General features: G+C 60.5%; 117 protein-coding genes and 2 tRNA genes (2 of these 119 only partly in view). 69 read left to right on the top strand and 50 right to left on the bottom strand.

The features are described from left to right. Positions 1–1,023, bottom strand: the 5' portion of a protein-coding gene (locus FSY45_RS07700; protein ID WP_046460263.1) for a GntP family permease. The gene continues 387 nt to the left of window position 1, outside the view; the window shows 1,023 of its 1,410 coding nt (coding positions 1–1,023); its start codon is at positions 1,021–1,023; its stop codon lies beyond the left edge, outside the window. Positions 1,024–1,188: 165 nt separating this feature from the next. After that, complete coding sequence (locus FSY45_RS07695; RefSeq protein ID WP_046460183.1) at positions 1,189–2,091, bottom strand: LysR family transcriptional regulator; 903 nt, start codon at positions 2,089–2,091, stop codon at positions 1,189–1,191. Between the two features lie 144 nt (positions 2,092–2,235). On the opposite strand from FSY45_RS07695, the gene FSY45_RS28205 reads away from it, so the two are divergent. Both FSY45_RS28205 and dkgB read left to right on the top strand, forming a co-directional pair. Then, the gene (locus FSY45_RS28205) at positions 2,236–2,370 is read left to right on the top strand and encodes a hypothetical protein (protein ID WP_255443237.1); all 135 of its coding nucleotides are present in this window, start codon (positions 2,236–2,238) and stop codon (positions 2,368–2,370) included. A gap of 147 nt (positions 2,371–2,517) precedes the next feature. Further along, positions 2,518–3,324, top strand: coding sequence for a 2,5-didehydrogluconate reductase DkgB (gene dkgB / locus FSY45_RS07690; RefSeq protein ID WP_003062901.1), 807 nt, complete (start codon positions 2,518–2,520; stop codon positions 3,322–3,324). Positions 3,325–3,345: 21 nt separating this feature from the next. Here the strand turns inward: dkgB and FSY45_RS07685 are convergent, their stop codons facing one another. Next, positions 3,346–4,188 (bottom strand): CHAD domain-containing protein, encoded by an 843-nt coding sequence (locus FSY45_RS07685; protein ID WP_046460185.1) that lies wholly within the window; start codon positions 4,186–4,188, stop codon positions 3,346–3,348. A gap of 206 nt (positions 4,189–4,394) precedes the next feature. Further along, complete coding sequence (locus FSY45_RS07680) at positions 4,395–4,925, bottom strand: hypothetical protein (RefSeq protein ID WP_223305593.1); 531 nt, start codon at positions 4,923–4,925, stop codon at positions 4,395–4,397. 69 nt (positions 4,926–4,994) lie between these two features. On the opposite strand from FSY45_RS07680, the gene FSY45_RS07675 reads away from it, so the two are divergent. Then, positions 4,995–5,444, top strand: coding sequence for an SRPBCC family protein (locus FSY45_RS07675; protein ID WP_003062911.1), 450 nt, complete (start codon positions 4,995–4,997; stop codon positions 5,442–5,444). 131 nt (positions 5,445–5,575) lie between these two features. On the opposite strand, the gene FSY45_RS07670 is transcribed toward FSY45_RS07675, so the two are convergent. After that, positions 5,576–5,652, bottom strand: a tRNA-Val gene (locus FSY45_RS07670). 176 nt (positions 5,653–5,828) lie between these two features. Between FSY45_RS07670 and FSY45_RS07665 the strand changes: the two genes are divergently transcribed. Continuing rightward, a complete protein-coding gene (locus FSY45_RS07665; protein WP_046460186.1) occupies positions 5,829–6,749 on the top strand; it encodes a Dyp-type peroxidase in 921 nt (306 codons plus the stop codon). An 83-nt stretch (positions 6,750–6,832) separates the two neighbouring features. Here the strand turns inward: FSY45_RS07665 and FSY45_RS07660 are convergent, their stop codons facing one another. Then, complete coding sequence (locus FSY45_RS07660) at positions 6,833–7,264, bottom strand: biopolymer transporter ExbD (RefSeq protein WP_003054027.1); 432 nt, start codon at positions 7,262–7,264, stop codon at positions 6,833–6,835. Positions 7,265–7,283: 19 nt separating this feature from the next. Beyond that, positions 7,284–7,916, bottom strand: a complete 633-nt coding sequence (locus FSY45_RS07655) for a MotA/TolQ/ExbB proton channel family protein (RefSeq protein ID WP_003062918.1) — start codon at positions 7,914–7,916, stop codon at positions 7,284–7,286. 450 nt (positions 7,917–8,366) lie between these two features. Between FSY45_RS07655 and xseA the strand changes: the two genes are divergently transcribed. From xseA to FSY45_RS07640, 3 genes are all read left to right on the top strand, one after another. Continuing rightward, positions 8,367–9,704: an exodeoxyribonuclease VII large subunit gene (gene xseA / locus FSY45_RS07650; RefSeq protein WP_046460187.1), complete on the top strand. Its 1,338-nt coding sequence runs from the start codon at positions 8,367–8,369 to the stop codon at positions 9,702–9,704. A gap of 316 nt (positions 9,705–10,020) precedes the next feature. Next, positions 10,021–10,608, top strand: a complete 588-nt coding sequence (locus FSY45_RS07645; protein ID WP_003054032.1) for a superoxide dismutase — start codon at positions 10,021–10,023, stop codon at positions 10,606–10,608. A 185-nt stretch (positions 10,609–10,793) separates the two neighbouring features. Continuing rightward, positions 10,794–11,654, top strand: coding sequence for a class III extradiol ring-cleavage dioxygenase (locus FSY45_RS07640; RefSeq protein WP_080944367.1), 861 nt, complete (start codon positions 10,794–10,796; stop codon positions 11,652–11,654). Positions 11,655–11,667: 13 nt separating this feature from the next. Here FSY45_RS07640 and FSY45_RS07635 read toward each other — a convergent pair whose 3' ends face one another. The 4 genes from FSY45_RS07635 to FSY45_RS07625 all read right to left on the bottom strand — a co-directional run bounded on the left by FSY45_RS07635 (position 11,668) and on the right by FSY45_RS07625 (position 17,679). Beyond that, positions 11,668–12,237, bottom strand: coding sequence for an SMI1/KNR4 family protein (locus tag FSY45_RS07635; RefSeq protein WP_046460188.1), 570 nt, complete (start codon positions 12,235–12,237; stop codon positions 11,668–11,670). A 641-nt stretch (positions 12,238–12,878) separates the two neighbouring features. Continuing rightward, complete coding sequence (locus tag FSY45_RS28200) at positions 12,879–13,982, bottom strand: bifunctional diguanylate cyclase/phosphodiesterase (protein WP_255443276.1); 1,104 nt, start codon at positions 13,980–13,982, stop codon at positions 12,879–12,881. Positions 13,983–13,990: 8 nt separating this feature from the next. Then, on the bottom strand, positions 13,991–16,255 hold the full coding sequence (locus tag FSY45_RS07630) for a PAS domain-containing protein (protein WP_223305594.1): 2,265 nt from the start codon (positions 16,253–16,255) through the stop codon (positions 13,991–13,993). Positions 16,256–17,385: 1,130 nt separating this feature from the next. Continuing rightward, the gene (locus tag FSY45_RS07625) at positions 17,386–17,679 is read right to left on the bottom strand and encodes an H-NS histone family protein (protein WP_003067427.1); all 294 of its coding nucleotides are present in this window, start codon (positions 17,677–17,679) and stop codon (positions 17,386–17,388) included. A gap of 1,086 nt (positions 17,680–18,765) precedes the next feature. On the opposite strand from FSY45_RS07625, the gene FSY45_RS07620 reads away from it, so the two are divergent. The 7 genes from FSY45_RS07620 (at position 18,766) to FSY45_RS07590 (ending at position 24,489) form a co-directional block, all read left to right on the top strand. Further along, entirely contained in the window at positions 18,766–19,089 is a 324-nt protein-coding gene (locus FSY45_RS07620; protein WP_034362041.1) for a helix-turn-helix transcriptional regulator, read from the top strand. 46 nt (positions 19,090–19,135) lie between these two features. Then, positions 19,136–19,642, top strand: a complete 507-nt coding sequence (locus FSY45_RS07615) for an arsenate reductase ArsC (RefSeq protein ID WP_148748021.1) — start codon at positions 19,136–19,138, stop codon at positions 19,640–19,642. Between the two features lie 121 nt (positions 19,643–19,763). Then, positions 19,764–21,053 (top strand): arsenic transporter, encoded by a 1,290-nt coding sequence (locus FSY45_RS07610; RefSeq protein ID WP_003065117.1) that lies wholly within the window; start codon positions 19,764–19,766, stop codon positions 21,051–21,053. Between the two features lie 25 nt (positions 21,054–21,078). After that, on the top strand, positions 21,079–21,510 hold the full coding sequence (arsC, locus tag FSY45_RS07605) for an arsenate reductase (glutaredoxin) (RefSeq protein ID WP_148748020.1): 432 nt from the start codon (positions 21,079–21,081) through the stop codon (positions 21,508–21,510). Continuing rightward, on the top strand, positions 21,497–22,213 hold the full coding sequence (gene arsH / locus FSY45_RS07600) for an arsenical resistance protein ArsH (protein ID WP_148748019.1): 717 nt from the start codon (positions 21,497–21,499) through the stop codon (positions 22,211–22,213). Before arsC ends, arsH begins: the two co-directional genes overlap by 14 nt. Positions 22,214–22,222: 9 nt before the next feature. Beyond that, entirely contained in the window at positions 22,223–23,407 is a 1,185-nt protein-coding gene (locus tag FSY45_RS07595; protein ID WP_148748018.1) for an MFS transporter, read from the top strand. Between the two features lie 20 nt (positions 23,408–23,427). After that, complete coding sequence (locus tag FSY45_RS07590; RefSeq protein WP_148748017.1) at positions 23,428–24,489, top strand: ArsO family NAD(P)H-dependent flavin-containing monooxygenase; 1,062 nt, start codon at positions 23,428–23,430, stop codon at positions 24,487–24,489. A 61-nt stretch (positions 24,490–24,550) separates the two neighbouring features. Here FSY45_RS07590 and FSY45_RS07585 read toward each other — a convergent pair whose 3' ends face one another. The 11 genes from FSY45_RS07585 to FSY45_RS07535 all read right to left on the bottom strand — a co-directional run bounded on the left by FSY45_RS07585 (position 24,551) and on the right by FSY45_RS07535 (position 31,294). After that, complete coding sequence (locus FSY45_RS07585; protein WP_148748016.1) at positions 24,551–24,967, bottom strand: Mor transcription activator family protein; 417 nt, start codon at positions 24,965–24,967, stop codon at positions 24,551–24,553. Next, positions 24,964–25,422, bottom strand: coding sequence for a regulatory protein GemA (locus FSY45_RS07580; protein WP_148748015.1), 459 nt, complete (start codon positions 25,420–25,422; stop codon positions 24,964–24,966). The genes FSY45_RS07585 and FSY45_RS07580 overlap by 4 nt, the downstream gene beginning before the upstream one ends. Positions 25,423–25,432: 10 nt before the next feature. Continuing rightward, on the bottom strand, positions 25,433–25,660 hold the full coding sequence (locus tag FSY45_RS07575; protein WP_148748014.1) for a hypothetical protein: 228 nt from the start codon (positions 25,658–25,660) through the stop codon (positions 25,433–25,435). Beyond that, the gene (locus FSY45_RS07570; RefSeq protein ID WP_222864856.1) at positions 25,657–26,286 is read right to left on the bottom strand and encodes a DUF3164 family protein; all 630 of its coding nucleotides are present in this window, start codon (positions 26,284–26,286) and stop codon (positions 25,657–25,659) included. The genes FSY45_RS07575 and FSY45_RS07570 overlap by 4 nt, the downstream gene beginning before the upstream one ends. A 31-nt stretch (positions 26,287–26,317) precedes the next feature. Beyond that, positions 26,318–26,506 carry a hypothetical protein gene (locus FSY45_RS07565; protein ID WP_148748013.1) on the bottom strand — a complete coding sequence of 63 codons (189 nt, stop codon included), beginning with the start codon at positions 26,504–26,506 and terminating at the stop codon, positions 26,318–26,320. After that, on the bottom strand, positions 26,499–26,744 hold the full coding sequence (locus FSY45_RS07560; RefSeq protein WP_148748012.1) for a hypothetical protein: 246 nt from the start codon (positions 26,742–26,744) through the stop codon (positions 26,499–26,501). The genes FSY45_RS07565 and FSY45_RS07560 overlap by 8 nt, the downstream gene beginning before the upstream one ends. Then, positions 26,728–27,189, bottom strand: coding sequence for a hypothetical protein (locus FSY45_RS07555; protein ID WP_148748011.1), 462 nt, complete (start codon positions 27,187–27,189; stop codon positions 26,728–26,730). Before FSY45_RS07555 ends, FSY45_RS07560 begins: the two co-directional genes overlap by 17 nt. Further along, a complete protein-coding gene (locus FSY45_RS07550; protein ID WP_148748010.1) occupies positions 27,186–27,779 on the bottom strand; it encodes a hypothetical protein in 594 nt (197 codons plus the stop codon). The genes FSY45_RS07555 and FSY45_RS07550 overlap by 4 nt, the downstream gene beginning before the upstream one ends. After that, positions 27,776–28,513 carry an AAA family ATPase gene (locus tag FSY45_RS07545; protein WP_148748009.1) on the bottom strand — a complete coding sequence of 246 codons (738 nt, stop codon included), beginning with the start codon at positions 28,511–28,513 and terminating at the stop codon, positions 27,776–27,778. Before FSY45_RS07545 ends, FSY45_RS07550 begins: the two co-directional genes overlap by 4 nt. 65 nt (positions 28,514–28,578) lie before the next feature. Then, positions 28,579–30,768, bottom strand: a complete 2,190-nt coding sequence (locus tag FSY45_RS07540) for a Mu transposase C-terminal domain-containing protein (RefSeq protein ID WP_148748008.1) — start codon at positions 30,766–30,768, stop codon at positions 28,579–28,581. Between the two features lie 289 nt (positions 30,769–31,057). Then, positions 31,058–31,294 carry a helix-turn-helix domain-containing protein gene (locus FSY45_RS07535; protein ID WP_080758140.1) on the bottom strand — a complete coding sequence of 79 codons (237 nt, stop codon included), beginning with the start codon at positions 31,292–31,294 and terminating at the stop codon, positions 31,058–31,060. Positions 31,295–31,333: 39 nt separating this feature from the next. Between FSY45_RS07535 and FSY45_RS07530 the strand changes: the two genes are divergently transcribed. The 18 genes from FSY45_RS07530 (at position 31,334) to FSY45_RS07445 (ending at position 46,425) form a co-directional block, all read left to right on the top strand. Continuing rightward, positions 31,334–32,056 carry a S24 family peptidase gene (locus tag FSY45_RS07530; protein ID WP_255443232.1) on the top strand — a complete coding sequence of 241 codons (723 nt, stop codon included), beginning with the start codon at positions 31,334–31,336 and terminating at the stop codon, positions 32,054–32,056. A gap of 188 nt (positions 32,057–32,244) precedes the next feature. Beyond that, positions 32,245–32,604 carry a hypothetical protein gene (locus FSY45_RS07525; RefSeq protein ID WP_148748007.1) on the top strand — a complete coding sequence of 120 codons (360 nt, stop codon included), beginning with the start codon at positions 32,245–32,247 and terminating at the stop codon, positions 32,602–32,604. 111 nt (positions 32,605–32,715) lie between these two features. Continuing rightward, complete coding sequence (locus FSY45_RS07520) at positions 32,716–33,360, top strand: lysozyme (RefSeq protein WP_148748006.1); 645 nt, start codon at positions 32,716–32,718, stop codon at positions 33,358–33,360. Beyond that, complete coding sequence (locus tag FSY45_RS07515) at positions 33,357–33,884, top strand: hypothetical protein (protein ID WP_148748005.1); 528 nt, start codon at positions 33,357–33,359, stop codon at positions 33,882–33,884. The genes FSY45_RS07520 and FSY45_RS07515 overlap by 4 nt, the downstream gene beginning before the upstream one ends. A gap of 24 nt (positions 33,885–33,908) precedes the next feature. Beyond that, positions 33,909–34,181 (top strand): hypothetical protein, encoded by a 273-nt coding sequence (locus FSY45_RS07510; protein WP_057092523.1) that lies wholly within the window; start codon positions 33,909–33,911, stop codon positions 34,179–34,181. After that, a complete protein-coding gene (locus FSY45_RS07505; protein ID WP_148748004.1) occupies positions 34,181–34,678 on the top strand; it encodes a DUF1804 family protein in 498 nt (165 codons plus the stop codon). Before FSY45_RS07510 ends, FSY45_RS07505 begins: the two co-directional genes overlap by 1 nt. Positions 34,679–34,680: 2 nt before the next feature. Further along, entirely contained in the window at positions 34,681–36,351 is a 1,671-nt protein-coding gene (gene terL, locus FSY45_RS07500; RefSeq protein WP_148748003.1) for a phage terminase large subunit, read from the top strand. Next, the gene (locus tag FSY45_RS07495; protein WP_148748002.1) at positions 36,348–37,856 is read left to right on the top strand and encodes a hypothetical protein; all 1,509 of its coding nucleotides are present in this window, start codon (positions 36,348–36,350) and stop codon (positions 37,854–37,856) included. The genes terL and FSY45_RS07495 overlap by 4 nt, the downstream gene beginning before the upstream one ends. Continuing rightward, the gene (locus FSY45_RS07490) at positions 37,849–38,805 is read left to right on the top strand and encodes a hypothetical protein (RefSeq protein ID WP_148748001.1); all 957 of its coding nucleotides are present in this window, start codon (positions 37,849–37,851) and stop codon (positions 38,803–38,805) included. Before FSY45_RS07495 ends, FSY45_RS07490 begins: the two co-directional genes overlap by 8 nt. Positions 38,806–39,047: 242 nt before the next feature. After that, on the top strand, positions 39,048–39,509 hold the full coding sequence (locus tag FSY45_RS07485) for a hypothetical protein (RefSeq protein ID WP_148748000.1): 462 nt from the start codon (positions 39,048–39,050) through the stop codon (positions 39,507–39,509). 139 nt (positions 39,510–39,648) lie between these two features. Further along, positions 39,649–39,951 (top strand): ImmA/IrrE family metallo-endopeptidase, encoded by a 303-nt coding sequence (locus FSY45_RS07480; protein WP_148747999.1) that lies wholly within the window; start codon positions 39,649–39,651, stop codon positions 39,949–39,951. Between the two features lie 810 nt (positions 39,952–40,761). Beyond that, positions 40,762–40,971, top strand: coding sequence for a hypothetical protein (locus FSY45_RS07475; protein ID WP_255443228.1), 210 nt, complete (start codon positions 40,762–40,764; stop codon positions 40,969–40,971). 3 nt (positions 40,972–40,974) lie between these two features. Continuing rightward, a complete protein-coding gene (locus FSY45_RS07470) occupies positions 40,975–43,392 on the top strand; it encodes a hypothetical protein (RefSeq protein ID WP_148747997.1) in 2,418 nt (805 codons plus the stop codon). A 132-nt stretch (positions 43,393–43,524) separates the two neighbouring features. Continuing rightward, positions 43,525–44,202 carry a hypothetical protein gene (locus tag FSY45_RS07465; protein ID WP_148747996.1) on the top strand — a complete coding sequence of 226 codons (678 nt, stop codon included), beginning with the start codon at positions 43,525–43,527 and terminating at the stop codon, positions 44,200–44,202. Next, a complete protein-coding gene (locus tag FSY45_RS07460) occupies positions 44,199–44,699 on the top strand; it encodes a hypothetical protein (RefSeq protein WP_148747995.1) in 501 nt (166 codons plus the stop codon). Before FSY45_RS07465 ends, FSY45_RS07460 begins: the two co-directional genes overlap by 4 nt. Beyond that, complete coding sequence (locus tag FSY45_RS07455) at positions 44,696–45,205, top strand: hypothetical protein (protein WP_148747994.1); 510 nt, start codon at positions 44,696–44,698, stop codon at positions 45,203–45,205. Before FSY45_RS07460 ends, FSY45_RS07455 begins: the two co-directional genes overlap by 4 nt. After that, positions 45,202–45,420 (top strand): hypothetical protein, encoded by a 219-nt coding sequence (locus tag FSY45_RS07450; protein WP_148747993.1) that lies wholly within the window; start codon positions 45,202–45,204, stop codon positions 45,418–45,420. The genes FSY45_RS07455 and FSY45_RS07450 overlap by 4 nt, the downstream gene beginning before the upstream one ends. 3 nt (positions 45,421–45,423) lie before the next feature. Beyond that, the gene (locus FSY45_RS07445) at positions 45,424–46,425 is read left to right on the top strand and encodes a hypothetical protein (protein ID WP_148747992.1); all 1,002 of its coding nucleotides are present in this window, start codon (positions 45,424–45,426) and stop codon (positions 46,423–46,425) included. A 103-nt stretch (positions 46,426–46,528) separates the two neighbouring features. Here FSY45_RS07445 and FSY45_RS27790 read toward each other — a convergent pair whose 3' ends face one another. Beyond that, on the bottom strand, positions 46,529–46,687 hold the full coding sequence (locus FSY45_RS27790; protein WP_187427542.1) for a hypothetical protein: 159 nt from the start codon (positions 46,685–46,687) through the stop codon (positions 46,529–46,531). A gap of 19 nt (positions 46,688–46,706) precedes the next feature. On the opposite strand from FSY45_RS27790, the gene FSY45_RS07440 reads away from it, so the two are divergent. From FSY45_RS07440 to FSY45_RS07395, 10 genes are all read left to right on the top strand, one after another. Next, complete coding sequence (locus FSY45_RS07440) at positions 46,707–49,916, top strand: tape measure protein (RefSeq protein ID WP_148747991.1); 3,210 nt, start codon at positions 46,707–46,709, stop codon at positions 49,914–49,916. Further along, entirely contained in the window at positions 49,913–50,308 is a 396-nt protein-coding gene (locus tag FSY45_RS07435; RefSeq protein ID WP_043007965.1) for a hypothetical protein, read from the top strand. Before FSY45_RS07440 ends, FSY45_RS07435 begins: the two co-directional genes overlap by 4 nt. A gap of 2 nt (positions 50,309–50,310) precedes the next feature. After that, positions 50,311–53,904 (top strand): hypothetical protein, encoded by a 3,594-nt coding sequence (locus tag FSY45_RS07430; RefSeq protein WP_148747990.1) that lies wholly within the window; start codon positions 50,311–50,313, stop codon positions 53,902–53,904. A 16-nt stretch (positions 53,905–53,920) separates the two neighbouring features. Further along, entirely contained in the window at positions 53,921–55,093 is a 1,173-nt protein-coding gene (locus tag FSY45_RS07425) for a hypothetical protein (RefSeq protein ID WP_148747989.1), read from the top strand. Position 55,094: 1 nt separating this feature from the next. Then, entirely contained in the window at positions 55,095–56,501 is a 1,407-nt protein-coding gene (locus tag FSY45_RS07420; RefSeq protein WP_187427541.1) for a LamG domain-containing protein, read from the top strand. After that, positions 56,498–56,893: a hypothetical protein gene (locus FSY45_RS07415; RefSeq protein ID WP_148747987.1), complete on the top strand. Its 396-nt coding sequence runs from the start codon at positions 56,498–56,500 to the stop codon at positions 56,891–56,893. Before FSY45_RS07420 ends, FSY45_RS07415 begins: the two co-directional genes overlap by 4 nt. Beyond that, on the top strand, positions 56,893–58,788 hold the full coding sequence (locus FSY45_RS07410; protein WP_187427540.1) for a hypothetical protein: 1,896 nt from the start codon (positions 56,893–56,895) through the stop codon (positions 58,786–58,788). The genes FSY45_RS07415 and FSY45_RS07410 overlap by 1 nt, the downstream gene beginning before the upstream one ends. After that, the gene (locus FSY45_RS07405; protein ID WP_148747986.1) at positions 58,781–59,002 is read left to right on the top strand and encodes a hypothetical protein; all 222 of its coding nucleotides are present in this window, start codon (positions 58,781–58,783) and stop codon (positions 59,000–59,002) included. Before FSY45_RS07410 ends, FSY45_RS07405 begins: the two co-directional genes overlap by 8 nt. 149 nt (positions 59,003–59,151) lie before the next feature. Further along, positions 59,152–59,385, top strand: coding sequence for a Com family DNA-binding transcriptional regulator (locus FSY45_RS07400; RefSeq protein ID WP_148747985.1), 234 nt, complete (start codon positions 59,152–59,154; stop codon positions 59,383–59,385). Then, positions 59,306–60,097 carry a DNA adenine methylase gene (locus FSY45_RS07395; protein WP_148747984.1) on the top strand — a complete coding sequence of 264 codons (792 nt, stop codon included), beginning with the start codon at positions 59,306–59,308 and terminating at the stop codon, positions 60,095–60,097. Before FSY45_RS07400 ends, FSY45_RS07395 begins: the two co-directional genes overlap by 80 nt. Positions 60,098–60,147: 50 nt before the next feature. Here the strand turns inward: FSY45_RS07395 and FSY45_RS07390 are convergent, their stop codons facing one another. Then, positions 60,148–60,528 (bottom strand): winged helix-turn-helix domain-containing protein, encoded by a 381-nt coding sequence (locus tag FSY45_RS07390; RefSeq protein WP_148747983.1) that lies wholly within the window; start codon positions 60,526–60,528, stop codon positions 60,148–60,150. 41 nt (positions 60,529–60,569) lie between these two features. On the opposite strand from FSY45_RS07390, the gene FSY45_RS07385 reads away from it, so the two are divergent. Together FSY45_RS07385 and FSY45_RS07380 are read left to right on the top strand one after the other, a co-directional pair. Continuing rightward, positions 60,570–61,430, top strand: coding sequence for a sulfite exporter TauE/SafE family protein (locus FSY45_RS07385; protein ID WP_255443227.1), 861 nt, complete (start codon positions 60,570–60,572; stop codon positions 61,428–61,430). 93 nt (positions 61,431–61,523) lie between these two features. Beyond that, entirely contained in the window at positions 61,524–61,850 is a 327-nt protein-coding gene (locus tag FSY45_RS07380; RefSeq protein WP_304515343.1) for a multidrug efflux SMR transporter, read from the top strand. Positions 61,851–62,083: 233 nt separating this feature from the next. Here FSY45_RS07380 and FSY45_RS07370 read toward each other — a convergent pair whose 3' ends face one another. Continuing rightward, complete coding sequence (locus tag FSY45_RS07370) at positions 62,084–62,380, bottom strand: hypothetical protein (protein ID WP_148747981.1); 297 nt, start codon at positions 62,378–62,380, stop codon at positions 62,084–62,086. A gap of 53 nt (positions 62,381–62,433) precedes the next feature. Further along, complete coding sequence (locus FSY45_RS07365) at positions 62,434–62,919, bottom strand: hypothetical protein (protein ID WP_148747980.1); 486 nt, start codon at positions 62,917–62,919, stop codon at positions 62,434–62,436. 38 nt (positions 62,920–62,957) lie between these two features. On the opposite strand from FSY45_RS07365, the gene FSY45_RS07360 reads away from it, so the two are divergent. Both FSY45_RS07360 and FSY45_RS07355 read left to right on the top strand, forming a co-directional pair. Then, on the top strand, positions 62,958–65,189 hold the full coding sequence (locus FSY45_RS07360) for an NADP-dependent isocitrate dehydrogenase (RefSeq protein WP_003067431.1): 2,232 nt from the start codon (positions 62,958–62,960) through the stop codon (positions 65,187–65,189). Positions 65,190–65,379: 190 nt separating this feature from the next. Next, entirely contained in the window at positions 65,380–65,670 is a 291-nt protein-coding gene (locus FSY45_RS07355) for a CPCC family cysteine-rich protein (RefSeq protein ID WP_046460190.1), read from the top strand. Here the strand turns inward: FSY45_RS07355 and FSY45_RS07350 are convergent. The 3 genes from FSY45_RS07350 to FSY45_RS07340 form a co-directional block, all read right to left on the bottom strand. Continuing rightward, entirely contained in the window at positions 65,650–66,210 is a 561-nt protein-coding gene (locus tag FSY45_RS07350; RefSeq protein ID WP_046460191.1) for a hypothetical protein, read from the bottom strand. The two genes, FSY45_RS07355 and FSY45_RS07350, sit on opposite strands and share 21 nt — an antisense overlap. A gap of 24 nt (positions 66,211–66,234) precedes the next feature. Continuing rightward, positions 66,235–66,735, bottom strand: coding sequence for a DUF192 domain-containing protein (locus FSY45_RS07345; protein WP_046460192.1), 501 nt, complete (start codon positions 66,733–66,735; stop codon positions 66,235–66,237). 214 nt (positions 66,736–66,949) lie between these two features. Then, the gene (locus FSY45_RS07340; protein ID WP_223305595.1) at positions 66,950–67,213 is read right to left on the bottom strand and encodes a hypothetical protein; all 264 of its coding nucleotides are present in this window, start codon (positions 67,211–67,213) and stop codon (positions 66,950–66,952) included. Between the two features lie 165 nt (positions 67,214–67,378). Between FSY45_RS07340 and icd the strand changes: the two genes are divergently transcribed. Then, on the top strand, positions 67,379–68,641 hold the full coding sequence (gene icd / locus FSY45_RS07335; RefSeq protein WP_003067439.1) for an NADP-dependent isocitrate dehydrogenase: 1,263 nt from the start codon (positions 67,379–67,381) through the stop codon (positions 68,639–68,641). A 204-nt stretch (positions 68,642–68,845) separates the two neighbouring features. After that, on the top strand, positions 68,846–71,233 hold the full coding sequence (locus FSY45_RS07330) for a membrane-bound PQQ-dependent dehydrogenase, glucose/quinate/shikimate family (RefSeq protein WP_046460193.1): 2,388 nt from the start codon (positions 68,846–68,848) through the stop codon (positions 71,231–71,233). 167 nt (positions 71,234–71,400) lie between these two features. On the opposite strand, the gene FSY45_RS07325 is transcribed toward FSY45_RS07330, so the two are convergent. Next, positions 71,401–72,171, bottom strand: a complete 771-nt coding sequence (locus FSY45_RS07325; RefSeq protein WP_046460194.1) for a DsbA family protein — start codon at positions 72,169–72,171, stop codon at positions 71,401–71,403. 144 nt (positions 72,172–72,315) lie between these two features. Here FSY45_RS07325 and FSY45_RS07320 point away from each other — a divergent pair, with 144 nt between their 5' ends. The 3 genes from FSY45_RS07320 to mnmH all read left to right on the top strand — a co-directional run bounded on the left by FSY45_RS07320 (position 72,316) and on the right by mnmH (position 75,905). Beyond that, positions 72,316–72,858: a TIGR02281 family clan AA aspartic protease gene (locus FSY45_RS07320; protein WP_046460195.1), complete on the top strand. Its 543-nt coding sequence runs from the start codon at positions 72,316–72,318 to the stop codon at positions 72,856–72,858. Positions 72,859–73,112: 254 nt separating this feature from the next. After that, positions 73,113–74,468: a sodium:alanine symporter family protein gene (locus tag FSY45_RS07315; RefSeq protein WP_046460196.1), complete on the top strand. Its 1,356-nt coding sequence runs from the start codon at positions 73,113–73,115 to the stop codon at positions 74,466–74,468. A gap of 381 nt (positions 74,469–74,849) precedes the next feature. After that, complete coding sequence (gene mnmH, locus FSY45_RS07310) at positions 74,850–75,905, top strand: tRNA 2-selenouridine(34) synthase MnmH (RefSeq protein ID WP_046460197.1); 1,056 nt, start codon at positions 74,850–74,852, stop codon at positions 75,903–75,905. A 52-nt stretch (positions 75,906–75,957) separates the two neighbouring features. On the opposite strand, the gene FSY45_RS07305 is transcribed toward mnmH, so the two are convergent. Together FSY45_RS07305 and FSY45_RS07300 are read right to left on the bottom strand one after the other, a co-directional pair. Continuing rightward, a complete protein-coding gene (locus FSY45_RS07305) occupies positions 75,958–76,467 on the bottom strand; it encodes a GNAT family N-acetyltransferase (protein ID WP_012838791.1) in 510 nt (169 codons plus the stop codon). 9 nt (positions 76,468–76,476) lie between these two features. After that, positions 76,477–77,094: a LysE family translocator gene (locus FSY45_RS07300; RefSeq protein ID WP_012838790.1), complete on the bottom strand. Its 618-nt coding sequence runs from the start codon at positions 77,092–77,094 to the stop codon at positions 76,477–76,479. Positions 77,095–77,228: 134 nt separating this feature from the next. Here FSY45_RS07300 and FSY45_RS07295 point away from each other — a divergent pair, with 134 nt between their 5' ends. Continuing rightward, positions 77,229–78,716: a PLP-dependent aminotransferase family protein gene (locus FSY45_RS07295; RefSeq protein WP_046460198.1), complete on the top strand. Its 1,488-nt coding sequence runs from the start codon at positions 77,229–77,231 to the stop codon at positions 78,714–78,716. Positions 78,717–78,817: 101 nt separating this feature from the next. After that, positions 78,818–79,609 (top strand): hypothetical protein, encoded by a 792-nt coding sequence (locus tag FSY45_RS07290; RefSeq protein ID WP_046460199.1) that lies wholly within the window; start codon positions 78,818–78,820, stop codon positions 79,607–79,609. 7 nt (positions 79,610–79,616) lie between these two features. On the opposite strand, the gene FSY45_RS07285 is transcribed toward FSY45_RS07290, so the two are convergent. Next, the gene (locus FSY45_RS07285; RefSeq protein WP_029158280.1) at positions 79,617–79,952 is read right to left on the bottom strand and encodes a cupin domain-containing protein; all 336 of its coding nucleotides are present in this window, start codon (positions 79,950–79,952) and stop codon (positions 79,617–79,619) included. A 169-nt stretch (positions 79,953–80,121) separates the two neighbouring features. Beyond that, the gene (locus tag FSY45_RS07280; protein WP_034362677.1) at positions 80,122–80,568 is read right to left on the bottom strand and encodes a hypothetical protein; all 447 of its coding nucleotides are present in this window, start codon (positions 80,566–80,568) and stop codon (positions 80,122–80,124) included. A gap of 471 nt (positions 80,569–81,039) precedes the next feature. On the opposite strand from FSY45_RS07280, the gene FSY45_RS07270 reads away from it, so the two are divergent. The 5 genes from FSY45_RS07270 (at position 81,040) to FSY45_RS07250 (ending at position 86,877) form a co-directional block, all read left to right on the top strand. After that, positions 81,040–82,026, top strand: coding sequence for a tripartite tricarboxylate transporter substrate binding protein (locus tag FSY45_RS07270; protein WP_003067463.1), 987 nt, complete (start codon positions 81,040–81,042; stop codon positions 82,024–82,026). Position 82,027: 1 nt separating this feature from the next. After that, complete coding sequence (locus FSY45_RS07265) at positions 82,028–83,350, top strand: CaiB/BaiF CoA-transferase family protein (RefSeq protein WP_080944368.1); 1,323 nt, start codon at positions 82,028–82,030, stop codon at positions 83,348–83,350. Beyond that, positions 83,335–83,727, top strand: a complete 393-nt coding sequence (locus FSY45_RS07260) for a cupin domain-containing protein (RefSeq protein ID WP_148747979.1) — start codon at positions 83,335–83,337, stop codon at positions 83,725–83,727. Before FSY45_RS07265 ends, FSY45_RS07260 begins: the two co-directional genes overlap by 16 nt. 83 nt (positions 83,728–83,810) lie before the next feature. Then, complete coding sequence (locus FSY45_RS07255) at positions 83,811–84,974, top strand: acyl-CoA dehydrogenase family protein (RefSeq protein ID WP_046460202.1); 1,164 nt, start codon at positions 83,811–83,813, stop codon at positions 84,972–84,974. Positions 84,975–85,959: 985 nt separating this feature from the next. Further along, positions 85,960–86,877 (top strand): LysR family transcriptional regulator, encoded by a 918-nt coding sequence (locus tag FSY45_RS07250; RefSeq protein ID WP_046460204.1) that lies wholly within the window; start codon positions 85,960–85,962, stop codon positions 86,875–86,877. Positions 86,878–86,973: 96 nt separating this feature from the next. Here the strand turns inward: FSY45_RS07250 and FSY45_RS07245 are convergent, their stop codons facing one another. From FSY45_RS07245 to FSY45_RS07175, 15 genes are all read right to left on the bottom strand, one after another. After that, positions 86,974–88,494: an aldehyde dehydrogenase family protein gene (locus FSY45_RS07245; protein ID WP_046460205.1), complete on the bottom strand. Its 1,521-nt coding sequence runs from the start codon at positions 88,492–88,494 to the stop codon at positions 86,974–86,976. Between the two features lie 34 nt (positions 88,495–88,528). Continuing rightward, positions 88,529–89,617, bottom strand: coding sequence for a saccharopine dehydrogenase family protein (locus FSY45_RS07240; RefSeq protein ID WP_046460206.1), 1,089 nt, complete (start codon positions 89,615–89,617; stop codon positions 88,529–88,531). Positions 89,618–89,889: 272 nt separating this feature from the next. Further along, positions 89,890–90,222, bottom strand: a complete 333-nt coding sequence (locus FSY45_RS07235; RefSeq protein WP_046460207.1) for a cupin — start codon at positions 90,220–90,222, stop codon at positions 89,890–89,892. Positions 90,223–90,226: 4 nt separating this feature from the next. Beyond that, positions 90,227–91,123, bottom strand: a complete 897-nt coding sequence (gene mmsB / locus FSY45_RS07230; RefSeq protein ID WP_003067480.1) for a 3-hydroxyisobutyrate dehydrogenase — start codon at positions 91,121–91,123, stop codon at positions 90,227–90,229. Positions 91,124–91,195: 72 nt separating this feature from the next. Then, complete coding sequence (locus FSY45_RS07225) at positions 91,196–91,615, bottom strand: DUF488 domain-containing protein (protein ID WP_012838776.1); 420 nt, start codon at positions 91,613–91,615, stop codon at positions 91,196–91,198. 18 nt (positions 91,616–91,633) lie between these two features. Beyond that, positions 91,634–92,149 (bottom strand): TfoX/Sxy family protein, encoded by a 516-nt coding sequence (locus FSY45_RS07220; protein WP_148747978.1) that lies wholly within the window; start codon positions 92,147–92,149, stop codon positions 91,634–91,636. Positions 92,150–92,180: 31 nt separating this feature from the next. After that, positions 92,181–93,347, bottom strand: coding sequence for an acyl-CoA dehydrogenase family protein (locus tag FSY45_RS07215; protein WP_046460209.1), 1,167 nt, complete (start codon positions 93,345–93,347; stop codon positions 92,181–92,183). 53 nt (positions 93,348–93,400) lie between these two features. Beyond that, positions 93,401–93,754 carry a lysozyme inhibitor LprI family protein gene (locus tag FSY45_RS07210; protein WP_046460267.1) on the bottom strand — a complete coding sequence of 118 codons (354 nt, stop codon included), beginning with the start codon at positions 93,752–93,754 and terminating at the stop codon, positions 93,401–93,403. Between the two features lie 134 nt (positions 93,755–93,888). After that, complete coding sequence (locus FSY45_RS07205; RefSeq protein ID WP_223305596.1) at positions 93,889–94,362, bottom strand: lysozyme inhibitor LprI family protein; 474 nt, start codon at positions 94,360–94,362, stop codon at positions 93,889–93,891. Between the two features lie 82 nt (positions 94,363–94,444). Beyond that, the gene (locus FSY45_RS07200) at positions 94,445–95,968 is read right to left on the bottom strand and encodes a CoA-acylating methylmalonate-semialdehyde dehydrogenase (protein WP_012838771.1); all 1,524 of its coding nucleotides are present in this window, start codon (positions 95,966–95,968) and stop codon (positions 94,445–94,447) included. A gap of 212 nt (positions 95,969–96,180) precedes the next feature. Further along, a complete protein-coding gene (locus FSY45_RS07195; protein WP_046460211.1) occupies positions 96,181–96,849 on the bottom strand; it encodes a hypothetical protein in 669 nt (222 codons plus the stop codon). Between the two features lie 381 nt (positions 96,850–97,230). Beyond that, the gene (locus FSY45_RS07190; RefSeq protein ID WP_370512836.1) at positions 97,231–98,205 is read right to left on the bottom strand and encodes a Bug family tripartite tricarboxylate transporter substrate binding protein; all 975 of its coding nucleotides are present in this window, start codon (positions 98,203–98,205) and stop codon (positions 97,231–97,233) included. A 136-nt stretch (positions 98,206–98,341) separates the two neighbouring features. Next, on the bottom strand, positions 98,342–98,986 hold the full coding sequence (gene maiA, locus FSY45_RS07185; RefSeq protein WP_046460212.1) for a maleylacetoacetate isomerase: 645 nt from the start codon (positions 98,984–98,986) through the stop codon (positions 98,342–98,344). A gap of 12 nt (positions 98,987–98,998) precedes the next feature. After that, on the bottom strand, positions 98,999–99,706 hold the full coding sequence (locus FSY45_RS07180) for a fumarylacetoacetate hydrolase family protein (RefSeq protein ID WP_148747977.1): 708 nt from the start codon (positions 99,704–99,706) through the stop codon (positions 98,999–99,001). A gap of 141 nt (positions 99,707–99,847) precedes the next feature. Next, on the bottom strand, positions 99,848–100,975 hold the full coding sequence (locus FSY45_RS07175) for a cupin domain-containing protein (protein ID WP_046460213.1): 1,128 nt from the start codon (positions 100,973–100,975) through the stop codon (positions 99,848–99,850). 272 nt (positions 100,976–101,247) lie between these two features. On the opposite strand from FSY45_RS07175, the gene FSY45_RS07170 reads away from it, so the two are divergent. The 5 genes from FSY45_RS07170 (at position 101,248) to FSY45_RS07150 (ending at position 104,790) form a co-directional block, all read left to right on the top strand. Beyond that, positions 101,248–101,796 carry a MarR family winged helix-turn-helix transcriptional regulator gene (locus FSY45_RS07170; RefSeq protein ID WP_046460214.1) on the top strand — a complete coding sequence of 183 codons (549 nt, stop codon included), beginning with the start codon at positions 101,248–101,250 and terminating at the stop codon, positions 101,794–101,796. A gap of 29 nt (positions 101,797–101,825) precedes the next feature. Continuing rightward, positions 101,826–102,728 (top strand): LysR family transcriptional regulator, encoded by a 903-nt coding sequence (locus FSY45_RS07165; protein WP_003067507.1) that lies wholly within the window; start codon positions 101,826–101,828, stop codon positions 102,726–102,728. Between the two features lie 306 nt (positions 102,729–103,034). Then, positions 103,035–103,355, top strand: a complete 321-nt coding sequence (locus FSY45_RS07160; protein WP_003067510.1) for a heavy metal-binding domain-containing protein — start codon at positions 103,035–103,037, stop codon at positions 103,353–103,355. A gap of 123 nt (positions 103,356–103,478) precedes the next feature. Beyond that, a tRNA-Gln gene (locus FSY45_RS07155) sits at positions 103,479–103,555 on the top strand. Positions 103,556–104,322: 767 nt separating this feature from the next. After that, positions 104,323–104,790: an Lrp/AsnC family transcriptional regulator gene (locus FSY45_RS07150; protein WP_003067511.1), complete on the top strand. Its 468-nt coding sequence runs from the start codon at positions 104,323–104,325 to the stop codon at positions 104,788–104,790. A 115-nt stretch (positions 104,791–104,905) separates the two neighbouring features. On the opposite strand, the gene selD is transcribed toward FSY45_RS07150, so the two are convergent. Beyond that, positions 104,906–105,982, bottom strand: a complete 1,077-nt coding sequence (gene selD / locus FSY45_RS07145) for a selenide, water dikinase SelD (RefSeq protein WP_046460215.1) — start codon at positions 105,980–105,982, stop codon at positions 104,906–104,908. A gap of 290 nt (positions 105,983–106,272) precedes the next feature. Between selD and FSY45_RS07140 the strand changes: the two genes are divergently transcribed. The 6 genes from FSY45_RS07140 to FSY45_RS07115 form a co-directional block, all read left to right on the top strand. Further along, positions 106,273–106,776, top strand: coding sequence for a hypothetical protein (locus tag FSY45_RS07140; protein ID WP_034379441.1), 504 nt, complete (start codon positions 106,273–106,275; stop codon positions 106,774–106,776). A 389-nt stretch (positions 106,777–107,165) separates the two neighbouring features. After that, the gene (locus FSY45_RS07135) at positions 107,166–107,858 is read left to right on the top strand and encodes a substrate-binding domain-containing protein (RefSeq protein ID WP_080944369.1); all 693 of its coding nucleotides are present in this window, start codon (positions 107,166–107,168) and stop codon (positions 107,856–107,858) included. Positions 107,859–108,019: 161 nt separating this feature from the next. Continuing rightward, on the top strand, positions 108,020–109,417 hold the full coding sequence (locus FSY45_RS07130) for an MFS transporter (protein ID WP_003067553.1): 1,398 nt from the start codon (positions 108,020–108,022) through the stop codon (positions 109,415–109,417). Between the two features lie 39 nt (positions 109,418–109,456). Beyond that, positions 109,457–110,485: an amidohydrolase family protein gene (locus FSY45_RS07125; protein ID WP_003054189.1), complete on the top strand. Its 1,029-nt coding sequence runs from the start codon at positions 109,457–109,459 to the stop codon at positions 110,483–110,485. Between the two features lie 133 nt (positions 110,486–110,618). Further along, positions 110,619–111,302, top strand: a complete 684-nt coding sequence (gene ligK, locus FSY45_RS07120; RefSeq protein WP_003075867.1) for a 4-carboxy-4-hydroxy-2-oxoadipate aldolase/oxaloacetate decarboxylase — start codon at positions 110,619–110,621, stop codon at positions 111,300–111,302. A gap of 44 nt (positions 111,303–111,346) precedes the next feature. Beyond that, positions 111,347–111,719 carry the 5' end (the start) of an MBL fold metallo-hydrolase gene (locus tag FSY45_RS07115; protein WP_080944370.1) on the top strand. The gene runs 617 nt beyond the window's last position, so 373 of the gene's 990 nt are visible here — the first part of the coding sequence; it begins with the start codon at positions 111,347–111,349; its stop codon lies beyond the right edge, outside the window.

The raw sequence follows: 111,719 nt of genomic DNA, 5'->3' as shown, positions 1-111,719 counted from the left end.
CAGCGAGGCGATGACAGCACCATAACCGACCTGAGAGGCCGTGTTCAGCAGCGGCAGGGCCGAGGCGCTGGCACCTTCGTCGAGCAGTTGCTTGAGCTGTGGCAGGCGGCCCCACCACAGGGCAACCAGCAGGCAGATTGCCGCGGTCAGGGCCGCAATCACGGCCCAGATGCCGCGCAGCGCCTCGATGGTGGTGGCGCCGAAACGGGCTTCGGCCAGATAGCGTGTGTCCAGCCCTGCAAGCACATGCACCGATAAAAGATAGTTCAGAGCGATCACCACGGCAACCGGCAGCAAGGCCTTGCCCAGCTCCAGATGGCTGGTGGCGGCCTCTGCCGCTGGAGCAAGTTCGTCTGCCAGCTGCTGGGCTTCGTCCTCGGCGGCAAAGCCTTCGCCTCTGGAGCGCGCCTGCGCGCTGCGCCAGTGCAGCCACCACAGGCCGAGCATCAGCATCACGGCTGCGGCGATCAGGCCCAGTCCCGGCGCGGCAAACGGCGTGGTGCCGAAATAGGGCATGGGGGTCGCGTTCTGGATGGCCGGCGTGCCGGGCAGCGCCGTCATGGTGAAGGTAAAGGCTCCCAGCGCAATCGTGGCCGGCATGAGGCGGCGCGGGATGTCGGCACGCCGGAAAAGCGCCTGGGCGATGGGGTACACCGCAAAGGCCACGACAAACAAGGAAACACCGCCGTAGGTGAGAACGGCGCAGGCCAGCACCACGGCGAGTATGGCGCGCCGCTCGCCCAGTGCTGCCGCAATGCCCTGGGCAATGATGTGAGCCGCCCCCGAGGCTTCCATCAGCTTGCCGAAGACCGCGCCCAGCAAGAACAGCGGAAAGTAGGCGATGACAAAGCCGCCAAGGCTGACCATGAAGATCTGGGTGTAGCTGGCCAGCATCAGCTCCGGTGCACCGAAGGCCACGGCCAGCAGGGCTGTCAGTGGTGCCAGCAGCAGCACACTGACGCCGCGATAGGCCAAAGTGATGAGCAGACCGAGTGAAAGAACGATGCCCAAAATGCTGATCACATGCACCTCTCTAAGCAAACCGTGCAGTCACGGCGTTCAATTCAAAAGCAGCGCAGCCTGTGCCAGGGCTGAGGCGGTACAGCCTCGTGGCAAGCCCATTGCGCCGCGTCATCGCGACACAGGTATGACAGCCGCCATCGTCTTTGATTCGCCGGCTTGCGTCGCTCAGGTCCCGAAGGGACGGCTGCCCAGCGTTTCCACCACATGGTCCACAAAGCAGGTGATGCGCGCCGCCAGTGCGGTGTTTCGATAGTAGACCGCATTGACGGGCTGGCAGATGTCCAGTGTCTGCTTGCCGAACAGCTGGACCAGATTTCCTTGCTCGCGGTCAGAGCGGGTCATGAAGTCCGACAGGCAGACGATGCCCAGGCCGGCCAGCGCCATCTGCCGCAGTGTCTCGCCGCTGGAGGAGGCAATGTCCGGGCGAATGCGCAGGGCATTGCCGTCGGCGTCGCGCAGCGGCCAGTCGTTGAGCGATTCGGGCTGGGTAAAGCCCAGCAGGCTGTGCTGCATGAGCTGCGCCGGACTGGCGGGCATGCCGTGGCGCTTGAGATAGGCCGGGCTGGCCAGCACGCGTATGCGGCTGATGCCTACAGGGCGGGCGTGCAGGGTGGAATCCTTGAGCACGCCGATGCGAAATGCCACGTCGGTGCGCCTTTCGAGCAGGTCAATGATGCCTTCATTGGAGTTCAGCTCCAGCTCCACCTCGGGGTAGCGTGCACGAAATCCAGCAATCAGCGGCACCAGCACATGCAGCATGAAGGGGGTGGCTGCATCGACACGCAATCTTCCCGCCGGCCGCATGCGCCGCGCCGCCATCAGCTCCTCCGCTTCGTCCACCGATGCCAGTATGGCGCGGGCATGCTGCAAGAAGGTGGCGCCTTCCTCGGTGAGTTCCAGGCGTCTGGTCGTGCGGCGCAGCAGCGTGGTCTGCAGCTTTTCTTCCAGACGCCCCAGCGTACGGCTGGTAGCCGAAATTGTGAGGCCCAGCAGCTCCGAAGCGGCTGTGATGGTGCCCGTGTCCACGACGGCTACAAAGGCCTGCAATTCGTCGAGCGTGGTCTTCATTGTTGAATTCAGTTCAAGAAAATTGAGGGGGTTCCAGGCTTGATCTGCAAATATCAACTGTGTGCACCGCCTTGGGAGCTCGTCTGTGGCTCTGTTCGCCCCGGTCACCGGCGCATTGCCGAATTCACCTCTGTTGAACGACTGTTGGTGATTGCCGATGGCGCGCAAGCCTGCATTCCCGCAGCGGGCATGGCAGTCATGTCTGCTGGGGCACGTGTTGCCATCAAAGATGATGAAGACTGGTCACTGCTGGCGCAAGAATCGAGTTTTTATATTTGATTTTATTTCAAAAGAATTTGTGAAATACAGGGCTTAATCTACAAATATGGGTTGGGCAAACTTCAGGCATCGGAAAAGCCTGGCCTGATAGCAGACATGCAAGCTCAGGACTGGCTGCCGTCTTCAATCTCATTCAGGAGTTATTTCATGAGCCATATTCCTTCCTTCGGGGTCGGCACCTTCCGCCTCTCCGGTCAGACCGTGATCGATTCCGTGCGCAATGCACTCGATGTGGGTTATCGCGCTGTCGACACGGCTCAGATCTATGGCAACGAGGCTGAAGTCGGCCAGGCCATCGCCGAGAGCGACGTGGCACGTGGCGATCTGTTTGTTACCACCAAGATCTGGGTCGAGAACTACAGCAAAGCCAAGCTGATCTCCAGCCTTCAGGACAGCCTGAAAAAGCTGCGTACGGACTATGTGGACCTGACCCTGATCCACTGGCCTGCCCCTGGCAACGGCGTGGAGCTGTCCGAGTACATGGAGGCGCTGGCCGAGGCCAAGGCCCAGGGACTGACCCGCCAGATCGGTATCTCCAACTTCAATATCGAACTGACCAAGCAGGCCATCGCGGCCGTGGGCCAGGGCGAGATTGCCACCAACCAGATCGAGCTGAGCCCCTATCTGCAAGGCTGGAAGTTGACGAGCTTCCTCAAGGAGCAGGGCATTCAGGTCACTTCCTACATGACCCTGGCCTATGGCAAGGTGCTCAAGGACCCGGTGCTGGCGCAGATCGCGGCCAAGCACAACGCCACGGTGGCGCAGGTAGCCCTGGCCTGGGCGCTGCAGCTGGGCTATGCGGTGATTCCCTCGTCGACCAAGCGCGAGAATCTGGCCAGCAACCTGCTGGCGCGCGACTTGAAGCTGGATGCCGAAGACATGGCGCTGATCGCTGCGCTGGAGCGCAACGGCCGTGAAGTCAGCCCCGATGGCCTGGCTCCTGTGTGGGACTGATACTGGTGCCGTATTAGGCGCTTAACCGGGCGGCTTGAGCCGCCAATCCTGCCGCAGCGAGCAGGCCAGAGTACTCTGGCGACGTTTGCGTTTTCTCTTGAGCCAGCGTTCTAGCTTTTTCGCTTGATCCGGTGTGGAGATCAGGCGCAGGTTCTGGCGTAGCAGGCTTTCGCTGGCGGCAAGATCATTCAGCTCTCCGAGCGGTTGCTGGATTTTCTTGAGGCGTCTGAGCAGACGGTGATGATCTTTGGGCAGCAGAGGTTCGAATAGCTCCAGCAGATAACGAGTTTTCTTGCCAGCTTTTCTGACATCGTGAAATGCTTCGATATCTGGCTTGTTCGCTGCTATCGCCTGCTTGATGCGTTGGTGCAACTGCCGCCTGGACTTTGCGATCCGTGCTTCGGCAAGTGCTCCCAATCGCCGCTGGCGAGGCTTGGCGCCCAAGCTTGCCTCTGTTTGTGTCAGCGTTTTCAGCAGGCATGTCTGTATATGCGGAGGTGACAGGATTTCTCTGCCAGCCTGCAAGGCTGCCTCGCGAGCGACGTATATTGCGGCAATGTCGGCTGCACTGCATTTGTCATGACGGCTCAGCAGCTCGATCAGAATGTCGTAATCGCGGGCCTTGCCTGCTGCGCCGGCAATCGATTTCAGATAGCCGCGCTGCCGTGCATATTCCTCGGCGCCCATCAGGGGGCGGTAGAGCCACCATAGTGTCAGCAGATTGCGCAGCGCAACGCGCAACTGATGAATCCCCTCGGCGGCGGGCTCTCGGGCTATGTGCCGGGCCTGTTCGACTGCCGAGTCGACAAGCGGGGATGCAATAGCTGAAAACGCCACTGCGGCGTCTGGTTTGCCTTTGCCCATACGAACTCCCGGGGCAGTTTTCATGAGGCGGAGACAAGCTTGCGACTAGCAAAGCGATGCTCCGGTCCGCATTGCTCTCGCTGCTGTTTGCCACAGTGTGCCATGTTCCCTGCCCTATGTCCGTGGGCAGCTTCTGAATTGCGGCGGGAGCGTTCAGGCCGGTGACTGGCCTGGGCAGTGATGAGTCTGAAGGCTGGGCTTGGCTGCTAAAGGTTGGCAACGAACACGGGCAGGCTCAAGGCTGTTTTTGCACCAGGGCCGTTCGGCCCAGTCTTGCCCCAGTCGGCATTGAGCCAGTCCTTCTTGACGATATGTTCTGCGACGGCGGCGAGCTCTGCAGAGGGGTTAATGGCGCAGCCGAAAGGCAGCCGGCCATGTGTGCTGGAGACAAGACTGAAGCGTAGCTGCCTCGTCTGTGCGTCATGCCAGCAATAGAAAAGCATGGATGGATTTCCGCTCAATTTCTCTCGCCTGGCTGTCATGACCTGGTTGATGAAATCGACAAGAGCTGCAGCACTGAGACCCAGGGACTCGTCATCGCACGGAGAAAAGCACCACAGATTGGACGATGCCTCATGGTTGATGTCGGCGGCGTCGATGACGACCTCGTCATCGCGCGCCATGGACAGCCATCTGCCTAAAGTCGGCGAATCCTTCATCGGGTTCTGTGAATGTCGAGGAGCGGTCAATGGAGTTTGCTGTAGTGGTGCTTGTTTTGACGCAGCGGTTGAGCGCATTCTCGAGAAGCTGGTAGCCAGTCATTGTGATGAGAGCTAAGCTTGCGGCCTCTACCTCAGGAGTCTCGCATGCCACAGACCATTCGACTGCACCGTGTGATCAAAGCTCCGCCCGAACGCGTCTATCGGGCCTTCACGACCCCCGAAGCCATGGTCAAGTGGTTGCCGCCCCATGGTTTCGCGGCGCAGGTGCATGAATTTGACGCCCGTGTGGGCGGCCGCTATCGCATGAGCTTCATCAATTTTTCCGCCAACAGTCAAAACAGCTTTGGCGGCGAGTTTCTGGAGCTGGTGCCAGGCCAGCGCATACGCCATACCGACCGCTTCGAGGACCCGAATCTGCCGGGTGAAATGATCACCACCGTGAACTTGAAAGCCGTGTTTTGTGGCACCGAGCTGCATGTGGTGCAGGAGGGCGTTCCCGACGTGATTCCCGAGCAGGCCTGCTATCTGGGCTGGCAGGAGTCGCTGCAGCTGCTTGCCCTCCTGGTGGAGCCGACCATCCCTGACGGAGCGTGAAAACGACGCAGAGCGCGACATTGACCATGGCGTGATCCATACGTCGGCACCCCAAGAGAGGGGCAGAAACAAAAAAGCCCGCTTTTCAGCGGGCTGTCTTGCTTGCAAGCTCTGGTTTTGCTTGCGATGTTTGGTAGGCGCGATTGGACTCGAACCAACGACCCCCACCATGTCAAGGTGGTGCTCTAACCAGCTGAGCTACGCGCCTGTCGTCGATGGGATGAATTCTAGCAGCGGAAAAATGGTGGTTTGGGCAAAGTCGCGACTTTTTTGCGCTTGAGGCTGAATTTTTTCAAATCCGGCAAGCGGCTCAAGGCTTGGCGGGGCGCTGTTGATTCGCTACTAAACTTTGATGTGTTTTCCATCAATTGAATCGGCAACCCCATGACAAAAGCACAAGCAGGCATTCTGGCGTCTCTTCCTGAACAGGGGCGCTATGTTTTCTTCACCCTGGTCGGTACAGGTGCAGATTTGCAGAACAGTCTGAAGAAATTGCAGACCAGTGTTGACGGTCAGCAGGTAGTGGCGGGTCTGGGCCTGCAGGTGCTGCAGCAACTGGACAAGAAACTGCCGCTGATGCGCGAGTTCCCGCACCTCAAGGGCCCGCAGTTCGAAGCACCCAGCACACCTTATGCGCTGTGCCTGTGGCTGCGCGGTGATCAACGCGGTGAGCTGATCGCTCTGACGGCCAAGCTGACCAACTTGCTGGCGCCGGTCTTCAAGCTTGATCACATCGTGGATGCCTTTGTGCACCAGCGTTCGGACAACGGTCACGGCCGTGATCTGACCGGTTATGAAGACGGCACCGAGAACCCCGAGGACGATGAGGCCGTGGCAGCCGGCATTGCGGCAGAGCAGGGGGCAGGCATGGACGGTTGCAGCTACTGGGCCTTGCAACAGTGGCAACATGACTACTCGGCCTTTGGCTGCATGAGCACCATGGAGCAGGACCATGCCGTGGGTCGTCGCCGCAGCGACAACGAGGAACTGGACGATGCCCCTGAATCAGCCCATGTCAAGCGCACGGCGCAGGAGAGCTTTGAGCCGGAAGCCTTTGTGGTGCGACGCTCAATGCCCTGGTGGAGCGTTAGCCCGCAGGGCAGTGATCGCAGCGGTTTGATGTTCTCCGCCTTTGGCTGCAGCTTCGACGCTTTCGAGGCTCAGATGCGCCGCATGCTGGGCATGGATGACGGCATCAGCGATGGACTGTTCCGCTTTTCCAGGCCGCTGACGGGCTGCTATTTCTGGTGTCCGCCGGTTTCTGGTGGCAAGCTGGATCTGACGGTGCTGGGTCTCCAGGCCTGAGAAATGGCATGAGGGCAAAGAAAAACGGGCCAGATGGCCCGTTTTTCATGTGGCGTCATCACCAAAAGAGGGATGGTGAGTTCCTAGTTGGCCTTGCCTGCGCTGGCCGAGGTCTGGGTGGCAAACGTGATCTGCGACAGTCCCGCGTGGCGGGCCGCTTCCATGACGGTCACCACCGACTGGTGCGGGGAGTTGGCATCGGCACTGATGATGACCACGCTGTCATTGCCCGCAGTTGCCGCACCGGACAGGGCGGCGGCAACAGAGGAGACGCTGCGGTCATCCACGCCTTGCTTGTTGACGGAGTAGCGGCCATCAGCAGAGACGCCGACGATGATTTCCTTGGGGCGATCGCGTTGCTGCTCGGTGTCGGCCACGGGCAAAGTCAGTTGCAGCTCGGTGAACTTGCTGTAAGTGGTGGAGAGCATCAAAAAGATCAGCACCACCAGCAGCACGTCGATGAAGGCGATCAGATTGATCTCGGGCTCATCGCGGTGACGAGGACGGAAGTTCATGATGGATGCGTTCCGCTTCTTACTTGGCAGGCTTGATGCGGCCCAGATGGCGCACGAACTGCTCGGACGCCAGTTCCATGCCCAGCAGATAGCCGTCCACACGGGCGCGGAAATAGCGCCAGAAGATCAGCGACGGAATGGCCACCATCAGGCCGAATGCCGTGTTGTAGAGCGCAATCGAGATGCCATGGGCGAGCTGGGCGGGGTTGCCGGCGCCGGAGCTGGCTCCCGGCTGGGAGCCGAAAATCTCGATCATGCCGATCACCGTGCCCAACAGGCCCAGCAGCGGCGCGGCCGAGGCAATGGTGGCCAGGGCGCTCAAATACTTTTCCAGCTTGTGGGCGGCAGCGCGGCCCGCGCCCTCCATGGCCGAGCGCAGCTCTTCCTCGCTGCTTTCGGGATGTGCCTGGCGGGTACGCAGACCAGTGGCCAGAACCTCACCCAATACCGAGCTTTGGGCCAGTTGCTGGGTGGTTTCAGCGCTGGGCAGGTGCTTGGTGGAGACCGAAATCGCTTCATTGAGAAGATTGGTCGGCGCGACCTTGCTGGCTTTCAGCGAGGCAAAGCGCTCAAAAATCAGGGCCAGGGCCAGAATCGAGCAGGCAATCAAAGGCCAGATAGGCCATCCTGCGGCTTGTATGATCGACAGCAACGTTGCTCTCCCTCGTCGTTCAGAAATTGCAGCCGACGATTATGACCCACTGCCGTGCCGCTGCGACCCGTTTTTACAGGCCTCATACGGCTGGCTTGAGCCAGCGCAGCAAGATCGTGCGGCAGCGCTTGAAGCGCAAGGAGCTTGGAGCGGCAGAGCAGGCACAAAGTGCTTGCGATTCTTTGCGAATGCTTTCGCGTATATCACAGAAATCTGTGGATAACTTTGTGATCTAGTTGCTGTGCCGGGCAGTTATCTGCTTCGCTTTAAAGGCTTGTTACGAGTTTGACACCTGTATGAAGCCTTATAAGTTGTTTTAAATCAATAGGATGGATGATTTTCCTCATGTGTTGTTTAGGATTTTTCTGGCTTTGTCGCCGACAAGGCTGGACGCCGACATCTGTGGAGAATCAGGCCCGCGTAAGACCTCGCTGACACCGCATGAATTCAATGTTTGAACGTCCAAACTCAGCAACCACGCCGCATGTGTGGGAAGTTGGCGCGCTATGCCACGCCATTGGCGATGCCTTGCAGGCTCGTTTCAATCCGGTCGCGGTGCGCGGTGAGCTCAGTGGCTTTTCGCGCGCTGCTAGCGGGCATTGCTATTTCAACCTCAAGGACGCGAGCGGGCAGATTCGCTGTGCCATGTTCCGTCGTGCGGCCGAGCAGGTCGGTTTCTCGCCACGTGATGGCGAGCTGGTCGAAGTCAGAGGGCGTCTAGGCGTCTACGAGCAGCGTGGCGATCTGCAACTGGTGGTGGAGAGCATGCAGCGAGCCGGGCAGGGGGCCTTGTTCGAGCAGTTTCTGCGCCTCAAGGCTCAGCTGGAGTCCGAGGGCCTGTTCGACCCTGCGCGCAAGCGATCGCTGCCGCCCTTGCCGCGCGGCATTGGCTTGGTCACGTCCCTGGGGGCGGCCGCCTTGCACGATGTGGTGACGGCGCTGCGCCGCCGCGTGCCACATATCCCGGTGGTAATTGTTCCGGCCCTGGTGCAGGGGCTCCAGGCGCCGCAATCGCTTGTGCAGGCGCTATCAAAACTGTATCTCCTGACGCAAGAGGGACAAGATGCAAGCGGCGACTTGCGTGTTGATTCCGCGCGGCAACCGGTGATAGACACCATCTTGCTGGTGCGCGGTGGCGGCTCGCTGGAAGACCTGTGGGCCTTCAACGACGAACAGCTGGCGCGCACCATTGTGCAAAGCCCGGTGCCGCTGATCAGCGGCGTGGGTCACGAAACCGACTTCACCATTGCCGATTTTTGCGCCGACCTGCGTGCGCCCACGCCCACGGCTGCGGCCGAGCTGGCAGCCCAGCCGCGCGAGGTCTGGCTAGGGGCTCTGGGTCTGATGCAGGACCGTCTGGACAATGCCGTGCAGCGTGTGCTGGATCGCCAGGCCCAGCGCCTGGATATCGCTGCACAGCGTTTGGGGCGGCCCAGCGAGCAGTTGGCGCGCAATCAGCTGCAGCTCAGCCGTCAGGCACAGCGCCTGCGCCACTCAATGCTATTGAAATTGCAGCGGCTTGCGCAGAGCCAGAAAGCGATACAGGTCAGTTTTCCCAATATCTTCCAGCGCAGTCTGGAGCAGCAAAGGCAAACGCTGGATCGTATCGACCTGCGCTTGCAACTGCTGGACCCGCGCCTTGTGTTGCAGCGCGGCTATGCCTTGCTGACGGATCAGCAGGGCAGGCCTGTGACCCAGGTCAGGCAGGCCGTTCCGGGGACGGCGCTGAAGGCTCAGCTGTCGGACGGAGCGGTGGATGTGGTGGTCACTCAGCCGCGCCTGCTTTGATGCTCGCCAGCCACAAGCTGGCTGCAAAACACCTGCACGCTAACCGGGTTCTTCATCAGAACTCTTTTGCAATCGGCGCAGGCAATGCAACAGGGGCCAGTGTTCATGCGCTGTAAGCCGTGAGCGCATGCTTTTGGCTGCGTGCGCAATAGTCCTGATGAGTGGCGCGCAGCCTCTCAGTTCTTTCTACAATGGTTCGGTTAGTGCAATACTTGACGTCTGTAGTACAGCAATGTGCCGGCCGGCACAGCGGTCACCGCTCAGGCGCCTTGGCACTGGACGGCCCCCAAAAATTTCAACCACGAGGAAAACCATCATGGAACGCACTCTGCCCCCCCTGCCATACGCTATCGATGCACTGGCTCCGTTCGGTTACAGCCAGGAAACCCTGGAATTCCACCATGGCAAGCACCATAACGCCTATGTGGTGAACCTGAACAACCTGCAAAAGGGCACCGAATTCGAAAACATGGATCTGGAAGAAGTCGTCAAGAAGTCTTCCGGCGGCATCTACAACAACGCTGCCCAGATCTGGAACCACACTTTCTTCTGGAACTGCATGACCCCCAACGGCGGAGCAGAGCCTACAGGCGCTCTGGCTGATGCCATCAACAAGAAGTGGGGCTCCTACGCCGAGTTCAAGAAGGCTTTCGTGGCTTCCGCTGCCGGCAACTTCGGTTCCGGCTGGACCTGGCTGGTGAAGAAGGCCGACGGTTCCGTGGACATCGTCAACATGGGCGCTGCCGGTACCCCCCTGACCACCGCCGACAAGGCGCTGCTGACCGTGGACGTGTGGGAACACGCTTACTACATCGACTACCGCAACCTGCGTCCCAAGTTTGTCGAAACCTTCCTGGAAAAGCTGGTGAACTGGAAGTTCGCCGAAGCCAACTTCGCTGCCTGATCCCGGCAATACGGCATCAGGTCTGCGGCTGCACGGCTCGGACCTGATCGTTGGCAAAAACCTCCGCAAGGAGGTTTTTTTATGCCTGTCTGCTAAGAATGAGGAGTTTTAGGTCTCCAGTTTTGATGGGGAAAGTGCAGGCAGCTATGTTTTTGATGACCTATTGATGCATGGGAGAGACTGGCATGGAGGAGCGTGAAGGCCTGGGCAGTCAGGCGGTTTCCGGGCCAATGGAGGCAGGCGCTCGCATGCCCGTGTACTTTCTCTGCCATGGAGCAGGCCCCTGGCCCTGGGTGCCGGAGATGCACGACTGGCATGCGCTGATGGCCGAGGGCTTGCGCAATATTCCGCGCCAACTGGCGCGCAGGCCCCGGGCCGTGTTGCTGATCTCCGCCCATTGGGAGGAGCCGGTTTTCACCGTGCAGAGTGCCGCCCATCCTGGCATGCTGTATGACTATGGCGGCTTTCCGCCGCAAACCTATAACCTGCATTACCGCGCGCCCGGCTCGTCTGAGCTGGCAGGCAGGGTGCAGCAGTTGCTGGCGCAGGCTGGAGAGGACGTGCGGGCTGACGACCAGCGCGGCTACGACCATGGCATGTTTGTGCCCATGGCTGTGATCTATCCGCAGGCCGATGTGCCCGTGCTTCAGCTCAGCCTGCGCAGCAATCTGAACGCTGCAGAACACCTGGCCGTGGGCCGTGCGTTGGCCCCGTTGCGTGACGAGGGAGTTCTCATCATTGGCAGCGGCTCCAGCTATCACAATATGCGTAGCTTCGGCCCCGTGGGGCGGGCGCCTTCCAAGCTGTTTGACGATTGGTTGGCCGAGACGCTGATGCAGATGACACCTGCCACGCGCGGCCAGCGGCTGGCCGATTGGGATCGGGCCCCCGGCGCGCGTATGGCCCATCCACGGGAGGAGCATCTGCTGCCGTTGATGGTGGTGGTGGGGGCGGCTGAGCAGGACCTGGCCCGCCGTGTTTACTTTGAAGAGGCCTTCATGGACTCGGCCACGCTGTCCAGTTACTGCCTTCAGGCCGGGGCGTAGCTCAGAGCTCCGCTTATTCCTGCTCGTCCAGTGGTCCATTCAAAAATTCTTCTCTGTCATCGTCAATCGAGTCGGCGGACGCTTGAAGATAGGCTGAGAAACTGGGGGCAATCCAGCAGATCTGGTCGGGGTCGTGCACATAGGCAATGATCTGGCCGCGCTGTCCTTCAGGACCGGGATGATGATCGACCATTAGCACGATGTCCCCATAGAAGCTGGCAAACGGCTGCCAGCCGGCGTGCCACCAGCGCCCGCTCAGGCGAGGGTCCTGGGATGCGGGGCCGGCCAGATCCCACATGCGCTGGGCTCGACTTTCCATGCGGAGTGCCAGGGCTATGGCCTGAGGTGGCGTGAGAAGGTCCAGTGCATCTACAAAGCTCGGCCGCTGAAACAGGGGCTGGGTGCTGTCGGCGCTGCTGCCTGCAGTCAGGCGCCAGAATGCGGCCAGATCGGTATCCAGAGGCCCCAGCGCGGCGGCCAAAGCGGCCAGATCCTGTTCGCTGGCTGGCGGCAAGGGGTGAAAGCGCAGCTGGAATGCGGCATACACAGCCTGCAAATGCGCAAGATATTGGTCAGGTGTCATGATGGCAGGCGTAGTGGTCCGAGGTAAGTGAATTGGGCAGCGAGGTCGGACCGACAGCGGGTGTTGGGAGTCTGTTTGGGGGCAAAGTGTGGCTCTTTGGATTTTCAGTGTAGTAAATCCGCGGTCTTTGCTTCATGCCAACACTTCTTGCGCCAGAGGCAGTCATTGTGTTGCGCTGACCAGTTGAATCCATAGACGATAGCGATCAGCATAGTGCCACTGGCGCACTTGCTTTTTTGCGTGGCGCGCATTTGAAGCACGTCTTGTGCGCTTGGCCTTCAGTCTGAGGCCGGAAACTATATGGTCGGCAGTTGCTCTTGGGTTTCGACCTTTGAATGCCAAAAAAAATAGATGCCCGACTCGATGCTTTCAGATTCGAGAACTTGCAATCTCGTATGAGATGGGGAGTGAGAATGTAATCAGCTATGAAGTTACGAAGTGCATATTCAAAGTAGCTAGGCTTGCAAACGCCAGATTAATTTGCTCGCTATAGATTATTAGTTGTCGTCTGTCATCATTTAATTTGTCAGAATAAAATTTCAGGCGTATCTATGCACCGCATAATTCTGCTGTCTTGAAATTTATTGATGTTGAAAATACCTTTTTCTTTGTTGTTGGGTGCGTAATTTCAATGTAATGGATTATCTTGAAAAGGATGAACTATCCCGTGACTGAGATTTTCTGAAATCTTCGGCCCATTTCTGGAAATCGCTGGAAGGCATAGGTTTGGCGATGTAGTAGCCTTGTGCAATATCACAGCCAAGATCCTTGAGCAGATCCCAGTGCTCTTTGGTCTCCACACCTTCGGCAACCGTCTTCCGTCCGAGATCATGTACGAGATCAATGGTGGAGCGCACAATCGTGGCAGAATCCCGATCGCGATGCATTGCAGAAACGAATGATTGGTCGATCTTGATGTAATCTACTGGTAGTTTTTGTAGATAGCTCAATGAGGAGTACCCCGTTCCAAAATCATCCACATAAAGAGGAATCCCAGCATCGCTCATCTCGCTCAGTGCTCGTAGAGCATATTCAGCATGCTCCATTACGGTGCTTTCCGTAATTTCGATTTCCAATAGTCCGGTTGACACAGAGCGCTCTGAATGCCATTGGCGATACTTGGCGAAAAGCTGTTCATCTCTGAAGTTTCGCGCGGAGAGATTGATTGCAATAGGAACAGCACAGCTTTTTGCCTGCCAGCTCTGCAGCAGATCAAGGGCTGCGACAATGACCCATTCCGTCAAAGGCTTGATCAAGCCTGTTTGCTCAGCCAGGTCGATAAACAATCCGGGAGGAATTAGTCCTTTAATCGGATGCATCCAGCGTACCAAGGCCTCTGCTCCACAGATTTGCCCGGAGGAAAAATCAACTTTTGGCTGTAAAAATAGTCGCAGCTGATTGCCAGCAATGGCTCGCCGAAGTTCTCCTGCCATGGTCAATCGTCCCGCTTGATTTTTCTGATGTGACGGGTCGAATACGCACTGGCTCAGTCCGCGGGCCTTGGCTTGATGGGTGGCCTTTCCCATTTGACGCAATAGTTCATCGGCAGTTGTGCCGTGTTCGGGAAACAAAGCTATGCCAGCTCTTGCACTGACATCCAATTCAATATCTGCGATCGGGAAAGGGCGGGAGATGGTTTTTTCCAACTCTTCGGCCAAGGCTACGGCGGAACCTCTATCCAGAGTGGGCGCTAATACTGCGAATTCGTCTCCGCGTAAACGAGCAATATGTGCAGAATCGGGAATGCTTTGCCTTAGGCGCTCTCCGAAGTCTCTAAGAATCTGGTCCCCATTAGAGAAACCAGCACCTCGTTTATTTCTCGAAGGCGTTCAATATTGAATTGCAAAGCCGCGATTGGCTCTGGATGTGAAGAGCTTCCCTCAATTTTCGCAGTCAGAACTTCCCTGAATTCAATCGAATTGGGTAGTCCAGTCAAGGGATCATGGCGCAGCATATGATTCATCTCTGCTTGTACACGTAGTTGTTCTGAGCGTGTACGCAGAATGGAAATACCAAAAGCTAGATCGTCCGCTGACTCGGTCAGCAATGCGATTTCATCTTCGCCGAACGCGTCTGGTTCGGTGTCATAAATGGATAGTGCACCAATGACTTCGCCCTCAACCAATAAAGGGCAAGATACACCTGATTTCAGTTCACCAAGCTTGTCGCTCCATCGAACATGGTTGGAATCTACACGCATGTCTCGGACAAATTGAACCTTGCCGCTGCGAATTGCGCTAGATGTCAGGCTTTGGCCTAGCTCCGTATCGGCTGCTATGAGTCCTAGACTGCGAAGTGCTTCTATACCGCCTGGATAATTGCACTCGGCCATCGGACGTAGTTGTTGATCTGGCTCGTCACCCGAATACCAGACTGCAGCCATGCCATAGCCTCCTGCAGCCACGATGGCTCGGCACATGTTTTCAAGCAGACTCTGTTCTTCGCTGGCTCGTAGCATGGTGCGATTACCGGCGCTCAAGGTTCGCAGTCCGCGGCCAATATGCTCTAACTCATGCACTCGTTGTTCAAGTTCCCCATTGAGCGTCTGGATACGTTCTTCATAGTGTTTGCGCTCAGTAATATCGGTGCCCAATACGTAATAGCCAGCAACCGTTCCATCGGCTTGGCGTTTGGGAACATACTGAATGGTCTGCCAAACTCCTGGAAAGGGCTGCCAATCATATGTTTGCGGCTCTCCTGCGAGGACCTTGCCGATCAAGTCATTGGCAACAACATAGCGTTCCTCTCCGAGGATTTGTCTTACCGACTCACCCGTGATGTCTTCGTGGTCAGGTGCAAAGCACTCCCGGTACTGAGTGTTGACGTACTCGTAGTGCTGTTGTGCATTAACGTAGGCAATCAGCGCCGGAACGGCGCTGATGACGTTGTGCAAATGGCTTTGAATCTCATGCCATTGCAAAGTGCGTTGGTGCACGTCAGCTTCAAGTGACGCGTTTTGCTCACGGATGATCCGTTGTGCCTTTCGCTCCAAAGTAACGTCCCTAAAGACTAGTACAGCACCTCGTAGTTGGCCTTTGGAGTCGCGGATGGGGGCGGCGCTATCAGAGATTGGACGTTCGGTGCCATCTCTGGCAATGATTGAGGTGTAGTCGGCAAGTACCTGCACTTCCCCGGTGGCTAACACCGTTGCTACAGGAATATGAGCAGGCTCGCGGGTCTGCTCATGAATGATATTGAATACTTCCTCGATAGAACGGCCTTGAGCCTCATTGATACTCCAGCCTGTGAGCTGTTCGGCCACTGAATTCATGCGAGTGATTCGCCCTTCAGTGTCTGTTGCGAGTACTGCATCGCCGATCGAGTGCAAGGTAGTCACAAGGCTTTCTTCATTGTCAGCCAGAGCACGCTGACTGGCTTCTGTTTCGCGCAATTGACGTCTTATCAGAAGATAGGAGGAACCCAACAGCAAGATAAGTGCCACAGCGACCAATGCTCCAGCCATCACCAGCTTATGACGCGCTTGCTTGTGCTCGGCCTCTTCCAGAGCGAGTCGCAGGCGCGCCTCGGTATCCATCTCGCTCAGCAATTCATAGGTGCGCAAACGCGTGGATGCAAGCGTAGTTGCGGCAGCAAATGCATTTGCTGCCTTCTGACCTTGGGTATTGCGCAATTTTTCAATTTGGCGTGCAGCGGCCATGCGCTGGTCAATGACTTTACGCAGCTCTGTCCAGCGACGTTGTTGATCTGGATTATCGATCGTTAGTTGCCGTATTTTTTCCAGCGAAAGCTCTCGCTCAGCCATCGCTGCATTTCGCTCGGCAATATGCTCGGCATTACCTGTCAGGCGGAAATTTTGAGTGGTTAGTTCAGATTGGAGAGAATAGCCTCTGACGCGATCTATATTGTTGAGCAACTGGTGTGCATGTGTCACCATTTGGGCAGCTTTGGCTGCATCATTTGCAACTTCCCACGTCGATAGTGCCATCGCGATCACTACCAGCGCAGCCGTTCCAAATGCTGTGACAACCTTGGACTCGAAACTAGACCTCCGCACCATAGAACGCGCTCCTACGCTAGATGCAGGCCGCACAAGCCATTTTCACTTGCCGCGGGCCTAGGCTGACATCACCATCCATGCAAGGGATCCAGACACTCCGGATAGGAGGAGTGTGCAGGGTCCATCAACATGCAAACTGAGGGATACAAGCTCAAATATACAAACAATATGCGATTTGTTTCATTTGTTGTCATTGGTTCACATTGCAGAGGAGTCGAAATTTGCGAAATTCTGTGTGTTGCTTGGCCTTGAAGCGTCCGTTTGCTAGTTCGGCAGAGCAATCTGATATTCAGTAGCCAGCAGATAAATAGCGTTCTTTTTCAGCGTTGTTGATACGATCAAGACGCATTACAAAGATGCTGAATTCAAGTAGCTGAGAATTTTTACGGCCGATCTCTCAACAAGAGATCGCTTTTTTCTTTTAATTCTTGAGTCATATCAATTTGGAGAACCTTATAAAAACACCCGGCCTTGAATGAAGATTGAGCAGTTTTCAGGAGTGGTGTTCGACTAGGGTTCGGCATACGAAAGCGAGCGAGGTGGCGAGGCTATCGCTGCATCCGGCGTCCTCCTGAGCGACTTGATCTTCTCAGGCGGCTCAAATGGCTTGAAGTTGCTGGACTTGGGCCGGAAGCCCGGCTGGGGCATGTGGGCAAGCCCTTGTCGCAGCCCGCTGAATGTGGCCTTGCTCACGGCGTGGCTGACCCTATCAGCGGCATATCTGTGAATGACAGGCGACGCTTACATCGAGCAGCTTGCTTGGGCACAGATGGATCGATACGGTAGGGCACAGCCGCTGGGAGACCGAAGACTATGATGTGTCGCTCGAGTGGGAGCAGTACGAGCTGACGGCTGAAAAGCCCAAGGAAATCAAAGACAAGGCCGCCATCAGCATCAACGACCGGATTCTGCAATCCAGGCATGCTTCAAGGACTTTGAGATGGAAGCCCGGCGGCAGGAGTGCGCGGTTGGCGGCGATGCGAATCAGCGCGAACGTGGTGAATCGGCGATTTACAGCTGGGCCAAGAGTGAGGAACCTCCGGGGCAGTGTTGAAAGAATCGCCAGTGGGCGAGCAAGAACGGTCGCCGCGGCAGTCGGGAGAAATAAAAAGTGGCCGCTAGGGCCACTTTCAAATCTCAAACTGAGAACGATCTTGATCTTTGATCCAATTCGGAGGCTTTCCTCGACCGGACCAGGTCTGGCCTGTGGTTGGGTCACGATATTTTGGAGCCACAGAGCCAGCCTCGCGTTTTTGTTTTTGCTTGGCGGCAGGGAAGACATCATCCTGTGTCAGCCCGAAAGCCTCGATCAAGCCTTTGATTTTTTGCACCGCGTCTGCGACTTCAGTCTTGCGGGCGGCAGCAATCTGCTGCTCAAGAGCCTCGCGTTGCGCCAACAAATCCTTATAAGAATGTGTACTCATCTAAAAGAGGTCCTATGTAAAGTTATGAACCAGCACTAAAGGGATGCACCCATACATGAGATACGTCGTTTATGCAGTTGGTTCACTTTCAATCGAAAGTGACCGCGTACATTGTGTCTTGATTTGAGGTGCGTCAACTCCAAAAGCTGAGGCGCACACAAAAAATAAGATGAGCTTTAGAGACAAGCAGGTACTGAAGCGTCTCGTATTGCACGACGTCTTATTCAAAGATACGGAGGGATTGGCTAGGTGTGACCAGAAGCCATCTATTGAGTGCCCACAAAGCATTCGTTCGGCGCTCGCGGCCAGCCGACTTGAGCCGCTCGGTCAGAAGTGACCCATATGGCTTTGCAGGACTCCTTTTCAGCAAAAACCTACAGGGCAGCTAAAGGCCTGTTCTTGCCAGTGCTCCCGGTTGGAGGTCAACTGGTCAACGCATCCATCCAACGCCCCCATCGTCAACGGAGACTGGTCGATGGGTGATAAAACAACACATTCGAGGACGTGATCGCTTGCCAATTTGTCAGCCTTGGTGCCAAAGGCTGTGCTACTTTGTGCCAAAGATCGCGCAAATTTGTGCCAAAGGCCGCGCAACGCAACTCTTCAGTGGGGGAGTGCTTGTTTTGGCACAGACGATGGCACCGGGAAATTTTGGGTTCGCTAATGTTGACACGGACTTGCGAGCGATTTCGGGGTGCTGAGGCGGCGCGACCACTTTGGCACCAAATGGTCTTCTAGGGCGTATCAAACGGCCAAAGTGGGCGATACGTGGGACATGCGTGTACAGGCCTCTATCGGGCCTTTTCTTTGCTCCATGCGGGTTTGCGACCGGTGGCCAGCTATTTAAAGCATCTGTACCTCAGCGCTTTAAGTTGGGCGCTCGGAAGTTGGGCGGTGCTCAGCGCCCAAGTTCACATTTCTCTGTTTATTCAATAGGTTGGCGATCCCGGCTCAGACTCAGGGAGGACGCCCAACTTGCATCAACTTGGGCGTGCCTTTGGCGCTGGCTGATGACCTCGCGATGACACCTGGGACGTCCTTGTGGTCATTAAAACAATAATTCAACAATTGATGTACTATCAAGTCATGCAAGAAGCAAACGTCATCCGCTCACTATCCGCACTGGCCCATGAGGCCCGATTGCGCGTATTTCGCGCCCTTGTTGTGGCTGGACCTGAAGGCCTGACACCTAGTGCCTTAGCTGAGCAGCTCGGCATCGCGCCGAACGCGCTGTCCTTTCATTTGAAAGAGCTGTTTCATGCCGACCTGGTCACCCAGGAGCGGCAGGGCCGCAACGTGCTCTATCGCGCGGCCTTCCCAGTGATGAATGATCTGTTGGCATATCTCACAGAGAACTGCTGCCAGGGCGCGGTTTGTACCGATGACGCCGTTGCGTCGTGCGAGTGCTAAGCGTCGCTGCAACCTTTTCCCATCCCTAAGTCCCGCTGCTAAAACCATGTCTGACAACAAAGCTCCCCTGAACGTCCTGTTCCTGTGCACTCACAATTCGGCACGCAGCATCTTGGCTGAGGCCTTGCTCAACGATATGGGCCAAGGCCGTTTTAAAGCCTATTCGGCGGGCAGCAGCCCCCGCGAGAATCAGCAACCCAATCCGCTTGGGCTGCAGGTGCTGCAAAAGGCCGGTGTCTCGGTCGAGGGCTTGCGCAGCAAGAGCTGGGACGAATTTGCTGTGCCTGGTGCGCCGCATATGGATCTGATCATCACCGTATGCGACAACGCGGCTGGTGAAGTGTGTCCGTTTTGGCCTGGTCATCCCGCCACAGCGCATTGGGGCTACACGGACCCCTCGGAAGGCGAGGCCTCTGACGAAGCAAAGCTGGAAGCCTTCCGGCAGACGATGCACATGATTCGTCGTCGCCTGGAGCTATTGGTGAACCTGCCAGCGCAAAAGCTGGAGCAGGCAGTACTGCAGTCCACGGCGCGTGAACTCTCTTCGCACTAAATCCCGTTACTGCAATTGCGATCCAGATCCAGAGTCTGGATTGCAGCACCAGGCTTCACTGACGCCCGCACGCGGTGGGCGATTGATGCCGACTTATAGCTTTTTCTAGGACCTATACGTCATGTTGACGGCCATCCTGATTTTCATTTTCACCTTGACGCTGGTCATCTGGCAGCCGCGCGGCCTTGGCATTGGCTGGAGCGCCTCTATTGGGGCAGGTATCGCACTGTTGCTGGGAGTCGTGCACTTAGCTGATATTCCAGTGGTCTGGCATATCGTCTGGAATGCCACGGCTACCTTTGTCGCCGTCATCATCATCAGCCTTCTGCTCGATGAGGCCGGTTTCTTCGAGTGGGCTGCATTGCACTTTGCCCGCTGGGGTGGCGGCAGCGGAGTCAAACTGTTTGCCTTCATCGTGCTGCTGGGTGCTGCCGTTTCGGCCCTGTTCGCCAATGACGGAGCGGCGCTGATTCTCACTCCCATCGTGATGGCCATGCTAGTGGCGCTGGGCTTTTCTCCGGCGGCAACGCTGGCGTTTGTCATGGCCGCCGGTTTTATTGCCGACACGGCGAGCCTGCCGCTGATCGTCTCCAATCTGGTGAATATCGTCTCCGCCGATTTTTTCAAGATCGGCTTCAATGACTACGCATCGGTGATGGTTCCCGTCAACATTGCCTCGGTCCTGGCGAGCTTGGGTGTATTGCTGCTGTTTTTCCGACGCGATATTCCTGCCACTTACGACGTGGCCCAGCTCAAGTCGCCATCGGCTGCAATCAAGGATCTGGCCACCTTCCAGGCTGGCTGGGTCGTGTTGGTCTTGCTGCTGGTCGGCTTCTTCGCGCTGGAGCCCCTGGGCGTCCCTGTCAGCGCCGTGGCCGCCGTGGGGGCTGCGATCTTGCTGGCGGTGGCTGCGCGTGGTCATGTCATCAGCACCAGGAAAGTACTTCATGGTGCTCCGTGGCAGATCGTGGTGTTCTCGCTGGGGATGTATCTGGTGGTCTATGGGCTGCGCAACGCGGGCCTTACGGATTACATCGCCATGTTGCTGAACCAGTTTGCAGCCGGTGGCGTGTGGACCGCTTCACTGGGCACAGGCGTGCTGTCTGCGGTGCTGTCTTCCATCATGAACAACATGCCCACGGTCCTGATCGGAGCCTTGTCCATCGATGCATCCACGGCCACAGGGGCAGTCAAGGAAGCCATGGTGTACGCCAATGTGATTGGCTGCGATCTGGGTCCCAAGATCACGCCGATTGGCAGCCTGGCCACGCTCCTTTGGCTGCATGTGCTCGCCAAGAAAGGCACAACGATTGGCTGGGGCTACTACTTCAAAGTCGGTGCGGTGCTGACCATGCCCGTGCTGCTCATTACCCTCGCAGCGCTGGCTTTGCGGCTCAGCGTGGCGTCATGAACCTTTGCAACGGGAATCTAGCGCTATGAGCGACATCACGATCTACCACAACCCTGCTTGCGGTACCTCCCGCAATGTTCTGGCCCTGATCCGCAACAGCGGGGAAGAGCCCAAGGTCATTGAGTACCTCAAGACACCCCCTGATCGCGCCACCCTGGTGGGCCTGATCCAAGCCATGGGCATGCCCGTGCGCGATGTGTTGCGCCAAAAAGGTACGCCGTATGACGAGCTGGGCCTGGGCGAGCCCAAATGGACGGATGAGCAATTGATTGATTTCATGCTCCAGCACCCCATCCTGATCAATCGTCCGATAGTGGTCACCCCTATGGGAACCCGGCTGTGCCGTCCCTCGGAGGCCGTGCTGGACATCCTGCCGCAGCCGCAACAGGCCGCATTCTCCAAAGAAGACGGGGAAGCCGTCATTGACTCGAAAGGAAATCGAATTGGCAAGCTCTGATCTACCGAACCTCGACGAACAAGTCTTTGAAAAACCCAGCCTGGAAGGCCTGTTGCCTGCACAGCGTGCGACGCACGCGCCGCGCATTCTGCTGTTGTATGGCTCGGTTCGTGATCGCTCCTATAGCCGACTGCTGACCGAAGAGGCGGCGCGCCTGCTGCGCAAGATGGGTGCCGAGACCAGGATCTTCGATCCGCGTGGCCTGCCGCAGCCCGATGGTGCCCCTGACGATCACCCGAAGGTCAAGGAACTGCGTGAGCTGGCTGTATGGTCCGAGGGTATGGTCTGGACGTCTCCTGAGCGTCATGGTGCGATGACCAGCATCCTCAAGGCGCAGATAGACTGGATTCCTTTGTCCGCTGGTGCCGTGCGACCGACGCAAGGCAAGACACTGGCGGTGATGCAAGTCTCGGGGGGCTCGCAGTCCTTCAATGCGGTCAACCAGATGCGTGTGCTGGGTCGCTGGATGCGCATGATCACCATCCCGAATCAGTCGTCCGTTGCCAAGGCATTCGCGGAGTTCGATGAGGCTGGCCGGATGAAGCCTTCTTCGTACTACGAGCGAGTGGTGGATGTGATGGAAGAGCTGGTCAAGTTCACGTTGCTGACGCGAGACTGTTCGGACTACCTGGTGGATCGCTACAGCGAACGCCGTGAAAGCGCTGAAGAACTGTCCAAACGGGTCAATCAACGCAGCATTTAAACGATACAGATGGCACTGAACCGCACGCAAGTCACAGTCATGCTCGGGATTGCCCAGACCCTGTCCTGGGCCTCGTCGTACTACTTGCTTGCGGTGCTGGCCAAGCCAATCAGTCAGTCGACAAGCACCTCGTACTCTCTGGTGTTCGGCGCGTTCTCGGCAGCCTTGCTTGTGGCTGCAGCGGTAGGCCCCATCGCGGGCCGGTTGATTGATCGCCTTGGCGGAAGGTCCGTGCTTCTCGCCAGCAATCTGGTTTTTGCCTGTGGCTTGCTGATGTTGAGCCAGGCCACGCAGACGCTGCATATCTTCGTGGCGTGGGCGTTCATGGGCGTGGCAATGGGTAGCGGCCTCTACGAAGCCGCGTTTGCCAGTGTGGTGCACCTATATGGCCAGGATGCGCGCCCAGCCATTACCGGAATCACGCTTTTTGCTGGCTTTGCCAGCACCGTGGGCTGGCCGCTTTCCAGCTATCTGGAAGGACTGTACGACTGGCGCGTCGTATGCATGTTCTGGGCCGCCTTGCACCTGCTGCTGGGCCTTCCACTCAATGCCTTGTTGTCGCGTGCCAAGCCTAATCCGAGGGAAGTGGTCAAAGAACAAAAGCCGCCTGGAGCTGAGACTCAAGGCGGAAACAACGTGGGCATCAGTCTTAAGCGCACGGCCTATCTGATGGCCTACGTTTTCGCGGCGTCCTGGTTCATCAGCACTGCCATGGCGGCCCACCTGCCTCAGATTCTTCAGGCCAGCGGTGCAACTTTGGCTGCTTCGATTGCTGCCGCTGCATTGGTCGGGCCTGCCCAGGTGGCAGGTCGTGTGGTGGAATACAGCTTTCTCAAGAAAGCACACCCGTTGCTTTCTGCTCGCTTGGCCATCCTTGCCCATCCGCTGGCTGCCGTCTGTCTGGGCCTTGCCGGTGCACCAGCAGCCAGCATTTTTGCCATCCTGCATGGTCTGGGTAACGGCATCTTGACGATTGCCATAGGCACGCTGCCACTCAAGGTGTTTGGCTCTCAAGGATATGGCCAGCGCCAAGGCTGGCTCATGGTGCCTGCACGCATCGTGCAAGCCGGGTCACCGTTTCTTTTCGGGCTGGCTGTCGCAAACTGGGGCAGCCAGGCTCTGTGGCTGTCTTCTCTGCTGGCAATCAGTGCATTTGCGGCTCTGTGGTCCATGCGTGTGAGTCCACAGCAATAAAGGCAAAAAGGAGGTCAACAATGTCGTTTCACGATGTGATCATCGTAGGGGCAGGTCAAGCAGGCCTATCGGTGGCGTATTTCTTGCGTCGCACCAATCTGTCGGTCCTGCTGCTGGATGCCGAAGAAGCCGGAGGCGGGGCTTGGCAGCATGGATGGGACTCGTTGAGGCTTTTTTCTCCCGCCTCGTGGAGTTCCATTGCGGGATGGCCGATGCCTGCTTCAGGTGAGCAGTATCCAAGCCGTGACCATGTGGTCGACTATCTTCGCAAGTACGAAGAACGCTACGAACTCAAGATCGAGAGGCCAGTTCGCGTCACAGGCATTGAATCCACTGAGCAAGGCTTCCAGGTCAATGCTGGAGCAAGAAGCTGGCAGTCGCGTGCCGTTGTATTTGCCACGGGAACATGGCGCAACCCATTTGTTCCCAACGTTGAGGGTTTGACGTCCTTCAAGGGGCAACAGTTGCACTCAGCTCAGTACGTATCACCTGAGCCCTTTAAAGGTAAGAGGGTGATGGTGGTCGGCGGAGGAAACTCCGGCGCACAGATCCTGGCAGAGGTCTCGCTTGTTGCGCAGTCCACGACTTGGGTCACGCTGGAGCCACCAGCCTTTTTACCGGACGAGGTCGATGGGCGAGTACTCTTCGAGAGGGCCACTGCACGCTGGCAGGCTCTGCAGGAGGGTAAAGATCCAGAGAACCTGCCAGGTGGCTTTGGCGATATCGTGATGGTTCCCCCCGTCCTTGACGCACGCCAGCGCGGCGTGCTGCATTCTGTCGGCTCATTTGAGAAGCTCACGGCGGACGGGGCTCAATGGGGCGACGGAAGCACCAAGCCCTTCGACGCGATCATCTGGTGTACCGGCTTCAGGCCTGCGTTGCTGCCTCTGGAGACTCTTGGCGTTGTCAACGAATCCAGAGTCGCGGTAGAAGGCACCCAGGTGCGTGGCGTCCCAGGTTTATGGCTGGTGGGCTACGGGGAGTGGACCGGGCCTGCGTCGGCCACGCTCATTGGTGTCATGCGAACGGCACGTAGCAGCGCCTTGGAGATTGAGCAGTTTCTATCTACAGTGACCAACTGAGCGACTTCAAAAAAAAAGCCCAGTCTTTGGCAGACTGGGCTTTTTTATGGGTAGGTGGGGGTTAGAAGAGGGCCTTTTGTCGTCTGTCTGGTGGAGCTGTTACGCCCAGCATGGCGACGATCCGAACGACCTGACCTTCCGTAAGACCATACTCGGCAGCGATCTCCCGAGCCGTCTTGTTCGTCGCATATTCAGCGGCGATCCGCGCATTGCGCACGGCCTGGAGTGCTCTTTCCGCTTTTGGCAGCTGAAAATGAGGCAGGCCTCCATATTCCTCTGCCAGCTTTAAAAGCGCCTCGACGCCAATGACTGCGGCATAGGGGTGATCTTCGGTGACGCGCTCCGGCGTTGGGAAGTAAACCCGCAGCCCACCCCATTTTTGAACGAGCGCCATGGTGGCCTGCAGACCTACCAGGCGCTCAAACTCTTGCAGCAGCGGCGGCAGCAGGTCGATGGGAACTGTAGAGGTCTGGGTCATTTCACCTGTGCCTGACGCTTGGCCCGGTCCAGCATGGACTTCAGCGCCTCAATGACCGTGCTGGCCTGGGCTGTTGGCAAAAACTTAACATCCGACACATCAGTGCCGATGGTGCGGCCCACGAAGGCGAGCAGGGCGGTGGGACTGCCGTCGCGCAGACCGCCTGCTTCATCGAGCTTCTTCCAGAGCCACTTGATTTTCTCGGGCTGACCAAAGGGCTTGAAGTTGCTGGACTTGGGCTGGAAGCCCAGCTTGGACATGTGAGCCAGCACCTTGGCACGACCCGCTGCGTCCAGATCCGTGGAGCTGGCCACCCCCGTGATTTCAACCAGGTGGAAGCGGTAATCATCCTCCGTCCAGCCCAAGGCCGTGCGCCCCTGATGGATGTGGCCCAGCTCACGGCGGCGCTGATCTTTTGCAGCAAAAGACGAAGTGTGAGCAACAAAGCGGGTCATATCGCCTCCTTTAAACGTCCGTAGGGCCGATGGCCTTCTTGACGCTGCAGCTCAAGACATGGCCGTTTCCGAGATTGATGTCCAGGGTGTTGCCGTTCTGGCAGTTCAGACCGATGACCGTGCGCAGGGTGAAGTCCACGATCTTGGTGGTCTGCACCAAGGGCAGTGATTGGGCTCCCTCGCTAGTACAGACGGAGTGAGCGACATCGGCGGTAGAGGCAAAGCGTGTAGTCGTCATACGGCAGCCAGATCCAGGTTGATGGCGTCATAAGCGCCGGTGTTTTCGTTGCGTTTGTAGAAGCGGATGTAGGGCTTGGTGCTGGCGACCTGGATGCTGTCGGAGATGGCTTTCATGGCTGTCTGCCAGTCTTCGTCCTTGATGTCCAGGCGGCGCAGGCCCAGCACGCGGCCTGTGTTGATCAGGCCTTGCTTGTCGACCTGGAAGGCATCGGAGACCAGAACTTTGATGTTGTCGTTGGCTCCTTCGGCCCAGCGCGTCACGCACTGGTCGATCAAGGACTTAGCTGCCTGGAGCTGCTCGCCAAAGGTGATCTGGTCCTGCATCTGGCGCACGACCTTCAACTTGCCGTCAAACGTCATGAGCGTGAAGTTGCCCTTGGTGCCGCGAACCTTGACCCCGTATTGCTCCACGCTGGTTTCCACAAAGGCCGTGACGTCGCCCATGGAGTCCAGCTTGAACTTGGCTAGATCCTTGCTCCTGGCTTCGGCCTGGGTGCAAAGGTCGCGCACCAGCTGGTCGCGCAGCTTGTCGATGTCGGAGACCTTGGTTTCGGGGACTAGGTCACCCTTGGCGTTTTCCCAATAGCCTGCGGGGATCTCGGGAAGAGAGATTTGCTGATTCATACGTTCTTTCTGGTGGTGGTGATTGGCTGGTTCAAGGAAACACGGAGCGCATCTCGGCGTAGCCGGTGATGGCGGCGATCAAGAAGCCCAAGGCCATGAGGAGCACAAAGATGAAGAGCGTCAGGGCCACCTTTTCGCGGCGGGACATGGGGGCTGTGCTGGCGTGCTCGATGGTCCAGGCGGGCAGGGGGCGCTGTTGGGGTTGAGTGGTCTTAGGCATGTTGGAGTTCTCCTTTGAGCAGTTGAGACAGGCGTTCGCGGTGCATATGGGTGAAGTCGGAGTAGTCGTCTGCGGCGCAGGCGATGGCATAGCGGCGGTCGATGCTGTAAGCACGCATCAGCCGCCTGGCGCGGCGCTTGATCCAGCCCAGGGGAGGGCGGTGGTAGTCGGCCTCGGTCATGGGCAGCGCAAGGCCGATCACCAAGGGCAGACAGCCGTCTTTAACGAGGTGATGCATGGCTGACCTCCTGGATATGGGTAATGGGGATGACCTTGCGGCCACCTCTGATCTGCAGAGCGCGAGGAACTGGTGGAGCGCTGGCCTCCCGGTGGCTGCATTGACGGCAGGCTTGCCAGTGCTGCATGTCGCGGGGGCTTGATATAGGCGCATCACGGTGGGCAAAGGCGCGGCATTGCTCTGCAGTGATGACCTGGTCGTCGCCACCGGCCTCCGCCGTGAGGTGTGGGCAGGTGTAGCGACCGAAGGTGTGAATCACCTTTTCTGCAATGCGGTCGGTCTTGGCGGTGCCATTTCCGTAGCATCCACTCGCATTGAGCACCTGGCTCAGAGCCGCTGCGCTGATGCCGAGCTGGCGAGCAATGCGTGCTCGCACGGACTCGGGCCGCTGCACACGCTCCAGAAGGATTGCGAACCAAGGCTCATTCATGTAGCCGGGCTTCATGCAATCTCCTTCCTGGCCTTGGTCAGTGCAGGCGCTTGGGGGCCTATGTCGCGCTTGAGTACATAGCGCAATGCACCATTGACCCGCTTCTTGCTGACCTCAACCGCGTCGGGGCAGGCCTCGCTCCAAGCCCTGAGCAGGCGACCGATGACAGCCTGTAAATAGACCGTGTTGTCGCCGGCATTGGCCAGGACCGACACTGCGTCGACGCTGGTCAGAACATTGCGAATGCGCAGGAGATTCCACAGGCGCGCAGAGATCTGATCGGCGACCGTGAGCTTGTTGGGGCGCATCATCGCGGGCTTGCATTTACCTTCTGCCAGCGATGCATACAGAGCCGCTTTACAGGTCTGTACGCCTGCAGGGGTCAGCTCCCAGGCAAACCGCCGAGTGGGGCAGGGGGTGGCCAGCCTGCGCTGCTCCAGCAGCTTGCAAGCCCTGCGAGCGTCCTTGCCTTCTGTCAGCTCGGGCACGATCTTCTGAAGCTCGGCCACCGTGAAGGGCTGAACCGCGTGGGCGGTATAGCGACCCAGAGCGATCAAGGTGGCAGGCATAAACCAGCCGTAAGGCTTCACCGAGGCGGTCGTCATGGCTTGACCCCTTTGCGGCCCAGCGGCTTGCCGTTGAACTCGGGGCACAGTGGCAAGCCCTTGATGTGCTCCAGGGTGACCTTGGTCCAGCCGTTGGCGTCTGCCCAGGCCTCAAGGTTGGCAATGGCGTTGAGCAGCAGTCGCATGCGGCCCTCTGCCTGGGCCAGCATCTCGGGCAGCACCTCGTCGGAAATCTCGACTTCAGCCTTGGCGGCGACCGTGGCCTTGACGTCTGCGAGCGATATCGGCTGCAACTCCACCACCTTGGCCACGCGGCTGGCGATATGGCCGAAGCGCGCCACCTTCATGGGGAAGTGTTCCATGCCGACCAGAAAGCACATGGTGCCGGTCAGGTCGGTGATGTCACGGATCAGCTCCAGCAGGCTCGCGGTGGTGCCCACCAGGAAGTCGGCCTCGTCGATGATCATCGGCACCATTTCGACCGCCAGCTTGCCGATGATGCGCGACTGCACCTCGGTATTGCGCCCGGTCTTGGCCAGGCCCATGCGCTCGGCCAGCTCATCGAGCATGGCGCGTTTGGTCCAGGTGCTCTTGGCGCGCACAAACACCCAGCCGCTATCGGCTGCCCAGCGCTCGGTCAGTTCGGACTTGCCAATGCCATATCGGCCTTGGACCAGCACCAGGCTTGCCTCGCGAGCACCGCGCTTTTCCACCAGCTTTTGGGCTTCGGACAGGCGCTTAAAGTTTTCAGTTTTGACAAAGCCTCGTTTCACAGTACATTTCTCCTGCTCGTATTTCTTAAAAAAATCTCTGGCACGCTCTGTGACGGTTGCCGCCGTCACAGAGCACTCTTCAAACCGGGCGCATTGCCCGCGTCGTTCCATCCCAATCCCCGCCCCTCGTAGTAGTCGCGTAGATCTGCATAGCTCTCCGATGCCGTGTAGTTGCGCAGCCATGTGCCGTCTGCTTCGGTCCATTGGTCTTGGTTACGCATGAGCCACTCGTAGCGCTCGCTCGGTCCGTTGAAGAAAGGCCTGCCAGCGGCTGCTTGCGCTACCGCTTCCGTGGAGGGAGAGTTGATGGCGGAGACGGGTGTCTCCACGAAGGAGGGCACCGTCACGAATGGGGTGCTTGGCTCCGGCAGGGAAAGGGGTGTGGTGTCGATGGCTGGACCCAGCTCGCGCAGGGCGGTGTCGATCTGCAGCTCCCGGCGCTTTACGGCCTGGGCCACGCGCCTTTCGCGGGCCATCTGAATGACCGGCTTGGGGAAGTAGTCGATGCGGTTGGCATCCCACTGGGCTTCGCAGACGAACTCACCGCCCAGCGTGTAAACCAACACAAAGTTCGGGTTGTGAATGTCGTAGCGCACGCTAACTTCACGGCCATCGATATCGCGGCGCATCAGGTCGGGTGCCTGGTAGAACTGATTGAAGAACTGCACCTGACCGCGCTTGGCGGTGCGGATCACGCTGGGCATGAACAAGGTGCGCAGCTCCAGCTCCGAAGGCTTCTCCTGCAGCGCTGGGTCAAAGCAGGCTTCAAACGCTTCCATCGGCGTCAGATGCTTGCCGTCTGTGCGCTTAGGCAGACCACGATGGCGGTGCTGCGTGTTGTATTCGTGGACCATCACTTCGATGCCGTCCACGAACTGCTTCCAGGTCGGAGCCTTGGGCGTGAGAGCAATGACCTCTCCGCTCTGCTCCGAGCGCTTGATGGCACGCTGTTCCTTGGCCAGGACTGCTGCCACCTTGCGGAAGGTGCCTGCATCCACATCGCGGCCCTGAAAGCTGCCGAACTTGCGCGCAGCGTTGATGGCGTGGGTCTGCCAGCTGCGCTCAATGATTCCGTGACCTTGCGGCTTGCCGGGTAGGCCCAGGCGGTGATCGATGCCAAGGCGTGCACAGATGCCGTCGATTGGGCAGTCCATGGCCTTGGCTGTTTCGCCAGCGCCGTTGTCACCGTAAAGAATGGCTGGAATGCCGTATTGGCCGACTGCGTGGCGCAGCGCATCGCCCACAGCAATCACGTTCTCGGACAGATTCACCGACCAGCCCACGATCAGGCGGGTCGCCGCATCCAGCACCACGGTCAGCTCAGGCGCGAAAGGGGCACCATGGTCCGGGTGGCGAACCTTGGCTTTAAAGGTGTGACCGTCGATGACAAACACATCGGCAAATGCCAGTGTGGATGTGTCGCGGCGTTTAAAGGGCAGCTTGGCGTCGCGCTGAGCGCCGGTGTGGCGAGACTTGATAAGGGCGACACTGGCCTCGGCAGACTGGCCAAGCTTGTCCAGCACGCGCCGGGCACGGTGGTACAGCTTGCGCCATTCATCGATGTCGCGGCCCAGCACTCGGGTGACTTCCTTGGCTGCGCCGCTGAGCTTGCGAAACCGGTGGTCCCTGCTGTGAAACAGACCCAGCACTGTAGCCACATCGTCATCAACTTGTGGTGTTGACTCAGGCTGAGGCACAGCAGGCAAGAGTCCTAACCAGCCATTGCTGCGATGCATGCCTACCCAGCGCTCCAGCGAGCGGGCGCTGACCTCGGAGCCACGCGCGCGCTGATTGGCTTGGCGCGCGATGCTCTGCGTTTCCGTTCCTGCTTCTCCAGTCACGATGCGTGCGGCAAGCAGCTGGCATGCGCGGCGTAGGCCATGCATAGGTACCAGTTCAAGCACTAGGTTGACCAAGCGCACACGCGCGTCGGCAACGTCTTTTTCTGCCTGGCTGGGCACACGAGCTGTGGAGGTGCTGGGCAAGGTCGCGGGTACGGCAGGCAAGAAGCTTCTTACCGCAGGTGCATCCACCGCAGCTATGACCTTGGTGCCAGCCGCTTGAATTGCGCTGGTGGCGATGGCAAGGCGGGTCTCTTCAGGCAGAGCCGAGCAGTCAAACTCTGTACCGCCGCCAACTCGGCCTTCCCTGGGACGGCTGGGTATGTTCAGGCGAAGAAGTTTTTCGCGTGTGCGCTTGGCGCAGGACGGCATGCCCGGCAGGCCCGCGATCTCTCGGGCAGTGAGCCAAGTCATTTGAGATGCTCCTGCTTTCGTGCGACGCGCAGGGCCTGAGCCGTGGGTTGCGAAGAGAGACCTAGTACTGCACGAACCTCGGCAACTTTGCCTGCCATTCGCTCGGGTCGGTAGATCGGGCGCAACGCTGTGCAAACGGCGTTGTACGAAAGCTGATAGCGGCGCGCGAAGCCCTGGAGCGAGCCGTAGTGCTCTTGAATGTATTTGCGAGCACTGATCTCTCCCCAAGGGTTCCGTCCACTGACGAGTACGACCAGATGCCCATCCCTAGTGAGCTTGAGACGCGGTTTCATTTCTGCCCCCCGCGTTTCAGCTTGTTCGTGCGATGTGGTTCGTATTGACCGGGCCAGATGCGATTGACTGGCTGCTCAATCAGGTTGGCAATGGCATCAGCAACACGTCGCGAGGTTGAACGACCGTGGATGACATTGCTAACGGTCATGCGTGAAAGACTCAACTGATCCGCCATGGCAGCTGGTGTCGTTCCCCGCATACGGATCTCAGCTTTAATTTGTTCTGGATGCATTTGCTGCTACGCTATTGGTTCAAAAGGAAACGTTTCAAGTTGAACCGTATTCTTGGTTCAAAACGAAACGCAGTCAATAGCTATATGCAAAAAAATCCTCAAAGCACCCTGTCGCCCACGGTAGATGAAGTCGTTGCCCGCATTGCAGATGCGTTAGGGTCAGGTTGGATGGCCTTGATGGAGGTTCAGCCTGAAACGGTCAGAACTTGGCGCAAACGTGGTGAAGTGCCCGTGAAGCAGCTACTTCGGGCTGCGAGGCACTCAGGTCGTACGGTTGAGCACTTCAGTGCACCTGCTGGTACAGAAAGTCGAGCGGGTTCGACACATGCCTATCAAGATGATGGCGAGTTCACACAGATCGAAGTGCTGGACGCTTGCATGAGTGCAGGAAATGGGGCCACCAATGGTGAGCAGGAAGTGCTGGGGCGCTTAGCGTTTCGCACCTCTTGGCTGCGATCCAAGGGACTCAATCGCAATAACGCGAAGATCGTCAGAGTGCGTGGCAACTCGATGTCAGATCGCATCAATGACGGAGATATTCTTTTAGTCGACACGTCAGTTAATGCTTTAGCCCATGACGGGGTATACGTCATTGAGCTGGAGGGGGAGGATTATGTGAAGTTGCTGCAAAGAGACTTCAACACAGGTGGCGTAAAAGTTATAAGTTACAACCCAGACTACCCTGTTCAGACTCTTGAAGGAGAGTCTGCGAATCGACTAAGAATCACGGGGCGTGTTGTTTGGCATGGAGGGGAGATCTGAAGGGTTATTCCTTATTAGCTGACACTGGTAATTTTTGAATTCCGTATAAATTAATATATCGAGTCAAATATATGATGTTAGATCCTGTTGTAATTTCCCTAATTAGTCTCGGGGTTTCTGCATGCTCATACATTAACTCGCGACGAGCACGACTAGATTCTGCAGCGAGCGTACTTTACAAGACTAAGTTGGATTTACTTAAAGGTGCGAAAGAGGCAGAGTTAGTTTGGCAAGATATAGTTAATGACATTTATCATCGAAGAAGTAAGTTCGAAAGAATTATTCCACTGACGCAAAGGGACGTTCTTTTGGAGTCATTTGATGCATGGGATCGTGAATTTTCCGGCTCCCTGGAAAATGCTAAGAAAATTAGAAATGATATCGAAGATAGCTTTGATGATATTAAGAAAAATGAAGCCGAGAAATGGCATAGAAAAATCGAAGTAATGAAATTGAGCTTGGCTCAATCTAGAGCAGAAATGAACCGAAAATTTGAATTAATGGAGCAGCGTATTTCTGAAGCAAAAAATTCTAAGGATATGGGGTAAATAGTTTTCCGCAAAGGTCACTGCCTGTGTTACCTTAATATGAACTGATTTATTTCGGGCCAGCATTTGCTGGTCTTTTTTATTTGTGCTTGCCCCACGAAAGTCGAGGGCATGGCAAACACACTCTCCCTCGGTAAAACGGTTCTGCGCTTCGGCATCCCACTCGTGCTGGGTGGTGGTGCGTATGTCACCTATATCTCAGGCTACGAGGACGGTCCTGCCAAGCGCGATGGCAGGCCGCAATTCAAGCATGTGGTCTATGCAGATGCTCTGGCAGCAGGCTTGCCGACGGCCTGCCTGGGCCTGACCAGGGCTGCCAGCCCGGTGCCGGTGGTGCTGGGCGATTACTGGTCCGATGAGCAATGCTTGTCCGTGGGCAGTCAGGTGCTGGCCAAGGGCCAGGCAAAGGTCCTTGACTGCATCAAGGTGCCGGTGAGTCAGCCCGTTCTGGATGCCTTCTCAAGCCATGGCCACAACAACGGTGAACCGTCGACCTGCGCCAGTCGAGCCATGGGCCTGCTCAATGCGAAGCGCTACGAAGAAGCCTGCGATGCGCTGGCACACGCGCCAAGCGGCACGCCTGTCTGGAGCTATACCAAGACCGGCAAGCGCAATGCCAAGGGCGAGTGGGAGTACCGCTTTGTCCAGGGCCTCTACAACCGCCGTTTAAAAGAGCGCGCTGATTGCCTGCTGGGCGTGGCTTTGCTGCGTGCGAACTATGACTTTGCCACTGGCACCTGGAAGGCGCAGCCATGAAGCGCTTTCTGGCATTCATCACCCCTGGAGTTCTGACGCTGGCTTTGCTGTTGTGCCTGACGCTTGCCTTGGGCATGTGGCACTTGAAGACCAAGTCTGAGGCCGTAGCCACCGAGTTGCAGCAGTTGCAGGGCAGCGTTGCCACCCAGAACCGCACCGCCAAGGCTGAGCTGGAGCGCCTGACAGCTGAGCGCAATGCTGCCCAAGCCAGGCTGGATCAGCTTTACCAACAGCAGGAAAAAACCGATGCCCAGGCAGTCCAAGAAATCGCTCGCCTTACTGGTGAGCTTGAGCAGCGCCCTGTGCGGGTGCGCATCGTCTCCCAGCTCGCTGCCAGTGGGGCGGGTGGTTGTAGCGCCGCAGGTGAGCAAGCCGCCAGCACCGAATCTGGTGCAGCAGACACAGCCGAGGCCTACGGGCTACTTCCAGCAGCAAATTCTTCGCGCCTTGCAGGAGTGATCGAGGAGATTGAAACCCTTAACGCGGCCTATGCGTCCTGCCGGTCGCTGCTGCTGCACCCATGACTCGCCACAAAAAACAGAGGAACCATGTCACTCGAAAAAGACGAACTGATGCTGCTGGGAAAGATCGACGGCAAGCTCGACGGCATTACCGCGCATCTCAATCGCCAGGACCAACGCATTCAAGAGCTGGATGAACGCGTGGATCAGCGGCTCAACTCCATTGATACACGGCTGCGCGAAGTTGAAAAGAAGGCTGCGGTCGCGGGCGCGGTCTCAGGCGGTGCCGTGGCAGTGGGCACGGCTTTGATCGTCGAAGGCATCAAGACGTATTTTCGTGGCGGAGGCCTGGGCAACTAATGGCGCACGGCAAAGAAAAACGTACCCAGCTGCGTGGCTTGTATGTGTTTCAGCGCATGGCCATGGAGGCGGCCTGCAAGAAGCTGGGTGTGCCGCGCAGCACCGGCAACCGCTGGAAGCAGGAGGCTGCAGAGCAGGGCGATGACTGGGAGACCGCCCGAGCTGCCGTGGCCATGGGCGATGAGAACTTCAAGAACCTCTCGGCCAAGCTACTGGAGGACTATCTCATCCAGCACCAGGCCACCATGGATTTGCTGCGCGAGGCCAAGGACATGGGGCCGCGCGATCGCGCCGAAACGCTCGCCAGCATGAGCGACAGCTTCAACAAGACCATGTCCAGCTTCAAGCGCCTCAATCCCGAGCTGAACCGCCAGGCTGTGCAGCTGGACATCCTTCAACGCTTTGCCGCATTTGCCCAGCAGCGCTATCCGCAGCACTTGGCCGCTCTGGTCGAGATGCTGGAGCCGTTTGGCGAAGAGCTGGCCAAGGTGAAATAGCCATGGCCAAAAACAGCAAGGATTTTCTGGCGGGTCTGACAGCGCTGGCCGATGACCTGCGCAAACAGATCGACGCCAACCTAGATGGCTGGGACACCAATTCTGCCGCCATTGCCGAGCGCCGCCGCAAGGTCTGCGACCCGGTCAATGGCTATGAGTATTGGGATCGCAACTATTTTCCTCACTATGGCCGGGCGGAGCCCAGCGAGCTGCACAAGTACCTATACAAGCGTTTGCCTGAAATAGTGAACACTGCTGCGGGGCAGCGCGACGCCATTGCGGCCCCGCGTGGCGAGGCGAAGTCCACCAAGATCAGCATGAGCTTTGTGTCCTGGTGCCTGGTCACCGGAGCCAAGTGGTACGCCATCATCGTGATGGACGCCTTTGAACAGGCCGCAGAAATGCTGGAGGCCATCAAGGCGGAGCTGGAAGCCAACCCGCGCATTGCTAACGACTTTCCCGAAGCCTGCGGGCAGGGCCGTGTCTGGCGGGCGGGCGTGATCGTGACGGCCAATGGTCGCAAGGTCGAAGCCTTTGGCTCCAGCAAGAAGATCCGGGGCCGCCGTCACGGCGCGCACCGCCCGGATCTGGCGATTTGCGACGACATCGAGAACGACGAGAACGTCAACACTCCGGCCCAACGCGACAAGCTGCAGGCTTTTGTGACCAAGAGCGTGCTGTCGCTGGGGCCACCTGATGACTCCATGGACGCCATCCTGGTCGGCACCGTGCTGCACTATGACAGCGTGCTGGCGCGTTTTCTCAAGAACCCGCTGTGGAACCGCAAAGTCTTTAAAGCCATCATCCAGTGGCCCGAGCGCATGGATCTGTGGGAGCAGTTCGAAGGCTTTCTGCTCAATGCCGACACGCCCCAGGAGGGCGAAGCTGCCGCCATGGCTCTATATAGAGAGCAACAGGCGGAGATGGAAAAGGGCAGCAAAGTCTCCTGGCCAGCGTTGCGCCCCTTGGTCAAGCTGATGATCCGCCGTGCCCGTGAAGGGCACTCGGCCTTTGACTCTGAGCAGCAGAACGATCCGACAGCCGGGGAGGATGCACCGTTTGCCAACTCCATCCGCTTCTGGGTCAACCGCCTGGCCGAGTGGGTGTTCTACGGCGCGTGCGACCCCAGCCTGGGCAGGGCAGGCAATAGCCGCGACCCCAGCGCCATCGGCGTTGGCGGCTACAACCGCGAGACCGGCATCATGGATGTGGTCGAGGCAGCCATCCGCAAGCGCGTGCCCGATCGCATCATCAGCGACGTGATCGAGATGCAGCGCGAGTACTGCTGCATCGTCTGGGGCTTCGAATCCGTGCAGTTCCAGGAATTCCTGCGCACCGAGCTGGTCAAGCGCAGCGCCCAGCAGGGCATCCCGGTACCGGCTCGTCCGCTCTTGCCCATCAGCGACAAGCTGCTGCGCATTGAAAGCCTGCAGCCTCATATGCACAACGGCCTGATCCGGGTGCACAGCAGCCAGACCACGCTGATTGACCAGTTCAGGCATTTTCCCAAGGCCGATCACGACGACGGTCCTGACATGGTCCAGATGCTCTACATGCTGGCTGTCACAGGCGGCATTGCTGCGGCCACGCAAGGCGGCAACAACCACCAGGTACAGACTGCCCGCGAGCGCTATGCCCGCCAGGCCTCACGAATGTTCAGGAGAAATACATGAAGCCCCAGGCATGGAGCCGGTTCATATCCTTTCTGGGTTTTGACCAGGCAGCGGTCGCGCAAGACGCAGACCAGGCACATCACGCCCAGCCCATGCGGGAAGCCGCCAGTGCCCAGGGCAATAGTGATGAAGGATGGCGCAAGCTCAGCGGCGGCGGTCTCGATAGCTTGAATGACCGCGACCTGGCACCGATGGCCCAGGACCGTATGCAGAAGCTGGCCGAATATCTGTGGCAAAGCAATCTGCTGGCCAACCGATTGACCGAGCTACCTCTGGCCTATTTGCTGGCAGAGGGTGTCTCTCTGCAGTGCCAGGACGAGGAGCACCAGGCAGTGCTCAATACGTTCTGGACCGACCCCATCAATAACTGGCCGCTGAAGCTGCAGGGAAGGGTGCGTGCGTTGGGCCTGCTGGGTGAGCAGTGCTATATCGCCAATGTGCGCGATGGCGACGGCTTTGTGCGGTTGGGCTACCTGGACCCACGCCAGATCGCCACCGTGGTCAATGACCCCGGCAACCCTGAGCAGCCCATCGGTGTCATCACCAAGCGCGACAACCGAGGGCGTCAATATAAATACAGAGTCATCGTTCTGGGTGAGGACGCGGAGCTGTTCAGTGAGAACACCTGCCGCATTCGCGCTGATGAATTTACAGATGGTGAGTGTCTGCTCTACCAACTCAACAAGTTTCCCAACGGTAGCCGTGGTCGCTCCGACCTTCTGGGCCAGATGGACTGGCTGGATGCTTATGACGAGTTCCTGTTCAATGAGCTGGACCGCATCGGCTATCTGCGCTCCTTTGTCTGGGATGTGGAGCTGAAGGGTGCAGACGACGCCAAGGTCAAGGAATACGAGAAGACTTTTGTGCCGCCCGCTCCCAATAGCACCTTCGTCCATAACGACAGTGTCACGCTGGAAGCGAAGAGCCCGAGTCTGCAGGCTGCCGATACCAGCGAGAGCGCCCGCTTATTAAGAAACCATGTGCTCGGCGGCAGCACCATGCCAGAGCACTGGTTTGGTGGTGGCGGGGATGTGAACCGCGCTGCCGCCTCTGAGATGGGTGAGCCCACCTTCAAGATGTACAGCATGCGCCAGTCCTTCCTCAAGATCATGCTGGAGGAGATTGGCCGCCATGTGTTGCTGTGCCAGGCACGAACCCAAGGCGTGACTCCTGACTGGTCAGAAGAAAAATGGCAGGTGACTGCGGTCTTCCCTGAGCTGCTCAACCGCGACGTCACCAAATTTGCGAGTGCCATGCAAACCTTGGCCGCGTCCGTGGTGCAGATGATCGAGGCCGGGCTGATGACCGAAGAGACCGCCCTCAAGATCGTGGCCGACGTGGCCCAGCGCTTTGGCCAGGACTTTGATGCCAAGGCCGAGCTGGAAGCCGCACGCAAGGAAGCTGCCGAGCGCAAGGCCAAGCGAGACGCTGAAGACGTGTTCACCAATTTGCCTGCAGATCTGGCAGCCGCACGGGGTGAGGCATCTGGTCAGAGCCATGGCTAAGAAAGCAAAAAGCGAGCGGGAGCAGGGCCAAAAGCCAGATAAAGCATTTGAGGCTGAGCTTGCCCGGCGCTTGCGCGAGCGCGCCCAACTGCTCCTGACTGGAGAAACCCAGGTTCTGCTGCTGCTCAAAGAGGCTCGCGATCAGATCCTGGTCACGCTGGCAAGCTTGCCTGCCGATTGGCAGCAGCTGCAGCTCTCGCGCTTATTGGGGCAGATCGAGGACGTCCTGGCCGGAGCGACCAGCCGCGCAGGTGCCTTATTTGAAATGCGTATGCAGGATGCCTGGACCCTGGGGGAGGACTTCATAGACAAGCCCTTGGCCATCATTGGCCACCGCGTGGAGCTGCAACTGGCCCAGCTCGATGCGGGCGTGCTCAAACAGATGAAAGCCTTTGGCTCACTGCGGCTCAAGGACGTGGGCAACGAAGCCGCCCGCAAGATTGGTCAGCAACTGGGCCAGACAACTATTGGCGCGCAGACGCCATACCAGGCCATTCAGGCGGTGCAGAAGATTCTCGGGGCCGAGTCACCCAGACGCGCAGCCACCATTGTCCGCACCGAGGTCAGCCGTGCCTTTGCCCTGGCCGCCAATGAGCGACTGCAGCAGGCCGAGCCCCTGGTGTCAGGCCTGGGTAAGCAGTGGCGGCGCAGCGGCAAGATCCACAGCCGCTGGAATCACGACATCATCGACGGCCAGGTCGTGGAAGCCAGCAAGCCCTTCAAAGTGCCCAACCCTGGCGGCGGCATTGACAAGATGCAGTGCCCGCATGACCCCAGGGCTCCCGTGGAGCAGATCATTCACTGTGGGTGTATTTCCATCCCCTGGATGAAGAGCTGGCGGGTGATGACGCCTGGGGCCAAGCCATTCAGCGAGCGCGAGCTGCAGCTTGATGGACGCAAGGCAGCGCTGGATCAGGCGGCGAAGAGGGCGGGGAGCCGGCTGGAGTGATTAGGGCTAAGCCGCTTTAAATGTAAGTCCATTGGGCATCGCCCCCCTGTACAGCGAACCCTCAGCAGAGATCCGTTTAAAGGCACTTTAAACGTGCTTTGCAACCGGTCGAAGAGTTCTATCGGTACGGATTCGCTCGATATTGAAAATAGGTGTTGAAATTCAACCTGTTTAGGTTGTAAAATTCCACTGCCTCAATGCGAAGGCAACCCCCGAGGTGTGACACCCTCGGATCCAACCAAATGAAGACAGAAGATCGTTACACCGCTCTGCAGGGTGGTGCATCGAAGGAGAAAGAAGGATTAATTATGAAATCGACTGAACTGGGAAAGGAACTTCGGAAGATAAGAATTGGAAGAGAAGAAGTGCTGTTTGACATGGCAAAAAAGCTGGAAATTTCGACAGCAATGCTTTCTGCCATCGAAACAGGAACTAAGGCCGCTCCTGAAGACTTCGTGCAGCGTCTCGCTGCTCGCTATCAAGAAGTTGAGGCTAACCAAGAGCATTTTTCGCATCTTGCTGAACTGACAAAGAAGCAAATAAAGCTGAAGCTCGAGGGTTCTTCTCCCGAAGTAAAGGATGCTGCGTGTACGTTTGCACGTTATTTGCCTGAGCTTACGGAAGAGGATTTAGCTGTAATTTCCAGTGTGCTGGAAAAATATAAGGAATCCCATGTTAAGAAAATCAAAGGCCGAGATATGTGAATACGTCCATCAGTTCAGTACAGCCTGTGCTCAGTTCGCATTGACTGGGCACGACGGTAAGCTGGACCTACCCAAAGTGTATGAGTATCTATCCCATATATGGGGTGGATGGCATCCCATAATTTTGGAGAAGGAGGAGATGGGGCATCGACTGGGCTTTACCGACCCAGTTAGAAAAATCATCGCCTTGCGTGTAGATGTGTATGACGGAATGTGCAACGGTGAAAAGGAGCATCAATACACTGCGGCGCATGAACTGGGTCATATGGTGATGCACGGTGAAATGGTTTTTGCTCGACTTGAAAAAAATAACCCGATGGGGATCGTCAATGTCGAAGTTGAAGCTGACGACTTTGCCGTTGAATTGCTCGGATTTAGTTCACCCGCGCAAGAGGACATGCTTCATAAACTATTAGCTAGGCTTACTGGTCGAAAAAAATGAGCCAAGCAGAAAAAGAAAAGAGCCCCAAGGCGCTACCAACACCTTGGGACTCTATGGGATGGTGAATAGAGGTCTACCAAACCAACTACGCACGCATGTCTTGGAGAAGACAGGAACGGACTGTATCAGTTCAGCGCGTGTAGGCAAGCCAAAACTTCTCAATCCTTTTGTAAAGGAAGATAGATGTACTACATGCGCACAAAATCTGTGTATGTTCGCTGCTACACCAGACGCCGCTTCGGTCGTTGGGAGACAGTGAGCCAGCACTGGCGTTCACATCCGGGGCAGATGGACCTGTTCTGACCAAGGTTGATGGCGGAAGTTACCAGCTTCCGCCACCTTGGTGCCGATTACGGGTGAGGCATCGGCGGTGCTTTCTTTGACGGGAAAGGCCAAGGGATTCTACGTCTCAAGGTCTGGCGCTGCAACCGGCAACCCCTGGCAACCCTTTCACGGTATGTCCGTGAGAAAGGTTCCCATGACTACTCCCCGCACTGGAGGCCATTGGGTGGTGTGTCGCTACATCGTAAAGAACGGGCGCACGATCTACCCAAGGAATGGCAAAGTCTTCCGCTTCTGGGTCGATGACTCAAAGAAGCGCAAGTGATCTGAACAGCCTTAAGCGGTTGTTTGCGTTGTGAACGCGCTCTACACTCGAGTTGAATTCGAGTAGATATCTACCTAGTACGAGGTGAGACGTACAGCGAGATGAGGCCAGCATTTGCGGGCCTTATTTTTTTATGTCCCTCTGGGCACAGTCACTCCATCGCAATGCCGCGCCCCTGCGGCTCATCTTCGATGGAGTGGCCAATGTCCGAATCCGAGACAAAAGAAATCAAGCTGACGGCAGCCGAGGCTGCCAAGCGCGTCCAGCGCATCGTCCTGGAGCCTGCAGAAGGCAAGGACAAGTTCAAAGAAAAGCGCCTCGCAGTTTCCGCCGATGAAGTGCTGTCCTTCAAGGACTACGGCACCCACATCGTCGTAGTGACTGTGGACGGTCAGAAGCTGACTGGCAAATAAGCCATGCTCAAGCTCATCCCTCACGGCACGGGCTTTGATCGCCTGACGGAGGCGGTCACTTCCGAATACGGCCAACTGATCGAGCTGGTGCGCCAGGCTGTACGCGACAAGCTGCGGCTGACGGTCAACAGCGACTACTACGTGGACATGCGAGGCATCTGGCCCGACCGGGCCGTGGTGCAGGTCAAGGGCCGTCTTTACAGCTACGCCTATGCCGTCAGCGCGGATAACACCGTGGCTCTGGCTGAAGGTGAAGAGGTGGTGGCGCAGTTCCAGCCCGTGTCTGATAAGACGGGAGCCATCTTTCCCGATATCTCCGAGGCAGACCGTGCGGCGGGCAGAGTCAAGCTCTCAGAGATCGTGCGCGAATCTCAGGAAGCGGCAGCCTTCCGTGAAGCCCAGGACGGTACGATCGAGGTCACGCTGATCCGTGCGGGCCGCAGCGGCAACCGCAACTATTACCCCGACCAGGCACTGCGCGAAGCGGCCCCCATGTTTGAGGGCGTGCGCGTGTTCGCCAAGTCTGATGCTGATCACAGCGCAGGCAAGGGCAAGGACGTGCGCAATCTGATCGGCGGCATCTACAGCGTGCGCTTTGTAGAAGGCAAGACGCCCGACACCGGCAGTCTGGTCGGCACCTTTAAAGCCATCGACCCCAGCGACTCGACGGTCACCAAGATGGTCGGCTCCGTCAAACGGGGCATGCAGGGTCTGCTGGGCCTGTCGATCGACGCTGATGCCCGCACTCGTCAACGCCGCAATGGCAGCGAGACCCTGCGCGAAGCCGTGACCTTCACCAAGGTGCACTCGGTGGACCTGATTGTCGAGCCAGGCGCGGGCGGCGGCCTGGACCGTCTGACCGAAGCCGCTGCCGATCCAAGTACCTCTCCCCCTGAATCTCAAGAAGGAAGCCAAACCATGCCTTTGTGGAAGCAACGCATGCTGGAGGCCATCAAGGCCAAAGACCCGGCGAAGCATGCCGCCATCAAACTGGACACGATCACCGACGACGAGGTGGTCAATCTGCATGAAGCCGTTTGCGGCCCACTGGTGCCTGAGCCTGGCGCGCAGCGTGTGACCGAGGCGCAGGGCGACGAAGCGCCGCTGACTCGCGCCGACCTGCAGGTGTTTGAGCTGCGAGGTGCGGCTCGCGAGCGCATCAATGCCGCCAAGCTACCACAGGCAGCCAAGGAGCGTCTGCTGACTCAGGTGGCCACCGCTGGCGCTGATCGCCTGACTGAAGCCGCCGTGGGTGATCTGATCAAGGCCGAAGGCGACTACATCGCCCGCATGACGGAGTCCGGTACGGTGCGTGTGCCTGCGTTCGGTAACGGCTCCATCAACGTGGAAGACCGCAGCGTGTCCATCCGCGAGATGCTGACGGCGTTTTTCGACCCCACGCACAAGGAGCACCGCAACGTGCAGTCGCTGCGCGAGTGCTACATCGAGATCACAGGCGACCGCCGTGTTACCGGCCAGATCCGCGATTGCGATCTGGGTCGCATGGCCGAGAGCCTGGGCGTTATGCGTGAGTCGGTCACCAGCAGCACCTGGAGCGATGCGCTGGGCGACAGCATCACCCGCCGCATGCAGGCGGTCTACACCGGCCTGACCAACCTCGACGCCTGGCGACGTGTGGCCACGACCGCGCCGATCAAAGACTTCCGCACCCAGGAACGCATCCGCATCGGTGGCTACGGCAACCTGCCTGCGGTCGCGCAGGGTGCTCCTTATCAGCCGCTGGGCTCGCCTGGCGATGACAAGGCCACCTTTGCGGTGAGCAAGCGCGGCGGCACGGAGGACGTGACGCTGGAAGCGATCAAGAACGACGATGTCCAGGCGCTGCGCCGCATTCCCACCGAGTTGGCGCTGGCGGCCAAGAACACGCTCTATGAGTTCGTGTTCGACTTCTTCCGCGTCAACGGCCTGATCTACGACGCCAAGGCGCTGTACCACGCCGATCACAACAACCTGTTCACGGGCGCACTGACAGCTTCCGAGTTCGCGGCGCATCGCTTGGCCATGCTCAAGCAGACCCGTGCGGGCAGCGCCAAGCGTCTGGCCACAGGCCCAGCAGCGATCCTGGTGCCGTTCGAGCTGCAGGAAACCGCCTATGACCTGTTCGTGCGCAACCAGAACCTGGACAAGACCTTTGTTCAGACCATCAACCCCGAGGTGATCCCCGTCAGTTATTGGACGGACGCCAACGATTGGTGCACGGTCGCTGACCCTGTGGTGCTGCCGGTGCTGGAGGTCGGCTTCCTGGACGGCCAGGAAGAGCCCGAGCTGTTTGTGCAGGACCAGCCCAACGGCGGCTCCATGTTCAGCAACGACAAGCTGACCTACAAGATCCGCCACATCTATGGCGGCACCGTCCTGGTCGACGGTGAAAAGGGCACGACCAAGGCTGTGGTCGCGTAACTCGCCCAGCCCGTCAGCCCCATCCAGGCCTGCCCCAAGCGGGGCGGGTTTGCAAAGCCACCAGCCTGGCCAGGAGCCTTTGCAAACCCGTGGTCGATTTTTTCATTCCCTCTTTAAACACTAGGAGCCGTCGTGGCGCTTGAGGATTTTCAGAAGCTGGTCAAGGACATGGTCTCGGACCAGGACGATGTGATCATCCCTGAAGTGCGTGACCGTGCCCTCGACCAGGCACGCATGCGCTACAGCGAAGACGTGCCGCGCCTGGAGCTGGAAGAGGTGGTGTGGCCTGCCAATGGCGTCTTTGGTCCGGTGCCTGCGGCCTGGTCGGATAGCGCGGTCATCCAGTCTGTGGAGTTTCCAGTGGGGCGGCGTCCTGCCTCTCTGGTGTTAGCGGAGGCTTACAGAACGGCTAAAGGTTGGGGCCTGGAGAGCGAACACGCGCTGCCTGGCAATGCCTTGGTCCGGGTGAGCTTTCTGCTTCCCCATGTGCTGGACGCCACCGCCGACAGCATTCCCCAGCGTCATCGCCTGGCAGTGGCGTCGTTTGCGGCCCATCTGCTTTGCCAGCAACTGGCCACGCGGTTTGCCGGCGATCGCGAGACCACGCTCGGCTCGGACATGTCTCGCACGGAGAGCCGCTCGCGCAACTATGCAGCCCGCGCCAGGGACTACCGCGCGGCCTATTTTGCAGGTATTGGCCAACTGGACCCGTCGCTGCAGGATGCGGTCGCTGGATCTGCCGTGTCGGCGGTCGTGAGCTGGCCGCGCCGTAATCCGCGTCACCGCCTGGTGAGCAGGGGCGGCCTATGAACCTCGACATCAGCCTGGGCGATCTGAGCGCCATCGAGCGCGGCCTGCGCCAGGAGCCTGACTACACCCGCCAGGTGCTGGAGGCCACCATGCACCAGGCCACGCTGCTGGTGCAGCGCGAGTGGCAGGAGAACATGCCGCGCGTCAGTGGCATCACGGCCCGCAGCATCACCAGCGATGTGGCCAGCACGCCCGCTGGGGTGCTAGGCATTGTGGGCAGCAGCCAGCCCACGGCTTTGTTTATTGAGCTGGGCACCCAACCCCACATGCCGCCGATCAAGGCCATCGAACCCTGGGTCAAGGCCGTGCTGGGCATTCGTGAGCCCAAGGAAGTCAAACGGGTGGCCTTCCTGGTTGCCAGAAAGATTGCGCGCGAAGGGACCGCCCCGCAGCGCCCCATGGAGCGGGCCTCCCTGGCCACGCGCGGCCAGGTCATCGCGATGTTTGAAGGCGCTGCGGCCCAGATCCTCAATTTCATCACAGGAGGCAAGGCATGACTGCCGCCACTTTGTCTGCTGCCCGCAGGGCGCTCTTGGCCGTCCTGGCTGGGGTGCCTGCCGTGGGCATGGTTCATTCACGGGAGCGCTTTGCCACCAGTGATGCGGAGTTTCGCAAGCTCTATCTGTACAGCCCGGTGCAGGCCGACGATGCCTTCGGCATGGACCCCCATATCCGTGGCTGGTATGTGCGCCGCACTGCGACCACCGAGGTCAACGCAAACGGTCGCATTCTCAACGAGCACCGCTGGCTGATCCGTGGCTACATGGCTTTTAAAGATGCCGTGGAGAGTGAGCTGATCTTTGACGACCTGGTCGAGCGCATCCGCTCTGCCGTGCGCGTTGACACCACGCTCGGTTTGCCCGGCATGTTGGGCGGCTCCACCCAGGAGGAGCGCGGCGTGCAGGTGGCCAGCGCTGGCCCCGTCATGTTTGCCGGGGTGCTGTGCCACAGCGCCATGCTGGAGATGAGCACCCGCAGCTGGGTGGAATGGAGGAAGCCATGAAACCCAGCTCCCGCCGCAAGGCTGCACCGGCCCAGCCCGCCATGGTCTCTGTGACCTTGAAGGCGGAGCACGAGCACCTGGGCTCCGTGCTCCAGCCCGGCGCGGGGATCTCAGTGCACCCCGATACCGCGCAATGGCTGGAGGCCATGGGCGTGGCCGCGCCCGCTCCATCGCCATCTCAACCCGCATCTCAACCTGTCAACACAAAGGACTGACCTATGTCTGATGACGTCATCAAACGCATTTTTGCCCCTGCCGCATTGGTCGGCCAGATCTATGCCCGCGAGTACGGGAGCACCAGTGCGCCGCTGCCCATTGGCAACGTGCTGGCTGCCGAGCTGTCGCACAAGGAGGATGTGAAGAAGCAACCCAATATGACCACGCTGGGCGGCGGCACGCACTCCGAGATCCGCCGCGTGACGGAGGTGGAGCTGGCGATGACGCTGGCCGACATCAACCCGATCAATCTGGCGCGCGCCACGCAGGGCACGGTCAGCGGGGTGGAGCAGGGCCAGATCAGCAATGAGACCCTGAAAGTGACGCGAGGCGGCTTGCTGCGCACCAAGCACTTGCAGCCCAGCAATGTCGTCTTGACCAAAGGCACGACACAAGGCACGGCCACCGTGACCGATGAAGAGCATCTGGACGTCAAGAAGGGCGACCTGGTAGCGCTGGCCCATGCGGGGGCCACGGACGTGACGGTGCGCATCGGTGACAGCGTGGCCACGGCCACCGCGCTCAACATGGCGGGCAACTATACGGTCACAGCAGCAGGAATCCAGATCGATCCCGCTGCTCCCGATGTCACGGATGGCAAGGGCATTTGGGTGAACTACAAGTACCCAACGACTGGCGATGTGGTTCCTGCGGCAGGCAACTATGAAGTGCGCCCGGCTGGCATCTTCGTGTTCCAGGACGCGACAGGGCTGGCCGAGGGTGAAGAGGTCAAGGTTGCGTACTCTCACGTGGGCTATGCCGTGATCGAGGCGCTGACCACCAAGCCCAAGGAACTGGAGATCATCCTGGAGGGGCTGAACGAAGCCGATGACGGCAAGCTGGCCATCGTGGAAATTTGGCGCGCGAGCCAGGGCGTGGCATCATCCATCGCGCTGCTGCAGGAAAGCGGGTTCATCAATCTGAAGGTGACCGGCTCGGTCCTGATGGACTCCACCAAGGTGGGCAACGGCATCAGCAAGTACTACCGCGTGCGCAAGACCTGACGCCGCACCAGACCCTTTAAAAGACTAAGGCCAGCACTCGCTGGCCTTTTTTGTTGGCGCTCAAAAACCGACAGTGATGCCTGAAAGCCGCTTTCAAGCAGCGTCACCGTCTGGGGCCAAGAAATATCTGCAGCCCGGTCCACAGGACATAGGCACCGAGCAGGCCATAGGCCACTGCCGCAAGTGCCATGCCTGCACGCACAGACACTCCTGCACCCACCAGGAAGGCGATGCATGCAATGAAGGCGATGAGACGAGTCATCCGCCCATTGTAGGAATCCATGACAGATAAGCAAATCAGCCTGCAGATTGACACCGGGGTCACGGGGCGTGAGTCCATCGTGGGCCTGGCTGACGATCTGGAGAATGTTGCCAAGGTCCTGGAGGGGGAGGTTGCGGTTGAGGCGCGCACGGCGGCAACCAGGCTGCGCGAATTGGCCCAGCAGGACGCCGCAATCACCACTTTCACCAAGCTGGATGCCGAGGCCAGGTCATCGGCTGCCAGCTTGCGCCAGGCCGAGACGGAAGCCAAGAACTACGGTCGCCAGATCTCGGCGCTTGGCCCGCCGACAGAAAAAGAAGCAGCAGCGCTGCGGCAGCTGAATACGGCAGCGGATAGTGCCCGCTCCACGTTTGACCAGCAGAAGCAGGCCCTGTCCCAGGCCCAGGGTGAGCTGCAGCGCTTTGGCGTCGCTGGCCGCAATGCCCAGCAGGTGCAGCAGCGCTTGCGTCAGGAGGTGGAGCAAGTCCGTGAATCAGTGCTCACGTTGGTGCCCGCTCACCAAGGTGCGGCGGCAGGCGCACAGAATGCCGCCGCCAGCATGGTGCGCAGCCACCGCCAGATCGGTGATGGCGTGGAGTCCATCAGCAAGCAGCTGGACCGGCTGCAGAAGTTCTATATAGGACTGCAGTCGCTGCAGGGCCTTAAAAATATGGCCTTCGACCTGGCCGCCACAGCTGACCAGGCCAACAACCTTCAGGCCCGCATGAAGTTGGTTACGGGTGAGGGCGAGAACTTCACGCGATCGTGGGAGGGCGTGAGTGAGGTGGCGCTGCGCACCCACAGCGCGCTTGAAGACACCGGGGTGCTGTTTTCTCGCATCGCCCAGGCCGGGCGTGATGCCGGTCTGAGTGCCGAGAAGGCCAGCTTGCAGAGCCTGAGCCTCACGGAAACCATCAACCAGGCCGTGCAGATTGGTGGCTCCAGCGCAGAGGCCTCATCTGCCGCCATCACCCAGTTGATCCAAGGTCTGCAAAGCGGAGTGCTGCGAGGTGAGGAATTCAACAGCGTCATGGAGCAGGCTCCGCGCCTGGCACGCGCTTTGGCCGATGGTTTGGGCGTGACCACGGGCGAGCTGCGCAAGATGGCCGAGTCCGGCTTGCTGACCACGCAGACGGTGATTGCTGCCCTGCAGGGCCAAAGTGCAGCCGTTGCCGCAGAGTTTCAGCGCTTGCCTCCCACCGTGGGTCGGGCCATGCAGGATCTGTCCACGCAATGGACCCTGTATGTGCAAAAGGTGGACCAGGCCAATGGTGCCAGCGCAGCAGCGGCCAAAGCCATTCAACTGCTGGCCAGTAACCTGCAGAGCATTGCGGGCCTGCTGATGGATTTAGGCCAGGCTGCGGCGGCATTCATTGCATTGCGCCTGGCGCAGCACTTTCTGGGCATTGGCCAAGCGACACAAGTGGCCGCTACTGGCATTGCCGCAGCTAATGCCCAGCTCGTGGCCACACAGGCGGCAGCCGCAGGAGCTGCAGCCAGCACCAGCCGTTTTGCGGCGGTCATGGGTGGGCTCAAGACTTTCACTCTGGTTGGCATTGTTTCCAACATCAAAGATATCGGCACCTGGATAGGTGAGAGCGCGGCCAAACTGGCTGGATACAAGGACCGCACCGAAGAGCTGGAAAAGGCGGATAAGGCCGCTGCCGCAGCGGCGCGTGAATTGGCAGCAGCGCGCGCCGCCCAAGCCCAGAAAACCCAGGACGCGGCAGACAAGCTATTTGATTTGTCAAAGGCTGCTCGCAATGCCGTGGCTGAGTTTGAGCAGCTCACAAAGTCTGGCAAGGCCAGCGCTGATGCCTTAAAGAGCGTCACCGAAGGTTTTGATTTAACCAAGATTCAAGGCATCAAGGATTTTGCAGCCACCCTGGACAAGCTGGGCGAGACCGCAAAGATTACGGCCAGCGAAACTGAGGCGGCTTGGGCCAAGGCCTTGTCGGGCAAGGACTTAGCGGTATTTGAAGCCAATGCCAGAGCGGCATTTCTGGGCAGCAGCCGTGAAGCGCAGCGCCTGGCGCAATTAACCGATGCGGTTCTGACCGAAGCGATTAAACGCGCTGGCCTGGAATATGACGTGCTTCGGGGAAATATTGCCGCCGCATCTCGTAGTGCGATTAATGACACTCAGGCGCTTATTGACCAGCTCGGCAAACTCAAGGAAGAGGGTGTAGACACCGGTCGAGTGCTGAATGCGAGTTTCAGCAAGGCCATTGAAAGCGCGGACAGCGAAGCCGCATTAAAGGCTATCCGGGAGCAAATCGAATCGGTGCGCAGCGCATTGGGCCAACCGCTGGCCGATGGTCTGCTTGACCAGGCCAAAAAGAAAGCCGATGTGCTCAAGGATGCGTTGGACGCGGCCACGCCTGGCATCAATAGCGTGCGCGAGGCATTCAAGCAGCTGGGCATTACCTCGGATGAAACGCTCAAGAAGACGGCAGCCGATGCAAAAGCCGCCTATGACGTGCTGCGCGACAGCGGCACGGCCAGCGCTCGTGAAATGGGCGAGGCTTTCAAAAAGTCTGCTGATGCTGCGATTGCCGCCAACAAGGGCATCGCGCCAGCCTGGGTCCAGGCCGAGGCAGCCATGCGTGGATACGAGGTTGCGGTCGACAGCGCCGGTCGAGCCACGCTCAGGCTCAAGGGCTCGGTCGACGATTCGGCAGGCTCACACAGCCGGGCAGCCAATGCCATCGACCAGCATCGCACGGCCCTGGAGCGCCTGAACGCAGAGCGCGAGCGAGAAATTGCGGCCCAGGAAAAGGCGAATGAACTGGCTACGCGCGAGCTGCAGCTGCAGGATGCCAAGCGCAGGGCTGGAACGATTCAGAGCCTGGACGCGGTGCCTTCCTTTGAAAGCCAGGCTCAGGCAGATGCCTGGCTGCAGGAAAAGCAACGGCAGTACCAACGTGACAACCCATTCACGACCAATAGCAACGGTGCCCTGGGCAATATGGGCATGGACTTGCTCATGTCGGAATGGCGTGCCGAGGTGGATGCCATGACGCTGCGCAACACCATGAAGGGCATTGGAAACGCCGAAACCTCCAGCAAGACCCCGCTGGAAGCCATGGCCTCGCGCCAGATCTCCACCATCAATCTGCAGCTCAATGGCCAGCCCTATGGCCAGGTCAACACTGACCCGGCTGGTGCCGCCTCGCTGAACCAGTTTCTCGGAGAGCTGAGCCGCCAGAAAGGGGCCGCTTCCTCATGATCACGCTTACCTATAACGGCACCACCGCTCATATCAGCGACCGCTTGGACTGGCAGGACGAGTTCAGTTGGAGCCCGGTCGACCAAGCCACCAGTTACAGCACCACGGGCGCGCTGCTGGTCGACGTGGCTTTAAAGCAGGCCGGTCGCCCCATCACGCTGATGGGCACCGAGACCGCCGCCTGGATCACGCGGGCGCTGTGCTCAACGCTGCAGGCCTGGGCCGAGCTGCCCGGCATCCAGCTCACCCTGGTGCTGCGTGGCCAGACGCGGCAGGTCATGTTTGACCACGCCAAGGGCGGCTTTACAGGTCAGCCTGTTTTCAAGCTGCAGGACGGCGAGGAATCGCCCGAGCAGCTGTATCTCCCAACTTTCCGATTCATTGAGGTTTGACGATGGCAATTTTGCAAGGCGATATCCAGCTGCGAGCCAGCCGAGTCATGGACGATGTGCCAGAGGGCGGTGGCGGGCCGTCCACGGTCGTGATCGATTCCGGCCAAGAAAACGCCGTCATGCCGGATATCTCGCAGATGGACCGCGCCACGGGCCGCGCCAACATGCGTCAGCTATGTGTGGGCGTGGACACCGAAGACCGCGACACCTATCAGGGCAGCAATGTCATCGTGGCAAAGCCGCCTGAAGATCCCAATGTCTCCATCACCCTGTTTGCCACGGGCGGGGTCTATGACACCCGCGCCCAGGCACAGGCCCGGCTGGAGGCCTATCTCAACAAGGGCGCCGAGTGGGCGGGCTATCTCTACGAGAACCATATCAAGGGACAGCGCGTCATTCAGATATTTCAGCGCCCCGGTACCGAGCTGCCTGCCGTAGGCAAGACCTTGGTGCTGGTCGGCAATGAAGGCTTGGCCAACGAGCAAGAGCAATATGTCCGTGCCATTCGTGTGACGAGTGTGGAGCGCACCTTCACCTACGACATAGACAAGGACTACAAGGCCTTGATCGTGACCATGGAGCTGTCGGACGCCTTGCGCTATGACTTCACGGGCTCCCCGGCCAGCCGCCAATTCACGCGCTTGGGCAACAGCGCCCATCTGCGCGATACGGTGGTGGCCGATGCGGGTAGCTATGTGGGTGTGACCCCGTTGCAAAAGGCAGCAGCCCTGGGCGATTTCACCATCATCGCCAAGACGATCATGACCCAGATCGTGCCTTCAGCCCAGAGCGAGACGCCGATTCCTGCAGCGATTCCTTATGCAGCGGCGGGATTCCCGGTCTCTGCGGCCGAGGCCGTGACCTTCAACACAGACCAGGCTTGGAGCAACACCACGAGCCTGGCTCTGCCGGGCGGCTGCCTGCCTGGCTCGCTGAGCATTCAGGTGGGGGGCGTGACCTTTACCGACAAGGGCGGCATTCTGATGTCAGGCACCCAGCAGATCGGCTTGGTGGACTATGCCAACGGCGTCATTACTTCCAGCTCGGGCAGCTATGGCGGTATCAAGACCATCAGCTACCGGCCTGCCGCCTATATGCAGCGCATGCCGCAGTCCAGCGAGATCCGCATCACGGCGGAAAACCGCAGCCAGAGCTATACCGGCTTTATCACGCCGCTACCGGCGCGCGGCACGTTGAGCTTTAGCTACCGGGCGCAGGGCCGCTGGTATGTGCTGTCTGATTCTGGTGATGGCACCCTGCGCGGTACCGACTCCAGCTATGGCGCAGGCACCTATAGCGCCGAGACCGGCAGCTTTGTCGTCACCTTGGGTGCCTTGCCCGATGTGGGCAGCTCCATCGTCCAGCATTGGGGCGTGCCGACCCAGGAAACCGTGCAGCCTGCCGTTGACCTGCTGATCAGCCAGACCATTGGGCTGCAGCTGCCGGCGGGCCAGGCGCTGTATCCCGGCGCTTTTGATATCAAGTGGATGGATGGCACCGACCAGCGCACCGCTACGGCCACTGCCGCTTGGCAGCTCCAGGGAGACGCCACGGGCGAGGTGCGGGTCGGTCGCTCCGAGGTTCTGTTTTCGCCCAGGCTGCTGCCCGCCGTGGGCACGGTGCTCGATGTCACGGTCGACACGGCCCCTGCGGTCGAGGTCAATCTGGCACATCCCTCCCGCAACGGCCAGGGCCGTCTGGCGGTCTCTGCAGGCCAGGGCGCGCTGGTGCCGTTCACGGTCGAGGTGGAGTGGAACACGCTGACCGACCAGAGCGTGCTCGGCCTCTATACCCGCGATCAGCTCAAAGAAATGGGCGTGACGCTTGTCGACCCGACCCAGATTGCCCGCGATGACGGCAACGGCAAGCTGATGCTCGATGGCGTGCAGGTCGGCACGGTCACTTACAGCACCGGAGCGGTGGACTTCAATCCTGATGTCGTCATCAAGATTCCCAAGCCGGTCTACTCGTCCAGCCAAGTCAGCGGCGGCGGTTTCAATGGCGAGGTCGCCCAGTACCGACTCAACTATGAGGGCATCGAGTACCTGAATGCGCCCTCGATCTACCCCAACGACGAAAGCGGCTACGTCAAGATTCGCTTTCGCACCACGGGCAGCGCAACGCGCCGCACGCTGCAAGTCACGTTTGCGCCTGAGTTTGATCTGGTCACGGGCGTGCAGGCCCCGGTGGTTCCCGGCTCTGTGCTGCTCATGCCCTCCAGCGGTCAGCCCTGGAGCGATGACGGCAGGGGCGTGCTGCGGGTGCTGACCTCGGGCGGCTTTGTGACGCGCGGCTCCGTCAACTACGCCACGGGCCGCGTGGGCTTGACCTCGTGGACGCCGGGCAATGCCAACCAGCTGCGCCGCTCCAACAGCGTGACAACCTTGGGCGAGGCTATCTCCAGCGCCTATGTATTCCGCACAGCAGCGGCTCCCCTTCGTCCCGGCTCCCTCACGGTGCAGGTGCCCAGGGCCTCGGGCGGAACGCAGAACGTCAGTGCAGCCATTGACGGCACGATCACGGCTCCCGGCGTGGTTGGCACGGTGGACTATGAAACCGGCCTGGTGCGCCTGGGCTTCGGTGCCCTGGTCGTGGCCGCAGGCAATGAATCCGAGCCCTGGTATGACGCGGCCAACGTCCAGCCCGACGGCAAGATCTTTAAACCGCAGCCCGTGGTTGCCAGCGCCTTGCGCTACTCGGCGGTGGCCTATGCCTATCTGCCCATGAATGCCGACATCATCGGCATCGACCCGGTGCGCCTGCCCAGTGACGGTAAGGTGCCCATCTTCCGGCCTGGCTCACTGTGCGTGGTGGGCCATACCAAGACCAGCGCCCAGCTCAACGTCAGCAACAACCAGACCATCAATCTGGCCCGCGTGCGTCTGTCCCGCGTGGTGGTGAGGGATGCCAACGGCAAATCCCTGAATACAGGCTACACCGTCGACCTGGAGGCCGGGCTGGTCACCTTTACCGATGTGTCCGCGATGACCATGCCGGTGACGATTGAGGATCGGATCGAAGACATGGCCACGGCCACCGATGTGCAGATCTCGGGCGAGATCACTTTCAACCGAGCGCTGACCCATGACTATCCCAAGGACGGCACCTATGTCTCCAGCGCCCTGCAGGCGAGCGACCGCCGCGCTCGGGTGAGCTTGGCCTTTGCGCAAAAGACTTGGGTCGATAACGCTTGGTCTGACGCCCTGATGGGGCAGGAGCCGCCCGCCAAGTACGACCAAGGGGTGACGCCCATCGAGATCACCAATGCGGGCGGCAGCACCGAACGCTGGGTGCTGGAGTTCACGTCGACCAGCCAATTCCGGGTGATTGGTGAGCATGTGGGCGTGATCGCCACGGGCGACATCAATGCGGTCTGCTCGCCGCTTAACCCGGCCACCGGCAAGCCGTATTTCACGATCCAGCCGCTCGGCTGGGGCAGTGGCTGGGCCGTGGGGAACATCCTGCGCATCAACACCGTGGGCGCGATCTATCCCTTCTGGGTCGTGCGAACCATCCAGCCAGGGCCTGAGACCGGCATCGAGCACAGCTTTTCCATCCTGGCGCGCGGTGATGTGAACCGCCCGCAGACCAACTGAATTCCTGGAGAGAGATATGGCATCCCCTGTAGATACCTCAGTCAAGCATTTTTATTCAGCCATGGCGGGCTCGCCTGGGTTATCGGGCGCAGCGGGCACCCTGATCGCCGCTCTGGATGCCTGCCTGATCAGCGGCTTTGGTGCCAAGGCGGTGGATTCAGCCGTCATCAGCGGCGGCGTCTGCCGCATGAGCTTCGCCAGTGGAGCCAGTGCCGCCAAGCGAGAGGTGGTGATTCTGGTCTCGGGGGCTTCGCATGCTGCGCTCAACGGAGAGCAGAAGGTGACGGCTGTCGCCACCGGCTGGGTGGAGTTCAAGACCGACCTGCCGGACGGCTCAGTTACCGGCTCCATCAGTTTCAAGCTGGCTCCGCTGGGCTGGGAAAAGGTATACACCGGCACCAATAAGGCGGTGTATCGCCCCCTCGATCCTGCCAGCACCCGACCCTATATCCGGGTCGATGACACCAATGCGGCTTGGGCTCGGGTTCAGATGTTCGAGTCCATGACGGATGTGGACACAGGAGTGGGGGTCAGCCCCTCCCAGTCTGGGGGCTGGTATTGGCACAAATTGCCTGGAGCGACTTCGGCATCCACGTACTGGCTGCTGGTGGGAGACTCGCGCGGATTCTATTTTTTGAACAGCCCCTATGGGGGCACGCCAACGACCCAGGTGGGAGGCATCGCAATCAGCCGTTATGTCGGGGATTTGAATAGCTTCCGCAGTGGGGACGCTTGGTGTGCAGTGCTGACCGGAGCTACCAGCACGGGCTATTACGAATCAAGCGGGTGCTTGTTTACGATGTCTTCGGAGGGGTACGCCATCATGCGCGCCAGCCACGGGCTGGGTGCGGCCATCAGCACATTCCGTCAGGTTTTTGGCGCTGCAAGCAGCCCGTCGGGTGCCGATTCCACTGGCGGCAATTTCCCCAGTCGCGCCGATAACGGCCTGCGCTTGTCTGAAATCTTGCTCACCGACGGGGCTGCGGTGAACGGCCCACGGGGCGTGGTGCCAGGGGCATACCATTGCCCGCAATCGGGGGTGACGGCTGCATTTGGTGTTGATGTTGCGCTGACCCCGGGCACGGCGCAGTTTGCGGGCAAAACCTTGCTGAGCATGGCGACGGGGGCTCCCGGCAATACGACTGGCGGCATCGGCTTCTTTGATGTCACCGGCCCCTGGAGGTCTTGAGATGGCAGCGTTTCGCTTGATCGGCATCGATGCGCGAGGGGAGTGGCTGGACATCTCCGAGCTGCAGCTGTGGGCGCAAGGTCAGCGCGTCGATGCGGGTGCGACGATCTCCTGCAGCCTGCCCCCGCAGGCTGGCGATGTCTCCAGCCTGCTCGACGGCAACCCCGCCACAGGCTGCCGCTGGGCCGCGTCTGATGTCCGTGCGCCTGGGTTCTGGATACAGGTCGACCTCGCGGGTGAGCGAGTGGATGAGGTCTATGTCGGTGGGACTTGGCTTCCAAGCCGGATGACGGTGCTGCGTCCCGGCACGACTCAGCCCTACACGGCATGGCCTGCGCTGGTATCCGGTGGTGCATGGTTCCGGGAGGGCGGCAATGTGCTGTCGCAGATCCTGGCCGCCTCGCCGGCAGGAGCCTGGGGTCTGGATGCGGCGGGCGCAACGCAAGCCGATCTGGTTGGATCGCGTACCGGCACCCGCACGGGTGGCGTCACGTCTTCGACGGTGATCACCGTCGGGCTGTCTGGCTCGTTTGAGCCGCAAGCCAGCGGACTGGTGGTGATTCCTGCCCAGGGCGTGGATGGGGGAGACTTTTCTGTCGTCATCGACCTGCAGACCGACACGGCGGAAAACCTCTTGATTGCCGAGCATGGCTCCAACAATCAGGGCTGGTCTTTGCAGATCGCAGGCCAAGGCCAGACCCCATACGGAGCGGTACCGGGCGGCATCATTGTGGCTTGCGGATTAAATGCAGGCGGCGGGCTGACCATGACGAGTAGCGCGATCAATGACGGTCGGCCCCATCGCATCCTGTTCACCTATAGCGCCCAGATCGGGCGCAGGCTCTATGTCGATGGCGTGCTGAACTCCAAAGACTATGGCGGCTCTGGAGGACCAATCTACAACAGCTCGGAGCTGCATGTGGGTTCGCGAGCTGGCGAAGTTGGCTTGCCAGCTGGCTCTTTGATGAGTGCCTTTGCGATATTCAATCGCGCCCTGACCGCTGCAGAGGTTGTGAATGTGTGTATCGATCCGCGCATTACTCGCACACTGTCCATGCAGCGGAATCGCTTCTTGTCTGTCCTGGGCTCTAGCCCCGACTCGCAAGGGCTTCAGGCCATGAACGCGCACCGTGTACGCAAGCTGATCGACGTAGAGTTCGGCGGTCAGGGGCGCATCTATGGAACGGTGGCCCGCAAAAACACGCCTGCCAATGTCCCGCTGCGCCGCCGTGTGCGCCTGCATCGCAGCGCGGACGGGTATCTGGCCCGCGAGACCTGGAGCAAGGCGGACGGCTCCTATGAGTTCCGCGATATCTCCACGCGCTATGAGTGGGACGTGATTGCCTGGGACCACGAGCTGCAGGAGTACTCGACCGTCGCCAATAACCAGCTCGCGGAGGTCGCATGAGTGATTCACCCGCATTCGAGATCTCGCCAGCCCACGCACTGGCCCGCCTGCAGGCTACGGCCAACTTTGCGGACTCCGGTCCCGCCGCCTCGACCATTGCCCTATATGACGCTGACGAGCGGCTGCTCGTCACGCTGACCCTGACCAAGCCCTGCGGCCAGATCGCCGAGGCGGGCTACCTGGTGTTGACCCAGGCCAGCGGCGGCGGCGACATGATTTTGACCAGCGGGCAGGCTGCTATCGGTGTCTGGGCTACCGGCGACGGTCAACTGATCGGGCGCGGCCTGGTCACGGATGAGGCGGGAGCTGGGCACTTCAAGCTGCTGGGCAGCACCGGCACCCAGCTCTATGCAGGCGGCAAGGCCATCCTGGGCGAGACAAGGATCGACTGATGGCCGCTGTCGACCTGATCTTTAATCGCGCCCTCAAGACCGGCAGCCCGGTCGAGCTGGTGTTTGGCGATGAGGGCGGTGGCGGGCAGGTGCCCGATAAAACCCTGGTCGTTGCCGCCCGCATGCCAGGCCTGCGGGTCCGGTCCCTGGTGCATGTGCGCAAGGATCTGGTTGCTGCGGGCCGTATGCCTGGGCTGCGCTGCAGTGCGGTTGTGCGCTACAACACCGACACGCCCCGGCCCGTGGTGGCCGAGGTGGCCGCCAGCGCCCAGCAGGCGCAGCCTTTGGCGCAAGGTTGGGTCTCGGGCTGGCAAGACACGGATGCGCTGCCTGCTGGCTGGACGGCTACCGCGCAAGATGCCATGTCTTTGCAAGAGCAGTTCGGCGTTGCCTGGCAGGACGGCCAGAGGCAAGGGGTGGCCCTGCAGGGGCGGTTTCAGCAGGCGCGGGCACTGCCTGGTGCCGCAGCCCAGGCCCGCTGGCAGGAAGCCCGGAGCGTGCGCAAGGGCCTGCAGGCCACAGCCCAGGATGCTGCGCCCGTTCGGGCCGGTTGGGCAGTGCGGTTTCAGGAAAGCCTGCGCGACCGTCGGCGCATGGTTGAGGCCACGGCACAGGATGCGATGGGCCTGCAGAACCAGTTCACCACAGTTGCAGGCCCATCGGTGCCGCTGTACCGGGGCTTTCAGGCGCGCTACCAGCAAGCCATGAAGCCACCGGCTGGCAAGTCGCAGACCAAGCCCCCAGAACCGGATAAGCCCGGCTGCTATGAGCAGCTGGTCGGCGGCCCCATCAAATTGCTGTTCTGCAAGCCCTGGGCGGTGTCGACCGCGCTGGTCTTTGCGTGCTGCAAGGATGGAGGGCCACAGCCCGGCAAGGTCATCGTTCCCGTTCGAAAGGTTTACATCGTGCTCAATCAGATCGTGCTCACGCGTCTGGATACCGGCGTCGAGCTGCCTGCTCTGGCTTTCAATATGTCCCTGGACTTCCAGAGCTGGACATGGAACTGGACGGCCTCACTGCACAAGGATGCGGCTTTGCACCTTGGCCGTGATGCGGATGGCGACCCTGCGCAGTTCCTGGCCAACGTCAATGGCGTGCCCTTCAAGCTGCGCCTGGAGCGCATCAGCCGCGACCGCAGGTTCTTGCCGCAGGAGCGCTGGTCTGTCTCAGGGCGCGGCCTCGCCGCAGTCTTGGCCGAGCCTTGGGCAAAGTCCATGTCTTTCGGCAGCCCGAATCAGACGCTGACGGCCCAGCAACTGGCAGCCGAAGTACTCAAGGTCAACGGCGTCTCCATTGGCTGGGGGATCGACTGGCAACTGCAGGACTGGCAAGTGCCTGCTGGAGCCTGGACGCTGCAGGGCAGCTATATCGATGCCATCAACGATATCGCGGCGGCAGCAGGCGGCTATGTGCAGCCCCATAACACTGACCAAGTGCTGCGCATCCTGCCCAAGTACCCCGCAGCACCCTGGCATTGGGGTGATGTGGTACCGGATTTTGAGATTCCAGGGGCAGTGGCAGAGGTCGAAGGCACGGAATTCCTGGACAAGCCGGACTACAACCGGGTGTTCGTGGGGGGCATGAGCGCGGGTGTCTTTGGCCCCATTACACGGGCCGGAACCGCTAGCGACTTGATTGCGCCCCAGGTCATGCATGCCTTGATCACGGACTCCACAGTGCATAGGCAGCGCGGCCTGGCAGAGCTTGCCGACACAGGCCGCCAGGCGCGGGTGTCGCTATCCATGCAGGTGCTGCCCGAGACCGGTGTGATTCTGCCTGGGCAATTTATTCGCTACCTGGGGCCGGAGACCGTGATGGGTGTTGTGCGGTCGACATCGATCAGTTGGTCAGCTCCTAGGCTGCGTCAGACGCTGGAGGTTGAGACCCATGCCTAACCTCTACAAGCAGTTCATGGATTTGCAGTCGCCCAAGCCTTTGCTGGTGGGGACAGTGGCCTTTGTGGTCAACGGGATTGCGACGATCGAGCTGCCAGGCGGTGGCCGCCTGCAGGTGCGAGGCTCGGCTCAAGCTGGCCAGCGCGTGTTTGTGCGTGATGGAGCGATCGAGGGCGAAGCTCCGAACCTCACCTATACAGAAGGGGAGGTGTAGCCACCAAAAAAGAACGGGCGACCTGGCCAGGTGCTGTAACACCCAGCCAAGCCCCAACTGCAGACCATGCCTGCAAGCTGGCAAGGCCCGCTCACCCTGTACAGAGCGCGCTGAGCCTACCAGAGTTTTAAAGGTTTAAAGGCTTGCAAATGGACGATATCCGCTGCGGCAACTGCCGCAAGAAGTTAGGCGAGGGCGTGTACGTGCGCCTGAGCATCAAGTGCCCCAGGTGTGGGGCCTTCAATCAGCTGAGTGCCGTGAGCACCGAACCAGAGCCCCCAGCAGGGCCAACAGCTGAAGCAAATGACAAACCCAATCGTGCCCTGGATCGGAGGCAAACGCCGCTTGATCGACCTGCTCCTGAAACGCTTTCCAGCCCATAGCTGCTATGTGGAGGTCTTCGCTGGAGGGGCTGCGGTCTACTTTGCCCGCCACCCCGCTGATGTCGAAGTCCTCAATGACGTCAACGGTGACCTGGTCAACCTCTACCGGGTGGTGACTCACCACCTGGAAGAGTTTGTGAGGCAGTTCAAGTGGGCCTTGACCAGTAGGCAGGTCTTTAAATGGCTACAGGAGACCAGGCCGGAAACCTTGACGGATATTCAGCGCGCTGCCCGGTTCTTTTACCTCCAGCAGCAAAGCTTTGGCGGGAAGGTGGCTGGCCAGACCTTTGGTACGGCCACCACGGCTCCGGCCATCAATCTGCTACGGATCGAGGAGAACCTGTCTGCGGCCCATCTGCGCATGGCTGGAGGCACCTACATTGAGCAGCTCGACTGGACCACCTGTGTCGACCGCTACGACCGCGCCCACACGCTGTTCTATCTTGATCCCCCTTATTGGGAGACCGAGGGCTACGGCGTGCCGTTCGAGTGGGAGCAGTACGAGCTGATGGCAAGAAAGCTCAAGGAGATCAAAGGCAAGGCTGTCATCAGCATCAACGACCATCCTGCCGTCCGCGCATGCTTTAAAGACTTCGAGATGGAGGCTCTGAAACTCGACTATACGGTCGGTGGCGGCGCGAACCGCGTGGAACGTGGCGAGCTGGTGATTTACAGCTGGGCCAGGAGCGAGGAGCCTGCTGGATTGTTTTGACGATCAGTGTTCGGCAGATGCCGACCGCTAGGAGAACATGAGTTCAAGCTCTATTGATCAGATGGATTGGCCAGCAGCGCTTGGAGCGAGGGCAAATGCTGGCCAATGGCCTGAAGAGCATCACTTTCTGCCGCCCGGTAGATGGCCAACACCCGCTTGCCTGTGTCAGTAAGTTGGGCACCACCTTGTTTGGAGCCGCCTCTCTGCTTGCTGACCAGAGGGGCCACGAAGTCCTCGTTCATCGCTTTTACCAACATCCATGCACGTTGGTAGCTCATACCAAGCTGTCTGCTGGCTTCAGCGATCGAACCTGTCACCTCTACTGCCTGCAGCAGATCCGCTTTCCCAGGGCCTATCGCGATCCCATGCTTTATAGCGACCCGAAATTTGGTCGCTTGTGTGTGCAAATCAGTCTCGACAGTCGTTTTCATATGCCTGATTGTCGCGGAGCGCGCGTGCAAATCCGATATATTTGCAATTTTATATCGCTGCTGTTTCAGCCATAACAACGATGACACCCGCTAACACTTCTCCTGCAACGTCCAATCGGTTCACGCGCAACTGGCTCACTGTGCTTCTAGCAGGTGCTGCTGTTGGCGCGCTAGGGGGGCTCATAGGTCTTGGCGGTGCTGAGTTTCGTCTTCCGCTGCTCATTGGCCTATTTGGCTTTGCAGCCTTGCATGCCGTTGTTTTGAACAAGGCCACGAGCTTGGTTGTTGTTATCAGTGCGTTGATATTTCGCAGCAAGGCGGTGCCGGTAGATGAGCTGGCCATCCACTGGAGCATCGCAGTCAATCTGCTGAGTGGCAGTTTAGTGGGGGCCTGGTTTGGTGCTTCATGGGCGACTCGCATGAAGAGCCGCACGCTTTATCAAACACTAGCTGTCATGCTGGTATTGATTGCCTTGGTCCTGATCTTTGGACATCAAAGCGCGGCCTCTCAACCTTTGCTGACTGGCACGGCTCAGGCTGTAGCTGGCGTCATCGCAGGCTTTGGTATCGGAGTGGTTGCAGCCATCATGGGGGTGGCTGGTGGCGAATTGCTGATTCCCACGCTGGTCATTCTGTTTGGCCTGGATATCAAGCTAGCTGGCAGCATGTCACTGGCTGTCAGCTTGCCAACCATGCTCGTCGCCTTCTTCCGGTACAGCCGCCATCAGGCATTCGAAGTTATCAAGGACAACCAGCGATTTGTTTTGCTTCTTGCGGCTGGATCTATCGTCGGTGCGAGTATCGGTGGTCAGCTTTTGGGTGTGGTTCCTGAAGGAATTCTGCTGCCGCTGTTGGCACTGATCTTGGTTGTATCGTCAGTGAAGGTGTGGCGGCACAAGTGACGTGAGCGTGTAGATTCAGTTATCAGGTTATTCAGGATATTTCCATGGCGCTAACGCGAGCTGGTTGTGTAAAGTTGCGCGCTTTGGGAGTACATGTTGGGTTGGATCTATCTGGTTTTAGCTGGTCTATGTGAAATCTTCTATGCGGCAGCCATGCCTAGAACAGATGGGTTCACCAAACTCGGTCCTAGCGCTTTTTGCGCAGCATTCATCGTGATGAGCATGTATCTACTGTCTCTGGCGACCAGAACTATTCCGGTAGGTACGGCTTACGCTGTTTGGGTGGGCATCGGTGCAGTAGGTACTGCCATTTACGGCGTTTTGATGTTGGGCGAGGACCGGAGCCTTGGGCGAATGATTTGCTTCGCACTGATCTTGGCAGGCATCGTGGGATTGAAGTTCCTGTCTTCAGAGAAGTGATCCCTGAGCGACAAGCCTTGCCAGATCCGGTGCTTCGTGGCCTTTAAAACGGAGCGGGGGAGCGCACCACACTCGCAGGGCCAGGTCCGAAGTAGACGAGCCCCCCTCCAATGGTGACTACCAGAAGCCACCCTTGGTGGTCTTCTGTGACGTAGTCGCTGGCTTTGCCTGGCAGGATGCGCGCATTGGGAAAGCCATATCGGCTTGGCGTGCGAAGCAGAGTGGGGTGGTTGTCAGTAGTCGAAGTCACAGCTCCACTCTTGCGCATACCAAGCGCCGTCTACATATTCCAGGCCGCTGAACTTGATGGTCCCCGAACCCATGTACGTTATACGTGGCTCAAAGAGCTTCCTGCGTTTTGCAGGTAAGGCGCTGCTGCCATCAAGAATGTGCAGAACAGGCACGGTGCGTTCATCGGATGAGCTGGGGTGCTCGTGATAAAGGGAGATCGAGCCAGACGCTTTGTTGCCGATTCCTATTGGAACTTTCAGGCGTCCGAACTCGCGCAGGATCAAAATTTTGGCGTTCATGACTGTATATTTATACAGTAATTTTGAGCGCAGCTTGTTAGCGAATGCTTGCGCTAACAGGCATACGTCAAAAGCACGACGCTTGCCAAGATGACGAAGAGGATGATGAGCCAGTGATCCGAAGTCTTATGTGGATCAGTGAGCAATTGATATGAAGCAAAGCAACACTTGTGGTGAAGTATTGCTTGCCAATCTGTCAGCCTTGGTGCCAAAGCCTGTGCTACTTTGTGCCAAAGGCTGCGCAAATTTGTGCCAAAGGCCGCGCAACGCAACTCTTCAACGCAACTTGCACGGCTGTGATGGCCGCTAAATGAATGCGGCAGTGCGACTTTTTTACATGGAAGAAAACCGGGGAAAAAAGCCTGTTTCCCAATGAAAACGCCTTTTGAAAGTTGAGCTAAATCCTTGAGTCTTGTACAAGACTTAAAAAAACCGGCCCGGTTGCGCGTAGAATTTTGTATTGTGGGAACGCATTGCATCAAGAAAGTGTCGTCCCGCTGTGTCAGGCCCCATTGCGCAAGCCCGGGATGCAGGCCCAAGGCACCTTTCCCCCTTTTTTCACAACCTGAGACAAGAGATGAGTACGCAGCAACCCACCATCATCTACACCTTGACTGACGAGGCTCCCCGCCTGGCCACCAGCGCATTCCTGCCCGTGATCCGTGCTTTCGCAGCACCGGCCGGCATCAATGTGGAGACCAGCGATATCTCGCTGGCAGGCCGTATCTTGGGCGAGTTCCCCGACTTTTTGACCGAAGCCCAACGCGCTCCGAACAACCTGGCTGAACTGGGCAAGCTGACGCTGACGCCTGAAGCCAACATCATCAAGCTGCCCAATATCTCCGCATCCGTGGGCCAGCTGCAAGAAGCGATCAAGGAATTGCAGGGCAAGGGCTACGCCATCCCCGACTATCCTGAAACCGCCACGACCGATGCCGAAAAGGACATCAAGGCACGCTACAACAAGTGCATCGGCTCTGCCGTGAACCCCGTGCTGCGCGAAGGCAACTCGGATCGCCGCGCGCCTGCAGCGGTCAAGAACTACGCCAAGAAGCACCCCCATTCCATGGGTGAGTGGAAGCAGTGGTCGCAAACCCATGTGTCGCACATGGAAGAGGGCGACTTCTACCACGGCGAAAAGTCCATGACGCTGGACAAGGCCCGCGAAGTGAAGATGGTGCTGGAGACCAAGTCCGGCAACAGCATCGTTCTGAAGGACAAGGTCAAGCTGCAGGCAGCAGAAGTGATCGATTCCATGTTCATGAGCAAGAAGGCCTTGTGCGCCTTCTATGAAAAGGAAATCGAAGACTGCCGCGAGTCGGGCATCCTGTTCTCGCTGCACGTGAAGGCCACCATGATGAAGGTATCCCACCCCATCGTGTTTGGTCACTGCGTGAAGATTTTCTACAAGGAAGCCTTCGAAAAGCATGGCAAGCTGTTCGATCAGCTGGGCGTGAACGTGAACAACGGCATGGCCAATCTGTACGAGAAGATCGAGACCCTGCCTGCTTCGCAGCGCGAAGAAATCATCCGTGACCTGCACAAGTGCCAGGAGCACCGTCCGCGCCTGGCCATGGTCGATTCCGCCAAGGGCATCACCAACTTCCATTCGCCCAACGACGTGATCGTGGATGCTTCCATGCCCGCCATGATCCGCGTGGGCGGCAAGATGTGGGCCGCTGACGGCAAGCCTTACGACTGCAAGGCCGTGATGCCTGAGTCCACTTTTGCCCGTATCTATCAGGAAGTGATCAACTTCTGCAAGTGGCACGGCAACTTCGACCCCAAGACCATGGGCACCGTGCCCAACGTGGGTCTGATGGCGCAAAAGGCCGAAGAGTACGGCTCGCACGACAAGACGTTTGAGATCGCCGAAGACGGCGTGGCCAACATCGTGGACATCGCCACCGGCGAAGTGCTGCTGAGCCAGAACGTGGAAGCTGGCGACATCTGGCGCATGTGCCAGGTCAAGGATGCTCCTATCCGTGACTGGGTGAAGCTGGCTGTGACCCGTGCCCGCAACTCCGGCATGCCTGCCGTGTTCTGGCTGGACCCCTATCGTCCCCACGAAGCCGAGCTGATCAAGAAGGTGCAGACCTACTTGAAGGAATACGACACCAACGGCCTGGAAATCCACATCCTCTCGCAAGTGCGCGCCATGCGCTACACGCTGGAGCGCGTGGCCCGCGGTCTGGACACCATCTCGGTGACCGGCAACATTCTGCGTGACTATCTGACCGACCTGTTCCCGATTCTGGAACTGGGCACCTCGGCCAAGATGCTGTCCATCGTGCCTCTGATGGCCGGTGGCGGCATGTACGAAACCGGTGCTGGCGGCTCCGCTCCCAAGCATGTGCAGCAACTGGTGGAAGAAAACCACCTGCGCTGGGACTCGCTGGGTGAATTCCTGGCTCTAGCCGTCTCGTTTGAAGACCTGGGCATCAAGGAAAACAATGCCCGCGCCAAGCTGCTGGCCAAGACTCTGGACGAAGCCACCGGCAAGCTGCTGGACGAAGACAAGTCGCCTTCGCGCCGCACCGGCGAGCTGGACAACCGTGGTTCGCAGTTCTACATCGCTCTGTACTGGGCCCAGGCGCTGGCTGCTCAGACCGAAGATGCAGCACTGGCGGCCAAGTTCGCACCTCTGGCCAAGAGCCTGACCGAGAACGAAGCCAAGATCGTGGCCGAGATGAAGGAAGTGCAAGGCAAGGCTGCCGATATCGGCGGCTACTACATGCCCGACGTGGCCAAGCTGGACGCCGTGATGCGCCCCAGCGCCACCTTCAACGCCGCCATCGCGTCGGTGTAAGCCAGCTTGCCTCGCAGAGCGGGTTGCCCCGTCTGCGTGCAGGCAATGCCTCATAAAAAGCCGGTGGACCTGAAAAGGTCTCCGGCTTTTTTGTGTCCGGCCTCAGTAGTTGCTATATAAATAGAAGCTGTATGTGTATGATGAATAAGCGCTGTAGCTTGATTTCATTCGAATTTATGAAAGGTGCTCCATGTCGCTGTATCAGTGCCCGTGCTGCGACTACTTCTCGCTGGATGAGCGTGGCGAGTACAGCATCTGCAGCGTCTGCTTCTGGGAAGACAGTGGCTGGGATGTGGACTGCCCGGATGAATACTCAGGCCCTAACCACATGACGCTGCGCGAAGGTCGGCGCAACTTTCAGTACTTTGGTGCCTGCGATTACCGAATGCTCAAGAGCGTGCTCCCACCGGCAGCGCGCAGCCGCTATCGACATAGTCCGCGTGTTCTGCGCAGAGTGGCATCAATCGGCGTGGGGCAGTGACTGTCTGGCCTCGTCAACCCAGCGCAGGAATCGTATGCCTGGGTGCTGACGCAGCAGCGGATAGCGTTGGCGGTGGTGGCAGTCCCAGTAACTGGCGGCCTGCTGCTTGCAGGTAATCACAAATTCGGGGTTTTCGGCAGCAAAACGCCCGTAGCTGTTTGGCAAAAGTCTATGAGTCTGGGCTGCCAGATGCTCGGCAATTTCCAGTACATGCTCGCCAGCCGCGCGGACCAAAAACGGCAGTACCCAGTCGCAGTCATACGCCAGCAACTGGCGCAGACAGGCTTCGCGCACTTTACCGTTGGCGTGGCGGCTGCCCAGGCACAGGGCCAGTTGCTGTGTGGGGCCGCTGCTTTCTTGAATGCATTGCTGCAGCTCACGTTCGTCGTAGTACACGCGGTAGGGTGCATGCAGCAATTCGCCATTGATGCTTACCGTGAAGCCGGGGCAGGACTCAAGCGCTTGCGATTTGTCCAATCTCCGCAGCAGTGCAACAGCGATATCGCTCAGTGCCTGTGGAAACTGCGGCTGGTAGAGCATGACGGATGCTGATTCCGGCGGTGCTTAGCGATTGAAGGGCGCGCCGCCCAGCTTGGTGCCAGCCTTGATGCCGCGCTTGGCAAACCAGCCCTGGTTCATCTCCAGCACATAGCGCACGGGCTTGGCCGAGCAGTGGGAGTCTTCGCTCATGGGTTTCATGTCGGCCAGATTGACGATGGTGCCGTCATCGGCCACAAAGGCCGCTGTCAGCGGCAAGATGGTGTTGCGCATCCAGAAGCACTGCACGCCGGGTACTTCGAAGACGAAGAGCATGCCTTCCTGTTGCGGCATCTCCTTGCGGAACATGAGACCGATTTCGCGCTGCTGCGGCGTGATGGCCAGTTGGGTGTCGATGCGGTACATGCCGGCCGTCAGATCGATGCGGCGCAGATTCGTCTGCGGCTGACCTTCGTCGCGGGCCATGGCCGGGTTGCCGAACAGGCCCAGCAGGGCGCTGCAGGCCAGGGCCAGCAGCGGGGCGCGCCAGCCGGATTTGGGGATTGTCTTGGTGGGGAGGTTCTTCATGAGCCTTGCATGCCAAACAGGAAGTCGGAAGTCACAAGCCTATAGCAATCCGCGTGGGTTGCGGTGCAAATCGCTGTCGCAAATAGGCGGCCGGAGCCGGTCTGCAAAATGCAAAGCCTGCAGAACTTTCCGTTCGGCAGGCTTTGGCGTGAGTCAGGTCCGGCGTACAGAAGCATGGCGTGCCGGTATCGCCAGACCGGCTTTCAGCGCGCGATCAGGCTGGCTTGTGCATCTTTTTGCTGCTGTGCTGCATATGATGCTTTTTGGCAGGTTTGGCCTTCATATGCTTGACGGTGGGCGCCGCTGCTGTTGCGGCGGGGGTGGCAGGTGTGGCAGGCTGCGCCGGCGCGGCGGCTTGAGCAAAAGCGCCAGCAGCGAACGAACCAGCAATCAGGACAGCGAGTAGTTTTTTCATATATGCCAATTTCCTAAAGATGCGGCAATGCCAGGTTTCAGGTTGAAGTGAGGAGCAGCCCATCTGTCCCCCACACCCTCTCAACGGCAGCTCTGTGCCGCCGTTGACAGGTTTTTATGCTGTATTTCTTAAAATTTGCTTAGAGCAAGGTGCCAAAATCGGGGGCAACAAAATAGCACCAAAAAGGTGCGCCACCGCGCAGTATTCAAGACTAGGAGATTCCACAACATGAGCACGTCCCAGCACATCCAGGTTCCGCCGCAAGGGGAGAAGATCAGCGTCAACGCGGACAAGACACTGAATGTTCCGAGCCAACCCATCATTCCCTTCATCGAGGGCGATGGTGTCGGTGTTGATGTGACGCCGGTGATGCGCAAGGTGGCAGACGCAGCCGTTGCCAAGGTCTATGGCGGGCAGCGCAAGATTGCCTGGATGGAGGTGTATGCGGGTGAGAAGGCCACGCGCATCTACGGCCCCGATGTCTGGCTGCCCGAGGAAACCGTGGCCGCCGTGCGCGACTATGCCGTGTCCATCAAGGGCCCGCTGACCACGCCAGTGGGCGGCGGCATCCGCTCGCTGAACGTGGCGCTGCGCCAGGAGCTGGATCTTTATGTCTGCCTGCGCCCCGTGCAGTACTTCAAGGGCGTGCCTTCGCCGCTCAAGGAGCCCGAGAAGACGAATATGGTGATCTTCCGCGAGAACTCGGAGGACATCTACGCGGGCATCGAATACGCGGCCGGCAGCGAGAAGGCGAAAAAGCTCATCGACTTCCTGGCCAAGGAAATGGGCGCCAACAAGATCCGCTTTCCCGAAACCTCGGGCATCGGCATCAAGCCCGTCTCGCGCGAGGGCACGGAGCGCCTGGTGCGCAAGGCCATCCAGTACGCCATCGACAACAACAAGCCCAGTGTGACCCTGGTTCACAAGGGCAACATCATGAAGTACACGGAAGGCGCTTTCCGTGACTGGGGCTATGCCCTGGCGCAGCGCGAGTTCGGTGCCGAGCTGATCGACGGCGGCCCCTGGTGCCGCATCAAGCACCCGAAGACGGGCAAGGACATCGTCATCAAGGACTCGATCACCGACGCCTTCTTGCAGCAGATTCTGATGCGTCCGGCCGAATATTCGGTGGTGGCCACGCTCAACCTCAACGGCGACTACATCTCGGATGCGCTGGCCGCGCAGGTGGGCGGGATCGGCATTGCTCCCGGTGCCAACTTGTCGGAGAGCATTGCCTGCTTCGAAGCCACCCACGGCACGGCGCCGCGCTATGCGGGCAAGGATTATGTGAATCCGGGCTCCATGATTCTCTGCGCCGAGATGATGCTGCGCCATATGGGCTGGCGCGAGGCTGCGGATCTGATCGTCGAGTCGCTGGAAAAAGCCATCCAGAGCAAGCATGTGACCTATGACTTCGCCCGTCTGATGGACGGTGCGACCCAGGTGTCCTGCTCGGGCTTCGGGGATGTGGTGATCTCGATGATGGACTGAGCTGAGCCGCCTGCCTGGCAGCTCTGAAGATCTGCCGGCACTGCCATCTCAGCGGCCGCACCGTTTCAACGGTGCGGTTTTTTTATACCTTCTTACCTGGCGCTTGTAGTCCTGAGGCTGGCGTGCAAAGCCTCGAAAGTATGTCGATGTGTATCGGCGTTAAGGCGTGCAATACACAAATGGCAATTAATTTCAGGTGAGGCTATGGCTCCTTCATCCAATGACGGGCGCTGGTACTGGCTTGCAGTGGGGTTGCTGATGCTGCTCATGGGTCTGTACCTGACCATAGGCGGCGGCATTCTGCTCGGCAAGGGAGGCAGCTGGTACTTTGTGCTGATGGGGCTGGCGATGCTGGCATCGGCCACACTGCTGCTGGCGCGGCGCAGGGCCGGCGCCCATCTCTATGCGCTGGCCTTTGTGCTGACCCTGGTCTGGGCCTGGTGGGATGCGGGCTGGGAGTTCTGGCCGCTGGTGTCGCGTCTGATGGTGTTTGCCGTGCTGGGCCTGCTGGTGGCCCTGGGCTATGCGCAGCTTGAGGCGGGCAAGCTGGTCATGAACGATTATGGCCGCCTGGGAGCCGCAGTGTCGGTGGTGGTGCTGGGCCTGAGCATCGTCGCGACGGCCGTCAGTGCCTTCTCGCCCAAGGGCGTGATTGCCCCCGAGGTCACCGAGGTGCCGTCGGTAGGCTCCATGGAGATCAAGGCCTCGGACTGGACGGACTGGGGGCAGGGCCCCGCAGGACAGCGCTTTGCTGCTGTCGAGCAGATCAGCCGGGACAATGTCGGCAAGCTGGCCGTGGCCTGGACCGCACGCACCGGCGATGTGCCACAGAGCACGGGCTCGGGTGCCGAAGACCAGAACACGCCGCAGCAGATCGGGGAGCGCCTGTATGTCTGCACGGCCTACGGCAAGGTGCTGGCGCTGGATGTGGACACGGGCGAGGAGAAGTGGAAATTCGACCCCGAGGCCAAGTCACCCAACTGGCAGCGCTGCAGAGGTCTGGGTTACTTCGATGGCAATGAGGCCGCAATCAAGGCCTCGGGTGCCCTCGGCAAGCCCGGAGATGTTGCGCCAGGCTGCAGGCGTCGTCTGTTTCTGCCCACCATCGATGCGCGATTGATCGCGCTCGATCCCGATTCGGGCAAGCCATGCACCGACTTCGGCAAGGACGGCGTGCTGGATCTGACCCAGGGCATGGGCGAGGTCAAGCAGGGCTGGTATCAGCAGACCTCGGCGCCGCTGGTGGCCGAGAACCTAGTGATCGTGGGTGGGCGCGTGGCTGACAATTTCTCGACCGACGAGCCCTCGGGCGTGGTGCGAGCCTTCGATGTGCACAGCGGCAAGCTGGTCTGGGCCTGGGACCCGGGCAATGCCGACATCACCGGGCTGCCGCCGCAGGGACAGACCTATACCCGCAACTCGCCCAATGTCTGGGGCGGCATGTCCTATGACGCCAGACTGGGCCTGGCCTATCTGGGCACGGGCAATGCGACGCCGGACTTCTATGCGGCCCAGCGCACAGCGGAGATGGAGAAGAACAGCTCCGCCATCGTGGCCATGGACATCAGGACCGGCAAGCCGCGCTGGCTCTACCAGACCGTGCACCACGATCTGTGGGACTTCGACATTCCGTCCCAGCCCGCTCTGGTCGATGTGAGCAATGCCCAGGGCGGGGTGGACCCCGCGCTGCTGCAGGTGACCAAGCAGGGCATGATCTTCATGCTCAACCGCGAGACCGGCGAGCCTCTGGCAGAGGTGCAGGAGCTGCCCGTGCCGCAAGGCCATGTACCCGGCGAGCGCTATGCGCCGACCCAGCCGCATTCCACGGGCATGCCCAATATCGGCAACCAGACTCTCAAGGAGTCCGATATGTGGGGCGCCACGCCTTTCGACCAACTGCTGTGTCGGATTGCCTTCAAGGACATGCAGCATCAAGGCGTGTTCACGCCGCCGGGCATGGGGCCGACGCTGCAGTTTCCCGGTTCCTTGGGCGGCATGAACTGGGGCAGCGTCTCCATAGACCCGATCAGCCAGACTATGTTCGTCAACGATATGCGCCTGGGTCTGGCGAACTACATGATCGCGCGCGCCGATATGAAGCCCGGCGCCAGCGGCATCGAGATGGGGGCCGTGCCCCAGGAGGGCACGCCGTTTGGTGCCATGCGCCAGCGCTTTCTGTCGCCGCTGGGCATTCCCTGTCAGAAGCCGCCCTTTGGCACCATGACGGCCGTGGATCTGAAATCGCGGCAGATCAAATGGCAGGTGCCCGTGGGCACGGTGCGTGACACCGGTCCTCTGGGCATTCCCATGTGGCTGCCAATTCCCATCGGCATGCCCACGCTGGGTCCCTCCATGGTCACCAAGTCAGGGCTGGTGTTCTTCGCTGGCACACAGGACTTTTATCTGCGCGCCTTCGACAGCGCCAACGGCAAGGAGATCTGGCGCTCGCGCCTGCCCGTGGGCAGCCAGGGCGGGCCGATGAGTTATGTCTCGCCCAGAACCGGCAGGCAGTATGTGGTGATCACCGCCGGTGGCGCACGCCAGTCGCCCAAGCGCGGTGACTATGTGATCGCCTATGCCCTGCCGCAATAGCGAAGGCAATAGCGTCAGGGTGCGGAGTCGTCGGCAGAGGGATTAAAAAAGATAGCTGCTTGCACTTAATAGATAAGGAATTTAGATTGAATAATGCCTGAAATCTTTAAATATCAAGCACTGCAAGCTATGAATAAAAGAGTATCTGCCGCGCAGGCGTGTGCCGCTCAGCGCGGTGGCAGCTCGCAGCCGTCGGGGCCGCAACTGGGGTCGCCACTGGTGTCGGTGTCGCCGGCCTGCTGCTGATTGAGCTCGGCAATCTGCTCGGCCCAGGCGGCCAGTTGCTGCTTCCAGCCGTCGACATCGCCCAGCCATTCGCCGATTTCGATGCGCTGCACGGCGCGTTGGCCGGCCTGCTCGGGGTGGTCGAACTCCAGGGCCAGGGTGGGAAAGCCCTGGCCCTGCACCATGCCCAGCCATTCGCGGCTTTCGGCGATATGCTTTTGCGTGGCCGCGCCGCTTTGCTCGGCGTAGGCTGCGTCATAGGCCGCGCTGTCCAGATCGATGCCGGCTGCCAGCTCGCGCAGCACGGCGGGCTCGCTGATGCGGCGGCCTTCCACATAGTGGGCTTTCTGCTCGGCAGCCAGCATCTCCAGGCCCTTGCCGGCCAGCGCTTCGGCGGCCAGCAGGGCCGTGGTTGGGGGCTCGGAGTCCAGCGGCGCGCCAATGTCATTGAGCAGGCCGTTGAGATAGGCATCGCCAAAAGGCTGGCCCGTCATCTCGGCAATGCGCTGGTCGCTGGGCATGACTTTGTCACGCCAGTCTGCGGTGATGGTGCGCGTGTGGGCGCCAGTCAGCATGCCGCCGGCATGCCATTGAACCTCGATGCCGGGCACTTCGCGCGCGGCCTTGACCAGCGGGGCGGCGGCATAGCACCAGCCGCACAGAGGATCGAAAATATAGTGCAGCACCAGGGCGGGCAGCTTGGATGTGTTCATATTGGGCGACCTTGCAGGCCGGTAGATTTGCAAACAAGCTTCAATGTAAGCGCGGTAGCGGCGCCGGCGCCGTAATGGTTGGGTATGACCTTGGCGCCGGTCTTGGCAAAATGGCCGCATTGTCCTCAGCTTGTTTGCCTGCCCATGCGCCTGAATGTCACGCCGCCGCCCCAGTCCTCGCCAGAGTCCGAGCCTTCCCCGCAATCCGTGGCACGGCGCAGCACCATGCTGTTTCTGCTGTTCTGGCTGGTGGTCATGGCTGCGATGTATCTGGCCATGCAGCATTTCCTCAAGCCGGCCCAGGCCAAGGTCATGGCCGACGGCACGGTGCGCATAGAGCGCGGCATGGACGGGCACTTCCGCGTCAAGGGCTATGTCAACGATCAGCCCGTCACCTTTATGGTCGATACCGGTGCCACCTCGGTCAGCGTGACCGATGCGCTGGCCGAGCGTGCCGGCCTGGAGGGTGGCGAGAAAGTGCGTTTTCGCACGGCCAACGGCGAGCGTGACGGCCGCATCGTCACCGCCGACGAGGTCCGCATTGCCAGCCTGCGTGTGCGCGATGTGCGCGTGGGCACGGGCTATACGGGTGACGACAGCGAAGACGCCTTGCTGGGCCAGAACTTTCTGCGCTTCTTCGATGTGCAGATGAGCGGCGACGAAATGCTGCTGCGCCCGCGCAAGTGAGTGCCGTGAAGACGCTGACCGTGATTTTGCGCACTTGTGCGAGTCCATAGGCCGCGGCAGCCCAAAAGCGATCGCAGACTGGATTAAAGTAGGGCACTTTGCCAACCGGCAAACAGGAATAGTGCGCTGTGCGTGGGCCTCACACGGGCCTCTTGCGGTTGCCGCACTCGCCGCTCATGGGTGAAAGACATGTTCCGGGACTGTTGCCATTCAATGGACCGCAGGCGAAAGCTGGCTGCGGCAGACGACACTCAATGGACTGGTTAACCCAACTCTTCAAAGCCCTCAACGATATTGTCTGGGGCGTTCCCATGATCGTGCTGATTCTCGGCACGGGTTTTTATCTGCAGATCCGCCTGGGCTTCATGCCGCTGCGCAACATCGTGCGCGGCTTTCGCATGATCTGGCGTAGCCGCCGTCCCGGCGACAAGGCCGATGGCGACATCACTCCCTATGCTGCGCTGATGACGGCACTGTCCGCCACCGTGGGCACGGGCAATATTGCCGGCGTGGCCACGGCCATTGCCGTGGGCGGCCCGGGCGCACTGTTCTGGATGTGGATGACGGCGCTGCTGGGCATGGCTACCAAGTATGGCGAGGTGGTGCTGGCGGTGAAGTACCGCGAGAAAAACGACCACGGCCAGTGGGTGGGCGGCCCGATGTACGCCATCAAGAACGGTCTGGGCAGCAAGTGGAAATGGCTGGGTACGCTGTTTGCCATCTTTGGCGGTCTGGCCGGTTTCGGCATCGGCTCCATGGTGCAGTCCAACGGTATTGCATCGGCCATGCACACGGCTTTCGGCCTGGAGAGCTGGATCACAGGCCTGGGCTTGGCCGTGCTTACCGGCGCCGTGGTGCTGGGTGGCATCACCCGCATCGGCGCGGTGGCCGAAAAGCTGGTGCCTGCCATGTGCGTGGCCTATGTGATCTGCGTGCTCTATGTGCTGGGCGTGTACTTCGACCGCATTCCGGCGGCGTTTGCACTGATCTTCGAGCAGGCCTTCAGCCCCACGGCGGCAACGGGCGGCTTTCTGGGATCGACGGTGCTGATGGCCATCCGCATGGGCGTGGCACGCGGCATCTTTTCCAACGAAGCGGGCCTGGGCACGGCCGGCATCGCCCAGGCTGCGGGTGCCACGCGAGACCCCGTTTTCTCGGGGCTGGTAGGCATGATGGGCACCTTCATCGACACCATCATCGTCTGCACCATGACCGGGCTGGCCATCGTGGTCAGCGGCGTCTGGAATTCCGGCGCAACCGGGGCCGTGCTGTCCACCCAGAGCTTCGAGGCCGCCATGCCCGGCGTGGGCAAATATGTGCTGGCCGTTTCGCTGTCGGTGTTTGCCTTCACCACGATTCTGGGCTGGGCCTATTACGGTGAAAAATGCTGGACCTATCTGGTCGGCACCATCTGTGAAAAGCCCTTCCGCATCCTCTGGACCATCAGCGCCTTTGTGGGTGCCGTGGCCACGCTGGACTTTGCCTGGCTGGTCGCCGATACGCTGAACGCGCTGATGGCGATTCCCAATCTGATCTCGCTGCTGCTGCTCTCACCCGTGATCGTGCAGCTCACGCGCGAATACTTTGCGCGCCAGGATAGCCAAGCCTGATCATTCTGATAGCTCTAGGCGCTTGACGCATAAGTACTGGAGCTTGACTTGACCTCACACAGGGCGCAGTTGTGCAAGCAGCTGCGCCCTGTGCAGTTTTGGGGCCGTGGCTGAAGCAGCCCCGCATATCTGCGAAAATGCCCCCACACAGGGAATGACTGTTGCGGGAAATCATGCCGCGGCCGTTGTGCGTATCGAGGCTCGATCCACGCCCTTGCTTCGTGGCCTGCCGGCTTCATCTTGAGATGAGACTGCAGGTTTTTCATGTTGCCGAGCCTCAGGTCGAATCGTCGCATTGTCGCGATTCCCGCTTTGCGCCCGACCACACGCCATTGCCCGGCAGCCATGCAGGCTGTCAGGCGCAGCCATGGATAGTCTGCCGTGTCCCACCGCCAGCCCGTTCGCGTTCCCGAACGTCACCAGTTTGATGCCCTGATCGATGCCCGCTCGCCCGCCGAGTTTGAGCAGGACCATATCCCCGGCTCCATCAACTGTCCGGTACTGAGCAATGCCGAGCGTGCCGAGATCGGCACCATCTACAAGCAGGTCAGCCCTTTTGAGGCCAAGCGTCTGGGGGCGGCCTATGTGTCGGCCAATCTGGCGCGCCATCTGCGTGAAACCTTTGCCGACAAGCCTGCCAACTGGAAGCCCCTGGTCTATTGCTGGCGCGGTGGCCTGCGCAGCGGCTCCATGGTGACCTGGCTGCGTCTGGTCGGCTGGGATGCCCAGCAACTGGCCGGCGGCTACAAGGCGTTTCGCGGCCATGTGATTGCGCAGCTTGAAAGCCTGGTGCCTAAGCTGCAGATGCGCGTGCTCTGCGGTGCCACCGGCTCGGCCAAGACCCGCGTGCTGCATGCGCTGGCCCAAAGCGGCGAGCAGGTGCTGGATCTGGAGGGCTATGCCAGCCACAAGGGCTCCTTGCTGGGCGGTCTGCCCGGCATCGAGCAGCCCAGCCAGAAGCGTTTCGAGACCCTGATTGCCGAGCAGCTGGAGAGATTCGATCTCTCGCGTCCCGTTTATCTGGAAGGCGAGAGCGCCAAGATCGGTCGCGTCGGCCTGCCACTGGTGCTGGTGCAGCATCTGCACATGGCTCCGGTCATCGAGGTGCGTGCGACGACCGCCGCACGCCTTTCCTATCTGCTGCGCGACTATGCCTACCTGGGGGATGATCCCGAAGTGCTGGCCACCAAGCTGGGCTGGCTCAAGGAGCTGCAGGGCAAGGAGACCGTGGGCCGCTGGCAGCAATGGGCTCGGGCCGGGGAGCTGCCTTCGCTGTTCGAGGAGCTGATGCTGCGCCACTACGACCCGCACTACGAGCGCTCCCAGTCGAATCACTTCGAGCAATGGCCCCGGCGCCAGGTTCTGGAGACAGACCAGCTCTCGGATGAGGCCATCGCCGGTCTGGCGCGGCAGATCATTGCGATGCAGGCGCGCTGAGCCAAGCCGCTTGTTCAAGCATGCCGGCTGAAACGGGCCGGTGCGGTGCGGACTAGTCCAGCTTCATCACCATCAGCACCTCGTCGAAATACTCGCCGTCCACATACAGGGCCGCAGGCTCCAGCCCATATTCGCTAAAACCTGCCTGCTCATACAAGCGTAGTGCGTTGCCGTTGCCGGCATTGCAGCCCAGCATCAGCTGCCGCAAGTTCAGCGCTCTGCCGTGCTCAACAGCCGTCTCCAGCAGGCGGCGGGCCAGGCCTTGGCCTCGGGCCGCCGCAGCCACGTACATGGCAAAGAGATTGCCCTTGTGCGCAGTCTTTTCTCCCTGCTCGCGATACATGCCCAGGGTGGCGCAGAGTCTGCCGTCTGCGTCAAAGCCTCCCCACATGGCTTGGCCTGGCGTGCTGCCGAAACGACTCAGTATCTGCGCATCGCCGAGTGCCCGTTCGCTGGCAGGTGTGGCACCGAAGGCGGTGGGGCATTCTGTCAGGGCTTGCAGGCGCAGGGCGCGATAACTGCAAAGGTCGGACTCGGTCAGTTGGCGTATGTCATATTGCATGGACCGAGTTTAGACATGCTCGGCAAAGATGGGCACCAGCGACAGCAGCAGCAGGCCGGCCATCACGCCGTTGAACATGCGCAGGGCCTGTGGAGTGCGCAGTGCGCGCCCCACGGTGCTGCCGAACAGGGTCCAGACGCTGATGCTGGGGTAGTTGACCAGGCCCAGAACAAGGGCCGACAACATCAGATTGACGAAAAAGCCTTCGCGCGGTGTGTAAGTCGCCACCACGCCCACGGCCATGATCCAGGCCTTGGGGTTGACCCACTGGAAAGCGGCGGCCTGCCAGAAGCTGAACGGGCGGCTGCCCGACTGGCCCTGGTCCACGCCCCCGGCACGGGCGATTTTCCATGCCAGCCAGATCAGATAGGCTGCGCCCACATATTTGAGCAGGGTGTAGATGCGGGGCTCGGCCTCGAACAGCTTGCCCAGGCCCGCGCCGATCAGCAGCACCATGATGACCACGCCCAGACAGATGCCCAGCATATGCGGCACGCTGCGGCGATAGCCGAAAGTGGCCCCCGAGGCCGTCAGCATCACATTATTGGGGCCAGGCGTCACGGAGCTGACAAAGGCAAACATGGCCAGAGGCAGAATGAAGGCAGAGGATTCAGGCAGAAATGGCATGGTGAACCTTGGGGCTGCATAAGCGTTGTGCCTCTATACTAAGATCTGTGGTCAGTACACTATCAGTACACTTTTGCAGGCCAGTTGATGAGCTGGCCTGCTCTAATTGACCTGACACTTTGAGGAAGCACTTCATGCTGGATGCTCATATCGACGGCAGGGCAGCGACCCCGGCAGCCTTGCCTGTGGCCGCTACGGCATCCCTGGGCTGGCAGCCCATGCGCTCCAGTGCGGTGGGACTGGTGGAGCAGTTGGTCGAGCATTTCGGCGGGCTGATCCGCAACCACGGCCTACGTGTGGGCGTGCGCCTGCCTTCGGTGCGGGCGTTGGCGGAAAGCGCAGGTGTCAGCCGCGACACCGTGGTCCAGGCCTATGACAAGCTGGCTGCCCAGGGCCTGGTGCAATCGCGGCGCGGCAGCGGTTTTTATGTAGCGGCCCAGCGCCGTGTGATGGAGCCTGCCGCCGTGGCTGCCGCCTCGGCGCAGCCGGCGGACTTCGACACCGCTTATCTGCTGCGCGGCATTTTTCGTGATGACAGCGCGGGCACCGGGGGGGCGGGCTGCCTGCCTTCGAGCTGGATGGACCAGGGTCTGATCACGGGCGCCATGCGCGCCATCACCCGTAACAATGCGCGGGCCGAGCAGAGCTTTCTCAGCTATGGCCATCCACAGGGCTTTCTGCCATTGCGCCAGCAGATCGCCTCGAATCTGCAAGCCCAGGAGGTGCCGGCCCATCCCGAGGCCAATCTCATGACGGTGGGCGGGGTGACCCACGGGCTGGATCTGGTCGTGCGCTGCTTTCTCAAGCCCGGCGATACCGTGCTGGTCGAAGATCCGGCCTGGTTCCTGATCTTCGGGCGGCTCAAGTACATGGGTGTGAATGTGGTCGGCGTGCCGCGCCTGCCCGGCGGGCCCGATGTGGCTGCCCTGGCATCGCTGGCCCAGAGCCACAAGCCCAAGCTCTTCATCCTCAACACGGCGGTACACAATCCCACGGGGCTGAGCCTGTCTGCCGGCGTGGCCCACGAGGTGCTGCGCATTGCCGAACGCCATGATTTCCTGCTGGTAGAGGACGACACCTATGCCGAATTCCTGGGCGCCATGCCGCTGAGGCTGGCGGCCATGGACAGATTGCAGCGCGTGATTCTGGTGGGGGGCTATTCCAAGACCTTGTCGGGCGGCCTGCGCGTGGGCTATATCGCGGCCAAACCCGAGTATGTGCACCGGCTCACCGACATGAAGCTGCTGGCAGGCCTGACCTCTTCGTTGCCGGCGGAGCAGATCGTGCACCATATTCTGGCCGACGGTTCGTTTCGCAAGCATGTGGACCGGCTGCGCGAGCGCGTGGACCGCGCGCGCGGGCGTTGCCTGCGCAAGCTCGAAGCGCTGGGCTGCCATGCGGAGTACGAACCCGTGGCCGGCACTTTTGCCTGGGTCGATTGCGGCGTGGACACCGAGGTTCTGGCGCGTCAGGCGGCGCTGAGCAATCTGCTGCTGGCACCGGGCCTGCTGTTTTCGCCGCAGCAGGCAACCAGCAGCAAGCTGCGCGTGCCCGTGGCGATGGCCGACCAGACCGAGCCATGGAAGGTGCTGGAGCATATCCTCCGGCAGCTGCGCAAATAGCGTCCTGGCCGGTGAACGGGCCCGGGCTTTGTTCACGATTGATAACAATCGCGCGCCTCTGGCGTGATTGAACACGTTGCATCTGCTGTTATGTTTGTAGCATGACAGCCGCACGAGCTTTGCCCCATGCCGCCGCAGGCCACTGCACGCGCGATTTCCTGCGTGCTCGCCCGCTCATGGGGCGGTGGCTGCTGTCAGGGCTTGTGCTTTGCGCTTTGGCCGCTTGTTCCAGTGCCCCCACGAATCACGGCGAAGTGAAGGGCGAGGACTTTCACTCGCGCGAGCTGCTGCAGTCCGACAGCAACCGCATGGCAACGCTGGCCATGAAGGAAAATCTGGAGAGCCTGTTTCTCATCATGGACAAGCTCTATCGCCGCAACCCCGCCGAATGGAAAAAGACCGCCTCCAGCCGGGAGGCGGCCATGACTTATGTGCGCATTGCCGTCATGGAGCGCCAGCCCTGGCATGAACTGCAGGACAAGCGCGATGTGGCAGCGCTGTCCCTGGCCTTGCAGCCCGAGTTCGCCGGAGACCGGGTCGCGGCCTTCGTCCATGCTGCAGCCGATATGCTGATCACCGCGCATGGCGGGCGAACCAGCTTCACGCTGATCGACGGGCTGGACCCGCAGCATGTCTTCAATGCAGCGCGCAATCTGGAAATTGCCAACTGGATTCTCAACTCGCGCAAGACGCCCGGTGGAAAGCCCTTGCTGCTATCGAATCAGATAGCGGAAGAGGGGCGCAACCTGAGCTTCGAGCGCGAGATGGGAAAGATCATAGGCCGGCTGGATCTGGTGGCGGATTACACCACCGAGCGCTATCGGCGCTCCGTCATCGGCTATGCGCAGGGATTGCTTGCCGGCCCGTTCATGCAGTTTTTGCCCGTTCGATAGAAGTTCTTCAGGCCTCACAGAGCACGATGGTGGCAATCGCGGACGAGTCTTCCATGGCACGCACGGCGTGGGGCATATTGGCTGGCAGATGCATGAGTTGCTTGGGGCCCAGTTCATGCACGGTCTGGCCGATGAGAACTTCGAGCCGACCTTCCAGGCATTGCAGGCTGACGCTGCCAGGCACGCGATGCGGCGGCAGCGACTGGCCCGAGCGCAGCACGACGCGAATGACTTCCAGATCTTCCGCCTTGAAGAGCACGCTCGAGTGAGCGGCAGGAAGCCTGGCTCCGTAAGGAGCGACATCCAGAGCTTGGTGGGTGGGCGTGGAGTGGATATGGTCCATGACAGCACCTGAGCGAAAGCGGTAATAAGGCATTCTCCCCCGAGTGGGGCCCAAGTTCAATCACCGTTTTGTGACAGCGCTGTAGGGCATCAGGCCTTATCGCCTCGTTTCGTTGCTCATCAGCGCTGTTTGGCGCGTATCGCAGAGGTCGGGGAACGGCTGGCAGCTGTCATGCCAGGTGCCGTAGATTTTCGGCAGGCATGGGGCTGAAGCCCGCTGTCGCGAACTCTGCAGCCCAGCGTTTCAGCAGGATCGAATAAGCGTTCAGGAAGAACTGTCGAGGAGCCTGAATCCGCCAGTTTGCGGGCAGGTAGAAGCAGTCGTCATGGCTGTCTTGCAGTGGGGCTGCAAAGTCGTATTGCAGGCTTTGCAAGGCGGCTTGCAGTGACCGGGTCAGCATCACTTTATGCGCTGTGCTCCATGAAGCCTGCTCACAGCAGGGAAAGAAATAGCGATCGAGCAACTGCAGCAACTGCTGGGGATCATTGGGATCATAGGCTGCGAGTTCCTGACCCAAAGACTCTTCCCGATCATAGATATCGAAGGGCGCCAGCAAAAGAGACGGGTCGGCATGGAACTCGATGTCGCTGCCGGGGTGCTTGAGAGGCTCGGCCATGGTCAGAGGAATACAGAAGAAACAAGGCGACAGTCTGCCATTGAGCGGCGCTTCAACCCCGTATCCGCTCCAGCTATTTGCTCAAGCTGAATGCCTTGCGTCAGCGCCAGCTCGCGTGAATAGCTGATGGCGTTGCTAGTGCAGCATATGTATTGCTTCCAGGCGTCCGAGCCGCTCTCGCCGCCAAAAGCTCCGCCGATCTCGACGTCTCTGGGCCTGGCCAGAGCGGGCCGCTGCCGCCACCTCAAGGGCATAAGGGCTGGGGACGCAGGTACAAATCCGGCTCATTTTTTCGTGTAGAGGGGGAAGGCGAGGCGTCGTGCGCAGCGGCTGGGAATGTCCAACTGGATTTAATGATTCGTAAATCGAATCATTCATGCGGTTTAAACAATTGGACTTGAATGATTGAACGCTTCAGCATGCAGTGCAGGCACCGGATACAGGTGCCGCAGCCTGAACAAGGAGACAAGCATGAACAAGCGATTTTTACTGCGCGCCTGTGCGAGCGCAGGCCTGGCAGCCACCATGAGCATGGGCCTTGGCGGGACGGTGCTGGCTCAGGAGAGCTATCCCGCAGCCCCCATCACGCTGGTGGTGCCGTTTGCTGCTGGCAGCGGCACCGATGCGGTGGCGCGCGTGGTGGCCAACAAGCTGGGCGAGCGACTCAAGCAGCCCGTGGTGGTGGACAACCGGGCCGGGGCCAATGCCCAGATTGCAGCCGCGCATGTGGTCAAGGCCAAGCCGGACGGCTATACGCTGTTCATGACCACCAACACCTCGCATTCGGCCAATCCCTGGCTGGTCAAGGGGCTCAAGTACGACCCCATCAAGGACTTCACGCCCGTGGCCCGCGTGGGCGAGCTGCCGTTCGCGCTGGTGGTCCATCCCTCGGTGCCGGCCAGGACCGTGGCCGAGCTGATTGCCTATGCCAGGTCGCATCCGGACAAGCTCTCCTACGGCACGCCCAACAGCACCTCGCTGGTGGCTTCGGAAACCTTCAAATACATCACGGGTACGCAGATCACCGGCGTGCCCTACAAGTCCAGCCCGCAGGCATTGACCGATGTGATGGGCAACCAGATCCAGATGTATGTGGCCGATCTGGGTTCGGCCTGGGGCACGCTCAAGACCGAGCGCGTGCGCACGCTGGGCGTGACGGCGGCCAAGGGATCGCAGCTGCTGCCCAATGTGCCCGCCATCGGCAAGACGCTGCCGGGCTTCGACATCACCTCGTGGAACGGCATCTTCGGCCCGGCAGGCATGCCCAAGGCCATTGCCGAGCGCATTAACGGCGAGCTGCAGCTCATCCTCAAGGACAAGGCCGTGCAGGAGCAACTGGCCCAGGTCGGCTTCGAAGTCTGGCCCACGGCCACACCCGACGAGTTCGCGCTCTATGTGAAGGAGCAGCTCGCCAAATGGGGGCAACTGGTCAAGCAGGCCGGCATCGAGGCGCAGTGAGATGACGAGCATGCATAGCGATAGCCGTCAGGCTGCAGGCCGCACAGCGGGCCCGTCAGCGGGTCACACAGCGGGTACATCAGCCGGTCCCCTGGCCGGCGTCAGGATCGTGGACATGACCTCGGTGATCATGGGGCCGTTTGCCACGCAGATTCTGGCCGCCCTGGGCGCCAATGTGATCAAGGTGGAATCGCCCGAGGGCGACAACATGCGCCATGTAGGCCCCATGCGCAACCCCGGCATGGGCCCCATTTTTTTGCAGGCCAACCAGGGCAAGCGCTCGGTGGTGCTTGATCTCAAGCAGGCCGCAGCACGCCAGGCGCTGCTGCAGCTGCTGGCCGATGCCGATGTCTTCATCAGCAATGTGCGACCCCAGGCCATGGCCAGACTCGGCCTGGACTGGCAGACGCTGGAGCAGAGCCATCCACGCCTGATCCATGTGAGCTGCTGCGGCTTCGATCAGGCCGGCCCCTATGCGGCCAAGCCGGCTTACGACGATCTGATCCAGGGGGCCACCGGCGTGCCCTGGCTGGCCCAGCAGTACGGCGGGGGCGAGCCGTCCTATGCGCCCATGACGCTGGGAGACCGGGTCACGGGCCTGCATGCGGTCTATGCGGTCACCGCTGCGCTGTATGCGCGTGAGAAGAGCGGCCAGGGCCAGGCGGTGGTCGTGCCCATGTTCGAGGCCATGACGCAGTTCATCCTGGGCGATCACATGGCCGGGCTGAGCTTCGAGCCGCCGCTGGGCGATGCCGGCTATGCGCGGCTGCTGACGCGCCATCGCAAGCCCTACCGCACCAGCGACGGCCATCTCTGCGTGCTGATCTACAACGACAAGCACTGGCACAGCTTCTTCAATGCCATAGGCCAGGGCGAGCGCATGCGCGAGCCCATGTTTGCCACCCACGGTCAGCGCGCAGCGAATATCGATGCCGTCTATGCAGAGGTGGCGAACCTGATGCGCAAGCGCAGCACGGCCGAGTGGCGCGCGCTGCTCGATGCGGCCGATGTGCCGAATATGCCCATGGCTTCGCCCGAGGACTTGCTGGCCGACCCCCACCATGCGGCCACGGGTTTTGTGCGCGAGATCGAGCATCCCAGCGAGGGGCGGCTGCGCACCACGACCAATCCCACGCAGTGGAGCGCCACGCCCCCGGGCCGCGAGGCCAGCGCTGCGCCGCAGCTGGGCCAGCACACGCTGCAGGTGCTGCGCGAGGCGGGTCTTGGCGAGGCGCAGATCGCCGCGCTGCAGGCCAGCGGTGCCTGCATGCAGGCTTCATCATCCAACGATAAAAGAGAGACAGACATATGCCCCGCTATCTGATCCGCGAGCAGGACATACAGGGATACAGCCCCGCCAACCATCACGGCACGGTGAACCGGCGCCTCGTCAGCCAGGCCAATGTAGGCGCCCAGCACATGGAAGTGGTGCTCGGAACGCTGGAAAAAGGCGGCGGCGCGCTACCGCATGCCCATCCGGGCATGGAGCAGGCCTGCTATCTGCTGGACGGCACGGCCGAGGTGGAGGTGCAAAGCCAGGGCCAGACCGAGCGCTTTGCCATGCAGCCGGGCGACACCTGCTTTTTTCCCGAGGACTGCATGCATGTGTTTCGCGTCACCAGCGACCAGCCCGTGCGTCTGCTGGTCATCTACAGCCCGCCCTATGGCGAGAACCCGGCGCGCGTGCGCCGACCTGATTGATAAAAAACAATAGCTGATAGCGCTTGTGAGACAGGCGCTTGAGGCGGATTTCATTGAAATTCAACCGATAGAGAGAAGCCGCCATGGATTTTTTATGGAGCGCCGAGCAGGAACAGATCCGGGACGCCGTGCAGCGGGTCTGCGCGCCTTTCGATGATGACTACTGGCTGAAGAAGGACAGGGACGGCGGCTTTCCGCACGACTTCCACCAAGCCCTGGCCGAAGCCGGCTGGCTGGGCATTGCCATGCCTGAGGAGTTCGGCGGTGCGGGTCTTGGAATCACCGAAGCGGCGCTGATGATGCACACCATCTCGGCCACGGGGGCCGGACTGTCGGGCGCCTCGGCCGTGCACATGAATATCTTCGGCCTGCACCCGGCCGTGGTCTTCGGCACCGACGAGCAAAGACAGCGCTGGCTGCCGCCGCTGATCGCTGGCCGGGACAAGGCCTGTTTCGGCGTGACCGAACCCAATGCCGGACTCAACACCCTCAAGCTGCAGACCCGTGCCGTGCGCGACGGCGATGTCTATGTGGTGCACGGGCAGAAGGTCTTCATCTCCACGGCCCAGGTGGCCAACAAGATATTGCTGCTGGCCCGCACCAGGCCCGTGGAGGAGTGCCAGGGCACCGAGGGCCTGTCGCTGTTCTACACCGACCTGGACCGCAGCCGCATCGCCGTGACCGAGATCGAGAAGATGGGCCGCAAGTGCGTGGACACCAATCAGCTCTTCATCGACGGCCTACGCATCCCGGTGCAGGACCGTATCGGTGAGGAGGGCAAGGGCTTTTCGTACATCTTGCACGGCCTCAACCCCGAGCGCATCCTGATTGCGGCCGAAGCCGTGGGCCTGGGCCGTGCGGCCCTGGCGCGCGCCACCCAGTATGCGAACGAACGCGTGGTCTTCGACCGGCCCATAGGCCAGAACCAGGGCGTGCAGCACCCGTTGGCCCAGGCCTGGATCGGGCTGGAGGCCGCACACCTGATGGTGCAGAAGGCCGCCTTCCTCTATGACAAGGGCCTGCCCTGCGGCGCCGAGGCCAATGCCGCCAAGTACCTGGCCGCCGAAGCCTGCGCCAAGGCCTGCGAGACCGCCATCTTCACGCATGGCGGCATGGGCTATGCCAAGGAGTTCCATGTGGAGCGCTATATGCGCGAGTCGTGGATTCCGCGCCTGGCGCCCGTGAGCCCGCAACTCATCATGTGCTTTATTGCGGAGAAGGTGCTGGGATTGCCCAAGTCGTATTGATGGGCCTAGCGGCAGGGGATGGTAGGTCAAGCAAACGAAGTGGTGCTGTTTCTGATAGCTACTTGCGCTTTCTGTGATTGGGCTAGAGGCTGATTTGCCTTGAAATCTGTGTTGCGCCTGCCTGGCAACAGGAGATGGTGAGCGAAGCTAATGACCTGCTTGGTTTGTTTGCAGAGGGCGGGTCTCGGCCCGCCTGCCGCCTCACTTTCTTGCTTGTGCAAGAAAGTAAGCAAAGAACACAGTCCCTGCTGCCCCCGTCCCGCCGGCTGTGCCTGCGGGCAACCTGCGTCGTCAAGCTCTTGCGGCTGTGCGGCCCAACTCACTTCGCGGCAAGCCGCTTCGCTCAGACAAACGGCCGCAAATTTGATGACGATGCAGCTGCACTCTGCGGTGCAACTGCGCGCCACAAGAACTTGCCGCCGCAGGCGTGGGCACAAGGGGCAAGACCGGATGCGGGATAGCTTCTTTGGAAAACTAGTAGGTGCTATCGCAATCTTTAAAGCGCCAGAGGCCGGCTTCGTCGCAACTCATGCAGGCCGCCCGTATCTACCCGTGTGTCTGCGCCTGCGGCACGCGGTTCGGGCTGCGGGCAACGCTGCCGTAGGACAGCGTTGCATCGTGAACGGACTTGCCGCCGTCTGTCTGAGCGAAGCGGCGTGCCGCGCAGCGAGTTGGGCGGCAGAGCAGCCCGAATGGCGTGACGCAGGTTTGCCCGTAGCGAAGCGCAGGGACGCGGACAGTCGGGGCGTGTTCTTTTGCCTTCTTTGCTTGCACGAGCAAGAAAAGAAGGTCGCCCGCCGGGGCGAAATCCCGGCCTCTGTCGCTGGCGACAAAGCAATGCGGTTTTTGATAGCTGCTTACACTTTCTGTAATTGGGATAGAGGCTTATTTCACATGAAGTTTTTGTTGCTACGGCCTGCGGTGGAAGATGGAGGCCGAAGCAAATGATCGGCTAGGGTATGGTCTTGGCCAAACTTAGCGAAACATGATGAAAACCCATTTGCTGCGTTACTTTGTGGTCCTGGCCGAGGAGCTGCACTTCGGCCGGGCCGCCCAGCGCCTGTGCATCACCCAGCCGCCGCTGAGCATGGCGCTCAAGGCGCTGGAGCAGGATCTGGGCACGGTACTCATGGAGCGCGATGCCAAGAACGTGAAGCTCACGCCGGCAGGCGAGGCCTTTTTGCATGAGGCGCGCAAGGTGCTGGCTCAGCTCCAGCATGCGGCCGAGGTGGTGCGCGGCGTGGCCCAGGGGCTGCAGGGGCGGCTGGACATCGGCATCACGGGGTCCATGGTTTACCGCCAGGTGCCGGGGTTCTGCCGGGCCTTTCGCGCCGAGCGCCCGCTGGTCGAGCTATGCCTGCACGAGATGTCCACGCGCGATCAGCTGCAGGCCATTGCCAGGGGGCAGATCGACTGCGGCTTTCTCAACATCGGCACGCCCCAGGACGATATACGCACGCTGTCCATAGGCGAGGAGGCTTTTGTCTGCTGTCTGCCCAGTGAGCATGCGCTGGCCCGGCGCGGCGAAATCGACCTGCGCGAACTGGCCCAGGATACCTTTGTCATGTTTGCGCGCGAGGTGGCGCCGGCCAACTACGACAACGTTATCGCCTGCCTGCAGCAGGCCGGCATCCATCCCCATACACGGCATGCCGCGCGCCAGTGGCTGACCGTCATGGCCTTGGTCTCTGCCGGTCAGGGCGTGGCCCTGGTGCCGGCCTGCATGCAGACCGTGGGCATGAACGGTGTGTGCTTTGCGGCGCTGCGCGGCAGCCGGGTGACCACTCCGGCCGTGCTGGCCTGGCGGCCACGGGGCATGCCGGCCGTACTCGAAGCCTTTGTGGCCAGCGTGCAGAACCTGGTGCAGGCCGCACAGCCAGAACTCCCAGCCGCAGTCCGCTAGGCCCGCAACTGCGGTGCACCTCTTGCTGCTCAGCGAGAAAAGCAGCTCCCTGGGGCCCGGTTTTCCCCGGCAGTCAAAGATGGCAAGGCCTGTGCTTCACCCGAATTGAATGCCTTGCGCCAGCGGCAGCTCGCGCGAGTAGTTGATGGTGTTGGTCGTGCGGCGCATGTATTGCTTCCAGGCGTCGGAGCCGCTCTCACGGTCGCCGCCAGTCTCTTTTTCACCGCCAAAGGCGCCGCCGATCTCGGCACCGCTGGGCCCGATGTTGACATTGGCCATGCCGCAGTCCGAGCCGGCCGCGCTCAGAAAGACTTCCACCTCGCGTAAATCGTTGGAGAAGATGCAGGAGGACAGGCCCTGAGGCACATCGTTGTTGAGCGCAATGGCCTGCTCCAGATCCTCATAGCTGAGCACATAGAGCAGCGGGGCAAAGGTCTCGTGTCGCACGATGCTGGTCTGGGCCGGCATGTCCACAATGGCCGGTGCCACATAAAAGCCCTGGGGAAACTGCTGCTCCAGCTGGCGCTGGCCGCCCGTCAGCAAATGACCGCCGTCTTTCAGCGCCTGACTCAGCGAGTGCTGCAGCGCCTCGAACGATGCCTGGTTGATCAGCGGGCCGACCAGCGTATCCGGCTGCAGCGGGTTGCCGATGCGCAGGCTGCGATAGGCCGGCAGCAGCTTGTCCAGCAGCGGCTGTTTGACATCGCGGTGCACGATCAGGCGGCGCAGCGAGGTGCAGCGCTGGCCGGCCGTACCCACGGCGCTGAAGACAATGGCGCGCACGGCCAGATCCAGATCGGCTGCCGGCGTGACCACCATGGCATTGTTGCCGCCCAGCTCCAGAATGCGTTTGCCAAAGCGCGCCGCCACCTTGGGGCCCACGGTGCGGCCCATGCGGCTCGACCCAGTGGCCGATACCAGCGCAATCCGGGGACTGTCCACCAGGGCCTCGGCGACAGCTGCGCCGCCCAGCACGATCTGCGCCAGACCTGCCGGAGCCCGGTCGCCAAACTGGGCAATGGCGCGCTCCAGTGCCTTGAAGGTGGCCAGGCCCGATAGCGGTGCCTTGTCGGAGGGCTTGAAGATCACCGGGTTGCCGCAGACCAGGGCAATCGCCGCGTTCCACGCGAAGACGGCGCTGGGAAAGTTGAAGGCCGTAATGACGGCCACCGGCCCCAGCGGGTGGTATTGCTCCATGATGCGGTGGCCGGGACGCTCGGAAACAATGGTCTTGCCATGCAGCTGACGCGACAGGCCCAGCGCGAATTCGCATATGTCCACGCCTTCCTGCACCTCGCCCAGGCCTTCCTGAGCTATCTTGCCGACCTCGCAGCAAATCACATGGCCTATATCGGCCTTGGCGCTGCGCAGCTCCTCGCCCCAGAGCCGGACCAGCTCGCCACGCACTGGGGCGGGCACCAGGCGCCACTGCTTGAAAGCCTGCACCGCATGGTCTATGACCTGAGGCACCTGGGCGCTGGGCAGGGTGGCCAGACTGACCAGTTCCGTGCCGTCGATGGGCGAGTGCACGCTGATGTCCTTGCCCTCAAGAGCCTGCAGCTCTATGCCGCAGCGGCTCAGCACGGTCTGGAAGTCGGTTGCGGAGATGGCGGTCATGGCAGTCCCTCCTGATTGGTGTGAGATACAGGCTTCAGCCGAGCAGGCCTTCAAAGTAGGGGGCCACGCGGGTGCTCGAGAGTGCGGCCAGCGTGCATTGCTCCTGGCGCACAAAGCCCTGCTGCGGCAACTGGCCCGTGGCGAACAGCTCCACGGCGGCCAGCATGCCGGCAGAGGTCGTCAGCTCTATGGCCGTGCGCTGTCTGCCGCGTAGCGCCGCACCGAAGATGCGGGCGCCGCGCGTCAGCTGCTCCAGCCGGCCCGCGCGCTTGCCGCTGGCCATGGCGGCAACCACCACCATGTCTTCGCGGCTGTGGGGCACCGCGCCTTCGAGCACCTGGCGCAGCAGATCGCGTCGCTCGATCAGGCGCAGGCCGTGCAGCAGCAAATGCATGGCATCGCGGTGGCCGGGGTGGCGTATGGTCTTGTAATTGAGGTTGCGCACGCGACCCTGCAGCGTCTCGCACAGCGTACCCAGACCGCCCGAGGTGTTGAAGGCCTCGAAGTTCTCGCCGTCCAGGATCAGCGGCTCGACCCCCTCCAGCGGCGGCACCAGCATGGGCTGGCCGTTGACGATGGTGTTGCAGGGCTTGCAGTACTCGTTGATGACGCCGTCCACGCTCCAGGTGAAGTGGTAGCGCAGCGCATTCGTCGCATGGCGCGTGAGCGCGCCCACGCGTAGTTGCAGATCGAACAGCTCGTCGAACTGCTGGGCCAGATGGCCGCCCAGCATACCGATCAGGCCCGGTGCCAGTCCGCACTGCGGCATCAGCACCGAGCGTGCCTGCGCCGCCATGTCCTGTATGGCGCGCATGGCCGCAACATCCTCGGTCAGATCGAAGTAATGCACGCCCTGCCGCGCCGCTGCCCGGGCCACGCGCTCGGCACAGAAGAATGGCAGTGCATTGATGACCAGCGAGTGCTGCTGCAGCGTGTGGGTCAGCGCCGCATCGTCGTCGATGTCCAGCTGCAGCGGGCGGATCTGCGGGTCGTTGCCGGGCGGGGGCTGCATATCGGCCAGCGTGACGGTGGCTTCATGCAGCTCGGCAGCCATGTCGGCGATCGTTGAGCCGATCTTGCCGGCGCCGAGGATGAGAATGTTCTGTCCAGTCAGCTTCATCATGGAGAACTCCTTGAGAGCAACGCAGCGATCACTTCCTCCGGGGCCATCTTAAACACAGGGCAGCGATTTGCACCACTGAGAAAAGCGTCAGCAGGAGTCGATTTGCGTGGGCAGACAAGGAGTCTTCAGCAGGAGCAGTCCGCTTCGGAAAGAATAGCTGTCAGCGCTTGCGGAGTCAGAGCTGACAGCTTGACAGGCTTCAAGCCCGGAGGCCAGCTGTGACACCCGCTGCAGCAGAGCGGGGTCAACTGGCCGGTGACCGGGTCTGGTGGTTAGTGCTTGTGCAGCACGATGGTGATCAGGGCCGAGGAGTCGAGCTCGGCCTCGACCTCATGCATGGTTTGAGCGGGCAGAAACAGCAGCTGCCCCGCGCTCAGTGTCTGGCGGCTTGCGCCCTGGATGACGGCGAGCCGTCCCTCCAGACATTGAATCGTCAGTTCGCCCTGCACCTGATGCGCAGGCAGGCGCTTGCCTGCCATCAACACCAGACGGATCACTTCCAGGGTGTCGGACTTGAAGAGTGCAGCGGTCTTCTGGTTTCCCAGCGAAGTGCCGTAGGGCTGCACTTCGACGGGAACCCCGGGTTGGGCGTGGGGCAGGGCCATGGTCTCAGGCCTTTTTCTGCAGCATCTTGATGATGCTGGAAAAGTCTTCGCCGCCATGGCCGGACAGGCTGTGCGCCGCATAGATGGAACGCGCCATGCCGCCCAGCGGCGTGCTGGCGCGGTTGGCCGTGGCGTTGTCCTGCGCCAGGCCCAGATCCTTGAGCATCAGGTCCGTGCCGAAGCCGCCTGCATAGCCCTTGCTGGCCGGCGCGTTCTCATGCACGCCGGGAAAGGGGTTGTATTTTTCCAGGGCCCAGTTGCCGCCCGAGCTGCGACGCATGATTTCGGACAGCACCTTGGGGTCCAGACCGTTGGCCACGCCCAGAGCGATTGCTTCGCTGGTGCCCACCATCAGAATGCCCAGCAGCATGTTGTTGCAGATCTTGGCCGTCTGGCCCGCGCCGACGCCGCCCGCGTGGAAGATATTGGCCCCCATTTTTTCGAGCAATGGCTGGGCGCGTGCCAGCTGCGCGTCGCTGCCGCCCACCATGAAGGTCAGCGTGCCGGCAATGGCACCGCCGGTGCCGCCCGAAACCGGGGCGTCGATGAAGTCTATGCCCGCTGCCTGAGCCGCCTTGGCCACCTTCTGGCTGGTGGCCGCGGCGATGGTGGAGCTGTCGATGACCAGCGTGCCCTTGGCGATATGCGCGAGCAGACCGGCCGCGCCGTCGCGGCCCAGGAACAGGCTCTCTACATGCTGGCTGGCGGGCAGCATGGTGATGACGGCTTCGGCGCCTTGCACGGCTTCCTGGGCACTGGAGGCCGCCTGTGCCCCGGCGGCCACGACCTTGGCGATGGCCTCCTGGCTCAGGTCGAAGGCTTTGACACTGTGGCCGGCCTTGGCCAGATTGACGGCCATGGGCGCACCCATATTGCCCAGACCGATAAAAGCGATTTGCATGTCTGTCTCCTTGCTGTTATTGAATTGAAAGCGTCTAGCGCTTTATCCATAAGCGATTGATTGGTTTTTCGCTTAATTCTTGAGAATGGCACCCTTGTCAGCGAGCAGGCTGCGCAAGATGCTGCGGTGGCAATGCGCCTCGTCGTCGCAGTAGCAGCCCAGAGAAAAGGCGGAGCTGTGCGACAAGGCGGCAAGCAGGCCCAGGGTGCGATCGGCGGCGGGCTCGGCCAGTTGCTTGCGGAACTGCTTTTCAAACTGCTTCCAGAGCTTGTCGGCCTGTGCCTCCTGGCCGGCCGTGCGCAGCTTGATGGCCTCCAGGGCCTGCTGCATCAGCTCCACCTCGGGCGAGAGCTCGGGATACCAGCAGTCGTAGTAGTTGCGGCTTGCGAACTCGGCCTTGGGCACGCCGCGCGGCGGTCTGCGCACCGTACCTATGCGCAGGCCCTCGTCGGGGGCGCGTTCGCTGCCTAGCTGGACTATGCGTATGGCCATGAGGTCAGTCCTTTGTGCTTATTCGCTGTCGAAAATAGGATGTTTTCTGGGGACGTCTGCATCAGCCGGTTTCGGGGCAGCCCTGGTGCGCTTGCGCCCGCTGCCGGTGCCTTGGCCGGCAGGACTTTCTCCCTCGCCCGGCTTCTTGCTATCGGTCTCGCTGCTGGCCTTGCTGCCGGTCTTGCGTTTTGGCGTGGCCTTTGCCAACGGGTTGAAGGCCAGGGCCTCGCTGATCCAGTACAGCCATTGATCCCGCCGGGCATAGGCCGTGGGGCCGACGAGAAAGTAGCCATCCATCAGTCCGCGTGAGGACAGCGGGCGCACGCCCGGCATCTCCGCAATCTGCGCATGACTGGCGGGGGGCAGGCGCACCAGCAACTCGTCGTTTTCCACGCCCAGGCACATCTTGCCGTCGACCATGAACACATGGCAGCCGAACATGGTCTTTTCTTCCACGGCTGTGCAATCCTGCAGCGCATCGCGCACGGCATCTATGAGCTGCAGGGTTTCAGGGGCGATGGGCTTGGCGGGCATGACGATCCTTGCGTTGCGTGATGGCAGCAGCTTAGCGAATGACCTCCGGAGCATCGCCCTCCAGCATGCGCCTGGCAATGATGACGCGCATGATTTCGTTCGTGCCTTCCAGAATCTGGTGCACGCGGGCATCGCGCATCAGGCGCTCCAGCGGGTACTCGCGGATATAGCCATAGCCGCCATGCAGCTGCAGAGCCTCGTTGCAGACCATGAAGCCGGCATCGGTGGCAAAGCGCTTGGCCATGGCGCAGTAGGTCGATGCATCACGCGCGCCGGCATCCAGTTTGGAGGCTGCGAGGCGCACCATCTGGCGTGCTGCGACCAGCTCGGTCGCCATATCGGCCAGCTTGAACTGCAGGGCCTGAAAGCTCGCAATGGCCTTGCCGAACTGCTTGCGCTCCTGCATATAGCTTTGTGCTTGAGTCAGTGCCCCCTGGGCCGCGCCCACCGAGCAGGTGGCGATATTGATGCGCCCGCCGTCCAGGCCTTTCATGGCGATCTTGAAGCCTTCGCCTTCGCGGCCCAGCAGGTTGTGCGCGGGAATGCGCACATTGTCGAAGCTGATGACGCGCGTGGGCTGGCTGTTCCAGCCCATCTTTTCTTCCTTTTTGCCATAGCTCACGCCGGCCGCATCGGCAGGCACGGCAAAGGCCGAGATGCCCGAAGCCCCGGAGCCGGCATCGCCGGTTCTTGCCATCAGCACCAGCACATCGGTGCTGCCCGCGCCGCTGATGAAGGCCTTGCTGCCGTTGACGATGTACTCGTTGCCGACCAGCTCGGCCCGGGTCTTGAGCGAGGCCGCATCCGAGCCTGCGCCGGGCTCGGTCAGGCAGTAGCTGGCCAGCTTGCTGCCGCTGGTGAGCTGCTCGCCCCATTCGGCGCGCACGGCGTCGGTGGCCCAGGTGCCCAGCATCCAGGTCGCCATGTTGTGGATGGTGATGAAGGCCGTGGTCGATGGGTCGACGGCCGCCATTTCTTCGAATACCAGCGTTGCATCAAGTCGTGGCAGGGCCAGGCCGCCAATGCTCTCCGGAGCGTAGAGGCCGCAGAAGCCCAGCTCGCCGGCCTTGGCAATCGCCTCGCGCGGGAAGATGTGCTCGCGGTCCCACTCGGCTGCATGCGGTGCCAGCTCGGCCTGCGCAAAAGCACGGGCAGTATCGGCAAAAGCGCGTTGATCTTCGCTGAGTTCAAAGTCCATTTCATATCTCCTTTTTGTTCTATTCGTCTTCTGGCCCCCGACGGCTTTGCAGCTCAGTCCGGCGGCCCCTGGTGCAGCCAGCGCTTGAGCACCGCATCGCGGGCCGTGATTTGCTGCACCAGACAGCCGTGGTAGCGGCTGGGCCAGTCGGGCTGCGCTTCAAAGGCCTTCGTGGCCTGCTTGCACTGGGTGATGCGATGGCGGCTCCATTCGCCTTGCTCCTTGCGCAGAGCGGGGCGCTCATGAGCCGATAGCGCGCGCATCACATCGCCATAGAGAATCTGGTGGTCGGTGTCGGCTTGTTGGAAATCCTTGATGGCACAGGCATTGGTCTGGGCCGTGGTGCCGCCGGGCACGCAGTCGGCACCGGCCTGGGCCAGTGCGTGCTGGCTCAAGCTGGCTGTCATCAAAAGAGCTGCAAGCGATTGGCTGGCAACGGCTGCATGCCATGTGCGCCTGCTTTGGGGAGTGCGGATCGTCATGCCCGCATCATCGCAGCCCATAGTGGGCTGCAGGCGCTGTCGGTGTGGAATTGCCCGATTCATGGCTGTTCGCCGCCTTGCGCGTTCCTGGCCAGCGGATGCCACTGGTTCTTGAAGACCACGACCCGGCTCAGGGCCATGCCGATGCGGCAGGCAGCCATGTCTTCGGCCTCATGGACATAGCCATTGGGCTGGCAGCGCCGATCACGCTCCTGCGTCCACTCTTGCTGCTCGGTCTGCAGAGCCTGTGCGCTGTCCTGCGGCAGCCGGCGCTGCAAAGACAGATAGAGCACCTGCATGCTGCGTTCTATGACCTGGGCCTGGTGCTGCAGGCAGGCAAGCGACAGCGGCTGGCCAGACGGGCAATGCGGTGCCTCCTGATCACCATCCTGGGCTGCAGTTGCAGGCAGGTGGATGAGCAGCAGGCCGCTGACGGCCAGGGCGCAGAGCCGGGCCAGCGGCCGGGCAGAAATGCCGGCTGTGCCGATGGCAGAACGCTGAGATGGGAAACGGGACAATTCTTGAACGTACATGCCTGCCATCATCGGCAAAGCCGCCCAGTGCAGCCCGGGCCTTGCAAGAGGCAGGGCGGCACTGTCGGGTTTCATGGCCGGCTTACTTGAGGCTGATGGTGGTGTTCACACCGTGGCTGGTGGTGCTGTCGTCGAACCAGCGCGCCGTGATGGTCTTGGTCTGGGTGTAGAACATCACCACCTGCTTGCCGTAGGGGCCCAGGTCGCCCAGCTTGGAGGCCCGGCTGCCCGTGAACGAGAATAGCGGCACGGGCACGGGAATGGGCACATTGATGCCGACCTGGCCCACATCGATCTCTTCCTGGAACTTGCGCGCGGCCGCACCCGATTGGGTGAAGATGGCCGTGCCGTTGCCATTGGGGTTGGCGTTGATGAACTCGATGGCCTGATCGATGTCCTCGGCCGCGACCAGGCACAGCACGGGGCCGAAGATTTCCTGCTCGTAGATGCTCATGCCGGGCTTGACGCCGCTGAAGATGGTGGGGCCGACAAAATTGCCCTTGGCATAGGCTGCCACCTCGGGTTTGCGACCGTCCAGCTCCAGCGTGGCGCCGTCGGCCAGACCGCGTTCGATCAGGCCTTCGACACGCGACAGGGCCGCGCAGCTCACCAGGGGGCCGACATCGGTGCCGGGCTCGGTACCTCCATTGACCTTGAGGGTCTTGGACTTGGCCACCAGGTCGGGAATCCAGTTGCGGGCTTCTCCCACCAGAACGGCCACGGAGACCGCCATGCAGCGCTGGCCGGCCGCACCGAAGGCAGCGCCCAGCAGGGCGTTGAGCGACTGCTCCTTGTTGGCGTCGGGCATGACGATGGCGTGATTCTTGGCGCCCATCATGCATTGCACGCGCTTGCCGTTGAGGCTGGCGCGGTTGTAGACATGGGTGCCGACCTTGGTCGAGCCCACAAAGCTGATGGCCTTGATATCGGGGTGGTCGCAGATGGCGTTGACCACGTCTTCGCCGCCGTGGATGACGTTGAGCACGCCAGGAGGCACGCCGGCTTCCAGTGCCAGCTCGGCCAGGCGCATGGTGACGATGGGGTCCTGCTCGGAAGGCTTGAGGATGAAGGTATTGCCCGTAGCGATCGCCATGGGGAACATCCACAGCGGAATCATGGCCGGGAAGTTGAAGGGCGTGATGCCTGCACACACGCCCAGCGGCTGGTTCAGCGTATAGGTATCGACACCGTTGGCCACATTGTTGGCCAGCTCGCCCAGCTGCAGATTGCCGATGCTGGCCGCGTGCTCCACGACTTCCAGGCCGCGGAAGACATCGCCTTCGGCGTCGGGCAGGGTCTTGCCCTGTTCGGCCGTCAGCAGGGCGGCCAGCTCCTTCATGTTTTCGCGGATCAGCTGCTGCAGCTTCAGAAAGATGCGGGCGCGTGCGCCGATGGGCGTCTTTTTCCAGGTCTTGAACGCTTGCTTGGCATTGGCCACGGCGGCGTTGACCTCGTCGGGCGTGGCGAACGGTACGCGCGCCAGCACTTCCTGCGTCGCGGGGTTGACCACATCGCGCCACTGGGTGGTTTTGGATTCGACCATCTGCCCGTTGATGAGCAGCTTGACCGTGGGCGCCAGAACCTTGGCGGAAGTCGGTGCGTTCATGAGGTGTCTCCGTTGGTGAATTCGTTCCTCATGGTATGTGTGCGGATTTGCTGTAGCAATAGCAAACACTGCACATAGGGTGTGCAAATGTGCACAAGTGGATGCTATGTCTGCCAGCGCTTTGGAGCTTGTCGTGCAGGCATGGCTGCAGTACCTGCGGCGGCAAAATGCAAAAGGGCCCACCCGGGCCCTTTTGCCGTTCTCAGGTGCTCTTAGAGCTCGCTGAACATCTCGTCAAAGGCTTCGCTCGCGAAGTCGTTGCGCCAGGCCTTGTCCTTGTCCTTGGGCACCATGCCCAGGGAAAGTACGCCCTCGTAGGTGTAGCTGGCGGGGGCTGAATATGCAGCTTGCAGCTTCTTGAGTTCGCCCTGCACCTGATCCAGGCTGAGCTTGTTGCGCACCATGCGTTGAATGCCCTCGGCCCAGGTCTCGGGGGTCTTGACCAGCTGGCAGCTGAACTTCACCTCGGTATTGAGCACGCCATGCTTGTCGAGCTTGGGCTTGGTGGCCGAGACGGTCTTGCACTGCGATTGCTGACGCGCCTTTTGCACCGTGCTCATCAGGCTTTCCACGGGCGCACGCAGGGCGTTGCGCTGTGCCTCGGGGAACAGGGGCAGGGCCACGTCGGTGACTTCGCGCGGAAAGTCCTTGTCGGCTTGCTTGAGTTCGGCGGCGTTGGCGTAGTCCGCGCTGCGGCCCGAGCGCAGGCGGTCCGGGCGCAGATAGTCATTGAGCTGGTTGATGGCCTGCTCGTCGTGATTGACCAGAGTGCGGATGTACAGCTCGGCAGCAGCAATGGGCGAAGGCGGCTCGGCCGCCTGCGAAGCTGCGGCCAGGGGAAGCAGCAAAAAAGCGATGGCAGTCTTGATGGAATTGTTCATATTTTTATAACGATTTGAAGGGGCTGAATCACGTGGAGTCACGTGAAAACAGCATGGAGCCCTGGCAGACAGACGGCGCTGAGGCTTGGACGGGAAGCTGCCGCACAGCCCTGACGCTTATCAGCGGGGGCTCATGGCATGCGGGCGTTCTAGAGGTGGGATGGAAGTCCGGAGAAACGCCTCGTAGCAAGTGTAACCCCGGGTCGAGGTCGTTTTCTACACGCCTTTGGAGCTCTGCTGTCTATGTGCGGCCTTCTTGATCCGGAGCGAGGCAGGTCGTCGCGTCAATGAAAAAAGCCCCGTGCAGCCTGTGCTGACGGGGCTTTGCCGGTTGCGGGCGTATGCCTGTGCCGTGATCTATTTGATGGCCGAAGGTGGCTCTCAATCCAGGCTGATCTGGGCTTTTTCAATCAGCAACTTGTATTGCTCGGACTTCTTCTTGGCAAATTGCTGCATCTCGGGCACGGTGAAGCTCATGGGCTGGAAGGCGAAGGTGGAGAACTTCTCTTTGACCTGCGGGTCCTGCAGCACGGCCACCACATCGCTGCGGATCTTGTCGCGCACGGCGGCATCCACGCCCTTGGGGCTGAGCAGGGAGACGAAGGAGTTCACATCCAGCTCGGCTGGGCCGCCGGCTTCGGCGACCGTGGGCACGTCCGGCATTTGCGCAATGCGCTTGGGTGCGGCCACGGCCAGATAGCGAATCTTGCCGCTTTTGTAGATGCCCTGGCTGGAGGGCAGGCTGGCAAAGCTCCAGCTCGGGTCGCCGTTGGCCACCGAGGTGAACAGCTGGCTGACCTCGCGGTAAGGCACATGGGTCATCTGGCTGCCCGTCAGATAGTCCAGCCATTCGCCGCCCAGGTGGCCGGGACTGCCCACGCCCCAGGAGCCGTAGCTGATCTTGCCGGGCTCGGCCTTGGCGGACTTGATCAGGTCGCCCATGTTCTTCCACGGCGAATTCGTGGGTACGGCCACAAAGAAAGGGGTCAGGAACAGCGGGGCCACGGGGTCGAAGTGGCTCAGCGTGTTGAAGTTCTTGTTCTTGTAGAGATAGGGCAGGGCCGAGATATGTTCGCTGTCCAGTTGCAGCAGGGTATAGCCGTCGGGCTTGGCGCGGCGCGCGTACTCGATGGCGACAAAGCCGCCGCCACCGGGGCGGTTGTCCACGGTCACGCCCTGCTTCCAGCGCTGGGCCAGCTTTTCGCCCACGATGCGCAGCACGGCATCGGGGCCGCTGCCCACGGCAAAGGCCGTGACCACGGTCACCGGGCGGTTGGGATAGCTGGAGGCATCACCCTGGGCCAGCGCCTGGTCGGCTGCGACCAGCAGCGCCGCAGCGGAAACTATTGTTTTGATAGCTGTTTGCGTAGTTATGGATTGGCTTTGGTGCTGATTTTGCTCGTATTTCACAGTTTGTCTCCGGTGGGTGTTTTTTAGGGACTGCAAAGCGTTGCTGGGCAGCCGCGTCCGGGCGCGGCCGCAGGGAAAGGGTCTATTGCGGAGCGTCGGGCTGGGCCAGAGGCGCAGCCTGGGCAAAGGCGGGCAGGGCGCTGCATGCCGCATCGACGGCGCTGATCAGCGGCCAGCGGGCCAGATCCACGCCAAAGCGGCGTGCGCTCTCGACCTGCGGAATCAGATAGATATCGGCAAGGCTCGGTGCATGGCCAAAGCAGAAGTGCCCGCGTGTGCCGTCCTGTGCCAGCAAGGCCTCGATGGCGTCAAAGCCGGCCGTGATCCAGGTGGCGCACCAGGCGTTGATGGCGGCCTCGTCGGCACCGAACTGCTGGCGCAGGGTCTGCAGGATGCGGCGGTTGTTGATGGGGTGCACATCACAGCCCACGATGGCCGCCAGGGCGCGCACATGGGCGCGGGCTTCGGGGTCGGCAGGCAGCAGCGCGGGCGTGGGGTAACGCTCTTCCAGCCATTCGATGATGGCGGGCGACTGGATTAGCGTCTCGCCGCTGTCCAACACCAGCGCGGGCACCAGGCCTTGAGGGTTGATGCGCTTGAAAGGCGCTTCGGTCTGCTCGTCCACGCGCAGATCGACAGGGAGGTAGTCGGGCGTGAGGCCCTTGAGCTTGAGGGCGATGCGCAGACGGTGCGAGGTGCCGCTGCGAAAAAAGCTGTAGAGCTTCATGGTCTGTGCGCCTTACTCGGGCTGGCCTACGCTCAGGGCAATCTCGCCCACGCCTTCCACGCTGCCGGTGATCCGGTCGCCCGGCAGCACGGCGCCCACGCCTTCGGGCGTGCCCGTGTAGATCAGATCGCCGGCTTGCAGGTGATAGAACAGGGACAGGTCGGCAATGATTTCGCGGATGTTCCAGATCAGCTTGTTCACATCGGAGTGCTGCTTGACCTGACCGTTGACGCTCAGCTCGATGAGGCCGGACTCGATCACCTTGCCTGCCATGGGCACGATTTCGCTGGCGATGGAGGACTGCTCCACATCCTTGCCCAGATCCCAGGGGCGACCCTTGTCGCGTGCCACCAACTGCAGATCGCGGCGCGTCATATCGAGGCCGCAGGCATAACCGTAGATGTGCTCATGGGCTTGGTCGGCAGGAATGCGAAAGCCCGGTTTGCCGATGGCCACGACCAGCTCCATCTCGAAGTGGTAGTTGGCGGTTTCAGAGGGATAGGTCACGCAGGCGCCCGATTCGGTCAGCGTCTGTGGGGCCTTGGTGAAATAAAAGGGGCGCTCGACGCTTTTGTCCACGGGACGGCCCATCTCCAGCGCATGGGCGTGGTAGTTGCGGCCCACAAAGAACAGGCGATTGACGGGCAGGCGTTGCTCGCTGCCGCGCACGGGCAGGGACTGCACGGGGGACGGAGCCCAGAGAAAGTTGGCTTGGGTCATGTGTGATTCCTGATGGGTATCGGTGACTAGGTGCTTGAAAAAGACGCGTTCCATGTGTGAGGCAGCTAGCAAGGGCCTAGGCGGCCCCGCCGCCCTGCAGCAAAGGCTGTCTCCCCCTTGAGGGGGACGACGCGAAGCGGCTCAGGGGGTATCCGCCCTGTACGCGTGGACGGCTTCGAAAATCGGCGTATCGGCAAAGCGGAACAGGTCTAGCTGCGGCTGGTCGGCATCGCATTGCGCGCTGAACAGCTGCCAGGAGGGCACGACAAACATGTCGCCACGCCGCACCTGCCATTGGCGCTCGCCCACGGTCACCGTTCCCTGTCCGTCAAAGACCTGAAAGACGGCAGAGCCCACTTCGCGCTTTGGTCGGGTGCTGGCGCCGCAAGCCACGCGGTGCATTTCGCAGCGAATGGTGGGCAGCACGTCGCGGCCATTGCTGGGGTTGGTGTAGCGCACGGCGGCATGGCCGGGGCTGACAGTGGCGGCATGGCCTTCGGCTTCGAGCGCCAGTTGCTCGCTCAGCGCGCGGTCGGTATCCACCCAGCGGTAGGCCAGCAAAGGCGTGCTCGGACTGTTCTGCAGATGCGCCACAGGGCTCAATCCTGGATGGCCCCAGAGGCGCTCGGAGCGCGAGAACTCGGGCGTGGCCCGCTCCTGCGGGTCCAGATGCAGGCGGCCATGCTCGAAGAACTGGGACTCTGTGTAATAGGCAAACGGAATATCCAGCCCGTCTATCCAGGCCATGGGCTGGCTGGCCGCATTGTGGTGGGCGTGCCAGTTCCAGCCGCCCTGGGGTAGAAAGTCGCCGCGCGACATGCGGATCGAGTCGCCGTTGACCACGGTCCACACGCCTTCGCCTTCGACCACAAAGCGGAAGGCATGCTGGGTGTGACGGTGCTCGGGCGCATCTTCGCCGGGCATCAGGTACTGGATGGCAGCCCACAGCGTGGGCGTGGCAAACGGGCGGCCGCCCAGCGCCGGATTGGCCAGGGCAATCGCCCGGCGTTCGCCGCCCCGGCCCACGGGGACGATGCGGCCGGCTTCATCCGCCAGCTTGAGCAGATTCTCCCAACGCCACAGATGAGCGGCGGCCTGGCTTTTGGGGTGGGCAGGCATCAGGCCGCCGATCTCCGTCCACAGCGGCACCAGCATTTCCTGCTCGAAGCCTCGGTACAGCTGCGCAAGAGCAGCTGTGGGCTCGGGTTGGCCGGGGGCTTCAAGGGCCGTGAGCTTTACCGGTGAGGGCTGGGCTTGCACAAGGCTCATGGTTTGTCTCTTTCTTTGGTATCTGCTTGGCAGTGCGTTGCTGCCTTGTCTGTCGGCTTGCGGCCTGAGATGGGGGCAAAGAGAGGCTGTGAATCAAATCAACAGCACACTGATGATTAGCATAATGTTGATCTGCATCAGCGATGATTGGGTTAAACCCGGTAGCAGGCCTGACTCGAGTAGGGGTGGCAGTCGTGCGAATATCGGGGTCTTTCAGTCATGGCCCTTCAACTGCCGCGCGGCAGGGCGGGCCAGGCACCGGCCCTCAACACATGCAATACCAACCCGCAGAACTAGAAAACTATCCCGGCTATCACATCCGCAGGCTGCAGCAGATAGCAGTAGCCGTGTTCATGGAAGAAACCGAGGAATTTGGCGTGACGCCTGTGCAGTACGCGGCCCTGTCGGCCGTGCTGCGTCAGCCGGGCATCGACCAGCGCACGCTGGCACGCAATATCGGCTTCGACACCTCCACCATAGGCAGCGTGATCGACCGCCTGGAAGCACGCGGCCTGATGGCGCGCAATGCCAGCCCTGCCGATCGACGCGTGCGTTTGCTGAGCCTGACCGACGAGGGGCGCGGCCTGCTGGTGGCAGCCGAGCCTTCGGTGCTGCGCGCCCAGCGCCGCATGCTGGAGCCTCTTCCTGACGACAAACGGGCGCAGTTCATGGAAATGCTGTCGCTGCTGATCCACGAGAACGACGAGTTCGCGCGCGCCCCGAGCGCGGTGGCCCAGCGCAGTGCTGAGCGCAAGCGCAGTGCTGCCGTCAAGGCGATCAAGGGCCTCACGGGCAAGGCGCAGGACAGCGTGAACGACTGAACCACAAACCGAGACCGCAAGGAAAGACATTGGACTGGGACCATCTGCGTTTTTTTGGCGAATTGGCTCGCAGCGGCAGCATGGCGGCGGCTGCGCGGCGCATGGGAGTCGAGCACACCACGGTGTCGCGGCGCATTCAGGCGCTGGAAAAGCAGCTCGGTGCCGTACTGTTTGCGCGCGAAGGAGGCCAGTGGCGGCTGACCGAGGCAGGGCGGCAGCTGCAGGAAGTGACCAACACCATGCAAAGCGCGGTGGACGGGCTGGAGCGGGGCCCCCTGGCTCATGCAGCGACTGCCGAAGGGCTGGCTGGGCTGGTGCGGGTGGGTGCCACCGAAGGCTTTGGCACGCAGATGCTGGCCTCCGAGCTCGCCAGGCTCACGCTGCGCTATCCGCTGCTCAGCGTTGACCTGCTGGCGCTGCCGCGCATGCTGCATCTGTCCAGCCGCGAGGCCGATATCGTCATCTCGCTGGAGCGGCCCAAGCGCGGCTCGGTCGTGGTCACCAAGCTGACCGACTACCGGCTCTATCTGTACGGCCAGCGTGAATATCTGGCGCGCAAGCCCTTGGTGGCCAGAACCGAGGATCTGCGCCATCACAGCTTTGTGCACTATGTGGACGATCTGCTGTTCACGCGCGAGCTGCAATTGCTGGATACCTTGCACCGGCCCGAGCGCTTTGCGCTGCGCAGCACCAGCATCACCGCTCAATACGAGGCCGTGCGTGCCGGTGCGGGTCTGGCCGTGCTGCCGGCATTTGTGGCCGACAAGGACCCGATACTAAGCCGCGTGCTGCCCGAGCAGGCTTGTTTCACTCGCACCTTCTGGATGAGCATGCCAGTGGAGTCGCGCCAGATTCCGCGCATAGCCACGACCTGGAGCTTTCTGCGCGATGCCGTGCAAGGCATGCAGAAGCTGCTATTGCCGGATGCATGATTTTTGATGGCGTCTTGTTCTTCATAGGGCTGCCTGACTTCTGATTGGACCCTGCATCTTGCGCTGCATGGAGGCTGATCTGCGCTGCCAGACCAGTTTGGAGTCAGTCATGAGACGCCCTGAGCGCCGATGGACGCAGCCGCCATCGCCTTGATAACAGCGCAGAGTGCACGCATATACTGATCCGACCGGATGACTCGGCGCCTGCGGCAAGGTCAGGCCTGTATCTGCCTCTGCCGCGCGCAGCGCTATGACCAGAGCGTATGGCTGCCAGTCTCCTTGCGCTGATTTTTAAGAAAGCAAAGCATGATCGTCACAACCACTCCCTCCATCGAAGGCAAGCGCATCACCCGTTATTGCGGCGTGGTGGCAGGCGAGGCCATTCTGGGCGCCAATGTGTTCAAGGACTTCTTTGCCGGAATTCGCGACATCGTGGGCGGGCGTTCTGGAACCTACGAACGCGAGCTGCAAAAAGCGCGTGAAATTGCCCTCAAGGAACTGGAGCAACGCGCCGCCGAGGCGGGTGCCAATGCGGTGGTTGGCGTGGACCTTGATTTCGAGGTGCTGGGCCAGGGCAATGGCATGCTCATGGTCTCGGCCAGCGGCACGGCTGTCGTCGTGGAATAGGCCGCCAGCGACTGAGCTGGCTTGACGCCAGGAAGGCTGCAAACCTATTCCATGTGCAATTGCACATTTTTGGACTACTTCGAAATTTATAGCGAAAAGTCGTTGTAGAATTCGTTTCATCGTAGGGGAGTCGCCAAGCTGGTTAAGGCACTGGATTTTGATTCCAGCATGCGAAGGTTCGAATCCTTCCTCCCCTGCCAAAATCCAAAACCCTGCTCATTGCAATGAGCAGGGTTTTTTGTTTGTGAGCTTGGGGTGCATGCAAGCGAGCCCAAAGCTTTCAGTCATGCGCGATTGGGGCACTCAGGTTGCGCTGTTGCGCATCCAGCCTTGCTGGGCAGCACAAGGCGCGGTTGTCGGTGATTGGAGGCTGCTTGCAGTCTGGTGGGCTCAGACTTTGCCGAAAGCGACGCACCAGGCCAAGGGATGACCTAGGGTAAGCACTTACCTTTTGCAGATATTTGCAGCAAACCAGCCAAACTTACCGAGTGTTTTCGCCGTATCGTCAGTGGTATCGATGAGCGCGGGAAAACAACCATTAGACTCTTCGCTCTTTTGTGTCGCTGTTACTCGGTGAGCGCACTTGGGTCCTTGTGAACGAGCTTGACCGCTCGCCCGCAACAGAGGCCTGGTTTCGGCCGGGGCCACTCTGACGTGCCGCAGTGCGCCCTTGCCATGGTCACAAGCGCAGGCAAGTGCAGATATGTTGATATATCTTGCCTGATTGAAACAAATGTATACATATTTGCCATCTGAAAAGACAAGCTCACTACCAGGCTGGGTTAGCTGACACAATGATTGGCTGTCAGGTGTCGCTGAGGTTCGCTCCACGCGTTTGGCTGAGGGCGAGCAGCAACAGAAGTCGCTCGGCGCAATGCATGGCTGCAGGTGGTGGCAGAGAGTTCTTGGGGTTTGTGTTTAACGCAGCGTTTGCGTAAGTGCACGGCAAGATTTGGATAGACAAGGTATGGAATATCGACTGGATGAAACGGACCGCCAGCTGCTGCGCCTGCTGCAGACCAACGCGCGTGCCTCGACCGCGCATTTGGCTCGGCAGATGAATCTGGCTCGGACCACGGTGGTCGCTCGCATTGCCAAGCTGGAGCAGGAGGGCGTGATCGCCGGCTATGGCGTTCGCCTTGGCTCGCGCATGGAACAGTCTGCCGTGCGCGCCTATTGCGGTATCCGTGTTCAGCCCAAGACGGCAACTTCGGTGATGCAGGCGCTCAACCGCTTCACCGAGGTGGAAGAGGTGTCGGCCGTCAGCGGACAGTACGACTACATGGTGTTTGTGCGCTGCGAGAGCAATGAGAAACTGGATGCGCTGCTCGACCGTATCGGCCTGATCGACGGCATCCAGCAGACCTATACCTCGGTGGTGCTGAGCCGCAAGATCGACCGCCGCACCACGGCCGAGGTTGTGGGAGAGGCTTAGAAGCCAGCGTCACAATTTGACGTTCATATGCAAAACGCCCGGTTTGAGCCGGGCGTTTTGCATTCTGTTTGGGAAGGAGAACAGGGCTGCGCTCCTTCTCGACTACCTGGTGCGCTCAGTCCACAAAGACCTTGGGCGCGCCTGCCTTCATGCGGCCAATCACTGCCGCATCGCCAAAGCCGCTGTCGGCAAAGACCTTGAGCACTTGCTGGACAGCATCTGCCGCACAGGAAACAAGCAGGCCGCCAGAGGTCTGAGGGTCGGTCAGCAGCGCTTTTTGGGCGTCTGTCACGGTCGATGCCAACTGGATGTGCTCACCATAGGATGCCCAGTTGCGCCCCGATGCGCCCGTGAAAATGCCTTGCTCTGCAAGCGCCTGAACACCGGGCAGCACGGGTAGCTTGGCGCTTTCAATGCGTGCGCTGAGCTGGGCGCCACGGGCCAGCTCCAGGCCGTGGCCCAGCAGGCCAAAACCGGTCACGTCGGTCAGCGCGTGCACGCCGTCAAGCTTGGCAAGATCGGTGCCGGGGCGGTTGAGCTTGGTGGTTGCATCCACCATGGCACGGTAGCCTGCATCGTCCAGCAGATTTTTCTTGAGCGCCGCCGAGAGAATGCCCACGCCCAGGGGCTTGCCCAGAATCAGCACATCGCCGTCCTTGGCATCGGCATTGCGCTTCATCTGCTTGGGGTTGACGATTCCGATGCCGACCAGGCCATAGATAGGTTCGACCGAATCAATCGAGTGGCCGCCCGCCAGAGGAATGCCTGCATCGCGGCAGACCGATTCGCCGCCTTCCAGAATCTTGGCAATCACATCGTGCGGCAGCACATTGATGGGCATGCCCACAATGGCCAGCGCCATCAGCGGCGTGCCGCCCATGGCGTAGATATCGGACAGCGCGTTGGTTGCGGCAATGCGGCCAAAGTCATAAGGGTCGTCGACGATGGGCATGAAAAAGTCCGTCGTCGCCACGATGGCCTGCTCGTCATTGATCTTGTAAACGGCCGCGTCGTCTGCGGTCTCTGTGCCTACCAGCAGGTCGGGAAAAAACTGCTTGGGCAGATTGCTTTTGGCCAGCAACTCCGACAGCACGCCGGGCGCAATCTTGCAGCCGCAGCCGCCACCGTGGGAGAGAGAAGTCAGGCGCGGTGTCGCGGGGGAGGAAGTACTAGTGGATGTGGTGGAGTTCATGGCTGTAGGTTAACTTGCAGTCACCGCAGTGCTGCACTGCTCTTGCCGAGTTTGGGCTAGAGCGGAGGTGTTTTGATATCCTGTTTGGCAGGAATCTATTATCGGCCTCGATAAACAGGCACGGGCTGCGGTATGTGATCTGGCGATGGCTGGTCTGAATTTTGGTAATCCATCTTTGCTGTCGATTCTGGTCAGCCGAAAGTGGCTCTGGCGCGTTAAGGACTGAAGCGTTTCCGGGACGAAGCGCGATCTCGCCGGCCCACGGTGATCTATATCGAGCATGGAGACATATGTCCAATCGCACTTCACTCATCCGCAGCCTGGCAGCCTTGGCGCTGGTTTGCGCAGCGGGTGCCGCCCAGGCACAGGCCTATATCAGCGGCTCCATCTCAGGGCAGCTGGCGCCCGGGGTTTACGGTCAGGTCAATATCGGTAATGCACCACCGCCGCTGCTGTATGCCCAGCCGATGTGGGGCGGCCCGGTAGTGCCGCAGGTGCAGCCCATCTATATGTGGGTGCCGCCCGGCCATTCGCGCAACTGGCGCCGCTACTGCGGCCGCTACCACGCCTGCGGCCAGCCGGTCTATTTCCTGCGCAATCCGCCACCCCATTGGCGTGCAGGACCTCCGCCGCGCCACCACCACGAGCGACGCGACTGGCATGACGACCGCCGGGATCATAGGCACTGGGACAGAGACGATCGCCGCGATCGACGTGACTGGGACAGGCATGATCGCGATGACCGGGGGCGTGGTCATGGTCACGGGCGTGGGCATGGACGTCATGACGACTGAATTAGGGGTTAACCACTAAATTCACTGTTGCTTATGCACAGCAATGAAGGCTGGTTGCTATTGAAAAAATAGCAACCAGCCTTTTCTTTTTATTGGCTTCATGCTTGGTTTGTAGGTATTTATACGTGTTATGAGCAAGCACTTTGCTATGCCTTTGTGGCATAGCTGCTAGCGGAGGGCTTGCCTAGTGGGAGGGCGCGGGGCTGCCGACAATAGTCTCATTCGTTTTGACTAGATGGTTGCCCTGATGCACGCCCTGTCGAGCGCCCCGTCCTGCCGGTGCAGTCTGCCCGCAGCGTGACGGGAGTGGCTTGAAAGGCCTCGATGGCCGGGACTCGGCATTCGGGATTGCGGGGCAGCCATGGCATCCACTTCAGGAGTCTTCCGGCATGAGCGCAGCACTCAAAGGCATTTCTTCCATGGCAACCCGCCAGGTCCTCGCGGATCTGGTTGCAGCCTGGCAGGCCCAGGGCGGCGAGCCGGTGCAGATCGAATCCGTGGGTGGTGTGGATGCCGCGCAGCGTGTGCAGTCCGGTGAAGAGGCCTTTGATGTGGTCTTCCTGGCCTCCAACGCCATCGACAAGCTGCAGGCCGCCGGCCGTGTGGTTGAGGGCAGCAAGGTGGACCTGGTGCTCTCTGGCACCGCCGTGGCCGTGCCTGCTGGTGCAGCCCTGCCCAATATCGGCTCCGAAGAGGCCGTGCGCGCTGCCGTGCTGGCCGCGCCCAGCATTGGCTATTCCACCGGCCCCAGCGGTGTGGCGCTGCAAAAGCTGTTCGAGCGTTGGGGCATTGCCGACGAGATCAAGGCCCGCATCGTGCAGGCCCGGCCCGGTGTACCCGTGGGCTCCATGATTGCTTCGGGCGAAGTGGCGCTGGGCTTTCAGCAGCTGAGCGAGCTGATCCATGTTGCGGGCATACAGATCGTGGGCGGCCTGCCTGCCGCGATTGCCATCGATACGGTATTTTCTGCCGGCGTTGTGACGGGCTCGGCACATGCGGATGCCGTGCAGCGTCTGCTGGCCTTCATGGCTTCGCCTGAAGCCGAAGCGGCCAAGCGCCGCCAGGGCATGGAGCCCGCTTGAATTGATTCGTGTCCAGGCGGGGGCCTGGCACTGACACCCCATCCAGCAAAAGGGCAGTCATAGCCCTTTCGTGACGGACGTACCAGATGCCTTTGAGGCTTTGGCGCCAGCCGCGAGACAGGAGATAGAGGCGACAAAGAGAGGCAACTGAGATTCCAAATATGACTTCGCAAACTAGCAAACAGAACACCGGCCCTGCGGTCGTCAATGTGCAGACCGTGCTCAACGAGAGCCCGTTTTCACGCTTCCAGTGGGGAATTTTCTTCCTCTGTTTTTTGATTGTTCTGCTCGACGGTTTTGATACCGCCGCCATCGGCTTCATCGCACCTTCGCTGCTTGGCGAATGGGGCATCGACAAGTCCCATCTGGGCCCGGTGCTGAGCGCGGCCCTGTTCGGCCTGGCGTTCGGCGCGCTGGGCGCGGGTCCGCTGGCGGACCGCGTGGGCCGCAAGACCGTGCTGATCATCGCTTCGGTGGTGATGGGCGGTGCATCGATTGCTTCCGGTCTGGTGCACGATCTGCAAGGTCTGACCATCTGGCGCTTCATCACCGGCCTGGGTCTTGGCGCCGCCATGCCCAACGCCATCACGCTAATGAACGAATACTGCCCTGACAGCAAGCGTTCCTTCATTACCAACTGCATGTTCTGCGGCTTCCCCATCGGCTCGGCCTTCGGCGGCTTTATCGCGGCCTGGATGATTCCGCATTTCGGCTGGCGCAGCCTGCTGATCGTGGGCGGTGTGGTGCCCCTGATCCTGGCCGTGCTGATGATCGTGATGCTGCCCGAGTCGGTGCGCTTCATGGTGCTCAAGAACTACTCGGCAGACCGCGTGCGCAAGGTGATGGTGCGCATCGCCGCCGGCACCCGCAATGCAGCGCGTTTTGTGCTGAACGACGGCGGCGAGGCGGCTGCCCAGGCACAGCAAGGTCCTCAGGGCCTGCGTCTGGTGTTCTCGCAGAAGTATCTGGTCGGCACGCTGGCCCTGTGGGTGACGTATTTCATGGGCCTGGTGATCGTCTATGGCCTGGTTAACTGGATGCCTGTGCTGTTCAAGGAAGCAGGCGTGCCCGCCAGCCAGGCGGCCGTGATTGCTGCGCTGTTCCAGCTCGGCGGCGTGGGCGCGATCTTCGTCGGTCTGCTGATGGACCGCTGGAATGCCAATCTGATCATCGCGACGGGCTACTTCCTGACGAGCCTGGGCGTGGCCTTCATCGGCCAGGTGCTCGGCGGCGGCGTGGGCATGCTGGTGGCTTCGGTATTCATTGCCGGTTTGCTGATGAATGCGGCACAGTCGTCCATGCAGGCGCTGGCTGCCGAGTACTACCCCACGGAATGCCGCGCCAGCGGTGTGTCCTGGATGCTGGGCATCGGCCGCTTTGGCGGCATTGCAGGCTCTTTCCTGGTGGCTGAGCTGTCGCGCCGTCACCTGGAGCTGCCGCAGGTCTTCATGGTGGTTGCGATTCCCGGTGTCATCGCCGCGTTGGCGCTGCTGGTCAAGAACCGCTATGCAGGCGGCGCACCGCGCACCTCCATGCTGGGCCTGGGCGGCGCGCACTGAACTTTTTGATAGACGAATTATTTTGAACGGAGCTTGAAGATGATCATTGACGTACACGGTCACTACACCACGGCGCCAGCGGCCCTGGGCGCATGGCGCGATCTGCAGATCGCCGGCCTCAAGGACCCGAGCAAGACCCCGTCGGTGGCCGATCTGAAGATCAGCGACGATGAAATCCGCGAGACCATCGAGACCAACCAGCTGCGCCTGATGAAGGAGCGCGGTTCCGATCTGACCATCTTCAGCCCCCGTGCCTCGTTCATGGCGCACCACATCGGTGACTTCCAGACCTCCAGCACCTGGGCTGCCATCTGCAACGAGCTGTGCTTCCGCGTCAGCGAGCTGTTCCCCGATCACTTCATTCCTGCCGCCATGCTGCCCCAGTCGCCCGGCGTGGACCCTGCGACCTGCATTCCCGAGCTGGTCAAGTGCGTGGAGCAATACGGCAACGTGGGCCTGAACCTGAACCCCGATCCCTCGGGCGGTCACTGGACTTCGCCCCCGCTGTCCGACAAGAGCTGGTACCCCATCTACGAAAAGATGGTGGAGTACGACATCCCCGCGATGATCCACGTCTCCACCAGCTGCAATAGCTGCTTCCACACCACGGGCAGCCACTATCTGAATGCCGACACCACGGCCTTCATGCAGTGCCTGACTTCGGACCTGTTCAAGGACTTCCCGACCCTGAAGTTCCTGATTCCCCATGGCGGCGGCGCCGTGCCTTACCACTGGGGCCGTTTCCGCGGTCTGGCGCAGGAGATGAAGAAGCCGCTGCTGGAAGAGCATCTGCTCAACAACATCTACTTCGACACCTGCGTCTACCACCAGCCGGGCATCAACCTGCTGACGGAAGTGATTCCGACCAAGAACATTCTGTTCGCCAGCGAAATGATCGGCGCCGTGCGCGGCATCGATCCGCAGACCGGTCACTACTACGACGACACCAAGCGCTACATCGAAGCCACGCAGAACCTGACGGCCGATGAAAAGCACGCCGTCTATGAAGGCAATGCTCGCCGCGTGTTCACGCGCCTGGACAAGGCACTCAAGGCCAAGGGTCTGTAACTTCTCAAAAAAGAGAGCCGCTAGCGTACGGTATGAAAGGTTTTCAATAAGAAAACTATTCAAATCTGATGAATGACAAGCGCTACCAGCTCACTTTTTGGATTCAATAACGTCAAAGCAAAGAGGTATTTCCATGTACGAACTGGGAGTTGTCTACCGCAATATCCAGCGCGCCGACCGCGCTGCTGCTGACGGCCTGGCCGCCCTGGGCTCCGCCACCGTGCACGAGGCCATGGGCCGCGTCGGTCTGCTCAAGCCCTATATGCGCCCCATCTATGCCGGCAAGCAGGTCTCTGGCACCGCCGTCACGGTGCTGCTGCAGCCCGGCGACAACTGGATGATGCATGTGGCTGCCGAGCAGATTCAGCCCGGCGACATCGTGGTCGCTGCCGTCACCGCCGAGTGCTCCGACGGCTACTTCGGCGACCTGCTGGCCACGAGCTTTCAGGCGCGCGGCGCACGCGCCCTGATCATCGATGCCGGCGTGCGCGACGTGAAGACGCTGCAGGAGATGGACTTCCCGGTCTGGAGCAAGGCCATCTCTTCCAAGGGCACGATCAAGGCCACCCTGGGCTCGGTCAACATCCCCATCGTCTGCGCCGGCATGCTGGTCACGCCCGGTGACGTGATCGTGGCCGACGACGACGGCGTGGTCTGCGTGCCCGCCGCGCGTGCCGTGGAAGTGCTGGCCGCTGCCCAGAAGCGCGAAAGCTTCGAAGGCGAAAAGCGCGCCAAGCTGGCTTCGGGCGTCCTGGGCCTGGATATGTACAAGATGCGCGAGCCCCTTGAAAAGGCCGGTCTCAAGTACATCGACTAATTGGAACATCGGTCCTCAAAAATCATTACAACAGGAGCAACCGCATGTTCTCTTCCTTCAAATCTTCCGTGAACCTCTCGCGCCGTCACTGCCTCGCCGCAGCGGCCAGTCTGGCTGGCGCCGGCGCACTGGGTCTGAGTACTGCCGGCAATGCGCTGGCGCAGGCTGTCAAGGCCGCTGCCGGGAACAAGGGCACGCAGCTCGTTCTGCTGGGCACCAAGGGCGGCCCGCGCGTGGGCGGCGAGCGCTCCAACCCGGCCAGCGTGCTGCTGATCGACGGCGAGCCTTTTGTCGTCGATTGCGCCTATGGCGTGGCGGCCCAGCTGGTCAAGGCCGGCATTGCGCTGCCGCGTCTGAGCAAGGTGTTCATCACCCATATGCACTCGGATCACAACCTGGAGTACGGCCCCTTGCTGT

Source organism: Comamonas sp. Z1, from assembly GCF_008121555.1.
GTDB lineage: Bacteria > Pseudomonadota > Gammaproteobacteria > Burkholderiales > Burkholderiaceae_C > Comamonas > Comamonas thiooxydans.
This window is presented reverse-complemented; position numbering and strand designations above follow the sequence as displayed.

Bases quoted from the DNA above. Each gene is read 5' to 3' on its own strand.
- FSY45_RS07695 (WP_046460183.1), bottom strand. From the start codon at position 2,091: ATGAAGACCACGCTCGACGAATTGCAGGCCTTTGTAGCCGTCGTGGAC.
- dkgB (WP_003062901.1), top strand. From the start codon at position 2,518: ATGAGCCATATTCCTTCCTTCGGGGTCGGCACCTTCCGCCTCTCCGGT.
- FSY45_RS07685 (WP_046460185.1), bottom strand. From the start codon at position 4,188: ATGGGCAAAGGCAAACCAGACGCCGCAGTGGCGTTTTCAGCTATTGCA.
- FSY45_RS07680 (WP_223305593.1), bottom strand. From the start codon at position 4,925: ATGCGCTCAACCGCTGCGTCAAAACAAGCACCACTACAGCAAACTCCA.
- FSY45_RS07675 (WP_003062911.1), top strand. From the start codon at position 4,995: ATGCCACAGACCATTCGACTGCACCGTGTGATCAAAGCTCCGCCCGAA.
- FSY45_RS07665 (WP_046460186.1), top strand. From the start codon at position 5,829: ATGACAAAAGCACAAGCAGGCATTCTGGCGTCTCTTCCTGAACAGGGG.
- FSY45_RS07660 (WP_003054027.1), bottom strand. From the start codon at position 7,264: ATGAACTTCCGTCCTCGTCACCGCGATGAGCCCGAGATCAATCTGATC.
- xseA (WP_046460187.1), top strand. From the start codon at position 8,367: ATGTTTGAACGTCCAAACTCAGCAACCACGCCGCATGTGTGGGAAGTT.
- FSY45_RS07645 (WP_003054032.1), top strand. From the start codon at position 10,021: ATGGAACGCACTCTGCCCCCCCTGCCATACGCTATCGATGCACTGGCT.
- FSY45_RS07640 (WP_080944367.1), top strand. From the start codon at position 10,794: ATGGAGGAGCGTGAAGGCCTGGGCAGTCAGGCGGTTTCCGGGCCAATG.
- FSY45_RS07635 (WP_046460188.1), bottom strand. From the start codon at position 12,237: ATGACACCTGACCAATATCTTGCGCATTTGCAGGCTGTGTATGCCGCA.
- FSY45_RS07630 (WP_223305594.1), bottom strand. From the start codon at position 16,255: ATGGTGCGGAGGTCTAGTTTCGAGTCCAAGGTTGTCACAGCATTTGGA.
- FSY45_RS07625 (WP_003067427.1), bottom strand. From the start codon at position 17,679: ATGAGTACACATTCTTATAAGGATTTGTTGGCGCAACGCGAGGCTCTT.
- FSY45_RS07620 (WP_034362041.1), top strand. From the start codon at position 18,766: ATGCAAGAAGCAAACGTCATCCGCTCACTATCCGCACTGGCCCATGAG.
- FSY45_RS07615 (WP_148748021.1), top strand. From the start codon at position 19,136: ATGTCTGACAACAAAGCTCCCCTGAACGTCCTGTTCCTGTGCACTCAC.
- FSY45_RS07610 (WP_003065117.1), top strand. From the start codon at position 19,764: ATGTTGACGGCCATCCTGATTTTCATTTTCACCTTGACGCTGGTCATC.
- arsC (WP_148748020.1), top strand. From the start codon at position 21,079: ATGAGCGACATCACGATCTACCACAACCCTGCTTGCGGTACCTCCCGC.
- FSY45_RS07595 (WP_148748018.1), top strand. From the start codon at position 22,223: ATGGCACTGAACCGCACGCAAGTCACAGTCATGCTCGGGATTGCCCAG.
- FSY45_RS07590 (WP_148748017.1), top strand. From the start codon at position 23,428: ATGTCGTTTCACGATGTGATCATCGTAGGGGCAGGTCAAGCAGGCCTA.
- FSY45_RS07585 (WP_148748016.1), bottom strand. From the start codon at position 24,967: ATGACCCAGACCTCTACAGTTCCCATCGACCTGCTGCCGCCGCTGCTG.
- FSY45_RS07580 (WP_148748015.1), bottom strand. From the start codon at position 25,422: ATGACCCGCTTTGTTGCTCACACTTCGTCTTTTGCTGCAAAAGATCAG.
- FSY45_RS07575 (WP_148748014.1), bottom strand. From the start codon at position 25,660: ATGACGACTACACGCTTTGCCTCTACCGCCGATGTCGCTCACTCCGTC.
- FSY45_RS07570 (WP_222864856.1), bottom strand. From the start codon at position 26,286: ATGAATCAGCAAATCTCTCTTCCCGAGATCCCCGCAGGCTATTGGGAA.
- FSY45_RS07565 (WP_148748013.1), bottom strand. From the start codon at position 26,506: ATGCCTAAGACCACTCAACCCCAACAGCGCCCCCTGCCCGCCTGGACC.
- FSY45_RS07560 (WP_148748012.1), bottom strand. From the start codon at position 26,744: ATGCATCACCTCGTTAAAGACGGCTGTCTGCCCTTGGTGATCGGCCTT.
- FSY45_RS07555 (WP_148748011.1), bottom strand. From the start codon at position 27,189: ATGAAGCCCGGCTACATGAATGAGCCTTGGTTCGCAATCCTTCTGGAG.
- FSY45_RS07550 (WP_148748010.1), bottom strand. From the start codon at position 27,779: ATGACGACCGCCTCGGTGAAGCCTTACGGCTGGTTTATGCCTGCCACC.
- FSY45_RS07540 (WP_148748008.1), bottom strand. From the start codon at position 30,768: ATGACTTGGCTCACTGCCCGAGAGATCGCGGGCCTGCCGGGCATGCCG.
- FSY45_RS07535 (WP_080758140.1), bottom strand. From the start codon at position 31,294: ATGCATCCAGAACAAATTAAAGCTGAGATCCGTATGCGGGGAACGACA.
- FSY45_RS07520 (WP_148748006.1), top strand. From the start codon at position 32,716: ATGGCAAACACACTCTCCCTCGGTAAAACGGTTCTGCGCTTCGGCATC.
- FSY45_RS07515 (WP_148748005.1), top strand. From the start codon at position 33,357: ATGAAGCGCTTTCTGGCATTCATCACCCCTGGAGTTCTGACGCTGGCT.
- FSY45_RS07510 (WP_057092523.1), top strand. From the start codon at position 33,909: ATGTCACTCGAAAAAGACGAACTGATGCTGCTGGGAAAGATCGACGGC.
- FSY45_RS07505 (WP_148748004.1), top strand. From the start codon at position 34,181: ATGGCGCACGGCAAAGAAAAACGTACCCAGCTGCGTGGCTTGTATGTG.
- terL (WP_148748003.1), top strand. From the start codon at position 34,681: ATGGCCAAAAACAGCAAGGATTTTCTGGCGGGTCTGACAGCGCTGGCC.
- FSY45_RS07495 (WP_148748002.1), top strand. From the start codon at position 36,348: ATGAAGCCCCAGGCATGGAGCCGGTTCATATCCTTTCTGGGTTTTGAC.
- FSY45_RS07490 (WP_148748001.1), top strand. From the start codon at position 37,849: ATGGCTAAGAAAGCAAAAAGCGAGCGGGAGCAGGGCCAAAAGCCAGAT.
- FSY45_RS07485 (WP_148748000.1), top strand. From the start codon at position 39,048: ATGAAGACAGAAGATCGTTACACCGCTCTGCAGGGTGGTGCATCGAAG.
- FSY45_RS07480 (WP_148747999.1), top strand. From the start codon at position 39,649: ATGGGGCATCGACTGGGCTTTACCGACCCAGTTAGAAAAATCATCGCC.
- FSY45_RS07475 (WP_255443228.1), top strand. From the start codon at position 40,762: ATGTCCGAATCCGAGACAAAAGAAATCAAGCTGACGGCAGCCGAGGCT.
- FSY45_RS07470 (WP_148747997.1), top strand. From the start codon at position 40,975: ATGCTCAAGCTCATCCCTCACGGCACGGGCTTTGATCGCCTGACGGAG.
- FSY45_RS07460 (WP_148747995.1), top strand. From the start codon at position 44,199: ATGAACCTCGACATCAGCCTGGGCGATCTGAGCGCCATCGAGCGCGGC.
- FSY45_RS07455 (WP_148747994.1), top strand. From the start codon at position 44,696: ATGACTGCCGCCACTTTGTCTGCTGCCCGCAGGGCGCTCTTGGCCGTC.
- FSY45_RS07450 (WP_148747993.1), top strand. From the start codon at position 45,202: ATGAAACCCAGCTCCCGCCGCAAGGCTGCACCGGCCCAGCCCGCCATG.
- FSY45_RS07445 (WP_148747992.1), top strand. From the start codon at position 45,424: ATGTCTGATGACGTCATCAAACGCATTTTTGCCCCTGCCGCATTGGTC.
- FSY45_RS27790 (WP_187427542.1), bottom strand. From the start codon at position 46,687: ATGACTCGTCTCATCGCCTTCATTGCATGCATCGCCTTCCTGGTGGGT.
- FSY45_RS07440 (WP_148747991.1), top strand. From the start codon at position 46,707: ATGACAGATAAGCAAATCAGCCTGCAGATTGACACCGGGGTCACGGGG.
- FSY45_RS07435 (WP_043007965.1), top strand. From the start codon at position 49,913: ATGATCACGCTTACCTATAACGGCACCACCGCTCATATCAGCGACCGC.
- FSY45_RS07430 (WP_148747990.1), top strand. From the start codon at position 50,311: ATGGCAATTTTGCAAGGCGATATCCAGCTGCGAGCCAGCCGAGTCATG.
- FSY45_RS07425 (WP_148747989.1), top strand. From the start codon at position 53,921: ATGGCATCCCCTGTAGATACCTCAGTCAAGCATTTTTATTCAGCCATG.
- FSY45_RS07420 (WP_187427541.1), top strand. From the start codon at position 55,095: ATGGCAGCGTTTCGCTTGATCGGCATCGATGCGCGAGGGGAGTGGCTG.
- FSY45_RS07415 (WP_148747987.1), top strand. From the start codon at position 56,498: ATGAGTGATTCACCCGCATTCGAGATCTCGCCAGCCCACGCACTGGCC.
- FSY45_RS07410 (WP_187427540.1), top strand. From the start codon at position 56,893: ATGGCCGCTGTCGACCTGATCTTTAATCGCGCCCTCAAGACCGGCAGC.
- FSY45_RS07405 (WP_148747986.1), top strand. From the start codon at position 58,781: ATGCCTAACCTCTACAAGCAGTTCATGGATTTGCAGTCGCCCAAGCCT.
- FSY45_RS07400 (WP_148747985.1), top strand. From the start codon at position 59,152: ATGGACGATATCCGCTGCGGCAACTGCCGCAAGAAGTTAGGCGAGGGC.
- FSY45_RS07395 (WP_148747984.1), top strand. From the start codon at position 59,306: ATGACAAACCCAATCGTGCCCTGGATCGGAGGCAAACGCCGCTTGATC.
- FSY45_RS07390 (WP_148747983.1), bottom strand. From the start codon at position 60,528: ATGAAAACGACTGTCGAGACTGATTTGCACACACAAGCGACCAAATTT.
- FSY45_RS07380 (WP_304515343.1), top strand. From the start codon at position 61,524: ATGTTGGGTTGGATCTATCTGGTTTTAGCTGGTCTATGTGAAATCTTC.
- FSY45_RS07370 (WP_148747981.1), bottom strand. From the start codon at position 62,380: ATGAACGCCAAAATTTTGATCCTGCGCGAGTTCGGACGCCTGAAAGTT.
- FSY45_RS07360 (WP_003067431.1), top strand. From the start codon at position 62,958: ATGAGTACGCAGCAACCCACCATCATCTACACCTTGACTGACGAGGCT.
- FSY45_RS07355 (WP_046460190.1), top strand. From the start codon at position 65,380: ATGTCGCTGTATCAGTGCCCGTGCTGCGACTACTTCTCGCTGGATGAG.
- FSY45_RS07350 (WP_046460191.1), bottom strand. From the start codon at position 66,210: ATGCTCTACCAGCCGCAGTTTCCACAGGCACTGAGCGATATCGCTGTT.
- FSY45_RS07345 (WP_046460192.1), bottom strand. From the start codon at position 66,735: ATGAAGAACCTCCCCACCAAGACAATCCCCAAATCCGGCTGGCGCGCC.
- FSY45_RS07340 (WP_223305595.1), bottom strand. From the start codon at position 67,213: ATGGGCTGCTCCTCACTTCAACCTGAAACCTGGCATTGCCGCATCTTT.
- icd (WP_003067439.1), top strand. From the start codon at position 67,379: ATGAGCACGTCCCAGCACATCCAGGTTCCGCCGCAAGGGGAGAAGATC.
- FSY45_RS07330 (WP_046460193.1), top strand. From the start codon at position 68,846: ATGGCTCCTTCATCCAATGACGGGCGCTGGTACTGGCTTGCAGTGGGG.
- FSY45_RS07325 (WP_046460194.1), bottom strand. From the start codon at position 72,171: ATGAACACATCCAAGCTGCCCGCCCTGGTGCTGCACTATATTTTCGAT.
- FSY45_RS07320 (WP_046460195.1), top strand. From the start codon at position 72,316: ATGCGCCTGAATGTCACGCCGCCGCCCCAGTCCTCGCCAGAGTCCGAG.
- FSY45_RS07315 (WP_046460196.1), top strand. From the start codon at position 73,113: ATGGACTGGTTAACCCAACTCTTCAAAGCCCTCAACGATATTGTCTGG.
- FSY45_RS07305 (WP_012838791.1), bottom strand. From the start codon at position 76,467: ATGCAATATGACATACGCCAACTGACCGAGTCCGACCTTTGCAGTTAT.
- FSY45_RS07300 (WP_012838790.1), bottom strand. From the start codon at position 77,094: ATGCCATTTCTGCCTGAATCCTCTGCCTTCATTCTGCCTCTGGCCATG.
- FSY45_RS07295 (WP_046460198.1), top strand. From the start codon at position 77,229: ATGCTGGATGCTCATATCGACGGCAGGGCAGCGACCCCGGCAGCCTTG.
- FSY45_RS07290 (WP_046460199.1), top strand. From the start codon at position 78,818: ATGACAGCCGCACGAGCTTTGCCCCATGCCGCCGCAGGCCACTGCACG.
- FSY45_RS07285 (WP_029158280.1), bottom strand. From the start codon at position 79,952: ATGGACCATATCCACTCCACGCCCACCCACCAAGCTCTGGATGTCGCT.
- FSY45_RS07280 (WP_034362677.1), bottom strand. From the start codon at position 80,568: ATGGCCGAGCCTCTCAAGCACCCCGGCAGCGACATCGAGTTCCATGCC.
- FSY45_RS07270 (WP_003067463.1), top strand. From the start codon at position 81,040: ATGAACAAGCGATTTTTACTGCGCGCCTGTGCGAGCGCAGGCCTGGCA.
- FSY45_RS07265 (WP_080944368.1), top strand. From the start codon at position 82,028: ATGACGAGCATGCATAGCGATAGCCGTCAGGCTGCAGGCCGCACAGCG.
- FSY45_RS07260 (WP_148747979.1), top strand. From the start codon at position 83,335: ATGCCCCGCTATCTGATCCGCGAGCAGGACATACAGGGATACAGCCCC.
- FSY45_RS07255 (WP_046460202.1), top strand. From the start codon at position 83,811: ATGGATTTTTTATGGAGCGCCGAGCAGGAACAGATCCGGGACGCCGTG.
- FSY45_RS07250 (WP_046460204.1), top strand. From the start codon at position 85,960: ATGATGAAAACCCATTTGCTGCGTTACTTTGTGGTCCTGGCCGAGGAG.
- FSY45_RS07245 (WP_046460205.1), bottom strand. From the start codon at position 88,494: ATGACCGCCATCTCCGCAACCGACTTCCAGACCGTGCTGAGCCGCTGC.
- FSY45_RS07240 (WP_046460206.1), bottom strand. From the start codon at position 89,617: ATGATGAAGCTGACTGGACAGAACATTCTCATCCTCGGCGCCGGCAAG.
- FSY45_RS07235 (WP_046460207.1), bottom strand. From the start codon at position 90,222: ATGGCCCTGCCCCACGCCCAACCCGGGGTTCCCGTCGAAGTGCAGCCC.
- mmsB (WP_003067480.1), bottom strand. From the start codon at position 91,123: ATGCAAATCGCTTTTATCGGTCTGGGCAATATGGGTGCGCCCATGGCC.
- FSY45_RS07225 (WP_012838776.1), bottom strand. From the start codon at position 91,615: ATGGCCATACGCATAGTCCAGCTAGGCAGCGAACGCGCCCCCGACGAG.
- FSY45_RS07220 (WP_148747978.1), bottom strand. From the start codon at position 92,149: ATGCCCGCCAAGCCCATCGCCCCTGAAACCCTGCAGCTCATAGATGCC.
- FSY45_RS07215 (WP_046460209.1), bottom strand. From the start codon at position 93,347: ATGGACTTTGAACTCAGCGAAGATCAACGCGCTTTTGCCGATACTGCC.
- FSY45_RS07210 (WP_046460267.1), bottom strand. From the start codon at position 93,754: ATGACAGCCAGCTTGAGCCAGCACGCACTGGCCCAGGCCGGTGCCGAC.
- FSY45_RS07205 (WP_223305596.1), bottom strand. From the start codon at position 94,362: ATGTACGTTCAAGAATTGTCCCGTTTCCCATCTCAGCGTTCTGCCATC.
- FSY45_RS07200 (WP_012838771.1), bottom strand. From the start codon at position 95,968: ATGAACGCACCGACTTCCGCCAAGGTTCTGGCGCCCACGGTCAAGCTG.
- FSY45_RS07195 (WP_046460211.1), bottom strand. From the start codon at position 96,849: ATGAACAATTCCATCAAGACTGCCATCGCTTTTTTGCTGCTTCCCCTG.
- maiA (WP_046460212.1), bottom strand. From the start codon at position 98,986: ATGAAGCTCTACAGCTTTTTTCGCAGCGGCACCTCGCACCGTCTGCGC.
- FSY45_RS07180 (WP_148747977.1), bottom strand. From the start codon at position 99,706: ATGACCCAAGCCAACTTTCTCTGGGCTCCGTCCCCCGTGCAGTCCCTG.
- FSY45_RS07175 (WP_046460213.1), bottom strand. From the start codon at position 100,975: ATGAGCCTTGTGCAAGCCCAGCCCTCACCGGTAAAGCTCACGGCCCTT.
- FSY45_RS07170 (WP_046460214.1), top strand. From the start codon at position 101,248: ATGCAATACCAACCCGCAGAACTAGAAAACTATCCCGGCTATCACATC.
- FSY45_RS07160 (WP_003067510.1), top strand. From the start codon at position 103,035: ATGATCGTCACAACCACTCCCTCCATCGAAGGCAAGCGCATCACCCGT.
- FSY45_RS07150 (WP_003067511.1), top strand. From the start codon at position 104,323: ATGGAATATCGACTGGATGAAACGGACCGCCAGCTGCTGCGCCTGCTG.
- selD (WP_046460215.1), bottom strand. From the start codon at position 105,982: ATGAACTCCACCACATCCACTAGTACTTCCTCCCCCGCGACACCGCGC.
- FSY45_RS07140 (WP_034379441.1), top strand. From the start codon at position 106,273: ATGTCCAATCGCACTTCACTCATCCGCAGCCTGGCAGCCTTGGCGCTG.
- FSY45_RS07135 (WP_080944369.1), top strand. From the start codon at position 107,166: ATGAGCGCAGCACTCAAAGGCATTTCTTCCATGGCAACCCGCCAGGTC.
- FSY45_RS07130 (WP_003067553.1), top strand. From the start codon at position 108,020: ATGACTTCGCAAACTAGCAAACAGAACACCGGCCCTGCGGTCGTCAAT.
- FSY45_RS07125 (WP_003054189.1), top strand. From the start codon at position 109,457: ATGATCATTGACGTACACGGTCACTACACCACGGCGCCAGCGGCCCTG.
- ligK (WP_003075867.1), top strand. From the start codon at position 110,619: ATGTACGAACTGGGAGTTGTCTACCGCAATATCCAGCGCGCCGACCGC.